100 protein-coding genes (1 of these 100 running past the window's edge) are annotated in these 115,343 nt (G+C 39.2%); 47 read left to right on the plus strand and 53 right to left on the minus strand.

What is annotated here, in order from left to right:
* Positions 1-253: 253 nt before the first annotated feature.
* Positions 254-1,138 carry an alpha/beta hydrolase gene (locus tag EHQ59_RS04690; RefSeq protein WP_135618000.1) on the minus strand — a complete coding sequence of 295 codons (885 nt, stop codon included), beginning with the start codon at positions 1,136-1,138 and terminating at the stop codon, positions 254-256.
* 70 nt (positions 1,139-1,208) lie between these two features.
* Here EHQ59_RS04690 and EHQ59_RS04695 point away from each other — a divergent pair, with 70 nt between their 5' ends.
* The gene (locus EHQ59_RS04695; protein WP_135618001.1) at positions 1,209-1,646 is read left to right on the plus strand and encodes a DUF1499 domain-containing protein; all 438 of its coding nucleotides are present in this window, start codon (positions 1,209-1,211) and stop codon (positions 1,644-1,646) included.
* Here the strand turns inward: EHQ59_RS04695 and EHQ59_RS04700 are convergent.
* Positions 1,641-2,753 (minus strand): NAD(P)-binding protein, encoded by a 1,113-nt coding sequence (locus EHQ59_RS04700; protein ID WP_244245387.1) that lies wholly within the window; start codon positions 2,751-2,753, stop codon positions 1,641-1,643. The genes EHQ59_RS04695 and EHQ59_RS04700 overlap by 6 nt on opposite strands.
* 28 nt (positions 2,754-2,781) lie before the next feature.
* On the minus strand, positions 2,782-3,003 hold the full coding sequence (locus EHQ59_RS04705) for a hypothetical protein (protein ID WP_135618002.1): 222 nt from the start codon (positions 3,001-3,003) through the stop codon (positions 2,782-2,784).
* Positions 3,004-3,033: 30 nt separating this feature from the next.
* On the opposite strand from EHQ59_RS04705, the gene EHQ59_RS04710 reads away from it, so the two are divergent.
* Positions 3,034-3,657 carry a methyltransferase gene (locus EHQ59_RS04710; protein WP_135618003.1) on the plus strand — a complete coding sequence of 208 codons (624 nt, stop codon included), beginning with the start codon at positions 3,034-3,036 and terminating at the stop codon, positions 3,655-3,657.
* Between the two features lie 20 nt (positions 3,658-3,677).
* Here the strand turns inward: EHQ59_RS04710 and EHQ59_RS04715 are convergent, their stop codons facing one another.
* Entirely contained in the window at positions 3,678-5,129 is a 1,452-nt protein-coding gene (locus EHQ59_RS04715; protein ID WP_135618004.1) for an APC family permease, read from the minus strand.
* Positions 5,130-5,261: 132 nt separating this feature from the next.
* Between EHQ59_RS04715 and EHQ59_RS04720 the strand changes: the two genes are divergently transcribed.
* Positions 5,262-5,516, plus strand: coding sequence for a hypothetical protein (locus EHQ59_RS04720; RefSeq protein WP_135618005.1), 255 nt, complete (start codon positions 5,262-5,264; stop codon positions 5,514-5,516).
* A 58-nt stretch (positions 5,517-5,574) separates the two neighbouring features.
* On the opposite strand, the gene EHQ59_RS04725 is transcribed toward EHQ59_RS04720, so the two are convergent.
* Positions 5,575-6,675: a hypothetical protein gene (locus EHQ59_RS04725; protein WP_135618006.1), complete on the minus strand. Its 1,101-nt coding sequence runs from the start codon at positions 6,673-6,675 to the stop codon at positions 5,575-5,577.
* Between the two features lie 65 nt (positions 6,676-6,740).
* Positions 6,741-8,411 (minus strand): EAL domain-containing response regulator, encoded by a 1,671-nt coding sequence (locus EHQ59_RS04730; RefSeq protein WP_135618007.1) that lies wholly within the window; start codon positions 8,409-8,411, stop codon positions 6,741-6,743.
* Positions 8,412-8,555: 144 nt separating this feature from the next.
* Here EHQ59_RS04730 and EHQ59_RS04735 point away from each other — a divergent pair, with 144 nt between their 5' ends.
* Both EHQ59_RS04735 and pepN read left to right on the plus strand, forming a co-directional pair.
* Positions 8,556-8,825 carry an RNA recognition motif domain-containing protein gene (locus EHQ59_RS04735; protein ID WP_100728010.1) on the plus strand — a complete coding sequence of 90 codons (270 nt, stop codon included), beginning with the start codon at positions 8,556-8,558 and terminating at the stop codon, positions 8,823-8,825.
* Positions 8,826-8,866: 41 nt separating this feature from the next.
* Complete coding sequence (pepN, locus tag EHQ59_RS04740) at positions 8,867-11,443, plus strand: aminopeptidase N (RefSeq protein ID WP_135618008.1); 2,577 nt, start codon at positions 8,867-8,869, stop codon at positions 11,441-11,443.
* Here the strand turns inward: pepN and EHQ59_RS04745 are convergent.
* From EHQ59_RS04745 to EHQ59_RS04755, 3 genes are read right to left on the minus strand one after another with little or no spacing between them, the layout of a single operon-like run.
* Positions 11,440-13,314, minus strand: coding sequence for an AMP-dependent synthetase/ligase (locus EHQ59_RS04745; protein ID WP_135618009.1), 1,875 nt, complete (start codon positions 13,312-13,314; stop codon positions 11,440-11,442). The genes pepN and EHQ59_RS04745 overlap by 4 nt on opposite strands.
* A 32-nt stretch (positions 13,315-13,346) precedes the next feature.
* A complete protein-coding gene (locus EHQ59_RS04750) occupies positions 13,347-14,828 on the minus strand; it encodes a tetratricopeptide repeat protein (protein ID WP_135618010.1) in 1,482 nt (493 codons plus the stop codon).
* Positions 14,825-15,205 (minus strand): YopX family protein, encoded by a 381-nt coding sequence (locus EHQ59_RS04755; protein ID WP_135618011.1) that lies wholly within the window; start codon positions 15,203-15,205, stop codon positions 14,825-14,827. Before EHQ59_RS04755 ends, EHQ59_RS04750 begins: the two co-directional genes overlap by 4 nt.
* A gap of 95 nt (positions 15,206-15,300) precedes the next feature.
* On the opposite strand from EHQ59_RS04755, the gene EHQ59_RS04760 reads away from it, so the two are divergent.
* A complete protein-coding gene (locus EHQ59_RS04760; protein WP_135618012.1) occupies positions 15,301-16,074 on the plus strand; it encodes a ParA family protein in 774 nt (257 codons plus the stop codon).
* A 71-nt stretch (positions 16,075-16,145) separates the two neighbouring features.
* On the opposite strand, the gene EHQ59_RS04765 is transcribed toward EHQ59_RS04760, so the two are convergent.
* A complete protein-coding gene (locus EHQ59_RS04765; protein WP_135618013.1) occupies positions 16,146-17,501 on the minus strand; it encodes an ion transporter in 1,356 nt (451 codons plus the stop codon).
* Positions 17,502-17,580: 79 nt separating this feature from the next.
* Here EHQ59_RS04765 and EHQ59_RS04770 point away from each other — a divergent pair, with 79 nt between their 5' ends.
* Positions 17,581-17,901 carry a YbaB/EbfC family nucleoid-associated protein gene (locus EHQ59_RS04770; RefSeq protein WP_135618014.1) on the plus strand — a complete coding sequence of 107 codons (321 nt, stop codon included), beginning with the start codon at positions 17,581-17,583 and terminating at the stop codon, positions 17,899-17,901.
* Positions 17,902-18,023: 122 nt separating this feature from the next.
* Here EHQ59_RS04770 and EHQ59_RS04775 read toward each other — a convergent pair whose 3' ends face one another.
* On the minus strand, positions 18,024-18,755 hold the full coding sequence (locus tag EHQ59_RS04775) for an OmpA family protein (protein WP_135618015.1): 732 nt from the start codon (positions 18,753-18,755) through the stop codon (positions 18,024-18,026).
* A 97-nt stretch (positions 18,756-18,852) separates the two neighbouring features.
* Positions 18,853-19,701: a flagellin N-terminal helical domain-containing protein gene (locus tag EHQ59_RS04780; RefSeq protein ID WP_135618467.1), complete on the minus strand. Its 849-nt coding sequence runs from the start codon at positions 19,699-19,701 to the stop codon at positions 18,853-18,855.
* 205 nt (positions 19,702-19,906) lie between these two features.
* Between EHQ59_RS04780 and EHQ59_RS04785 the strand changes: the two genes are divergently transcribed.
* Both EHQ59_RS04785 and EHQ59_RS04790 read left to right on the plus strand, forming a co-directional pair.
* Positions 19,907-20,479 (plus strand): cob(I)yrinic acid a,c-diamide adenosyltransferase, encoded by a 573-nt coding sequence (locus tag EHQ59_RS04785; RefSeq protein ID WP_135618016.1) that lies wholly within the window; start codon positions 19,907-19,909, stop codon positions 20,477-20,479.
* 41 nt (positions 20,480-20,520) lie between these two features.
* Entirely contained in the window at positions 20,521-21,774 is a 1,254-nt protein-coding gene (locus EHQ59_RS04790) for a peptide MFS transporter (RefSeq protein WP_425270123.1), read from the plus strand.
* 13 nt (positions 21,775-21,787) lie between these two features.
* On the opposite strand, the gene ptsP is transcribed toward EHQ59_RS04790, so the two are convergent.
* The 6 genes from ptsP to EHQ59_RS04820 form a co-directional block, all read right to left on the minus strand.
* Positions 21,788-23,515 (minus strand): phosphoenolpyruvate--protein phosphotransferase, encoded by a 1,728-nt coding sequence (ptsP, locus tag EHQ59_RS04795; protein ID WP_135618018.1) that lies wholly within the window; start codon positions 23,513-23,515, stop codon positions 21,788-21,790.
* A 62-nt stretch (positions 23,516-23,577) separates the two neighbouring features.
* A complete protein-coding gene (gene lpxC, locus EHQ59_RS04800; RefSeq protein ID WP_135618019.1) occupies positions 23,578-24,486 on the minus strand; it encodes a UDP-3-O-acyl-N-acetylglucosamine deacetylase in 909 nt (302 codons plus the stop codon).
* Between the two features lie 178 nt (positions 24,487-24,664).
* A complete protein-coding gene (gene mce / locus EHQ59_RS04805) occupies positions 24,665-25,438 on the minus strand; it encodes a mammalian cell entry protein Mce (RefSeq protein ID WP_135618020.1) in 774 nt (257 codons plus the stop codon).
* Positions 25,439-25,470: 32 nt separating this feature from the next.
* Positions 25,471-26,259 carry an ABC transporter ATP-binding protein gene (locus EHQ59_RS04810; RefSeq protein WP_135618021.1) on the minus strand — a complete coding sequence of 263 codons (789 nt, stop codon included), beginning with the start codon at positions 26,257-26,259 and terminating at the stop codon, positions 25,471-25,473.
* A gap of 8 nt (positions 26,260-26,267) precedes the next feature.
* The gene (locus EHQ59_RS04815) at positions 26,268-27,044 is read right to left on the minus strand and encodes an MlaE family ABC transporter permease (RefSeq protein WP_135618022.1); all 777 of its coding nucleotides are present in this window, start codon (positions 27,042-27,044) and stop codon (positions 26,268-26,270) included.
* Positions 27,041-28,450, minus strand: coding sequence for a hypothetical protein (locus tag EHQ59_RS04820; RefSeq protein ID WP_135618023.1), 1,410 nt, complete (start codon positions 28,448-28,450; stop codon positions 27,041-27,043). The genes EHQ59_RS04815 and EHQ59_RS04820 overlap by 4 nt, the downstream gene beginning before the upstream one ends.
* A 47-nt stretch (positions 28,451-28,497) precedes the next feature.
* Between EHQ59_RS04820 and EHQ59_RS04825 the strand changes: the two genes are divergently transcribed.
* Complete coding sequence (locus tag EHQ59_RS04825) at positions 28,498-29,547, plus strand: D-alanine--D-alanine ligase (protein ID WP_135618024.1); 1,050 nt, start codon at positions 28,498-28,500, stop codon at positions 29,545-29,547.
* On the opposite strand, the gene EHQ59_RS04830 is transcribed toward EHQ59_RS04825, so the two are convergent.
* From EHQ59_RS04830 to EHQ59_RS04850, 5 genes are read right to left on the minus strand one after another with little or no spacing between them, the layout of a single operon-like run.
* Complete coding sequence (locus EHQ59_RS04830) at positions 29,516-30,916, minus strand: high affinity choline transporter 1 (protein WP_135618025.1); 1,401 nt, start codon at positions 30,914-30,916, stop codon at positions 29,516-29,518. The genes EHQ59_RS04825 and EHQ59_RS04830 overlap by 32 nt on opposite strands.
* 3 nt (positions 30,917-30,919) lie before the next feature.
* Entirely contained in the window at positions 30,920-31,195 is a 276-nt protein-coding gene (locus EHQ59_RS04835) for an exodeoxyribonuclease VII small subunit (protein WP_135618026.1), read from the minus strand.
* Between the two features lie 9 nt (positions 31,196-31,204).
* Positions 31,205-32,482 (minus strand): exodeoxyribonuclease VII large subunit, encoded by a 1,278-nt coding sequence (gene xseA, locus EHQ59_RS04840; protein ID WP_135618027.1) that lies wholly within the window; start codon positions 32,480-32,482, stop codon positions 31,205-31,207.
* A complete protein-coding gene (locus EHQ59_RS04845) occupies positions 32,483-33,592 on the minus strand; it encodes an AI-2E family transporter (protein ID WP_135618028.1) in 1,110 nt (369 codons plus the stop codon).
* A gap of 2 nt (positions 33,593-33,594) precedes the next feature.
* On the minus strand, positions 33,595-34,023 hold the full coding sequence (locus EHQ59_RS04850; RefSeq protein WP_135618029.1) for a hypothetical protein: 429 nt from the start codon (positions 34,021-34,023) through the stop codon (positions 33,595-33,597).
* 90 nt (positions 34,024-34,113) lie between these two features.
* Here EHQ59_RS04850 and EHQ59_RS04855 point away from each other — a divergent pair, with 90 nt between their 5' ends.
* From EHQ59_RS04855 to clpA, 5 genes are read left to right on the plus strand one after another with little or no spacing between them, the layout of a single operon-like run.
* Entirely contained in the window at positions 34,114-34,755 is a 642-nt protein-coding gene (locus EHQ59_RS04855) for a DedA family protein (protein WP_135618030.1), read from the plus strand.
* Positions 34,756-34,782: 27 nt separating this feature from the next.
* Positions 34,783-37,932 (plus strand): SpoIIE family protein phosphatase, encoded by a 3,150-nt coding sequence (locus EHQ59_RS04860; RefSeq protein ID WP_135618031.1) that lies wholly within the window; start codon positions 34,783-34,785, stop codon positions 37,930-37,932.
* A gap of 15 nt (positions 37,933-37,947) precedes the next feature.
* Complete coding sequence (locus EHQ59_RS04865) at positions 37,948-39,111, plus strand: GNAT family N-acetyltransferase (protein WP_135618032.1); 1,164 nt, start codon at positions 37,948-37,950, stop codon at positions 39,109-39,111.
* Positions 39,111-39,446 (plus strand): ATP-dependent Clp protease adapter ClpS, encoded by a 336-nt coding sequence (gene clpS / locus EHQ59_RS04870; RefSeq protein WP_135618033.1) that lies wholly within the window; start codon positions 39,111-39,113, stop codon positions 39,444-39,446. Before EHQ59_RS04865 ends, clpS begins: the two co-directional genes overlap by 1 nt.
* Before the next feature lies 1 nt (position 39,447).
* Positions 39,448-41,718: an ATP-dependent Clp protease ATP-binding subunit ClpA gene (clpA, locus tag EHQ59_RS04875; protein WP_135618034.1), complete on the plus strand. Its 2,271-nt coding sequence runs from the start codon at positions 39,448-39,450 to the stop codon at positions 41,716-41,718.
* A gap of 102 nt (positions 41,719-41,820) precedes the next feature.
* Here the strand turns inward: clpA and EHQ59_RS04880 are convergent, their stop codons facing one another.
* Complete coding sequence (locus EHQ59_RS04880) at positions 41,821-42,372, minus strand: hypothetical protein (protein ID WP_135618035.1); 552 nt, start codon at positions 42,370-42,372, stop codon at positions 41,821-41,823.
* A complete protein-coding gene (locus EHQ59_RS04885; protein ID WP_167481377.1) occupies positions 42,369-42,827 on the minus strand; it encodes a RidA family protein in 459 nt (152 codons plus the stop codon). Before EHQ59_RS04885 ends, EHQ59_RS04880 begins: the two co-directional genes overlap by 4 nt.
* A 153-nt stretch (positions 42,828-42,980) precedes the next feature.
* On the opposite strand from EHQ59_RS04885, the gene EHQ59_RS04890 reads away from it, so the two are divergent.
* Positions 42,981-43,424 (plus strand): Hsp20/alpha crystallin family protein, encoded by a 444-nt coding sequence (locus tag EHQ59_RS04890; RefSeq protein WP_135618037.1) that lies wholly within the window; start codon positions 42,981-42,983, stop codon positions 43,422-43,424.
* A 12-nt stretch (positions 43,425-43,436) separates the two neighbouring features.
* Complete coding sequence (locus EHQ59_RS04895) at positions 43,437-43,838, plus strand: Hsp20/alpha crystallin family protein (RefSeq protein ID WP_135618038.1); 402 nt, start codon at positions 43,437-43,439, stop codon at positions 43,836-43,838.
* Positions 43,839-43,983: 145 nt separating this feature from the next.
* Here EHQ59_RS04895 and hisC read toward each other — a convergent pair whose 3' ends face one another.
* Genes hisC through EHQ59_RS04910 form a run of 3 tightly spaced genes read right to left on the minus strand, consistent with a single transcriptional unit; the run spans position 43,984 to position 48,047 of the window.
* Positions 43,984-45,078, minus strand: a complete 1,095-nt coding sequence (gene hisC, locus EHQ59_RS04900; RefSeq protein ID WP_135618039.1) for a histidinol-phosphate transaminase — start codon at positions 45,076-45,078, stop codon at positions 43,984-43,986.
* A gap of 3 nt (positions 45,079-45,081) precedes the next feature.
* On the minus strand, positions 45,082-46,599 hold the full coding sequence (locus EHQ59_RS04905; RefSeq protein WP_135618040.1) for a 2-isopropylmalate synthase: 1,518 nt from the start codon (positions 46,597-46,599) through the stop codon (positions 45,082-45,084).
* Positions 46,600-46,616: 17 nt separating this feature from the next.
* The gene (locus tag EHQ59_RS04910) at positions 46,617-48,047 is read right to left on the minus strand and encodes a hypothetical protein (RefSeq protein ID WP_244245391.1); all 1,431 of its coding nucleotides are present in this window, start codon (positions 48,045-48,047) and stop codon (positions 46,617-46,619) included.
* A 9-nt stretch (positions 48,048-48,056) separates the two neighbouring features.
* On the opposite strand from EHQ59_RS04910, the gene EHQ59_RS04915 reads away from it, so the two are divergent.
* Positions 48,057-48,419 (plus strand): VOC family protein, encoded by a 363-nt coding sequence (locus EHQ59_RS04915; RefSeq protein ID WP_135618041.1) that lies wholly within the window; start codon positions 48,057-48,059, stop codon positions 48,417-48,419.
* Here the strand turns inward: EHQ59_RS04915 and EHQ59_RS04920 are convergent.
* Entirely contained in the window at positions 48,401-49,165 is a 765-nt protein-coding gene (locus EHQ59_RS04920) for a glycerophosphodiester phosphodiesterase (protein WP_135618042.1), read from the minus strand. The two genes, EHQ59_RS04915 and EHQ59_RS04920, sit on opposite strands and share 19 nt — an antisense overlap.
* A gap of 4 nt (positions 49,166-49,169) precedes the next feature.
* On the minus strand, positions 49,170-49,880 hold the full coding sequence (locus EHQ59_RS04925; RefSeq protein ID WP_135618043.1) for a queuosine precursor transporter: 711 nt from the start codon (positions 49,878-49,880) through the stop codon (positions 49,170-49,172).
* Positions 49,881-50,025: 145 nt separating this feature from the next.
* Here EHQ59_RS04925 and EHQ59_RS04930 point away from each other — a divergent pair, with 145 nt between their 5' ends.
* Complete coding sequence (locus tag EHQ59_RS04930) at positions 50,026-51,606, plus strand: glycosyl hydrolase family 18 protein (protein ID WP_135618044.1); 1,581 nt, start codon at positions 50,026-50,028, stop codon at positions 51,604-51,606.
* Between the two features lies 1 nt (position 51,607).
* Positions 51,608-52,600 (plus strand): L-threonylcarbamoyladenylate synthase, encoded by a 993-nt coding sequence (locus EHQ59_RS04935; RefSeq protein ID WP_135618045.1) that lies wholly within the window; start codon positions 51,608-51,610, stop codon positions 52,598-52,600.
* Between the two features lie 98 nt (positions 52,601-52,698).
* On the opposite strand, the gene EHQ59_RS04940 is transcribed toward EHQ59_RS04935, so the two are convergent.
* Positions 52,699-54,333 carry a S49 family peptidase gene (locus EHQ59_RS04940; protein WP_135618046.1) on the minus strand — a complete coding sequence of 545 codons (1,635 nt, stop codon included), beginning with the start codon at positions 54,331-54,333 and terminating at the stop codon, positions 52,699-52,701.
* 41 nt (positions 54,334-54,374) lie between these two features.
* Here EHQ59_RS04940 and uvrA point away from each other — a divergent pair, with 41 nt between their 5' ends.
* Positions 54,375-57,266: an excinuclease ABC subunit UvrA gene (gene uvrA, locus EHQ59_RS04945; RefSeq protein WP_135618047.1), complete on the plus strand. Its 2,892-nt coding sequence runs from the start codon at positions 54,375-54,377 to the stop codon at positions 57,264-57,266.
* Positions 57,263-58,261, plus strand: coding sequence for an acyl-CoA dehydrogenase (locus tag EHQ59_RS04950; RefSeq protein WP_135618048.1), 999 nt, complete (start codon positions 57,263-57,265; stop codon positions 58,259-58,261). The genes uvrA and EHQ59_RS04950 overlap by 4 nt, the downstream gene beginning before the upstream one ends.
* Before the next feature lie 76 nt (positions 58,262-58,337).
* Here EHQ59_RS04950 and EHQ59_RS04955 read toward each other — a convergent pair whose 3' ends face one another.
* The 3 genes from EHQ59_RS04955 to EHQ59_RS04965 are packed head-to-tail and all read right to left on the minus strand — an operon-like array spanning position 58,338 to position 61,066.
* Complete coding sequence (locus EHQ59_RS04955; protein WP_135618049.1) at positions 58,338-59,330, minus strand: cation diffusion facilitator family transporter; 993 nt, start codon at positions 59,328-59,330, stop codon at positions 58,338-58,340.
* Positions 59,323-60,387 carry an OmpA/MotB family protein gene (locus tag EHQ59_RS04960; RefSeq protein WP_135618050.1) on the minus strand — a complete coding sequence of 355 codons (1,065 nt, stop codon included), beginning with the start codon at positions 60,385-60,387 and terminating at the stop codon, positions 59,323-59,325. Before EHQ59_RS04960 ends, EHQ59_RS04955 begins: the two co-directional genes overlap by 8 nt.
* Positions 60,374-61,066, minus strand: coding sequence for a hypothetical protein (locus EHQ59_RS04965; RefSeq protein WP_135618051.1), 693 nt, complete (start codon positions 61,064-61,066; stop codon positions 60,374-60,376). Before EHQ59_RS04965 ends, EHQ59_RS04960 begins: the two co-directional genes overlap by 14 nt.
* A 65-nt stretch (positions 61,067-61,131) precedes the next feature.
* Here EHQ59_RS04965 and mgtE point away from each other — a divergent pair, with 65 nt between their 5' ends.
* On the plus strand, positions 61,132-62,535 hold the full coding sequence (gene mgtE, locus EHQ59_RS04970; RefSeq protein WP_135618052.1) for a magnesium transporter: 1,404 nt from the start codon (positions 61,132-61,134) through the stop codon (positions 62,533-62,535).
* A 64-nt stretch (positions 62,536-62,599) separates the two neighbouring features.
* Positions 62,600-63,235 carry an LA_2219 family laminin/E-cadherin/plasminogen-binding protein gene (locus tag EHQ59_RS04975; RefSeq protein WP_135618053.1) on the plus strand — a complete coding sequence of 212 codons (636 nt, stop codon included), beginning with the start codon at positions 62,600-62,602 and terminating at the stop codon, positions 63,233-63,235.
* A gap of 40 nt (positions 63,236-63,275) precedes the next feature.
* Here the strand turns inward: EHQ59_RS04975 and EHQ59_RS04980 are convergent, their stop codons facing one another.
* Positions 63,276-64,250, minus strand: a complete 975-nt coding sequence (locus EHQ59_RS04980; RefSeq protein WP_135618054.1) for an LEA/WHy family protein — start codon at positions 64,248-64,250, stop codon at positions 63,276-63,278.
* Between the two features lie 33 nt (positions 64,251-64,283).
* Positions 64,284-65,054, minus strand: coding sequence for an exodeoxyribonuclease III (locus EHQ59_RS04985; RefSeq protein WP_135618055.1), 771 nt, complete (start codon positions 65,052-65,054; stop codon positions 64,284-64,286).
* Between the two features lie 50 nt (positions 65,055-65,104).
* Between EHQ59_RS04985 and EHQ59_RS04990 the strand changes: the two genes are divergently transcribed.
* From EHQ59_RS04990 to EHQ59_RS05025, 8 genes are all read left to right on the plus strand, one after another.
* A complete protein-coding gene (locus EHQ59_RS04990) occupies positions 65,105-67,927 on the plus strand; it encodes an adenylate/guanylate cyclase domain-containing protein (protein ID WP_135618056.1) in 2,823 nt (940 codons plus the stop codon).
* A gap of 5 nt (positions 67,928-67,932) precedes the next feature.
* Positions 67,933-70,056, plus strand: a complete 2,124-nt coding sequence (locus EHQ59_RS04995) for a FecR domain-containing protein (RefSeq protein ID WP_135618057.1) — start codon at positions 67,933-67,935, stop codon at positions 70,054-70,056.
* Positions 70,046-71,227 carry an LIC11435 family protein gene (locus EHQ59_RS05000; RefSeq protein WP_135618059.1) on the plus strand — a complete coding sequence of 394 codons (1,182 nt, stop codon included), beginning with the start codon at positions 70,046-70,048 and terminating at the stop codon, positions 71,225-71,227. The genes EHQ59_RS04995 and EHQ59_RS05000 overlap by 11 nt, the downstream gene beginning before the upstream one ends.
* Positions 71,228-71,270: 43 nt before the next feature.
* Positions 71,271-72,563 (plus strand): histidinol dehydrogenase, encoded by a 1,293-nt coding sequence (gene hisD, locus EHQ59_RS05005; protein ID WP_135618061.1) that lies wholly within the window; start codon positions 71,271-71,273, stop codon positions 72,561-72,563.
* Positions 72,560-73,414, plus strand: coding sequence for a pantoate--beta-alanine ligase (gene panC, locus EHQ59_RS05010; protein WP_135618063.1), 855 nt, complete (start codon positions 72,560-72,562; stop codon positions 73,412-73,414). Before hisD ends, panC begins: the two co-directional genes overlap by 4 nt.
* 8 nt (positions 73,415-73,422) lie before the next feature.
* Positions 73,423-76,845, plus strand: a complete 3,423-nt coding sequence (gene mfd / locus EHQ59_RS05015; protein WP_135618065.1) for a transcription-repair coupling factor — start codon at positions 73,423-73,425, stop codon at positions 76,843-76,845.
* A gap of 100 nt (positions 76,846-76,945) precedes the next feature.
* The gene (locus tag EHQ59_RS05020; RefSeq protein WP_135618067.1) at positions 76,946-77,623 is read left to right on the plus strand and encodes a lipoprotein LipL31; all 678 of its coding nucleotides are present in this window, start codon (positions 76,946-76,948) and stop codon (positions 77,621-77,623) included.
* A 6-nt stretch (positions 77,624-77,629) separates the two neighbouring features.
* Positions 77,630-78,469, plus strand: a complete 840-nt coding sequence (locus EHQ59_RS05025; protein WP_135618069.1) for an undecaprenyl-diphosphate phosphatase — start codon at positions 77,630-77,632, stop codon at positions 78,467-78,469.
* On the opposite strand, the gene EHQ59_RS05030 is transcribed toward EHQ59_RS05025, so the two are convergent.
* Positions 78,402-80,972, minus strand: a complete 2,571-nt coding sequence (locus tag EHQ59_RS05030) for a 7TM diverse intracellular signaling domain-containing protein (protein WP_135618071.1) — start codon at positions 80,970-80,972, stop codon at positions 78,402-78,404. The genes EHQ59_RS05025 and EHQ59_RS05030 overlap by 68 nt on opposite strands.
* A 56-nt stretch (positions 80,973-81,028) precedes the next feature.
* Here EHQ59_RS05030 and EHQ59_RS05035 point away from each other — a divergent pair, with 56 nt between their 5' ends.
* The 3 genes from EHQ59_RS05035 to EHQ59_RS05045 are packed head-to-tail and all read left to right on the plus strand — an operon-like array spanning position 81,029 to position 84,801.
* Positions 81,029-82,210 (plus strand): class I SAM-dependent rRNA methyltransferase, encoded by a 1,182-nt coding sequence (locus tag EHQ59_RS05035; RefSeq protein WP_135618073.1) that lies wholly within the window; start codon positions 81,029-81,031, stop codon positions 82,208-82,210.
* A 25-nt stretch (positions 82,211-82,235) separates the two neighbouring features.
* A complete protein-coding gene (locus tag EHQ59_RS05040) occupies positions 82,236-83,660 on the plus strand; it encodes an MBOAT family O-acyltransferase (RefSeq protein ID WP_135618074.1) in 1,425 nt (474 codons plus the stop codon).
* A 1-nt stretch (position 83,661) separates the two neighbouring features.
* Complete coding sequence (locus EHQ59_RS05045) at positions 83,662-84,801, plus strand: DUF1574 domain-containing protein (protein ID WP_135618076.1); 1,140 nt, start codon at positions 83,662-83,664, stop codon at positions 84,799-84,801.
* Here EHQ59_RS05045 and EHQ59_RS05050 read toward each other — a convergent pair.
* On the minus strand, positions 84,786-85,388 hold the full coding sequence (locus tag EHQ59_RS05050) for a J domain-containing protein (RefSeq protein WP_135618078.1): 603 nt from the start codon (positions 85,386-85,388) through the stop codon (positions 84,786-84,788). The genes EHQ59_RS05045 and EHQ59_RS05050 overlap by 16 nt on opposite strands.
* A gap of 62 nt (positions 85,389-85,450) precedes the next feature.
* Here EHQ59_RS05050 and miaB point away from each other — a divergent pair, with 62 nt between their 5' ends.
* The 3 genes from miaB to EHQ59_RS05065 all read left to right on the plus strand — a co-directional run bounded on the left by miaB (position 85,451) and on the right by EHQ59_RS05065 (position 89,314).
* Positions 85,451-86,824, plus strand: a complete 1,374-nt coding sequence (miaB, locus tag EHQ59_RS05055) for a tRNA (N6-isopentenyl adenosine(37)-C2)-methylthiotransferase MiaB (RefSeq protein ID WP_135618080.1) — start codon at positions 85,451-85,453, stop codon at positions 86,822-86,824.
* Entirely contained in the window at positions 86,821-88,413 is a 1,593-nt protein-coding gene (locus tag EHQ59_RS05060) for an LptF/LptG family permease (RefSeq protein WP_135618082.1), read from the plus strand. The genes miaB and EHQ59_RS05060 overlap by 4 nt, the downstream gene beginning before the upstream one ends.
* Before the next feature lie 70 nt (positions 88,414-88,483).
* A complete protein-coding gene (locus EHQ59_RS05065) occupies positions 88,484-89,314 on the plus strand; it encodes a hypothetical protein (protein ID WP_135618083.1) in 831 nt (276 codons plus the stop codon).
* 3 nt (positions 89,315-89,317) lie between these two features.
* Here EHQ59_RS05065 and EHQ59_RS05070 read toward each other — a convergent pair whose 3' ends face one another.
* Positions 89,318-90,115: an FcpA-related putative periplasmic flagellar protein gene (locus tag EHQ59_RS05070; protein WP_135618085.1), complete on the minus strand. Its 798-nt coding sequence runs from the start codon at positions 90,113-90,115 to the stop codon at positions 89,318-89,320.
* A 50-nt stretch (positions 90,116-90,165) separates the two neighbouring features.
* Between EHQ59_RS05070 and EHQ59_RS05075 the strand changes: the two genes are divergently transcribed.
* Positions 90,166-90,621 (plus strand): methylglyoxal synthase, encoded by a 456-nt coding sequence (locus EHQ59_RS05075; protein WP_244245392.1) that lies wholly within the window; start codon positions 90,166-90,168, stop codon positions 90,619-90,621.
* On the opposite strand, the gene EHQ59_RS05080 is transcribed toward EHQ59_RS05075, so the two are convergent.
* Positions 90,583-91,083, minus strand: coding sequence for an SRPBCC family protein (locus EHQ59_RS05080; RefSeq protein WP_135618089.1), 501 nt, complete (start codon positions 91,081-91,083; stop codon positions 90,583-90,585). The genes EHQ59_RS05075 and EHQ59_RS05080 overlap by 39 nt on opposite strands.
* 26 nt (positions 91,084-91,109) lie before the next feature.
* On the opposite strand from EHQ59_RS05080, the gene EHQ59_RS05085 reads away from it, so the two are divergent.
* A complete protein-coding gene (locus EHQ59_RS05085; RefSeq protein WP_135618091.1) occupies positions 91,110-91,685 on the plus strand; it encodes a hypothetical protein in 576 nt (191 codons plus the stop codon).
* Here EHQ59_RS05085 and EHQ59_RS05090 read toward each other — a convergent pair.
* Both EHQ59_RS05090 and EHQ59_RS05095 read right to left on the minus strand, forming a co-directional pair.
* A complete protein-coding gene (locus EHQ59_RS05090) occupies positions 91,651-93,663 on the minus strand; it encodes a tetratricopeptide repeat protein (protein WP_244245393.1) in 2,013 nt (670 codons plus the stop codon). The genes EHQ59_RS05085 and EHQ59_RS05090 overlap by 35 nt on opposite strands.
* Positions 93,644-95,722 (minus strand): 6-bladed beta-propeller, encoded by a 2,079-nt coding sequence (locus EHQ59_RS05095; protein ID WP_244245394.1) that lies wholly within the window; start codon positions 95,720-95,722, stop codon positions 93,644-93,646. The genes EHQ59_RS05090 and EHQ59_RS05095 overlap by 20 nt, the downstream gene beginning before the upstream one ends.
* 87 nt (positions 95,723-95,809) lie before the next feature.
* Between EHQ59_RS05095 and EHQ59_RS05100 the strand changes: the two genes are divergently transcribed.
* A complete protein-coding gene (locus EHQ59_RS05100; RefSeq protein WP_135618094.1) occupies positions 95,810-97,399 on the plus strand; it encodes a peptide chain release factor 3 in 1,590 nt (529 codons plus the stop codon).
* Here EHQ59_RS05100 and EHQ59_RS05105 read toward each other — a convergent pair whose 3' ends face one another.
* The 4 genes from EHQ59_RS05105 to EHQ59_RS05120 form a co-directional block, all read right to left on the minus strand.
* Entirely contained in the window at positions 97,400-99,376 is a 1,977-nt protein-coding gene (locus tag EHQ59_RS05105) for a PP2C family protein-serine/threonine phosphatase (RefSeq protein ID WP_135618096.1), read from the minus strand.
* 1 nt (position 99,377) lies between these two features.
* Positions 99,378-100,235: an LBF_2017 N-terminal domain-containing protein gene (locus tag EHQ59_RS05110; protein WP_244245395.1), complete on the minus strand. Its 858-nt coding sequence runs from the start codon at positions 100,233-100,235 to the stop codon at positions 99,378-99,380.
* An 83-nt stretch (positions 100,236-100,318) separates the two neighbouring features.
* Positions 100,319-101,158, minus strand: coding sequence for a FecR family protein (locus tag EHQ59_RS05115; RefSeq protein ID WP_244245396.1), 840 nt, complete (start codon positions 101,156-101,158; stop codon positions 100,319-100,321).
* 95 nt (positions 101,159-101,253) lie between these two features.
* Entirely contained in the window at positions 101,254-103,356 is a 2,103-nt protein-coding gene (locus EHQ59_RS05120; RefSeq protein WP_135618101.1) for a (Fe-S)-binding protein, read from the minus strand.
* 122 nt (positions 103,357-103,478) lie between these two features.
* On the opposite strand from EHQ59_RS05120, the gene mqnC reads away from it, so the two are divergent.
* Positions 103,479-104,582: a cyclic dehypoxanthinyl futalosine synthase gene (gene mqnC / locus EHQ59_RS05125; protein ID WP_135618103.1), complete on the plus strand. Its 1,104-nt coding sequence runs from the start codon at positions 103,479-103,481 to the stop codon at positions 104,580-104,582.
* 186 nt (positions 104,583-104,768) lie between these two features.
* On the opposite strand, the gene EHQ59_RS05130 is transcribed toward mqnC, so the two are convergent.
* Genes EHQ59_RS05130 through EHQ59_RS05140 form a run of 3 tightly spaced genes read right to left on the minus strand, consistent with a single transcriptional unit; the run spans position 104,769 to position 107,514 of the window.
* Positions 104,769-105,962, minus strand: a complete 1,194-nt coding sequence (locus tag EHQ59_RS05130) for a GGDEF domain-containing protein (protein WP_135618105.1) — start codon at positions 105,960-105,962, stop codon at positions 104,769-104,771.
* Between the two features lie 57 nt (positions 105,963-106,019).
* Positions 106,020-106,835 (minus strand): GerMN domain-containing protein, encoded by an 816-nt coding sequence (locus tag EHQ59_RS05135; protein ID WP_135618106.1) that lies wholly within the window; start codon positions 106,833-106,835, stop codon positions 106,020-106,022.
* A gap of 34 nt (positions 106,836-106,869) precedes the next feature.
* Entirely contained in the window at positions 106,870-107,514 is a 645-nt protein-coding gene (locus EHQ59_RS05140; RefSeq protein WP_244245415.1) for an HAD family hydrolase, read from the minus strand.
* Between the two features lie 82 nt (positions 107,515-107,596).
* On the opposite strand from EHQ59_RS05140, the gene EHQ59_RS05145 reads away from it, so the two are divergent.
* Genes EHQ59_RS05145 through EHQ59_RS05155 form a run of 3 tightly spaced genes read left to right on the plus strand, consistent with a single transcriptional unit; the run spans position 107,597 to position 110,483 of the window.
* Positions 107,597-108,805, plus strand: coding sequence for a KamA family radical SAM protein (locus EHQ59_RS05145; RefSeq protein WP_135618110.1), 1,209 nt, complete (start codon positions 107,597-107,599; stop codon positions 108,803-108,805).
* On the plus strand, positions 108,802-109,791 hold the full coding sequence (locus EHQ59_RS05150; protein WP_135618112.1) for a D-alanine--D-alanine ligase family protein: 990 nt from the start codon (positions 108,802-108,804) through the stop codon (positions 109,789-109,791). The genes EHQ59_RS05145 and EHQ59_RS05150 overlap by 4 nt, the downstream gene beginning before the upstream one ends.
* The gene (locus tag EHQ59_RS05155) at positions 109,788-110,483 is read left to right on the plus strand and encodes an iron-containing redox enzyme family protein (RefSeq protein WP_135618113.1); all 696 of its coding nucleotides are present in this window, start codon (positions 109,788-109,790) and stop codon (positions 110,481-110,483) included. The genes EHQ59_RS05150 and EHQ59_RS05155 overlap by 4 nt, the downstream gene beginning before the upstream one ends.
* On the opposite strand, the gene EHQ59_RS05160 is transcribed toward EHQ59_RS05155, so the two are convergent.
* From EHQ59_RS05160 to bfr, 4 genes are read right to left on the minus strand one after another with little or no spacing between them, the layout of a single operon-like run.
* Positions 110,449-110,811, minus strand: coding sequence for a DCC1-like thiol-disulfide oxidoreductase family protein (locus EHQ59_RS05160; RefSeq protein WP_135618115.1), 363 nt, complete (start codon positions 110,809-110,811; stop codon positions 110,449-110,451). The genes EHQ59_RS05155 and EHQ59_RS05160 overlap by 35 nt on opposite strands.
* The gene (locus EHQ59_RS05165; protein WP_135618117.1) at positions 110,808-111,965 is read right to left on the minus strand and encodes an acetylglutamate kinase; all 1,158 of its coding nucleotides are present in this window, start codon (positions 111,963-111,965) and stop codon (positions 110,808-110,810) included. Before EHQ59_RS05165 ends, EHQ59_RS05160 begins: the two co-directional genes overlap by 4 nt.
* A complete protein-coding gene (locus tag EHQ59_RS05170) occupies positions 111,962-113,110 on the minus strand; it encodes a THUMP domain-containing class I SAM-dependent RNA methyltransferase (RefSeq protein ID WP_425270124.1) in 1,149 nt (382 codons plus the stop codon). Before EHQ59_RS05170 ends, EHQ59_RS05165 begins: the two co-directional genes overlap by 4 nt.
* Entirely contained in the window at positions 113,092-113,568 is a 477-nt protein-coding gene (gene bfr / locus EHQ59_RS05175; RefSeq protein ID WP_135618121.1) for a bacterioferritin, read from the minus strand. Before bfr ends, EHQ59_RS05170 begins: the two co-directional genes overlap by 19 nt.
* 79 nt (positions 113,569-113,647) lie before the next feature.
* Between bfr and EHQ59_RS05180 the strand changes: the two genes are divergently transcribed.
* Both EHQ59_RS05180 and waaF read left to right on the plus strand, forming a co-directional pair.
* The gene (locus EHQ59_RS05180) at positions 113,648-114,748 is read left to right on the plus strand and encodes a thiolase family protein (protein WP_135618122.1); all 1,101 of its coding nucleotides are present in this window, start codon (positions 113,648-113,650) and stop codon (positions 114,746-114,748) included.
* Positions 114,748-115,343, plus strand: the 5' portion of a protein-coding gene (waaF, locus tag EHQ59_RS05185; RefSeq protein ID WP_135618123.1) for a lipopolysaccharide heptosyltransferase II. It continues 466 nt past the right edge of the window; only the first 596 of its 1,062 coding nucleotides appear in the window; its start codon is at positions 114,748-114,750; its stop codon lies beyond the right edge, outside the window. Before EHQ59_RS05180 ends, waaF begins: the two co-directional genes overlap by 1 nt.

The raw sequence follows: 115,343 nt of genomic DNA on the forward strand, positions 1-115,343 counted from the left end.
CTCTAGGATTCAAAACTCCAAACGAAGTCTTTTGGTGTGCCAATTAAATCGTTGCACTTAATTGTTGAATCCGCTATTTATAATGAATTTCACTTAAATCAAACTAAAAGAAGATTTGCTTAATGATTTTATCGAAAAAATATTGAAAATCTAAGTTTTTGAAACTGCTTTGTTTAGAAGTTTGTCATGAAACAATATTGTCTTAGCCAAATTTCATGTTTTAAAATTAGGCTAACAACATTTCCTATCTCCCTCACTTCAAATACATTTTAAAAAACCCTACTGTTCTTTTCTCCGCTTCCTTCGGATCGAAATTCCAAATCCGTTCGTGGCGATCACAGTCCGGTGCCCATAAACTTTTTGGTTCTTTCGCTTTCGCAAATAAATCTTCTGCATGATGGTAGTCCACATAATCATCTCGTTTGCAATGATAGATCGCAATCGGTCTAGGATGGATGTTCGCAATGACCTCAATTGGTCGAACGGAATTCATATCAATTCCACTACGGAAGTCCAAAACCCATTTCACAACAGGAATGAGTGGGTAATACGGAATTCCAAAATCTCGTTTGGCCGATTCTATAAGAACATCCATTGCACTCACATAACCACTGCTAAAGAGACCAACTTTGATTTCGGGATGGTTTGCCATGGCAATGATACTTGTGGCAGAACCCATCGAAAATCCAAAGATCCCAATTTTGGTTTCCCCTTTGGTTTTTAAAAATTGTAGAGCAGCCGTTACATCTTTTTGTTCCAGTCCTCCCATCGTAGCAAAACCACCATGGTTTCTGCGAAGGCTTAAGAGTAAAAGATTGTATCCTTCTTCGTGAAGGCTTTTTGAAAAACGAAGACCTTCATTTCTTTGCCCTCCATGTCCATGCACCATGAGAATTGTACCTTTGGATTGTTTGGCGGGAATCCAGTAACTAACAAGGTTCAATTTGTCTTCGGTTGGGATGGTCACTTCTTCATAATCTAAACCCAACTCACTAGGTCCCTTGCAAAAGACATGGTGGTCAGGGTTACAGTGAACTTTCGGATAAAGAACTAATCCTGAAAAATAATAAGCAATGCCAAAAAGTAGGATGATACTAAAAAGCAAAATGTATGATAAAAGCTGGAATGTTCGTTTCATGAGATTAGGAATCTAACTTGTTAAATAAAAACTGCAAGTAAAAAAATGAATCTATTTGTTTGATGGATGTATGGAAGCAGCCTTAGGTGTATTTTTTATCTGTTGTATGAGTGTTTTAAGTCCCTTTTCAGGGGTAGATGATGGGGAATTACGAGGATGTCCACCATCACCTAACTGTGTTTCCAGCCAAAGTATGAAATACAATTTTGTTCATAAAGTGGATCCAATTTCTTATTCCACTTCCAAAGAAGTTGCCTATCGCCGTATCTCGGAATACTTCCACCAATCAGAAAATATATACATTAGCGAAGAGAAGGAAGGGGAATACTTACGGATTATTTTTTTTACCAAAGTGTTTCGTTTTCCAGATAGAGTTGAAGTATACTTTCCAGAAGGGAAAAACGAAGTGCAAGTGAGATCACAATCGATCCTGGGACTTTGGGATGTGTTTGCGAATCGAAGGCGAGTGAATACATTTCGTGAAATCCTCGCAAAAGAAGAATCATAAAAGATCGTTGTGAGCTAAAAAGTAAACTCCACCTACGATCCTTTCTAATTTAGAACCGAAAAGCCAATCTCCGAGAATGGTAATTCCTGTTTCTTGACAAAGCGATTTCCATTCAGCAAATTCTTCCTTGTCAAGTTGTAAGGCGCCCTCCCGACCAAGGAGGGGCATTTGGGTTTGCGCAAATTTCCATCGGTGATTCCATATCTCGTCTGGAGGTGGTGCGGACCATTTTTCATTGACTCCCTGAATTAACATCTCTTGGTAAAACGAGTTTGGTTTTTTCTCTGCGTCCATCCAGGGATCAAAATGAGTTTCCGAAAACAAGGAAGAGAACTGAACGAGTAAACTCGAACCATCTCCCTTGGTTAAGTCCATAGGGTATTTGATTGACTCCCAACTTTGGTATTCCCAATCTTCACCACGATCTAGAATCGTCGAGACTGGAATGGGTTCTTCGGGCTTTAGGCCAAACGATTCAAAATTTGGTTTCCAATCCTTCCAAGATAAGAAACTAACAAGTGTTTTTCTGTATTCGTTATAAGGTTGTAAAAATTTGATCCAACGATCTAATTTTGGTTCTATATCTGAAGATTCAAAAATACTAACGATTTGAGGAATGGGAAGGGTGAGAAACACTTTGTTTGTTACCATCTCTGTCGATTGGTTTTCTAAATGGGAATGGAAGTTAAGTGACCATTCGTTCTCGTTCGTTTGCGATAGGGACTTGAGAGTCATACTCTGTTTGTAGGTTTTATCTACTAACATGGAACCAACGATCGATTCCATACCCAAAGTTGGATAGTGGTGGTGAAGATCGTAGATCGGTTTTGTATCGATTTTCACTCCACAGGTTTTCCAAATTTCAAACAAATTGTAGGAAGAAACTTTTCCCATCCAATTCACTTCCATTTGGTCGCAAAACATTGTAGCCCCAATATCAAAGCGAGCTCCTGAAACTTGGCTGACTTTGGTGGAAACTCTTCCGCCTGGTTTTCGTGCCTTGTCAAGGAGAACCACCTCGGGTTTCATCATGGCAATGGCAGCACCGGTAAGGCCCGAGCCTACAACAAGAGAGTTAGGTTCCGATGGAAAATGACGGGTCTTCACGGAAGATTAGACGGGCTCCGTCAAAGTTTTATAATTGTTTGATCAGAGTTTTTAAATCATTGATGAGAGAAAAAGGAACTGGTTTGATTTCCTCAGCCAATTGGATGGTATCTTGGATGGTGCGTGTGAGAACTTGTTTTTCAGCAAGGTATGCCGCTTGTGGGAGTTTGGACTTATTTTTTTTAAAGATAGAGACTTTGCTATCAATGATTTCGATCATTTGGTTTAAGTACTGTATTTTTTGGTCCATGGGAGAAATTTGTAACACAACTTGGTAGAAATGAGAAACCAAATTTTTATGAAAGATGAGAAAGATATCGTAGGGAAACCAATGACAGATTTGTTATTTGACTCTGAATTACCTTTCTCACTACAAAAATTATCACCTTACCAGTGGACACCAGTCTTCATAGTCAAACGAACTTGGGAATTTTTAAAAGGCAAAGAGGTCAGATCCATTATGGATTTGGGTTCTGGTCTTGGGAAATTCTGTATTGTTTTGTCTTTTTTGGCAGAGGATCAATTTCCGATTTATGGTTGCGAAGATCGGGAAGAACTCTTACAAATGGCGACTTCACTTCAAATGAAATGGAAAAGAAAGTCAGTTTGCTTTCAGAAAACAAATTTTCTGACTTCATTTCCCTATGGACATTCTCATTATTATTGTTTTAACCCTCTTTATGAAACGATGAAAGGGTCTCATTCTATAGATGATACAAAAGTAAAATCGGCAAAACTCTTTCTTCAGAATATCCAAACTTTAAAAAATCATCTATATCTTTGTCCCAAAGGAACCAAACTCATCACCTATCACGGTTTTGGTGGTTCGGTCCTTCCTGGTTATATTGTCATTCGAAAAGAAAATGACGACTTAGGTGAATGGATGGTTTGGGAAAGAGTCTAATGATTCCCTTCCTGTTTTCCTTAGTGGATCACCTTGGCATATTTTTTACGTAAGTGAGGTTTCGCAATGAGGAGGTAAAAAAGTCCAGTGGAGATGACAACAATGGATGTGAAGATCATTCCATAGTTGATAAACCAAGGTTCTTCTGGTGCTCTAGGCCATACCATGTTGGATACAGCGGCAATTCCATACACTAAGGCCAATACATTGATGAAGAAACCAAATCGTCCCAATGTAAACGAACCTTGTGGTTTCCAACCTCGTAACCTCGCAAACATTGCTCCAAAAACAACCATTTGAAAAGCAACATAGATTCCACAAGAAGCAAAACTGATAATGGTTGTTACAGTATCTTGTAACCAATGTCCAATACTTGTGATGACGATTGGTATAATCCCTGTGACTAGAAGTGCTTTTGTGGGTACCTTCCCTTTTTTAGAGAGGTGGTTTAAGTATTGGCTACCAAAAATCATTCCATCACGGGCGAAAGAAAAAAGTAAACGACTGGCAGCAGCTTGTAAACTAAGTAAACAAGACAAAAAAGAAATCATCACAATGACAATCACCATTCGGTATCCAGTAACTCCCATTGCCGTTGTGAGTGTCGTTGTGACAGGATCTGCATCTTCTCCCGAAATTGCTTTTTCTACATTCGGTAACGATAAAAGAAGTGCTAAACAGATAAATATTGCCGCACCACCACCTATATAAATGGTCATTCGCATCGATTTTGGTATCGCAGAACTTGCATTTGGTGTTTCTTCTGCCACATCTCCACAAGCTTCAAATCCATAATAACAAAACATGGCAGCAACAGAAGAAGCTAGGAAAGCAGGGAAATAACTCATTCCGTCCCCAAACGAAAACGTATCCCATAAGATGGATATGGAATTTACCTTGGCAAAGAGTAAAAGGTATCCTCCAACAAGGATGGCACCCACTAACTCACAAGCAAAACCAAAAAAAGCAATTTGTGCGAGTAACTTGGTTCCGCTTAAGTTCAGTAAGGTGGAGATGAGAATCATCCCAATGGCAATCCAGATAAAACCGGTATTCCCAAGTTCCACACCGAGTAAGTTGTTTAAAAAGGGAGCTCCCCCCACAGCAACTGCTGCGACAGACGTAAAGAGTGCCCATGCATAGACCCAAGCAGACATCCAAGCAAAACGTTCTCCGACTAACCGAAGAGACCAAGGATAAATTCCTCCAGAAATCGGGTATTGAGATACCACTTCTCCAAACACAAGGCAAACTAGAAATTGGCCAAGACCTACTAAAAAATAATTCCAAATCATGGGGGGACCACCCGCCTGGATGGCCAAAGCAAAAACAGAATACACGCCTACCACAGGGGAAAGGTAAGTAAAACCTAGGGAAAAATTTTCCCAAAAACTCATACTCCGATCAAATTCCGATTTAAGTCCAAGGCTCTTTAGTTGTTCTGCGTCATGGTCTAGGGCTTTTTGGTCCATTCCAATACCTGTTCCTAATTTAGGTTCTTTCGCTCCTTTTTTAAGAATAGGGTTCTTTTCTACAAACGATTTTGTTTTTCCATTGACGAAGGAAATTGATTCCCTAGTATACTTACCTTACGGGAAACATTGATGAAAAAAAGTATTTTGTTAGCAATCGCAGTTCTATTCTTTTTCTCTTGCGCAAGTTCTGAATCAACAGAACGCAACGCAGAGGAACCAGGTCTTATGGATAAGTTAATTGAAAAGGCAAGTTCAGAAGAAGGCCAAAAGGCAATCAAAATGGGGAAAGAAAAACTCCAAGATCCAGAGACTCAAGAAAAACTGAAAAGTATGATGTCAAAGGACAAAAAGAAAAAAGATCCAACAGCACTTCCTGGACAATAATCGAAAGAATCTTTCCATACCAACCATGACCATTTGTAACATGGTTGGTGTTTGCCCTTCATTCAAAACGAGCGAAATCTAAATCCCCACCTGACTCTTCAAAAATAGTTTTTAAGATCCAATGTTTCACATTGGTGACGTCACTTAAATCGCAGAAAAAAAACAAAGAAAACGATTCCATTTTCTCGTCATTCACCAAACAGAGTTGGTTCCCGATTTGGATTAAATCTTCCCAATTGGCAAATGGATATTCTTTTCCATTCCAAAGAAGAGATGTTTTTGTGATCGTGATTTCCCTTCTCTTGTTTTGTTGGTAAAAGACATGGAAAACAGGAATCAATCCAAGAAAGAGGGAAAGTAGGAAAAATGAGAGTTGGCCTATCGTCGGAGGTAAGGTTTCCCAATAAGCAACGGAAATTTCGAAAATATCTCCAAAGGCAAAATGGATCAAAAGAGTAAAAGCCAAACCTAAAAAGATAGAAACAAATAAAATCACTTTTGACTTATACTTAGAAACCAGTGAAATTCCATCATTTGTTTTTAATATCGATACATCTGAGTTAGGTGAAAACTGGATGTTTGCTTCTAAAATATTTGTAGGCAATTTTCGTTTGTGTATGGGTAAATCCAATTCTTTTGGTTGGATGAGAAGTCCATCGGTTGTTTGCAAAGGAATCTCTAATTGTTTACAAATCAGCTCTCCATCAAAACGTAATTTGGAAAAATTTGTACTTTCAATGAGTTGGATATTTTCTGCATCAGTGTGACCCATGACGGTATATACCGTTACCGTCCTTGTTCCGTTTTTTGTTTTAACGGTATAAGAATAATCAGAATAGGAAATCCGTTTTAAATTTTGGAAGGGAAGGGTGCGAACTTCTTTTTTTTTGGAAAACCAATGGATGGTTTTTGTTTCTAAATCAAAAACCGTTTCTTCTGGTTTCGATGTGATCGCCAGTAATACATAAGGAAGAGCAAAAAATGCTACCAAAAACGAGGCAATGATCACAAAGCTCATCATGTTTTCTTCTGTGAATTCCATAAACGAAAAGGAAAAAGCCACAATTGCTAAAGATAAAATTTCAAAGATGATGAGAAACCATCTGACCGTTTTGAGATTCACCGATTTATGATCAGACCATTGTAATTTTTTTTCCATCACCAAACCTTTTTCTTCTGAATTTCATACTAAAACTGATCAATTGTTGTTTGTATGTTTACTTGTTATAATTTCAAACTGGATGCTTCCGGAATGGTTGCAGAAGGTTTCATAAACAAAAATCCTTGGGAGAATTCAATACCAAGTGATTCCACTAAGTCTTGTATGGCGGGTCGATCCACAAATTCTGCCACCACTTTGGCACCTATGCCTCGTGCTAGTTCAACAATCCCTTGGACGAGTAGGTAAGCGGTTTTGTTTTCTGGTAGATTTTTGATAAACTTTCCATCGATTTTTAAGTAATCTGGATTGAATTCGAGTAATCTTGCTAAATTGGAATATTGAACTCCAAAATCATCGATCGCAATTTGACATCCAATCGCTTTTAGATCTTTGATAGTGGACAAACTATGTTTGTGTTCGGAAAAACTAATGTCTTCCAAAATTTCAAAGGTAACACGTTTGGGTTCAATTTTGTATTGGGAAAGCCTAGACTCCACCCATTTGCTGAAACTTTTATATTCTAATTCCGACTCTGTCAGGTTGATGGAAAAGTCATAGGGAAAATTGGAAAAGTATTGCATGCTTTCATCAATCATCTGTAAGCCGATCATCCGAATGCTTCCCGTTACTTTCGCTAATTTTAAAAATATGTCGGGAGTTAAGATGGTATCTCTGTCTTTGATTCGCGCTAAACATTCAAATTTATGAATCTCTTTGGTTTGGTTATTTAAGATCCCTTGGTAGAACGGAACAATTTGTTTATTGGTAATCGCTGTATGGATTTTTTGACTGAGTTGAAAATTCTGTAAATGATGATCGGTTGATAAATCTTCTGAGTAGGAAACAAAGTCTGTAGAGTTTTGTAATTCCGCTTGGAAGAGGGCAAGTTTTGCTTTGTAATAACAATCCTCTTGGCCAGAAGCGGAAGCATACCGGCAATCCAATTGGAATCCCACTCCATCTAAAAAGAATTCATCTGACTTTAACATCATCCGAAAACTGCGAAGTAGATCGACTAACATTGGTTCTGAAAGGTTGGATAAAATTCCAATCTCATCGGAATACAAATGAAAGACTTTGTGTTCGTTTTGCAAATGTACGGTGAGAAGTTGTAAAAACTTATGAAGGATCTTCCGATACACTTCGATCCCAAAGGTTTTGATGATGGTAGGGAAGTTGATGATTTTTATGAGCAAAAGGGATTGTGTAATTTTGGATTGATTATTGTTTTTTAATTCTTTTACAAGTGATTCAAAATTGGGAAATTTGGTATCACGGTGAAAGTATAGGGAATCCGCTAATTCTTTGTTTTTTTCTTCCAGAGATTTTTCTTGGAAATAGGCGTCGATGGCTTGTTTGATGGTGAGTTCCAAATCATGGGCGTCCCAAGGTTTGGAGAGGTAACGGTAGAGACAACCGTGGTTCAGAGCATTTCCGATTGCCTGAGCGGGGGCTTGCCCCGTTAACATGATCTTTTTGGTGCGAGGGTGGGTTTTTTGCATTTCGATCAGAAATTCATCCCCTTTTTGCCCTGGCATGACATGGTCACAGATGACAACCGCAAGGTCTGCTCCCACGGATTCAATTTCTTTCATGATTTCCTTGGCGGATTCCGCACTTTCTGCGGTTTCGATGGTGAAGCTGGAACCAAAAACTTTTTTCAATTGTTCCTTCAAGTTCCAAAGGATAAAGAATTCATCATCGATGCAAAGTATGTATGGTTTTTCGTTCAAAGGGGTACCTGGAAAAGTTTCTCAAATGAATCGGAAGGTAGAGAATATGCAAGAAATATTTACTGTTGACAATTTCTACCATTTCGTTCTAATTTAGCCGTTCCAAAGACTTTGGTACATGCATTTCTTTTTAAGAGGACAGGAATGGTTTCAAATAAAATTTACGTAGGGAATTTGAAATTTTCCCTAAAGGAAGAAAATATCCGTCAAATTTTTTCAGTATATGGAGTGATCCAAGATTTGAAAATGATTCACGATCGAGAAACGGGCAATTTTAGAGGTTTTGCTTTTATCACGTATGCCAATCCGAGTGAAGCGGAAGAAGCAGTGGCCCAAATGAATGGCCAACCCGTTGACGGAAGGAATCTCAAAGTGACGTTTGCAGAAGACAAAAGAAAAGAAAAACAGAACTAAAATTCTCTTTTCTTTCCATCCACACCCCATAAAGAAGGAGGATGACTTCATCCTCTCCATCTCCTGTTCATACAATAGAAGATTATTCACCAAACCTTTGGCTTACACCAAAGGTTCATTTACGGTTTGATTTAGATCCCCACCTCACAGTTGTCAGAGCGGATTACGATGTACAATTAAATGGCAAATTGCTTGGTCCTATGTTTTTGCATGGGGAAAAATTAGAATTTTTGTCCCTGCGTTTGAATGGAGCTGTAGCGAATCCCAATGAATACAAAATCACCGATTTGGGTTTAGAGATTTTACAACCTCCCGGAGAACATTTCCAACTCACCATCGAAAACCGAATTTGCCCAGATGAAAATACCTCCTTAGAAGGATTGTACAAATCTGGTTCGATGCTTTGCACTCAAAATGAACCCGAAGGGTTTCGTAAAATCGTCTACTCGGTTGATCGCCCAGACAATATGATGCGTTTTACTGTTACCATATCGGGTGATCCGACTTACTTCCCAGTGATGTTATCCAATGGAAATCTAATCAGAGAAACAGTTCCCGTAGAAGGAAAAAAGGAAGTGGTCTGGGAAGATCCTTATCCAAAACCAAGTTATCTCTTTGCTCTCGTGGCAGGGGAACTTGTGGAAACAAAAGATCAGTTTCTCACTCAATCAGGTCGAAATGTCACGCTTAAGATCTTTGTGGAAAAGGGGAATGAGGAGAAAGTTGGGTTTGCTTTTGATTCCCTAAAGAAGGCCATGAAGTGGGACGAAGATACCTTTGGCCTCGAATACGATTTAGATCTTTTTATGATTGTGGCTGTGGAAGATTTTAATATGGGAGCGATGGAGAATAAAGGATTAAATTTATTTAACGCGAAACTCGTATTAGCTGACAAAAAATCGGCTACCGATGAGACCTTTGAATCCATTATGGCTGTGATTGGGCATGAATACTTTCACAATTATACAGGGAACCGAGTCACTTTACGCAATTGGTTCAATTTAACTTTAAAAGAAGGTCTGACTGTATTTCGGGACCAGTGGTTTACGGAAGATATGACAGATCCCCATGTCAAACGGATCAAAGACATTCTGTTTTTGAAAGAATACCAATTTCCAGAAGACCAAGGCCCAATGTCTCACCCCATCCTTCCTAAATCATATACCGAGATGAATAATTTTTACACTGTGACGGTGTATGAAAAGGGAGCCGAAGTGATCCGTTTGGTGTCCGAGATATTGGGACGAGAGTCATTCAAAAAAGGATTACAATTGTATTTAACTCGTTACGACGGACAAGGAGTCACCTTTGAGGAATTTGTTTCTTCTATGGAAGAAGCGTATGGAAAACCGATCCCACTCTTACGCAATTGGTATCACAGAAAAGGAACTCCCAAAATTCAAATCGAAGAGAGATTTGATTCCAAGGAAAACGAATGGGAGTTTACGATCACGGATCCAAATCCAGGGGAATATCCACTTGTGTATGTGAATTCCTTTGCGGCCTTTGATCCCAATGGCAAACTCTTAGTAGAGGAGAAACGAATCCAAGAAGGACCAAAAGACATCCTTCGAATCCCGGCAAGTAGCGAAGGAGAAAAACCAATTTTATCTCTCTTTCGTTCTCTCTCAAGTCCTGTGTTAGTCGATAATTTCCTTTCCAAAGAAGAAATCCGAATCCTTGCGGAAAACGAACCAGATGGGGTGTCTCGATTTTTCGCGTTTCAAAACTTAATTTTCTCTTGGTTTGCTGAAACTTTGTTAGAAGGAGATACGGTGAGTTTACATGAGATTTTGGAAGTTCTTAAATCTAGTTTTCAAAAACCTTGGGACAAAACCTATTTTAGTTTTTATCTTACCTTTCCTAGCTTGGGTCAAATCAGTGAACATTTACAATCATTTGATTTTGTCAAATTAAACCAAATGAGAAATCATGCATTGAGAACCATATCTCAAACCTTTACCAAGGAATTTCAATTTTTGTATGAGGAAAATCGGAAAACAATTCCCACTCAAACCAAAGAAGAAATTGGAAAACGTAGATTAAAAAATGTGGCACTCTATTACTTGTTACACGATCCAAGTCGTGGGTTTGAACATCTTGCTGTGACGCAACAAAGAGAAGCCAAACATATGAGTGAAGAAATTTCTCCACTTCGTTACTTAATTGAAGTAGATTCAGCCGAAAAAGAAACAGCCATTTCGAATTTTTATGATCGTTGGAAACACGATGCCTTGGTTTTAGATGTTTGGTTTGCCGCCCAAGTTGCTTTTGGTGTTAATAAACGTTCTGTCGTGGAAGAGTTAGAATCAAATCCAAAATTCACTCAGAAAAATCCCAATAAAGTTCGGTCTTTGTATTTTAGTTTTGCGAGAAATCCACTTTCCTTTCATGAAGAAACTGGTTCTGGATACAAACTCATCGCAGAAAGAATCAAACAGTTGAATGGGATCAACCCACAAATTGCAGCAGGTCTTGCTAAACTGTTTTCACAAGCGTCAAAACAAAAAGGGAATTTGCCAAAAATCGCCAAACGTGAGTTAGAAGAGATTCAAAACCTCCCCCAAATTTCAAAAGATTTAGGGGAAGTTGTGGGAAAAATCATCCAATCACTTTAGCTGTACATAGATTTGATCAAATCTATGTATTTGTCATGGATGATATTTCGTTTCATTTTGAAAAGGTTGGTGAGTTCATCACCAACTTCCATGGCTTTCGGTAAAAATCGGAAGTCTGAAAGTTTTTCAAAGGATTTGAAACCGTTTTCGGAAGAAATTTGTTTTTTCACAATGTTTTGGTAGTATTGTCTCACCTCTTTGTTTTGGTTCAAATCCTCACCGTCTTTCCATTGTAAACCGGCCTCTTTCATCCGATCTTTATCAGGCCAAATCAGAGCCGTTAATGACTTTTGGTCTTGCCCGACGACAATCACTTGGTTGATCATCGCGTTTTCGAGGAGTAGGTTTTCGATTGGAACTGGTTCCACATTTTCTCCCCCAAGGAGAACGATGGTGTCTTTGACTCGACCACGGACAGATAATGTATCGTTAAAGGAGATAAATCCAAGATCTCCCGTATTCATCCAACCATCCACAATGGCTTTTTTTGTGGCTTCTTCGTTCTTATAATAACCTTTCATCACTTGAGGGCCTTTGATGTGGATGACTCCCATTTTTCCTTTCGGAACAGATTCCCCTTGTTCATTTACAATTTCGACTGCAGTGCCATCTGGCCATTTTCCAACGGATCCTTGTACCACATGTCCCACAGAACGAACCGAAATGATCGGAGCACATTCTGTCATTCCATATCCTTCATAAACAGGAATGCCGATCACATTAAAAAATTCATCTACGTGAGAAGGTAATGCACCTCCACCTGAAATGGTTCCCGTTAACTGACCACCTAACACATCTCTGATTTTAGAAAACACAAGTCCGTCTAAAATTTTTGCCAATAAAAATAAATTCAAAACATAACCAATGGAAACAGTTGTGTTTTTCATTCGTTCGAAAGGGGATTCTTCTTTTGTCAGAAGTTTATTTCCTGCTAAATAATCCTGACCATCTTTGAATTTTTTGCAAATGTCATAAGCAAAATCAAAAAGTTTCTTTTTGTTTTCAGGAGCTTTTTCTAACTTTTGTTTGATGCCAAGGTATAAGTTTTCCCAAAGTCTTGGAGCAGACGCCATAAAACTGGGTTTGATTTTTTGGAAATCATCTCGAAGGTCTCGGATATTGGTATAAGCGATGGATGCACCTTCTGCAATGATCGCATAATCGATGGCTCGTTCAAAGATATGCCAAACAGGAAGGATCGACAAAGTGCGATCAGAAGATTTGAGACCCACTCTTGGTGGCACCTTTACTACATTGTACACCATATTTTGATGGGTCAACATGACACCTTTTGGCATTCCTGTTGTTCCTGAAGTATAAATGATTGTAAAAAGATCATCTGGTTTCACTTGTTTGGATCGAAGTTCCAAGGAAGGTAAGTTTTTACGAAGTATTTCTCCTTCTTTTACCAAGGTGGATAAATTCACAACCATAGGATCTTTGGATTGAAAGTTTGGATCTAAGATGATTACTTTTTCTACTTTTGTATTGGAAAAAATAGGTTTTAAGCTATCATACAGCTTTTCATGTTCTACAAAACAATACTTACTCTCTGAGTGTGAGAGGATATATTCAATTTCTTGGGCAGTGGAATCGGAACCTCTTGGAACATTGACTGCCCCGTTTAACAAAGTAGCAATATCGGCAATCGCCCATTCCGTGCGGTTGTCTGCCATAAGACCAATGCGGTCACCAGGTTGAAGTCCCAATTGCAAAAGGGATAGGGCTAAATTTTCAGCTTCTTGAAAGATGTCAGAAAAGGTGCGTCCTTTGAAATTTTTGTTACTGTCTTTTGCAAAGAACATCTCCTTAGAACCATAGGTTCTTTTGGCATAATAAAATACATCATTCAGGGTCGTAAAATTTTTCATGAATCGAGTCTGTCTCCGTAGGAGCTAAACTCTCATGGTTTGCGTACTTTATTCAAGTAATATTTTGATTTGTAGGATTTCCCCGATTGGGTTTCTAAAAAAGGGAGAAAGAGGGGGTCTGTTTCTATTTTTTGGAACAGCTCTAAATCGATGAAGAGGGCTTGTTCGGCCCAGAGTTTTCCTTCATTTTCTCGTTTGGTAGCATAAGAGGCTCTTGCCAATTTATAATACACAATTGGTAAAAACATTTTTTCCCCACCAACCAATTGCGCTCGTTTCAAATTGGTATAGGAGTCTTCAAAATTACCCAAACTCAATTCACAAGACCCTCTATAATAAAACAGAAAAAACCGTGCATAGGGCATTAATCGTTTGTAATTGAGTTTTTCCATACTCGCTAAACAAGCTTTAGGTTCTTTGGCCATAAGGTAGGCATATGCTAAATTTAAGGAAATTTCAGGGCTAATTTCTCCATGTACCTTTCGATAAATTTCTGCTGTTTTTTTATAACTTTCTTTTGCGGATTGGAAATCATTTAAGACATATAAATAATAATAAGATTTGTATAGTAATACATCCAAAGAATCGGATTCACAAACCCGGTAGGAAAAAAACTCATCTAAGGTTTTGGTAAAGGAAGTAAATTCTTTTTCGTTGTATTCAATGTTTGCAATTTTTTTTAATAAGGAACATGTGCGAAGGGTTCCATTGGATACTTCCTTTTTGTATTCTAAAAGGGACTTTCGATAAAACTTTAATGCATCTTTCCATCGTTCTTCGGATTCGAATTTGATGGCTTCTCTTTCTTCTTTTTCGCCTACTCCTTCACAATAATTTTCTTTATTGTTTTCGTAATAACAAATTCTTTCTTTAAATCCATTTTCATTGGCGTCATATTCAATTCGTATCAGTTTACAATTTTGGAAATACCACCATTCATCGATTCCACCGAAATCATTTTTGTCTTTTGTGATTTCTTTTGGGCAACCTGAGTTTGTATAATAAGTAAAACTATCTTTTTTTCCGTTTTTGGTTTCATCTTCTTCGGTGAGATAAAGTTGTCCATTTTGGTTATAATGGTCATACCGAAATGGAAAAAATTCATTTTCATTTAAGAAAAAATGAATTTTCAAAAGGGCACTTCCATTTTTCCATCCTGAAAAACAGGTAAAACTAGGTTTGCCACTTAAAAAATTTTGAGATAAATCTCCATATAAATCGGTTAGGTGGGACCTAATGTCTTCTTTGAGTCTAGGATAAGGAAAATTAGTATGATACTTTGCAATGTATTTTTGGCAAAACCAAAATACTTCATGGTTTAAGGAATCTTTATAAATGGTAGCAGGGGCATTGGAATCAAAACCAAATCGAAATCGTTTCGGACTGAAATCATCCAATTCATATTTGTCTTTCGACTTTTGAATGGCCTCCCAATATTCCTCTAGAAGGGAACTTGCTTCCAGAGGAATTGTAAGTAAGAAAAATGTAAAAGTGAGAAAACGGAAAAAAATCAAGACTTACTTTTCAAATAGAGATCATAAAGAATAGGATTTTCATAAGGATTACCTACTTTACGAATGGAAAACAATTGTAAGAGAGGAGGACCATTTTCTAAGTAAAAAGCGCCATGTTCATTGTTATATCGTATAATGCCTGTATGTTGTGTGAGGTTTCCCCCTTTGGCAACAGTATGTTCAATGATATCTTCTTCATATAGTTCTTTGTCATATTTATCTTTTAGACCAGTGAAACTATTGACTATGAAATTATCTTCATTTGAAATAGGTTGGCCGAACTTTAAAAGTTTGCCATCTAAAGTTAAACTAAAACCTTTTTGCGAAAATTCTTTTTCTTGTTTGTCCCAAACTCGGAAACGAATTGTGAATGCCATAACTGGAACCAGTTTAAGTAAGTCAGAGTCCTTTCCAAGGAAAATTCAAAAAAAAATCAGTGGTCAATGTTGGAAATAGGGAAATTCTTTACCCCATGAAGGTGATTTCGGTTTCCAATATTAAAGGTGGGAGTGGAAAATCCACGACTGCTGCCCATTTAGCATGTGCCTTAGCTAGACGAGGAAAAACTTTGGTTGTGGATATGGATATGCAAGGGGATCTTACCGATTTTTCTTTGCCTGACATTGACCTAAATGCCTTAGATGAGGCAAATGTGATGAGTGTTTTACTCGGTATGAAAAAAATTTCTGACTGCATTCGGAAAACGAAACAGTTTGATGTTTTGCCTTCCACATTAAGCCTTGCCAAACTCACCAAATACAATCCTGATTCTACGAGTTTATGCCTTCAATTCAAACGGGCACTGGAGGAAATCCGGCAAAACTACCAATTTGTTGTGATCGATACACCAGGTTCTGCTAAACACGAACTCACCACCGCTATTTATAATTCGGAACTTGTGCTTGTTCCAGTCACTCCCAGTAAATGGACCATTCGGGCTGTGAATTTGCTTTTGGATGAAATATCACAAACGGAAACGATCTTTAGCCAAAAGAAAAAAATTGCCTTTGTTCCTTCCTGGTTTGGTACTTCCAAAAAACACAGAGAACTTTTGGAAAAATTAAAAGCCATTGAGGAGATTCCAACTTTAGGAGAGATTCCAAAATCGGAATCCATCAAAGTCAAAACGGAAAAACAGGAATCATTAAAAAAAGATACCAATGCTTGGTATGCCTTCGATCGATTGGCAGATGAAACCATCGCTCTCGTAGACCCAGAACATTCTATATCCAATCTACGTTTGTAGGATTTTGTTCGGAATTCTGGAATCTACCACCTATCGCACGTTTGGTGATCCACTTACAGTCCAATTTCGAATCAATTGGGATGTTTGCTCTGTGATTGGTGGACCTTTCTTTCGTTTGCAATTTCTTGGATGTGTTTGTCAAAACTTGGATGGTGTCTTAATATTTCTTGGAAGGCATCGCGGCTTAGCGTATAAACATCACAATAGGATCCAGCTTTGATGGTCGCTGTACGCAGGGAATCATCAATCAAACTCATCTCTCCGAAAAAAGAACCAGAATTCAGGGTGGCAAGGAGTTCCCCTGTTTTTTCTTTGATCACTTCCACATGACCTTTGGATAAAAAATACATATTATGAGGGACGTCACCTTCTCGAAAGATCATATCTCCTTTCATATAATACGCAGGTTTTAATTCTAATACCACTTCTCGTTTTAATTCTTCAGGGGCATGTTTGAAAAAAGGAACCACTGAAATCAAATGATTATGTAAAAACATCGATACATCTATTTTGATCCCAGAAGGAAGTTGGTCCCAGATTTCCGATTCATCAATTCCATGTTTGTTTTCCCATAAATTGACGTAGTAGGAACGGATCCGATTGGCAAGATGAGGTGGTATTTTTTTATATTTGATAAAGGAATTAATGGTATTTAATTTTTCTTGGAAGGTAACTCGAGATATATCCAAATTGGAGAGAAGGGTTGCGATATTACCAATCACATACCCATAAATTCCCACACCTAAGATCATCACACCCATGGTATAAATGGTTTGTTTGTTCGTGGTGGGAGTGATGTCTCCATAACCAATGGTGGTGAGTGTTGTGACTGACCAATACAAGGCTCGGATATAACGTGTGAACATGTCTTTGTCGGTAAGGAACTCTGGACTTAGGTGGATCCAACCACAAGCGACCCAATGGGCAAAAAGAGTGGTCCAATACACAAAGAAAATCAAACGGAAGGTCATCGGATTGATGACTTCCAATAACTTGAATCGATCTTCGGAATCGGCACCTAAGGCAAGCATCCGTAAGGATTTAAAAAGTTCAAAAACACGAACCGAACGCAAAAGTCGTAAGATCTTTAAACTATCGGTGACACCAAAATAGGCAAAGAAAAATCCACCGAATAAATCAAAGGGAAAGGCAGAAAGAAAATCGATGAGAAACCATGTTTTGAGATACGATTTGGCCACGATTTTGCGATTTTGGATGAGAAGTCTTTCTCTGATGATGGCCGTAAAGAAATTCAGGATGAGGTCGATTCCAAAGATGATTTGGATGAAGCGTTCCCATGCATTCACCCCTGAAGTCAATTTTTGATGGAAAACAAGTCGAAGCGGTACTTCAATTGCAAAATAGGTGATGCAGATAAATACAAATAGATCCCAGATTCGTTTGTATGTAGAATTAGGATGGATCATACTCTTAGTATCGACAACGACAGTTTTATATTTGCTTTCTTTCTCAGAAAAAAAATCCTGAAATGGAAAAGAGGTACTTATGTTCGGTGGAGCTGGTGGAAACAAGTTTGATATGCTCAAACAAATGAAAAAGATGCGTTCGCAAGTGAAAACGATGGAAAAAGAACTTGCTGGCTTAAATTTTGTAGGAATTTCAAAAAATAAACTTCTCTCCATCACTTTGGATGGAAAATTCCAAATGAAATCGATCCAGATTGAGGACGAACTTCTGGAAAAAAAGGATAAAAACCTTCTCGAACGTTCCATCCAAGAAGCTTATACCAAAGCTTTACAAGATGCACAAGCTGGGGCCGCAAAACAAATGCAAGCCATGGGTGGATTTCCAGGACTCGGGATGTAAATCGATTCGATTTTTCGTTTCAAATCTTTTGCAAAAAGAAAAAGCCTACAAATCATTTGTAGGCTTTTTTGTTTAGAGACAGAATTTTAAAAAATCCTGCCTCTCTCTCGTTTTAAGTTGGATTAACTTGCGGGAACGATTTCTACTTCCACACGACGGTTGGAACCATCTTTTGGATCAACGTTTTTAATAGGAGAAGAAGATCCAAGACCTTCCACAGTTCCAATTCGTTTTCCTTCGACTCCATTTTCAATGATGGCATCTTTTGCGGTGATCGCTCTATCCTTAGAAAGTCTGAGGTTTAAGTCTTCTGCTCCAGTGCGGTTTGCGTGTCCTGTGATATTGATTTTTGTTTCTGGGTAAGCAGCAAGAGCTTCCGCTAACTTATCAATGTTTTCTTTTCCTTTGCCTTTGAGGTCTGCTTTTCCGTCTTCAAACGCAATTCCACCGTCCATAGTTGCAGTAAGACCAACTGTCTCTCCACCTCTTTGGTTTTTTTCAAGAGTGATCCCTTGTTTTTTCATCTCTTCCGCCATGTTGTCATACATTGTGTTGAGATAAAAACCAGTTCCAAGTCCAGCTAAACAACCAGCACCAAGACCAATGATCTTACCTTTGTTTTGTGGCTTCTTTTTTTCCATAGCCAAAGATTCTTTGATTTGTCTTTGGAAATTATTCTTTTTGTCTTTTGTATCTTTTTTTCTTTGAGATTCGTCGTAAACGGCACCTAACGCAAGACCAACACCACATCCAATGGAAGTACTGAGAATGAGTCGTTTTGTGTTGTCGGAAAGGCCACAAGATATTGTGGTAAGTAGAGATAGGGATAAGAGTCCTGAGATGATTTGTTTCAAAGTAATTGTCCTCGCTAACATTTGAAATGTAGGTTTCGGACAAAGTTTAAAGAAATCCTCCCTGTTTGCAAGGAGGATTTCCATCTCTTAAAAAACCTTAGTATCTGTCCGTGAGGAGTTTTACTACGGATTCTGGTCTGAGATTTGCTTGGGCAAGCATGGCCACACCCGATTTGGTTAGGATTTGGTTTTTGGAATATTCCACCATTTCCGTTGCCATATCCGCATCTCTTACTTGGGATTCAGAAGAAACCATGTTCACATAGTTGTTACTCAGTGACTTTAAGGTTAAATCCAAACGGTTGTAGTAGGCGCCGAGATCAGACCGAAGTCGGTTGACCCGAGAGATAGCGTCATCCAAAACCTGAAGTGAGTCGGTTGCTTTGTTCGGAGTGGAAAGCGTGATTTTGTTTCCCGCTTGTTTCAGTTTTAAGGAAGAACTTGTCATCGTATTGATGTAGACTTCAATTTTTTCTGTTCCGTTAGCACCGACTTGTAAGGTCATTGGAGTTTTGGCTGCTCGTGAAAAGCGACCATCTAGTGGTTTGACTTTGTTAAACTCCGCAGATGTTCCGATACGTTCCACTTCTTCCACAAGTTGAGATACTTCTAATTGGACTAGTTTTCTGTCCTCATTGGAATAAATCCCGTTTGCCGATTGTACGGAAAGCTCGCGTAACCTCTGTAATATGGAGTTTACTTGGTCCAAAGATCCTTCTGTCACTTGCAGAAACGACATTCCATCCTGGGTATTTCGTTCTGCTTGGCCGAGGGCCCTGATTTGGGATCTAAGTTTTTCGGATACGGAGAACCCCAAGGAATCATCCCCTGGTCTGTTGATTCGCATACCCGTTGCTAGGTGTTCCATGGACTTGTCCATGTCACGACTGGTGTTTGTAAGTGCCCGTTTTGCAACGAGTGCACTGATGTTGTGATTGATAATCATTGTCACACCCTCCTGTGTGTCCATGACCCGCTTGTTTCCCTACAGGCGGAGAAAGAAAAAAATTCAGTTTCCAGAAATCCATTCCTTCGAGGAGAGAAGGGGGTTGCCTGCCCTTGGTTCTCCCGTGAATTTTTCCTTTCCAGATGATTCTACACCAAAAAACTAAGGACTGTAAAGAAAATTTAGGGTAAGAGGACTTAAGAATTTGAAAATCTATACCAAATTTGGCGATGGCGGACAAACCTATTTAGCATCTGGGAAAAAGGTACAAAAAACGGACAGAAGGGTGGATCTTTATGGAACCTGTGATGAATTGAATAGCACCATCGGCCTTGCACTCTCTCTCGGCAAAGACCAAACGATTGAAAAATCGTTTTTAGTCTATTTGCAAAACATCCAAAGTTTTCTGTTTGAAATTGGTTCCGAGCTCGCAGGTTATGTGCCAAAAGATGCGAAAGAGGGAACTGTGGTAAATACCGAAGATGTGTCTTCGATCGAACATGAGATTGACCGATTGATGGAGACCTTACCAGAAATTAAATATTTTATCTTACCTGGAGGAACCCAAATGGCAAGTGCTTTACATATGGCGCGTACTGTTTGTCGTCGTTTGGAGCGGGACCTACTTGTGTATGTCGAAGCAGGTGGTGAAATCCACAATGATCTCCGTATTTATTTGAATCGTTTGTCGGATTATTTGTTTGTTGCAGCTCGGTTTGTGAATTTTTCATTGGGGCATGAGGAAACCATTTGGCAGAGCCGAAGCAAATTCAAATAAATTCCCATCCAAAAGGAATTTCTGTTTTATTCCTCACTGAAATGTGGGAACGGCTCAGTTATTATGGAATGCGAGCCTTACTTGTTTTGTATTTGGTGCAGTCCCTTGGATTTTCTGATAAAGATGCCGGAATCATTTATGGATACTATACCAGTTTTGTTTATCTAACACCTGTGATTGGGGGTTATCTCACAGATCGTTATTTCAGTTATCGATTTGCGATTTTTTTGGGAGGTGTTCTGATGTTACTCGGCCATCTTTCCTTGGCAGTTCCTGGATTAGAATTTTTTTATTTAGGTCTCTTTCTCATTGCGATTGGAAATGGATTTTTTAAACCCAATATCTCCACTATCTTTGGTAGGTTGTATGTAGAAAAACCCAACCTTCGGGATAGTGGGTTTACTATTTTTTATATGGGTATTAATGTAGGTGGTCTACTTGGTCCCGTCATCGCTGGGAGTTTGGGTGAAAAAGTGGATTGGCATCTTGGCTTTTTTGCAGCGAGTGTCGGGATGGCGATTGGGATGATCGTATTTTATTTGGGAAGTCAGTCTTTACCAGACTCTGTTTGGCAAAAAGAAACAAAGGAAATTCCAAAACAAACAATTGAAACCTCACAAGGAAAGAGAGAAGATTTTAAGAACGACATGGCAAAGTTGATTCTCATCGGGTTATTATCCTTTTTTAGTATCTTCTTTTGGATGGCTTTCGAACAAATGGGCAGCTCTTTGAATTTATTTGCTCTTCGACATACAGACCGTGATTTTTTTGGATTGGAAATCCCCGCTTCCCTCTTACAGTCGTTAAATCCTTTGATGATCCTTGTGTTTGGACCTATGATTTCAGGTCTTTGGATAAGTCTTGCGAAATCCGATCAAAATCCGAATCCAATTTTGAAGTTTGTGATGAGTTTGTTTTTATTAGGCATTGGATTTTTGGTGATGGTGATTGCGGCCAACCAAGCGGAGACGGGTGTCTCCGTTTCTATTTTGTTTTTGGTATCTGTCTATTTTTGGAACACCCTCAGTGAATTGTGTTTATCTCCGGTAGGTTTGTCTTTTGTGAGTAAAATGGCACCTGTTCGATATGCATCACTTCTCATGGGAATTTGGTTTTTATCAACGGCCTTTGGGCATTATGCGGCCGGAATCCTATCTGGTTACCAAAACGAATGGGGAAGTATGGTGTTTTTTTACGGATTCTTTGTGTGTGTTTCTTGGTCTGCTGCGTTACTACTATATGGAATTTATCTCTGGAAACAAAAGACCATCCAAACTCTTCTGGAAGGGGACTAAAAACCCTATGCCATTAACCTTTTGTTTCTAAGACGAGAGTTTCAATCTCGTCAAACTTTTCTTCTCCGGCAAGTGTGATGACTTGTTCTGCAAGAAGTTTTGCTTTCCAAGTTGATATTTCGGATACTTTTTCTGCGACCTCTTTCATAAGAGGAAGAGCCGAACTCAAATCTCGAATCCCAAGACCAATGAGAACCGCAGTAAACATGGGATCACTTCCTATTTCCCCACAGATACTAATGGGTTTTTTCTGAGAGTTTGCCACTTCCACAATGTTTTTTAAAAGTAATAAAAAGACCACTTGCCATGGATTGTATAAGTCTCCCACCAAATGGTTGTTACGCTCAACGGCGAGTAAGTATTGTAGTAAGTCATTGGTTCCAATGCTATAAAAATCTACATGGTTTCCGAGAAAGGGTAGGTTTAGGGCACAGGCAGGTGTTTCCACCATGATTCCTAACGGAATTTTTTTGGTAATGACAAGGCCTTGCGATTTTAACTCTTCCAAACATTCTGCCATCAACGCTTTTGATTGTAAAATTTCAGATCGTGTTGTGATCATAGGCAACATGATTCGCATGGTTCCATATTCACTCGCACGGAGAAGTGCTCGGAGTTGTTCTTTAAAAAAATGGGGATGCCTGAGTAAGTAACGAATCCCTCTGTTTCCGAGAAATGGATTTTCTTCTTCGTATCCATTTTCCATTTTATCAGCACCGATGTCCCAAACACGGAACGTGACAGGACGACCCACCATTTTTAGTAAAATCCGTTTGTAAACGGCGAACTGTTCTTCTTCCGTTGGTTTGAATTCCACATAACGAATGAATAGAATTTCTGTCCGTACAAGTCCAATCCCGTCAGCACCTTGGAGAAAGGCTGTGTCGACTTCTTCTTCCGAATCAATATTAGCGCGGAGGGTGAACTTTTTTCCGTCTTTGGTTTTGAGTTCCTTCGGTCCATCACTGATTTCTCGGATGGGAATGGTGGTTTTGATTTCACTTTTGATCCCAGCGAGTTTGATTTCATCGATTCCTGGGGAACGATTCAGGATCCCTTTTGTGGCATCGAGTAAGATATAATCATCATCTTTTACGTGTGAGGTGATGTTTTTTAATCCCACAATGGTGGGGATCCCATAATTCCTGGCAATAATGGCAGTATGTCCCGTTTTCCCCCCGAAGTCTGTGGCAATGCCTCGGAGTTTGGACTTACCCAATTGGATCATCTCGGAAGGGGTGATCTCTTTTGCGATGAGGATGACATCTTCAGGGATAATGGTGGGTTCTGCCCCTTTTTCCGGATATAAGTTTGATTCAATGCGTTTGCCTATGTCTAGGATGTGGTCGGCACGTTCTCGAAAATATTCATCTGGAATGGATTGGAATTCATCATATAAGGAACTGACAGCTGTTTCTAACGCAAGTCCCGCCGATTCATTGTTTTGTGCGATTCGTTCAAAAACTCGGGCACGAAAGAGGGGGTCATTTAAAAAGACAATTTGGGATTCTAGGATTTCGGAGAGTTCCCTGTTTTGTTTGGATTTTTGAACAAGATCGGCTAAGTCGTCTTCTGTTTTTTGGAGTCCTTTTTTGAGGAGTTCAACTTCTTCTTTGATCTCTTCAGGGCTAAGGTCAGTACGGTCTTCTCGTTTCCGTTTGGTTTGTTTCCAACGAAAGACCTTTCCATACACTGTTCCTGGGTAGGCAGAGATGCCCTTAAATGTGGTTTTTTCTTCCATCCGAACCTTTGCCAAAAATACTTTTGGTTTGGCCTAGTTTGGAAAGTAAAAAACCGTACGAATTACCGTGTGGCTTCTTTTTTAGAAAAAAGTGGGATCCGTTTGCTTTTGTATTGAGTGAGTTCGTTTCCTGTGACTTGGCTCATAATGCATTTGGCAAGTGAGATATCCAAGGCATGACCCGCTTTGGAGGCAATTAAGTGGCCTCGAAACGGACGACCCATGACAGCAAGGTCTCCCACAAGGTCAAGGATCTTATGACGAACACATTCATTGTCATAACGCAGATGGTCATTCAAATACCCATCATCTGTGAGAACCACTGCATTGTCGAGTGACCCACCCATGGCAAGGCCTCGTGCTTGGAGGGCTTCCACATCTTTTAAGAACCCGAAAGTCCGAGCAGGAAGGATGTCGGTTCCCAAAATGGATTCGTCAAGTGTTGTGGTGTAAGACTGACCCCGGAGAAGTGGGTGGTTAAAATCGATGCTATAAGTGACTTTTAATTCCTCGGAAGGGAGCATTACCAGGTATTTGTCCCCGTCTACAACCCAAATTGGGTTTGTGATGGTAATTGGTTCTACTGTTTCGTCTAGAACCCGAATTCCTGCAGAACGAATTCCTTCCCAAAATGGGAGGGAAGATCCATCCATAATCGGGACTTCCACTGAATCAATTTCAAAAATACAATCGGTAATGCCTAGGGTATGAACTGCGGCGAGTAAATGTTCGATGGTTTGCACTCGGTTTGAGCTACCATCGCCAATCGTTGTGGCATTACTTGTGTCCACAACATGGTCAAGGGAGACCGGAATTCGGATTTTTTGGATGCCTTTGTAGAGATAAAAAATAAGACCTGTATTTGCCTCAGCTGGATGGAGGCGAAGTGTAACCACTTTCCCAGAATGTACGCCGATTCCCTTCAATGTGACAGAGTTTTGGATCGTTTTTCGATGGATCAACGTTTGCATAATCAATTCCTACTTACAGATTTGTAGGAATCCGGTCTCGGACAATTCCAAAACCGATCGGTGAAGTCAAAAAAATGTCTCTTTTTTACAACAGTGTGGTGGAATTGTGACGGCCAGAGTTTGGGGCAAATCCGACTAGTTTTCGCTACAAATTAGGCCGTATTCTCCGTGTTAGTCCCTAAAAAGCACTGAGGGCAGAGCGAATGAAGCTGGTAACAGGGGCTTGTTCTCTTGTGTCTTCCAAACCTTCTCGGAGTTCTTTCAAAACCACTTGGGCATCCCCGAGAGTGGTATTCACTGATTTATGTACGTCGTTCTCGTTAATCAGTTTGCCGAGAGTGCCTTGGCCCTCATTGATTTTCCCTGTGATGCCTGCGATGTTTTGCACCGTTTTTCGGATATCGGATCTGTTTTCAGCAATGAGTTCGGAAAGGGAAACCAGTGGGTCTTGGGTCACTTTTCCTTGGATGGGGAGGAGTTTTCCCGAACGCGGTGAGATTTCAATCTGGCTCATGGGAGTTTCCGTCATCAGGTATTCTTTTGTTTTGGGATCGACTGGAAACTTGGAGCCGGGATCAAGGGAGACCACGCGGCCCGATAATAAACTTTCGTTTTTGATCGTAATTTCGTAATTGGAGAAAAGTTGGACTTTGCCTTTGAGGAGTAAGGTGAGCTCCACTTTTGTTCCGATCCCAGTTTCCCCTTCTGGCAATAAATTTCCCATCTCATCAATTTGCACCAAACGGATTTTGGAAACATACCCAAACGGAACACCATGGATGGTGACCTTGTTTCCAATTTTAATCCCTTCTGCATCTGGGAAATACACTGGCAATTTGTAACCCGATTTTTGAAAGGGTCCACCTTCCGTAACAATGGTGAAATAACCAACTGCTACCAGTGAGAAGACAAATAAAAGTCCAACGATGAGAGCGCGACCTATGGTAGGCATTCCCTAAAATTCTCCTTGGGTTGTGAACAAAGTCAATTGGATTTTCCTTTTTTTAATTCAGAGTGGTCGAGGATCATCGGACCCACCGTATTTCCATGAATGAACTGTTGAATGACTGGATCCTTCGAAGATTGGATTTCTTCTGGTGTCCCGCAGAACTGCACTTTGCCTTCATACAAAAAACTAATGCGATCCGCAATTCGATAGGCTGAGTTCATGTCATGGGTGACCACAATGGATGTAAGACCGAGTTCTTTTTGTAATCGAATGACCAGGTCATTGATGACGTTTGACATTACAGGATCAAGGCCCGAGGTAGGTTCGTCATACATCACAATTTTGGGTCTGGAAGTGAGGGCACGGGCAAGGCCCACACGTTTTTTCATCCCTCCCGAGATATTGCTGGGAAGAGTGTCTTTGGCGGGAACTAAGTCTAACCACTGTAATTTTTCCATCACAATCCGATCGAGTTCTGCACCTGAGGCAATTTTATGTTCTCGTAAAGGAAGAGCCACATTCTCATACACGGTGAGCCAATTGATGAGGGCACCCGATTGGAAAAGAACTCCCAACTTGGATCGTAGTTCTTCGCGTTTCTTTTCATTCGCGTGGACTATGGATTCTCCAAAGATAAAACAATCTCCTTCATCGGGTTCAAGTAGTCCCGTGATGTGTTTGAGACTTACCGATTTTCCTGTTCCTGAAGGACCAAGGATGACCATGGTTTCTCCCTGTTTCACTTGTAAGTTCATACCACGTAAGATCTTACGTTTGCCGAAGGCTTTGTGAACCTGTTTCATTTCAATGGCAAATGGTTCCATACTGTCCTTTATTTATAGAAGAGTGCTGTGAGCACATAACCAGAAAAGATGACCATGAGAAAGGAAGTCACAACCGCTTTTCTTGTGGTTTGGCCCACACCGATCGCACCCCCTTCCGTTCTAAGACCCTGGCTACAAGATATGGTCGCAATCGACAATCCAAACACATACCCTTTTAGGAGTCCCACATACAAATCTTTGAGCCCTGGAACAGAAGAGATTCGGTAGTAAACATCTTGGAAATAACTAATGATATCAATTCCCAATTGGAAGTGACCCACAATTCCACCACCTAAGATTCCGAGAGCTGCTGAATACACACATAAAACCGGTACCATCAGTGAAAAACCAACAATCCGTGGCATCACGAGATACCGCACAGGACTAATCGACATCACTTCCAAGGCATCAATTTCTTCGGATACCTTCATCGTTCCAATCTCTGCCGCCATGGCCGATCCAACGGAGGCCGCAAGGATCAGTGAGGTCATAAAAGGAGACATCTCTCTTGTGAGTGTGATGGTAAGGAGGAGTCCAATTTGGCCTTCCGCACCAAAGTCACGTAAACCTAGGCCTGTGTTCAGTCCAAGGATCATCCCCGTGAAAACTGATACAATGGAAACGACAAATAAGGAACCAACACCAGCGATGAACATCTGTTCTAAGATCTCACGGCGTTTGAAATACAGATGGTGGGATTGTCCAATGGCTCTGAATAGCAGTAACACAGTATACCCAATGGCATATAGGAAGGGTTCGATGGTTTTACGATAGAATCGGATCATATTTCCCACCAAAAGAATTTGTATTTGTTTGTTTCTTCTCTTGTGTCAATACCAAGAAGGCCATAGGCGAAATCATAACGAAAACCTGACTTTGATTTTGAATATTCCATGAGGAGGGGAATATGGATATGAGTTTCTTCCTCTGTCCATCTGTGAGTATAAAGTCTTGTGATTAGGTGCAATCGTTTTTCTCCATTCGAAGACCTTTTGTATTCTACGAGGGAAAATATCGGTTCCCAAACATCTTCCATCACTTCAAATCGAACCGGAATGATGGCAAGAGTATTCCAACCAAAATTACCTTCAGGATCTTTGTGGTAACGAAAAAGTGGCCAAAGTTTCCAATAATAGTCTTCTCTTCCAGTTTGGACATACTCATTTTTCATATGAGAATAAAAGGGCAAAATAAAATGTGAGGTAGATTTTAAATGAGAAGTATTTTGCGACAAACGGATATAAAACGGTGTGATGAATTCTGCTTCTTTGTTAGCAAAATAAGAATATCCATAGAGAGGAAAAAATACAAGTTTTTCCGTATCTTTTTTGGTTGAGGTTGTGTATTGGAATAATATAAAAAGTGCTGTGTAATTGCTTTGGCCTGTTTTTTTATCATACCCATAAGAAAATAGGGAATTGATGAGTGGAAACCAAAGATAAGCTCGGCTTTTCATATTGCCATCAAGTGAATCTTTGCGATTGTAAAAAGGAAAATAGATTGTGTAAGAAGTAGGTTCCTTTTTATCCAAACGTTCTTCACCCCATTGGAAAAAAGGCCAAAGGACCGAATAACGCCTGTACTTTCCTTCATGTTCCTTCTTGGAATAAAAAGGGAACACTCGAATATCATCTCTTGTTTCGGAACCTCCCCACATCACAAACGGCCATAAAACCGATTTTGCTTTGTAGGTTTTGTATTTCCATTCTGAATACATCGGAAATAAAACATAATTTAATTCTTGGTAGGAAAGTTTGTTTCGTATTGTTCCATAGAGAGGAAAGACACTATAATAGTTTTCTCTTTGTGATTCTCCTTTGCCCCATAAAAAGAGTGGGGTGAGAAGGATGTCTTCGTCTTCATCTCCTTCTTCATGTTTGAAACCCGTTCCACTGAAAAAAAAGAGAGAAGACCAGGTATACCAGTAATTGGTTTCTTCTTTGTAATAAATGGGAGAAAGATAACTGCGAAATCGAAACGCGTATGTGCGATCCGTAAAACTCATATAAAAAGGACGAACAGCTAAAAAGTTTTGGCGACCACGGGATTCTGCTTCATACAAAAACCAAAATTGGGAATACTTGGATTTCGTATCTTCTGTAAATGAATTGGGAATTTTTGCGTGGATTGAGAAAGAAAGAAAGAGGAGAGAAAAAACAATTCCGAATTGAATTTTAAAGCGGGAATCCACGTAATTTCAATATCGTTCACTTTCACGAAAAGGAATCAAGTGATTTCATGTCCAAAACCAAAATAGCTTTGTTTTTCGGTGGAGTTTCCGGAGAACATATCATTTCCATTCGTTCTTCTTCTTTTATTTTTGCTACGATTGATAAGGAAAAATACGACGTTTGTCCCATCTACATTGATCTCAATGGAAAGTTTTGGATTCCCACCATCCCAAATCCGATTTATCCTGATCCAACGGGGAAAACGGAAATCGAATTTTCACAAGAATTTAATTTAAGGAACCATATCCTATCCGCAAGTGCACCAGGAATGATCGGCGAACTCGGATTTTCCTCCGTCTTTTTAGGATTACACGGTGGTGCTGGAGAAGATGGAAGGATCCAAGGATTTTTAGATACCTTAGGTATTCCTCACACGGGTTCCGGGGTTTTAGCATCTGCTCTTGCTATGGATAAATTTAGAGCCAATTTGTTATTCCAAACCACAGGGATTCCCGTTGCACCTTTTTTAGAGTTGGAACGAGGTAAATCAGATGCCAGAAAAACTCTTCTAAACCTACCATTTTCTTATCCTGTGTTCATTAAACCAACATTAGGTGGTTCAAGTGTCAATACGGGAATGGCAAAAACAGCGGAAGAGGCGATGACCCTTGTTGATAAAATCTTTGTCTCCGAAGACCGAGTTCTTGTACAAAAATTAATTTCTGGTACAGAAGTTTCGATTGGTGTCCTCGAAAAACCAGAAGGGAAAAAACGAAAGGCCTTTTCTCTGGTGCCAACAGAGATCAGACCCAAGTCTGAGTTTTTTGATTTCGAAGCCAAATACACAAAAGGTGCGAGTGAAGAGATCACTCCTGCCCCGGTCGGAGACCAAATCACAAAGACTCTACAGGAATACAGTTTGTTATGCCATGAGATTTTAGGTTGTAAGGGATATTCACGAACTGACTTTATCATCTCGGATGGAGTGCCTTTTGTTCTCGAAACCAATACACTTCCTGGGATGACAGGAACAAGTCTGATCCCCCAACAAGCAAATGCCCTTGGGATCAGTATGAAAGATGTGTTTACGTGGTTACTTGAGATTTCTCTTTCTTAGGAAAGAGATACATTCCCACGAGTATGGCAACAAGACTTGCGATTGTTCCATAGAAGTGGCTTGTCATATCATCTCCGTAAATTTCTAAATACAACCAAGTTCCAATTCCTGCAAATAACGAAAATAAGGCGGACCTTTCGTCTGCCCGTTTGCTGAGTAATCCAAACACCATAGGAATAAATAATGTCACAAGGGAAATTCCACCTGAATCTTCCACAAGCGCATAAATAGAAGGTTTTCCCACTGCAAGTAAAAACGAAATGCTTGCAATGATGAGAACGGAGATTCGGGAAAGAAGCAGTAATTTTTGATCCGTTACATTTTTAAATGCGTATTTTAGAATATTCTCTGATAGGATTGAGGATGGGGCAAGGATGGCACCAGATGCAGTGGATAGGATAGCCGAAATGAGTGCCGAAAAAAATAAAACCTGAATCCATGGACTTGAAAACTTGGATATCATGGTGGGAATTAAAAGTTGGCCCGTTTCTCCATTTAAATCAAAGTCTGGGAGTAAACTTTTAGCATGTAGTCCTAAAAACAAAGGAATCATGGCAAATAACAAGTATAAGATGCTAGACAAATAAGATGCACGAATGGCTACTTTTTCCGATTTTGCTGACATCACTCTTTGGAAAATATCTTGTTGGGGCAAAGATCCCAATCCTACCACCATCCAAGCGGAAAGATAAAGGGTCCAAGCATGGTAATTGGATTCGGGGAAAAAAGAAAAAAATCCTTCTGGTTTTTCTGTGATGGAAGACCAAATGGGTTTTACACCATTCAGTTCAATGATCACAACCACTAGTCCAACGATGATGGAAATAGACTGGAAAAAATCAGTTAACGATACCGACCACATTCCACCTAAGTAGGTATAAAACACAACAAGACAGGCACCAATCACAATCGCTGTAAATTGATTGATTCCAAAAAGAATCTGCACCATGATCCCAAATGCTACAAACTGTGCAGCAACCCATCCGAAGTAGGAGAAAATTAGACAAATCCCTGCAATGAACTCCATCTTTTTACCATAACGGTTTTTGTAAAAATCACCAAAGGTAAGAATTTGCATGCGATATAAATACTTCGCAAATACCAATCCGAGTAAAAACAAACAGAGGGCACCGCCAAACGGATCTTGGATGACTGATAAAAATCCACCTTTGGCAAATTCCACAGAAGATCCTAGGATGGTTTCACTGCCAAACCAGGTGGCAAACAAGGCTGCAGTGGAGATGGGGAGTGGTAAACTTCTCCCTGCTAAAATAAAGTCTTTTGAATTTTTAACCTTTTTTGCCGCATACACTCCAATGGCAATGGTGATGAGTAGGTAGGAAAGAATGAAGATGGATTGAAAATTCATTCTTTAAAATAAATCTTCTTCCGTTTGTTTCGAAGGTGTTTCTTCCTTCTTTTTTTTCACTGTGGATTTTACCACTTCGCCGTTTGGAGCTTTTGTTAAAAATTCAATTTTGGCTTCTGCATCGACAAGTCGTTCTGAGCAGATTTTTTTGAGTTCCATTCCCCGTTCATAGGCTTTGATGGAATCTTCTAAGGATAAAGTGCCTCGTTCTAATTTTTCGGCAATGTCTTCCAGTTCACGGATTGCTTCTTCGAAACTAATTGATTTTTTTTCTACCATCGTCTGATCCTACTGTTTTTCTTTCACTTCTACTTGGAGTTTTCCATCGAATAAAAATACTTCTAAATTCTCTTTTTCCTTAATTTGATGAATGGAAGAGATGACTTCTTTTTTTGCATTTCGTAAAACCGAATATCCACGTTTCAATGTTCCCAATGGTGAAAAGTGATCTAATCGTTGTTCTGCGAGTTTAAATTTGTTATGAATTCTTTCTAAATACGATTTCCAATTTGATGCCAAGGTATCAATTTTTTGAAACTCACTTTGTTTTTTGACAAGGTAGTTTTTTCCAAGTAAGGAGATTTTAGTCATCAATTCATCAAAATGATTTTGTCTTGGTTCCAAAATGGATTTGGGATTTTGAAGTACAACACGAGTTGTGACCCCCGTCCATTTCTCTTTTCCAATGCGAATGACACCGGTTAAAGCAGAACGCAATCGATCTTCCATTTCATCCAATCGGATTAGGGTATCCGATACATTCGGAATTGCTAATTTTGCAGCAGCAGTGGGAGTCGGAGTTGTGGCATCGGCAGCCAAATCTGTAAGGACTCGGTCAATTTCATGCCCAACAGCAGAGATGATGGGAATTCGAGACTGGTAGTAGGCCATGACCACCGATTCTTGGTTAAATGCCATTAAATCTTCAAACGAACCACCCCCGCGACCCGCAATGATCACATCTACTTCCCATTTCGGATCGTTGATCTCTTTGATCGCTTCGATGATGGAGTTTTCGGCTCCGTCCCCTTGCACAAGACAGGGAGAAACTAAAATTTGAATGGCAGGATTTAGGTCAGTGGCGATTCGAATGATATCTTCCACGGCGGCCCCTTTTGGGGATGTGACAATGCCCAAACGTTTCGGAAATTTAGGTAACGGGCGTTTGTGGGTGACATCAAAAATTCCTTTATCAGCAAGGGCTTTTTTTAATTTTTCAATTTTGAGAAGGATGTCACCTTCACCCAGTTCTTCGATCTTTTGTACTGTGAGACTATAATACCCGCCTGGTTCGTAAACGGAAACGGAACCATAAACAAGAATTTCCATTCCATTGCGCAAGGGAGTGCCTTTGTAATTTTTAGCTTGGAAGGAAAAAAATGCACATTTGATCACACTGGATGTATCTTTTAAAGAAAAATACATGTGACCAGAGCTATTGGTTTGGCTAAAATTGGAGATTTCTCCTCGCACCCAAAAGTTTTTGAACTCCGGTGAATCTTGGAGTTTCGCTTTGATACGGCGATTGACTTCGCTTACTGTGAGAGAAGAATCAACTGTTTCCATTTACGTTGTTTGAAATCGTGTTTCTCGGAAAATTTTCCAAAAATCCCAAAGGATGATGACTAAGGTTAAAGCCATCGGGCCAATGATGATCCCTGCGACACCAAACTCTTGTAATCCGCCAATCAGAGAAAGGAAAATTAAAAATGGATGGGTTTTCAGTTTTTTGTCTAAGATTTTAGGTTTCACAAAATTTTCTAAGATTAAGTAACTGGCTCCCCCAGCGATCATAAAGAGCACACTTCCTGTCCAGTTTTCTTGTACAAGTCCCATGTAGAGGCCAATGGGTAACCAGACAACCGAAGTTCCTACAACGGGAATTAGGGAAAAGATCGTCGCAATGCTAGAAAGTAAAAACTTATTGGAAACAGAAGTGAAGAGTAACAAAACATAAATGAAAGTACCTTGGAGTAAGGAAATGAATAAATTTCCCATCATCACCGTTCGAATTGCTTCTTCAATTCTACGCCCAAGTCTTTCTTCAATTTCAGTTGGGAAGGGTAATAATAAAAACAAAGCGTGTTCCATTCTACTTCCTTCTTTGTAGAGAAAAAAGAGAAGGATAAAGGTAAAAAAACCATTGAAGATAATGGCTCCTGGCACTTCAAAGGAACCAATCAAAAATCCTGACGAATTCTTTAACAAACTATAGATGGAATCTAGGTTTAAGATATCCATATGTTGGCCCACATACTCCCGGTACAAAATGGGAAGTTTGATCCAAAAGAATTCATTTTCCGTAAAAAAATCCGTTAAGATTGGACTATTGAGTAATAAAGAAACGATGGATTCTTCTGTGAGTTGGTTTCTTACATAACTCACCAAATTTAATGATTCACGGATGAGGGTTGATACAATTAAGTAAGACGGGATAAATACACAAGCCAACATCAAAATCACCATGATGTAAGGTGAAAGTCCGTGAAATTTGACACCTAATAGATTTTTTAATCGTTTGTGAAGTTTACGCGTAGTGAGATAAAACAACAAAGATAAAAAACTGGCCCATAAAAATGGTTTAAAAACAAAAAACAGGGTAAAACAAGTCGCAAGAAAGAAACCTGCTAACAGGATGTAGACGATTGTTTCGTTTTTATTTTTGATCCAATTCATTTTTAGTAACTAGAATGTTTTTTGAAGTAAAACCGCATTTGGTTTGTTTTGCCATGATTCGTAAGCGAAATGGAAAGGGATTTTTTAATATAACCTTCTAATAAATAAAAGACTTCAGAGTCTTTTGTGTTTTTCTCAATGAGTTTCCAATCCCCTTGGCTTGCTCGTAAATCAATTCTCTTTTGGATTTGTTCTAAGGTTTCTTCTGTTTCTAAAAGTAAAAAGGCTTCTTTGGTATGGATATGGCTCGTTTTGAATTCACTTGCTTGGATGAATTTGGCAGATTCCGGAAAAAAAGACTGAGGAAAGGCTGGTGGAGCATTTGTCGGAAATTGGCTTACAATCACGGGATCAAAACGATAGATTTCGGAAATAGGGCTCGGTTGGCATTGCCAAAAAAGAAGGGATAAAACCAGGGAAAATCGAAGCATTAGGGAAAGCAAATGTCCTGGTAGGGATTCCTTCCATTCATTTTTTAAATTCTTAGTTGCCTATCAGGAGAAAGGTATATCCTATCCCCTGTGCTAGATTCCATTCCGTTTGAAACGATTTTGAATCGAATTTTAGAATTACCTCCACTGGTTCTCTGGGGATTTTTCTGTTTTTCCAATTTTTTAGAGAATGTTTTTCCCCCTTGGCCTGGAGATACTGTCACCGTTTTTTCAGGATTCATCTCTTCCAGTCAAGATTCTCCGATTTCATTTTTCTCTGTGGTTTTGGCAACGTACGTCGGCAATTTACTCGGTGCACTCACGATGTACTATTTTGGAGAACGATTTTTACTCTTTTTGAAACAAACCAAAATCCCTTTTTTGTCGGCCTTATACCACGAAGAGAACTTACGAAAAACCTTGGTATGGTTTCGGAAGTTTGAAATCATTGTGGTTCTTGTGTCTCGGTTTTCTGCAGGGATTCGTTTTTTTGTATCGATCGTGGCCGGGATGTCCAAAATGAACATCATTAAATTTGTTGTTCTTTATTCCATTGCCATTTCGCTTTGGTGTGGAATCCTTTTATTTGCAGGTTCTTTTGTTGGATCTAACTGGAACCAAATCATTGTTATACTATCTTACTACAATCAAACCATCGGAATCATCCTTTTATTCATTTTTATTTATCTTCTTTACCAAACTTTCAAGAAACGAAATACGAAGTTGACATGATTTAAATTTCTGTTAGGGTTTTCATCCATGGAATCTTGGGGAAAGATAGCGTTTGATTTTTATACTTTTGGATCTTTAGTAGGAGTGATTTTCACTTTTTACAATGCACAATTATTCTTAACAGTGAAGGAAAAGTCGGAAGCCACCTATAATTTAGGAATGGCGACCTTATGGCTTGGCCTTTTTCATTTTGGGTATCTCATCAATTTTTCATTTATGGGACCTGCTTCTGCTTATATGAGATGGTTTGTGATCATAGGGGCAATGGCAGGGTCGGTGTATTTAACTGGATTTTTTCTAAGTTACCCAGAAGTTTATTTTCCTCGTTTGAAAAAAACAATCTTTCGGATCTTAAGTGCCGTAGTGGTATTGGTGACTGGTTATTTTGTTACCATCAGTTTAACAGCAGGTCGTTTGTTTTTTTTCAGTGGTCATTATTGGGATTTTCCACTTCCCGTATTTTATAAAGCATATGCCATTATCGTTTTAGTATTTTTTGTAGCGTTTACAGTTGTCGCCATCCTTCAGTTATTCAAAATTCCCAAGGAATCACGTTTCACCATCATCAGCATTCTCATTTCTTTTGTTTTGATAACGATGATTCCTGGATTTCTAAATGTTTTATCCCGAGATGGGGCCATTGGAAGAGGTTTGTACCAAACCATTACCGATTTGATTTTGGTAGTTGGGTTATTTGTGGCCAATGTGGTTTATATCAATAACACAAAAGACAAAACAACCATCATCTCAAGAATCATTGGAATCTCTTTGGCTTCTTTTTTACTGATCTTACAACTCGTTGCTTATTCTGTAATCCAACAAACAGAATCTAACTACGATATGGTGCACACGGCCAGAGCCAAAAACTATATTGCAGGACTCGAAACAGACCAAATCCCAAGTTTCCATTATTCTTATGATACCAAGGAAAGACGTTTCACTCATCACTTAGGAAAAGAAGAAACAAAAATCGAACCAAAGGCTTATGTTGCCGAATATTGGAATGTTTGGGCTCTTGAAATGATTCTTTCGTTTGAAAAAGATTCCCGTTGGAAAGATAATACCTCTAGTTTATTACTAGAATTGCCGGAAACAAGTCGTGGTTATGCGAAAGAGTTACAGAGATTGATTGCCGATCCCAATGTAAAGAGTCCTAAGGACTTAATTTTTGCCATTGAATCAGAAAAAAGAAAGATTTTATACACTCGTAACAAACTGAGAGAAATCCCCGTTTCTGGTTTTCAAGAAAAAGCGATGGGTCTTGTGAAAAAGGAAGAAGGTGCATTGTCTGGATTTTATGCAGAAGCACGAAATGTTTTGAATTCGAGTGTATCGGAAGAAGAAAAATGGGAAACCTTGGACCAAATGTTTTCCCCAATGCCGAATCACGGGGAAAGAAATTACAGGGGCCAAGTGAAGTTTGATACCCACCTTCCTAACTATTCTTTTTTTGTGAGTTATCTCATTGTCGACAAAAAAGATGGGATTGTTCATGAGGTGGGATATCCGTATGTCGATTATCGCAGCTTCCAACATGAAGTCACTTTGCCTTGGATCATTGGACTTGTTGCCCTCGGGATTTTAGTGATTTTTGGGTATCGGTTATTTTTTCTCATCGCACTCATAAGGCCTATTGAACAAATCATTGAAGGTTTAACCGAAGTCAATTCGGGAAATTTAGAACATCGCCTGACAGTTCATGTGGAAGATGACATTGGGTTTATGGCAAGATCGTTTAACCGAATGGTGCGTTCTATCCAAGCTGCCCGAAAAAAATTGCAACAATATGCAGAACAACTGGAAGAAAAAGTACAAGAACGTACCAAAGAATTAGAAAATACACTCAAAGAAGTGCAATCCTTAAAACACCAACAAGATGGAGATTATTTTTTAACTTCCTTGTTATTGCAGCCATTTAACGTCAACCATGCGATGCATGAAAACGTAAGGGTTGATTTTTTATTAGAACAAAAGAAGAAGTTTACGTTTAAACAATACGAAAAAGAGATTGGTGGGGATTTGAATATCGCCAACCAAATTGTTCTGAACCAAAGGTCTTATACTGTCTTTCTCAATGCAGATGCAATGGGAAAATCGATGCAAGGAGCAGGTGGAGCTCTGGTACTTGGTTCGGTGTTTGAGTCCATCATCACAAGAACACAACTACTCAGTGAAGCAAGAAACACTTATCCCGAACGTTGGATCAAAAATACCTTTTTAGAACTTCATAAAATTTTTGAAGGTTTTGATGGTTCGATGTTAGTTTCCCTTGTACTTGGAGTCATTGATAACGAAACAGGATTACTTTATTTTATCAATGCAGAACACCCTTGGATTGTATTGTACCGGGATGGGATTGCTAGTTTTATCGAAAATGAACTCATGTTTCGTAAACTCGGGACTTCTGGTGTGCAAGGAAATTTGTACATCAAAACCTTCCAATTAGAAGCAGGAGACATTTTGATTGCAGGTTCCGATGGTCGTGACGACCTTCTCATTTCTCATACGGAAGAAGGAAAACGAGTCATCAATGAAGACGAACGTTTATTTCTAAAGATGGTAGAAGCCGGAAAAGGGGAACTGGATTTAATTTACGACGAGATGGCTAAGTTTGGGGCCTTAACAGACGACTTATCTTTGTTACGTGTATCTTTTATCGAAGAAAAAGAACGATACAAAATCGAAAAAGACAAACTAAGAGAAATCCAATCCCTACTTGCAAAAGCAAAAGAGGCGAGTGATTCTTCCGATTTACAAGAAGCGGTTACCTATTTGGAGAAAGCACATTCCTTAGAGGAAAACATTCCTGAAATCAAAAAGAAATTCATCCAATTGTATTTGAAACTGAAGGACTACGGAAAGGCAAAAAAAATGGCAAAGGACTATAGCATCCTTAGGCCAATGGATACGGAAATCATGTACATCACTGCGTTTTGTGCAAGGAAAGTGGCTGATATCAAAACCGCGATTGATTTTGGAGAACGAGTGCGATTAAGGGATCCGAATCATGTCAAAAACCTGATCAATTTGGGACAAACCTATTTGGCTGACAAAAATTATGCACGTGCTGAAAATATTTTGAGTTCCGCTTTGGAATTGGATCCTGAAAATCCAAGTTTGGTTCGCCTGATTGAGCACATTCGGAAAAAACAAATCAAACAAGAGGAATCTCGATAGAGTCTAAGTTTGTGAGTGGATGTTAACATCAAGATAGAGATTTCTCATAGTTTCTTAGATTTGAATCGGGAGGAGTGGAATCGACTGGTTCCATCTGATTCTCTATTTCAAGAATATGAATTTTTGGCGGGACTTGAGGAAACAGGATGCATCGCCAAATCCGATTGGTTTCCCGTTATCGTTTTGGCAAAACAAGCAGGAATCCTCGTGGGAGCTCTTCCTGCTTATTTACGAAAAGATTCCTATGGGGAATATATCTTTGATTTCCAATGGGCCAATGCCTTTCACAGAGCAGGGATTCCTTATTATCCCAAACTCACAGTAGCAGTTCCCTTTACCCCTGTCACTGGATCTCGTTTTTTATTGGATCCCAATTTTTCACAGTCCGAAAAACAGGAATTAGGCGAAAAGTTGCGTTCTTCTTTAAAAGAATATGGAAGAAAGGAAAATGTATCTTCCATCCATATCCTTTTTTGTAAAGAGGAAGAACAAAGTTTAAGTGAATCGAGTGGATTTGCACCAAGGTTGTCTCATCAATACCACTGGTTCAACAGGGGTTTTCAGAGTTTTGAAGAATTTCTTTTTACGTTAGTGAAAGAGAGACGTAAGTCGATTCGCAGTGAACGAAAAAAAATAAACGAATTAGGACTCCAGATCCAAACCTTGACTGGGGATTCCATTCACAAAGGACACGCGGATTTTTTTTATGAGTTTTACCAGGACACTCATAGTAAAAAATGGGGTCAGGCCTATCTCAATCGAACGTTTTTCCACAAAATGGTGGAGGACTTCCGTCACCGATTACTTCTTGTACTCGCATCAAAGCCAAATGGCGATCCAATTGGAGGAAGTTGGAATCTCTACCGAGATGGTTTTTTATTTGGTCGGTATTGGGGAGCTCTGGAATACATACCCAATTTACATTTTGAATGTTGTTATTACCGATTGATCGATTTTGCAATTGAACATAAAATGGAAAGAGTGGAGGCAGGTGCCCAAGGGGAACATAAATTCCTACGAGGGTATGAAACGGTACCAATGTATAGCGCACATCATATCTATCATGAACAAGGTAGGAGTGCCATCGAATCCTATTTAGAAAAAGAGATCCAAATGGAAAGAGACAATATCGCCGCCTACAACTCACACTCTCCCATCAAATCTCTACGGGAGGGCTAATGTCAGAAACCAAACGAAAGTCTTATACTGATTTTAATGTGGAACTTTTAGAAAAGGAAAAACAAAAAAAACAAGTTAAGAAACCAAATCGCTATCAGGTCATTCTCATCAACGATGATTACACACCACAAGAGTTTGTTGTGTATGTTTTGGCCATCGTATTTAGGAAATCGATGGAGGAATCTCGTCAAATCATGTGGAAAGCTCACACGGAAGGTTCTGCTGTTTGTGGAGTGTATTCTTTAGATATAGCAAGGACCAAGGTGGAAGATGTACATCGGTTAGCTGATGATGCTGGACACCCGTTACAATGCCAATTGGCAAAGGAGGAATGATATGAATTTTTCATCGGATTTAGAAAAAACTTTAGAACTTGCCCAAAAAGAAGCAACTAAGTTTCATCACGAATTTATTACCTTAGAACATTTATTATACGGGTTAACCTTTAACGAAAAAACGAAAGAAGTCCTGATTAATGTCGGTTGTGATTTAGATTTATTACGTGAAGAGTTATTGGATTATTTTGAAGATGATTTGTCTTCTATCTCTGTACCAAATCTCAAAATTCAACCTAAATACACTGTTGGAGTTCAGTTTGTCATTCAGTTTGCTGCGTTTCATGTGCAAAACTCCGGCAAAGAAGAAGTGGATGGGAATAATGTCCTTGTGGCCTTATTTCGAGAAGAAGATAGCCAAGCTTGTTATCTTTTAGCAAAACAAGATATCAAACGACTGGATGTAATCAAATTCATTTCCCATGGTGTGAAAAAAGAGAAAGATTCTTCCTTCCCTGACTTTTCTGAAACCGAAGAAGGTTTCGAAGAGGAAAGTGAAGAGAAGTCTAAACAATCTGCTTTGGATAAATTCTGTGTAAACCTTACGGAAAAAGCAAAATTAGGAAAACTAGATCCTTGTATTGGTAGGGATATAGAAATTCAAAGGACCATTCATATCCTTTCCAGACGCCGTAAAAATAATCCGATTTTTGTAGGGGAAGCTGGTGTTGGTAAAACTTCAATCGTCGAAGGGATTGCCGAACGTGTTGTGAAAGGGAATGTCCCAAAAAGTTTATTAGGACTGGAGATATATTCTCTGGATATGGGACTTGTAATGGCTGGAACCAAATTCCGTGGTGAGTTTGAAGAACGGCTCAAGGCCATATTACAAGAGTTAGTGGGAAAACCAGAAAAGGTAATTTTTATAGATGAAATCCATACCATTGTAGGGGCAGGAGCAGTGTCTGGGGGAAGTCTTGATGCTTCTAATTTGATGAAACCAGCCCTAGCCAATGGGGAATTAAAATGTATTGGAACTACGACTTACAAAGAATACAAATCGATTTTTGAAAAAGACCACGCTTTATCGCGAAGGTTTCAGAAAATTGAAGTGGCAGAACCTTCTCGTGAAGACGCCATACAGATATTAAACGGTCTAAAACCAAAGTATGAATCCTTTCATGGTGTTCACTATAGTGCAAAAGCGATTGAAGCCTGTGTAGACCTTTCCACTTTGCATTTGCGTGATCGTTTTTTGCCAGACAAGGCTATTGATTTAATGGATGAAGCAGGTGCTTTTGTCAAATTAAGGGACGAAAACAAAAACAAGGAAAAGAAATCTGTTGGAATTTATGAAATCGAAACCCTTGTGGCAAAGATTGCCAAAATTCCAGAGAAAACCGTTAAGGCGGATGATAAAAAGAAATTAGAATCCTTGGATTCAGAAATGAAAACCATTGTGTTTGGCCAAGACCATGCCATCGACCAAATCGTAGATGCGATTCATTATTCACGATCAGGTCTTGGAGATGAAGGAAAACCGATTGGTAGCTTTTTGTTTGTTGGGCCTACAGGTGTAGGAAAAACAGAAGTGGCAAAAACTTTGGCCGAAAAAATGGGGATTGAGTTTTTGCGATTTGATATGAGTGAATACATGGAAAAACATTCTGTATCACGTATGATCGGAAGTCCGCCGGGTTATGTAGGGTATGACCAAGGAGGTCAACTCACGGATGCAATTGCAAAATCACCACATTGTGTACTTTTGTTTGATGAGATTGAAAAGGCACATGAAGATATTTACAATATCCTATTACAAGTGATGGACCATGCCACGCTTACCGATAGCACCGGGAAAAAAGCAGATTTCAAAAATGTAATTCTAATTTTGACCACAAACACAGGTGCCCAGGAAAGTTCCAAACCACTTCTCGGTTTTGATACAGATCGTTATGATGACCGATCGATGAAGGCCATTGAAAGGACGTTTACGCCAGAATTTCGAAATCGTCTAACATCCGTAATTGAGTTTAACTCGCTTACCGTTCCCATCGTGGAACAAGTGGTGAAAAGGATGTTCCATACCTTGCAGTTGAAGGCAAAAGAAAAAGGGATTCAATTGGAAATCTCCGATAAGGCAGTTCGTTATTTGGCAGAAACAGGATATGATAGAGCCATGGGAGCAAGGCCAATCCAAAGGATCATCAATTCAGAAATTGGAAAACCTCTTTCGAAAAAAATCCTTTTCCATAAAGAGAAAGTGAAGTCCTTTTTAGTGGATCTAAACGAATCAGAAGAGAAGAATAAGTTAGAAATTCTCGAACAAGTGTAAAAAGAGAATTGATTGGGAAACATAAGGGAGGTGTGTTGAACTTCCTTCCTGTTTCCCGTTTCTATGTGTTAGTTTCTTTCTTCTTTTTATTGAGTTTTTCTTCTAACGAGTCTGTAAATAAACTTCGTCTTCCTTTTGAAAACTTAGATATCCAAATAGAAAGGCAAAACTAAGTGATACCAAAAACAGATAAAACGGAATTTCTGTGCTCACTTCGTTTCCATTGACAAAGTCATAATAAGTTCTTTTCGGATCTAAATATCCCCAGAGCACCACAAGAATACAAATCATCTCCGTTGCAAAAAACCAGACTCTCGTCCAAGCTGATTTCCAAAATCCTAAAAAGAAAAAATTGAGTAAGCTAATGAGAATAAAAATTGAATTGAGTTTGGGACTTAAGGAAACAGATTCTTTGATTTCAAAAAATGCGATTTCATAACGAAACCAAGGGAATACGGAGAACAATAACTGTAAAAACAAAAATATAAAGAATAGCTTATCAAATAAAAGTTTTGTATTCCAATACTTGGATACTGAAAGCAAAATTTTTTGTCCTAAAAACCACCAAACTTTAATTAAATCTGGTATTAACTTTACTGTTTCTTTTAAAAACAAAAAAATCTCTGTGAATAGATTTACGATTGATGTTGTCATTCCACTTCCACAGTCATTTCTAATTCGACACAGGCATTTAACGGGAGGGAAGTAACACCAATGGCGAAACGAGCGTGTTTTCCCTTTTCTCCAAAAATTTCAGCTACCAGTTCAGAGGCACCATTGGCAACTAAATGTTGTTCGGTGAAGTTTTCTGTTGATGCTACATACACTCCCAGTTTGACGATGGATTTGATTTGATCGAGGGAATCAATGTGTAAAAGAAGGGTTGAGAGCCCATTTAGAAGGCATTGTCTAGCTTCTTGTTTTGCTTCGTCTAGAGTGATGCCACCACCGACTTTTCCTGTTTTTCGCAATTTTCCCGCGACAAGTGGGAGCTGCCCGGAAGTAAAAATCAAATTCCCTGAACGTTTGGAGGGGATGTAGGCCGCAAGTGCCGCTGGGACTGGTGGAATTTGAATTCCGAGTGCATTCAATTGATCAGAGATTGCCATTGCCATCCAAACTATGCTGACAAGGCCTATGAGACAAAATTTTTTTTCCTTCTTGCAAAAAATCTAAATTTTTCTTGACGATTGGCAGTCAAAGATGTAGAGTGCTAACGAAAATAGCAGGCTACGAATAAGAGTGCCAATAGGAGATTTTGCATGTTATTTCGAATTCTAGACCCACAAACCAAAGCAAACCAGTTTTGGAGAGACTTTGATCGATTGAATGATGAGTTGACTCGTTCCATTTTGGATAGCCAATTCGGAAGTTCATCGCATTTTCCTCCTGTCAATGTGTACACCAAAGAAGATGAAGCCCTTGTGACTTGCCTTTTGCCTGGAATGGACACAGACCAAATCGATATCAATGTAAAAGACAATATGCTTTCCATCCATGGAAAGAAAAAAGCCGAGGACTTGGCAGAAGGAACGGAAGTACATAGACGAGAGATCTTTTATGGGGAATTCCATAGAAGTTTAGAACTTCCATTCCGAGTGAATCAAGACCAAGTTTCTGCAAAATATGTAAATGGGGTGTTAAATATCCATTTACCAAGAAGAGAAGAAGACAAACCAAAAAAAGTATCCATAAACATAGGATAAGGAGAAATCTATATGAATACACTTACAACAGATAACAGACAAGAGTTAGTGGATAAATCAAAAGTGAATGATGTAAAACCACAAGTAAGGGTTTACTCTCCGAATGTAGACGTTTATGAAACAGAAAACTCGATTTTATTTCGAGTAGAGATGCCTGGTGTGGATGAAACATCGGTTGAGATCACAATTGAGAAAGACCAACTCCAATTAGAAGGAAAATTCCAGATTGGGGGCGATGAAAAAGGCCAGGTACGACTTGCGGAATACAAAGAAGGAAACTATTTCCGTAAGTTTACCATTGGCAAAGCGATTGATTCCGAAAAAGCGGTGGCAAAAATGAAAAACGGAATTTTGGAACTTTCACTTCCTAAAATCGAACCGAAAAAAACAAAAATTGAGATTAAAAACTCATAACTCTTTTTCTGGATTTCAGGATGATAACATCGAGAAAAAAGAGTTAGTATAAGAAAGAGAAACTGTTTCTCAAATCAATAGAAAGGTTGAAACACCAATGGACAAACGAATACCCAACAGAACAGTTGTTTTGTTGGGTTTCTTTTTAGAGGAGAGTTTTTAAGGTTTGGAAAACTAGGTCGTTTTCTTCCTTGGTTCCAATCGTGATTCGAATGTAATCCTTACAAATTCCATAGGAGAAATACCGAATGAGGATATTTTTTTCTTTTAAGGATAGGTAAAGTTGTTCTGGAGAAACACCAGGTTTTGGTTGGCAAAAGAGAAAATTGGTGGAGGATTCAGGAATGGTAAATCCAATCGATTCCAAATTGGTTTTGAGACGAGACCTTTCTTGGACCAAAAGTTTTCGTTTTTCCAGAAAATACTCTTTGTCTGCATAGGAAGTTTCGGCAATCACTTGGTCCAAGATCCCCACATTATAGGAGTCTTTCAATTTGCGAATCCATGCAATTGTCTCAAGAGATCCCACAAGATAACCCACTCGAAGTCCAGCTAATGCATAGGATTTCGAAAATGTTCTCGAAACGAGAAGATTGGGGTTTGTTTTGATCTCGGGGATCAAACTTGCCCCTCCGTCAGTAAAATCAATGTAAGCCTCATCGGACAAAACGAGTCCAGGAAAACTACGAACCAGTTTCAAAAGGTTTTGTTTTGGTTCTTCAATTCCAGTAGGAGCGTTCGGATGTGCAAAACAAAGTAATTTCCCTTCACATTTCATAAGAGTTTCTATATCAAAATGTAAGTTGGGAAGGACGGGAACTGCTTTGTATTTTGCCCCAACCATCATTTGTTCGGTGAGGACTGGGTAATACGAATAGGTTGGGTCAGGAGCTACCACAACATCTCCAGGGCCAACAAAGGTTTGGAATAACAAACGTAAGGCTTCATCAGATCCATTGGTGACTAGGATTTGGTTTGGATCTAAATCATAATCCTTTGCAATGAGTTCTTGTAATTTTCGGGAATGGTAATTGGGATATTTGCGAAGTAAACCTTTTTCGATAACTTCTTCTACCGCCTTTTGGATTTTAGGCGAAGGAGGGTAGGGATTTTCGTTTGTATTTAATTTGATGGTGGAAGTTGTAAGGCCTGGTTGTTCGCCAGGAGTGTAAGGAGAAAATGTCTGTAATTCGTTTCTTACAAACAACTTCGGATCAAATGGTTTCTCTACACTAAACATCGTTTACAACCGGTTGAGTGCATTGATATAGGCTTTCGCACAAGCCTCAATGATGTCTGTAGAATCTCCTTTGCCCACAACTCGACGTTCGCCGTCCTCCAAGGTCACTGAGGCTTCTGCCATGGCATCGGTTCCTTCTGTCACAGGGGAAATCACAAGTCGAGATAGGAGAGGGGAAAGCCCGGTCACAACACTGATTGCTTTGAAGATACTATCAACGGGTCCATCTCCTTTGGCTTCTCCCACTTTCGTTTCGCCTTTGATTTGTAAGTTGACTTTGGCAAAAGGAGTTTTGTCAGAACCTGTGTTTTGTTCAAAAGAGATCAGTCTGTAGGTTTCGTCCACTTGGGAACGACTGATTTCGGATTGGAAGAGAGCTGCGATGTCTTCATCAAAGACTTCTTTCTTTTTATCTGCAATTTCCAAAAACCGATTGTAGGCATTGTCAATTTCTTCTGGTTTGGGATCAAATCCCATACGAATGATTCGATCTTTGAACCCAGCTCTTCCAGAATGGCGTCCGAGAACCATACGGTTGGATTTTAATCCAACTGACTCTGGTGTCATGATTTCATAGGTTTGACGGTTTTTGATCACACCATCTTGGTGGATGCCTGATTCATGAGCAAACGCATTGGCTCCCACGATGGCTTTGTTAGGTTGCACCACCATCCCTGTGATGGTTTTTACCAAATGAGAACCACGTGTGATGAGAGTAGAGTCAATATTTGTTTCGACTCCGAAGGTATCTTTTCTTGTTTTGAGAGCCATCACCACTTCTTCCATGGCTGTGTTCCCTGCTCGTTCCCCAATTCCATTGATGGTACATTCAATTTGGCGACCCCCCGCAAGGACAGTGGCGAGGGAATTGGCAACAGCTAAACCTAGGTCATTATGGCAGTGGGCCGAAAAAATGACCTTGTCTGCTCCTTTTACCTTTGTTTTTAAAAAACGGAAAAGATCCATATATTCTTGAGGAGTCGTATAACCAACTGTATCTGGGATGTTGATTGTGGTTGCTCCTTCCTCAATGACAACTTCGACTAACTCTCGTAAAAATTCCCATTCCGACCTTGTGGCATCTTCTGGTGAAAATTCCACATCGGGCACAAAGTCTTTTGCCATTCGAACGGCAATCCTTGCCATCTCAAGAACTTCGGATGGAGACTTCCCCAGTTTGTGTTTCATATGGATGGGAGAGGATGCGATAAAGGTATGAATGCGTTTGGATTTGGCCGGTTTTAATGCGTCTCGGGCAGCTTCTAAATCAGGACGAAGGGCCCTGGCAAGGCCACAAATGGTGGGTCCTTCAATTTCACGAGCTATGCGTTCGACGGCTTTGAACTGGACAGGGGAAGAAACTGGGAATCCTGCTTCGATGATGTCTACCTTCATTCGTGCGAGGTGGCCTGCAATTTCTACTTTTTCGTCCTCACTCATCGCAGCACCAGGGCACTGCTCTCCGTCTCTCAAAGTCGTATCAAAAATCCGTACGTAATCTTCCATCTCCTTCCAGATCATAGTTTCCCCGAAGTCTGTCAAGGAGTATGGAAAGCACCTGTGATCCAACGATAAGGTTTCCCACCTTCCTCAATCGGAATCGGTTTTTGTTTCCCTTCTGTCCAAAACCGAATCGGTTTTTCCAGATCATAGGGAACTTCCTCGTTTCGGATCGATTGGTGGGTTTTCTTTACGCTGTTTCTAGGTTTCGGAAGGAAACTAAGAAAGAGAATCCAGAGGGTTAACGTCAACAGGAGGACCAGTATTGGGAAAGGTTTCATCTCATTTGACATCACCCAGGAAATTCCGAGAATTCCTAAAAACCAGATGGGAAAGAGATAGCGAATAGGATAGGGATGGAGGTAGGTAAAGCGACCTACGACTACAAGTAATACAAGAAGGATTGGAAACAAAACAATTAGGATTCGTTTCAACCGAAAAGGAAATTTGGGATAAGTCAATCCTAGAACAAAACATAATCCCAACAAAGAACGATTATGGTACAAGAACTGTTTGGCAAAATCAAATAGGTAGTGAACCGATAAAAATGAAATTTCTTCCCATGTTTTGGTTTGGAACGTAGTGAATAAAATTCCAAAACTATTGGGAATATGGAATTTGGATTTCAGAAAATAAAAAGTGAGTTCCAAAACCACCAGGGATACAATCGGTACTCCGATAGAATAAAAACATTTTGGATAGGAAATCTCTTTCCATTGTTTTTGATTTCCTTCCAAGGAGTGAATGACGAGAAAACAAATGATTCCAATGCAAAATGCAAATCGATCAGAAAGATATAACAAACTAAAACCAATGAAAAAAAGAAACGGGTAAAGGACCGCGTGGATTCGCAGGTTTTGTGTTTGATTGTGATTTCGATTCTCCGCTTGATTCCAACTAGGTTTAGGATTGGATTGATACTTGTAATAAAGACTCACAAGAAAAAGGCTAAAGAAAAACCCCGTACTATGATGGGCATTGGAAAAAAAATAAACTAAGGGAAGGGGTTTATCTCCTAAGATATCACCTAACAAAGAAAAGAGTGTGAATATGGTTTGGAACCAAATGAGAAAGGAGAGGGACTTTTGTTTGGAAAGGATTGATGACAAAAGCAAATACAATCCTAGGGATACTAATCCCATTTGGATCACACCATACATCGTGGGAAGAACCAAAAAAGGAAATCCTATATACAAAATAAACATGAGTAAGATGTCTGGAAAAAAATAAGGAGATGGTGGGAGATACCAATGAAGGATTCCTTCTCCTTTCACGAAATCAGAAACAATGAGTGGAGTATACAGTTGGTCAGCGGAGTGTAATGGGATAAAATAAATAGTTTCGCATAACAAATAATTGATACTAATCGAAATCAGTAAAAAAACAGACAATCCGATCCATTCCCGTGGATGGAAATGTTTTCCCAATGTATGGAAATATGATTGGAAAAAATTTCTAAAACGTTCCATTGGACTCATATGTTAGAAAAAAGTCCTCTGGATCCCCATCCGATTTCCCTCTATTCTGTGAATTTGGCAGGGGGAGAAGATTGTCAGAAACCACTTCACTTCTACCAATCCATTTTAGGGGGCAAAGTTCTGAAAGAAAGTTTTGGGCATGCCGAGTTGGAATTGGACTTGGGACTTCGGATTGTGTTTTCGAAAGAAACAGAGCACTGTCCTGTGCGAGGAGGAACCCTCACTCTTTCCCCAAAAGAGGAAAACCAAAAGCAGGTTCTCCTCTCAAAATTAAAACACATCCAGTCCGTGGATGCCAAAGGATATTCTTTACATGAAGATCCTTGGGGGAATTGGATTTGGATTTATGTAGATAATACTTGAGCTAATCGATCTGGAAAATCTGTGATCAGACCAGAAACTCCAACCTCGATGAGAGATTTCCATTCTTCTTCTGTATTGGGAGTGTAGGGAATCACAAGTAAATCTTCTTGATTACATTCAGATACAAATTCTTTCGTACATGCTGAAAAATGAGGAAGGATTAAATCTGGTTCAAACTCCAGATAACGTTCGTTTAGCGAATCTCCTTTTTCTATTAGTAATCCACGTAACACCTCAGGTTCTTCTTTTCTTACTAAGTCTACAAGTTCCCAATCAAAACTACTCACCCAAATTCGATTTTGTAATTTGAACTTGCGGATGAGTTTAACAACTGCTTTTGCCAAAGCTTCCCGTTCTTCTTTTTTCCCTTCACTTTTCAGTTCAATGTCAAAGACTGTGTTTTCTGGTAATGTTTGTACCACTTGGGATAAGGTTGGAATTTGTTCACCTTCAAAATCCTCAGAAAAAAATCCACCAGCATCCAGTTCAGCTAACTGACGATAGGGGATCTCGGCAACCTTTCCCTCTCCATCAGTTGTGCGGTCAACTGTAAAATCATGGATGACAACTAGTTCTCCCGATCCACATAACATGGTATCCAACTCAAAATAATGAGTGGATTCAGAACCCACAAGAAAGGAGACAAGTGTATTTTCCGGAGCAAGTCCTCTGGCACCTCTATGACCGATATTGGCCGGTGATTTTCCGAGAAGAGTTTGCAAGCGTTCGATTCTAGGTTTAAACATTGGATTATCCTGGTTGGATGGTAGATTCGTATCCTTCTTCTTCCATCGCTTCTCGAAACATCTGTTCTTTTAAGGTTTTTCCCAAGTAACGATCGATGTAGATATGAATCGCATAGAGGAGAGGTGTAATGAGAATGGCGATCCCCATTTTGTATAAAAAATTGGTACTCGCGATGGAAACAAGTTTTGGCACTGCGTGGTATTTACCGAGAGCAATGAAGATGACGACAAACGAATCGATGAGTTGGGAAATCACGGTGGAACCCGTCGCTCGCAACCAAATGTGTTTTCCCTTTGTTTTTTTTCGCAAAAAATGGAAGGTATGTAAGTCAATCATCTGCCCAATGAGGTAGGCAATGATCGAACCGAGGATGACAAGACCTGAATTGGCAAACACTCGTTCAAAAGAAGCATCATCAATTGGCGAATCAGGGCTTGCCGGAATTTGGATATCAATGACAATGAGGAGGTAGGCAAACCCAATCATCACCATACCGAGAAAGGTTGTGGCTCTGACAACTTTCCGCCCAAAGTATTCATTCAGTAAATCCGTGATGATAAAGGTGACAGGGAAAGGGATAACCCCCATCGTCATGGTAAATCCGAAGGCAAAAAATAATTTACTACCTGTAAGTTCTGCGAGGAGTAAAAAAGTGAGAAAAAAACTAAGTAAAACAGTATAAAGGATCACCGGTTTTTGTTTTAAGGCATTCATGGATTTCTTTTCCTCCCCATTCCAATTTCGGCTAGGAGAGAATGGCTCCTAAAAAATCATGGGATACAGATAGATAGAGTGGGTTTCGATTAATCTCTACTCTTTTTTTCTCAACAGTTCGATAATCAATCTAGAAGAAACGTATATGTCTGAATCACAATCCCCGAACACCCCAAAACGCCCTCTTTCCAATGTGGCGAAATATTCCTTATTATTTGCCTCTTGGTTCTTTTTATCCGCCATTTCGTTTTATTTGGGAATGAATCTCATGCAAAATTCAGGGAACACCTTGGTTTTGAAAGACCTTCCCAAAACAGGAAACACAAATCCAAGTGTGGTAGAAGCATCCACTCCTTCTCTCGGGACTCCTTCGGAGATCGAAACAGAAGAGAAAACCGAAACGAAAGAATCCGTCACTGTGGAAGAAGAGGTAGTCGAAGCACCGAACTTTCTTCCTGATGAAAATGTTCGTTTCCGTTCTTCTGCATGGTCTACGGATTGGACTGCCATGAAAAAAACAGTTCATCTCTATAATGAAATCCATCCCTTTATCTACACGATGAAAGGTGGACTTTCCAATAACGGAGAGCTCATTTCGAGTTGGTCCAGTACTTCTAGAAAAGAACGAGTCCAAGAACTTCGTGCTTTGAATCCAAAAGTCAAAATCATTCCTACCATTTTCCGTTGGGAAAATCCAAAAGAAAAAATCCAAGAAAACATTGGTATGGGCGGAAGGAATGATATCCGTGACCACCACATCCAAGTGATTGTGAATGAAATCATGACCTATGGGTATGATGGAATTGATATTGATTACGAAGGGATGTCTTGTGATAAAAAAGAAAAGTTCGAAGAATTTTTTGCCCTCCTTGCAAAAGAAGTCCATAAAAAAGGAAAACTAATCTCTGTTGCCGTTCATCCAAAAACCCCAGCAGAAAAATCAAAGAAGAAAGAACTCCAATGCCGTGGACTTTCCAAACCCATCCACTTAGACTTCCGTGAAAACTGGAGAGGACCAACCACTCATGATTATGAGTTCCTTGCCAAACACGCAGACCGAGTCAAAATTATGGCGTATGAACTCCACCCAAGGAAATACCATAACCCAGGCCCTGGCCCCCAAGCGCCTAACGTTTGGTTAAAAGACATCATCACTTACGCGAAAAAAAGAGTCCCCACTCACAAACTGTATATGGCGATCCCAACGTATGGGTATGACTGGGCACTCAATTGTAAAGCATCTGCAAAAGCGATTTACCACTCTGATGCACAGAGGATCAAAGCGGGAACTCACAAAAATCGCCAACCCACAGATATCAACCGCATCTTAAATGAAGAGAACAAAGTTGCTAGTTGGAAAAACCTATCGAAGTTTTCGGACATCCATAAAAACCGAGCTTACGAAGATCCATCTCTATGGTATAGCAGTGGTGGTTGTGACCGCGTTGCCTTTTATATGAACAGACGTGCCTTTGAAGAAAAGATGACCTTACTTCGTAAGTATGATTTGGGTGGATTTTCGTTCTGGCAACTAGTGACAGACAATGATCCTGAGATCAATGTGTATTTGAGTAAACTTGTCCAAGGGCAACTCCCTCCAGTGGAAAAAGCAAAAGAGGAAGAAGAACCAAAGGAAGAAACTACAATTCAAAATTCGGATTCCAAGGATGCTTTAAAAGTTTCCAATTCTCAAACCAAATCCAAAACAAAAATCAAACAGTTTTAACATGAAAACACTAATCTCTTCGGATGTTCGTTTGCTTGCGGACCTCATCCGAAAGGGAGGAGTGGTTGTGTTTCCAACCGAAACCGTTTACGGAATCGGTGCCTCTAGTTACAACGAAGAGGCTTGCAAACGAATTTACCAAATCAAAGGGAGACCCAGTGACAACCCACTGATTGCCCATTTTTCCTCCATCGAAGAAATCAAATCCGTCTGTGAAGTGAGTGAAGTTGCAGAACGATTGTTATGCGAATTTGCACCAGGACCTTTGACCTTAGTCCTTCCCAAAAAAAATCCCAACATTTTTCCAAAAGAATTATCTACACTTGCTGTCAGGATTCCGAAAAACCCAATCGTTCGGGATTGGATAAGAGCATGTGATTCTCCCATCTCAGCACCTTCTGCGAACCTTTCAGGAAGACCATCTCTCACTCGCATGACAGACGTTGTGCGATATTTTGATGGGATCGTTGATGGAATTTTGGTAACGGAAGAGCCGTCCCTTGGAATTGAATCCACTGTCATTGGGTTACATGAAGATCCACCCGTTTTATTACGCCCTGGTTCGATTGAGTCAGACGAACTGAAACGAATTTTACCGAATTTGGTGATTCCCAATTCCTCTTTTGTAGAAGGCCAAACGGTTCCTTTGAGCCCTGGGATGAAATACAAACACTATGCCCCAAAAGCAAATGTGAAATTACGAAAGAAAGAGGATTTCCACTCCGAGTTTGCAAAAAAGGGATTAGATCCAAAGTTTGCCTGGATTGGATTTCCTTCGGGATTTGCAGAAAGTTCGGAAGAAAACACGAATCTGATTTCATCTCCTCGCATTCGAGTTGTTACATCCAATCTAGACTATACAAAAGCACTCTATGCTTTCTTTGAAGCTTGTGACCAACTGGGCATCGAAACGATCTATTGTGAAGAACCAAAGGAAGAAACTGGCAAAGAAGGCCTTCTCAATCGTTTGCAGAAAGCCTCAGAAGCGAACTAAATTCGAATCATTTCCTGTCCTCATTTCCACTAAAAAACATATCAAAACGGATTCGATTCCGCAATGGTTTGGATTTCTATTTTGAATTCGTATGAAAATTACCTTCGATTTTTCCAATGAAGTTTGGTATGAGAAAGTAGGGACACCTCACCAAGTGATTCCAAAAGTTTTAGTTCCGAAAGAAGTCCACCCAGGAGAGGGATTTTGTTTTTGAGATTATAACTCGGTAATTCCTCTGTTAGGTAAATTGCCTTACCACCTAATTTTTCTTTTACGAACTGAACTGCATCCAGAAGTCCCCCGAGAGAATCCACGATATTGTTTTCCGTTGTTGGCAAATACACACGGCCCATTCCAATTTTAGGTAAAGTTTCCAGAGGGATATTCCTTCCTTCCGCAACACGACGGTAAAACAAAGCTTCTATTTTTTTGATCTGCGATTCTAAATATAAAATGCTTTGTTTGGAAAGGGGTTGGAATTCGGAGTGGATGTCCCGGAACGGATAAAACCCAACAGCTTCCTTATTCAAATGAAACTTTTTGTATAGTTTTTGTAAATTGGCGCGGATACTCACAGCTCCAATAGAACCTGTGATGCAAACAGGAGAAGCTGTGATATAGTCTGTGGCTGTTGCAATATAATAACCTCCACTGGCGACTGTATCTTTAAAGTAAGCAGTCACTAGTTTAGATTTCTTTAATTCCAATATTTCTTGGTGGATTTGTTCCGAATAAAACGCAGATCCCCCTGGAGAAGAAATCTCTAAGATAACGGCTTTGATTTTTTTATCTTCGCCTAAGGCTTTTAAGGTGGGAATGAGCGAGAAGGCTTCAATTTTTCCGTTTTCTCTGTTTTTATGTAAATAGTCTCCCCCTGTGATCCCGCCATCTATGGGGAGAACCACGACTTCTTGTTTTCGTTTTGGAAAGAGGGAAAACTCTTTTATGGTTTGGTAGAGGATCGGATAATTGGGTGAATAGATTTTCCGATCCTCACTAAAAAATTCGGTTTCTGTTTTGATGCCTTGGATGACTCCTGCCGAAAGAAGTTCATCAGCAGATAACATGGGTTTGTAGAAAAGAGACTCTAAGGTTTTTTGCCCATTTGTGAGAGCCTCTAGTATGACCGAACGAAGACTAAAAATGAGGGATTCTAAATTCTTTTTTGCTTCTTTGGAAAATTCGCCACGAGTAAAACTTTCAGCAAAGGATTTATATGGTCCTGAAGCAAATGCTTGGACTTCGATTCCCCATGTTTTTAAAAATTTCCCAAAAAACATAGGTTCGGCGCTTGGAAGCATCAAAGTAAATTCAGATTCTGGTGCTAGGAAGGTTTCATTTGCGATTGTGAGTAACAGTAATGTCCCAAGTCCACCTTCTTTGGCAAACATCCGAATGTTTTTCCCAGAATCGCGAATGGCTTTTAGTTCACTACGGATTTCATAAAATTCAGATAAAGTCCATTCGAGAGGAGGCAGGCTGATATCGAGTGATTTGATTTTTGGGTTTTTTTCGATCGTTTTCAGTAAAATGAGAAGTTCTAACCGAGTGATGGTTTCTTCCTTTCCTTGGAATTTTTTCACAAAAAAGGATTTGTAGGAGTCTTCAAATCTGGGTGGCATTTCCAGTTCATACACTTCCCGGTTCCGTTGGAAAAGGAGGCTTAGACGTAGGTAAATCAGGTACAAAGCTCGGAAAGGCAAAAAAAGAAGTAAAAAAAGAATTCGAAACACAGGCAGTCCTCTTCCCTCCATTCCTTAAAATTCTTTCCAGAATGAAAGAGGAAAACAAGCTATCCGATGTGGATTCCTTTATTCGTATTCGTGGCGCTCGTGAACATAACCTAAAAAACCTAAACCTAGACATTCCGAGAGACAAACTTGTGGTCATCACTGGTCTTTCGGGATCTGGGAAGTCATCTCTTGCCTTTGATACCATTTATGCAGAGGGGCAAAGGCGTTATGTGGAATCTCTTTCCAGTTATGCCAGACAATTCCTCGGGCAAATGGAAAAACCAGAAGTGGACCAAATTGAAGGTTTAAGCCCCGCCATCTCCATCGAACAAAAAACCACTCATCGTAACCCTCGTTCCACGGTGGGAACTGTCACTGAAATTTATGATTACTTACGTTTGTTATATGCTCGAGTCGGAAAACCTCATTGTCCCAAATGTGGGACGGCCATCTCTAGTTTGTCAGTGGACCAAATCACAGACAGGATCAATATTTTTCCAGAAGGAACCAAACTTCAAATTCTAGCCCCCGTCATCCAAGGGAAAAAAGGGGAACACAAAGAGGTCCTTGAACGTTTCAAAAAGGAAGGGTTCAACAGGGTTCGTGTGAATGGAGAAGTGTATTCCCTCGAAGATGAAATTCCCTTAAAGAAAAACTTTAAAGCGGACATTGACATTGTGGTAGACCGGATTGTGATGAAACCAGGGATCCAATCTCGTTTGTCGGACTCTGTAGAAACGGCACTTAAAACTGCTGATGGCATTGTTGTGGTAGAAGACGGTGAAAAAGACCATCTCTTTTCTCAAAAACTTTCCTGTCCCAAATGTGATGATGTGAGTATACCTGAACTCACACCAAGGTTATTTTCGTTTAACTCTCCGTTTGGTGCTTGTTCCAATTGTGATGGACTTGGCGCCTTACTTGAATTTGATGAAGCACTCCTTGTCACAGACAGGGAGGCTTCTCTTGCAGAAGGTTGTATTGAAGCATGGGGCGGATCCAAATCCAATTCCTATTGGTACATGGCCACCATACAGGCATTATCTAAAAAATTAAAATTTAATTTAAATACACCATGGAAAGATTTACCGGAAAAAGTAAAAAATACCATCTTACATGGAGATGCTTCCATTCATATTGATTATGATTTTCGTGGCGCCAATTCTCATTATGAATTTTCAAGAAATTATGAGGGAGTCATTCCCAATCTAAAACGCCGATACAAAGAAACGAAATCGGATTCTATGCGACAATGGTTTGAGTCCTTTATGACAAATCATGACTGCGATGAATGTAATGGCAAACGCCTCCGGAAGGAAGCCCTCGCTGTGAAAGTGCAAGGAATTGGGATTGATGCCTATACTGGTTTTTCCATTGAAAAGGCACTCGAATTCACCAAACAATCGGAATACAAGGGTGCAGAAGACACCATCTCCAAACCCATCCTAAAAGAAATTTTGCAAAGGCTTCACTTCTTAAATGATGTGGGTGTGGGTTACCTCAACTTAAGTCGTTCCGCGGGCACTTTGTCTGGGGGAGAGATGCAACGAATCCGTCTCGCCACCCAAATTGGATCCAGGCTTATGGGCGTTCTTTATATTCTAGATGAACCTTCGATTGGACTCCACCAAAGGGACAATACAAAACTTGTGCAAACCCTGAAAGGCCTACGCAATTTAGGAAATACAGTTCTTGTGGTGGAACATGATAAAGAAACCATGGAAGAAGCTGATTTCATTGTGGATATGGGGCCTGGTGCTGGTGTCCACGGAGGAGAGATCGTTGCTTTTGGAACACCCGAACAAATTAAAAAAGACAAACATTCAGTCACTGGAAAATTTTTATCGGGTGAAAAACGAATTTCGATGCCTGAAACGAGAAGGACTGGGAATGGGAAATTTTTAAAAATCACGGGAGCTTCGCATAACAATCTTAAGAATATCGATGTATCCATTCCGCTTGGAACTTTAACTGTTGTTACGGGAGTCTCCGGTTCTGGAAAATCCACCTTAATCAATGAAATTCTCTATAAGGAACTAGCAAGTTCTGTGATGGGGATGAAACTTGTTCCAGGTAAACATAAAAAAATCCAAGGCAAAGAACAAATCGACAAGGTCATCAATATCGACCAGTCGGCCATTGGAAGGACACCACGATCGAATCCAGCTACCTATACTGGTCTTTTTACCTTTGTGCGGGAACTTTATAGTGGATTAGAAGAAGCAAAAGTGAGAGGATATGGGCCCGGTCGTTTTAGTTTCAATGTGGCCGGGGGAAGGTGCGAAAAATGTGAGGGAGATGGGATCTTAAAAATTGAGATGCATTTTCTTCCCGATATCTACGTGGAATGTGAAGTTTGTAAAGGCAAACGATACAATAGAGAAACTCTCGAGGTAAAATACAAAGGGAAAAATATTTCCGATGTTTTGGATATGACCGTGGAAGAGGCCGTTGTATTTTTTGAAAACATTCCGAACCTCAAACGAAAATTAGATACTCTGATGGATGTAGGACTTGGGTACATCAAACTTGGGCAAGCGGCTACAACGTTTTCAGGTGGGGAAGCACAAAGGATCAAACTTTCTACAGAACTTTCCAAACGACCAACGGGAAAAACACTTTATATTTTAGATGAACCGACAACGGGCCTCCATTTTGAAGACATCGAAAAACTATTATCCGTTTTACAGGTATTAGTGGATAAAGGGAATTCCATGGTCATCATCGAACACAATTTGGATGTGATCAAAGCCGCCGATAACATCATTGATATTGGACCCGAGGGAGGTGATGGAGGTGGGGAAGTCATTGCCATAGGAACTCCAGAAGAAGTGGTTACCGTCAAACGATCGTTTACTGGTCAATACTTAAAAAAAGTATTAGATGAAGAAAAAACACTCGATGCCAAACAATCGAAAAAAAAGGGTAAATGAAATTGGTGAGTGAATCTCCTTACCATGTATTTGCCCGATTTGGCGAAACTGGTTCCATTCACCCCAAAGAGGCAGGAGAAAAACTTGGTTTTTATCGCAGTTGGAAACCTATTTTGGGTTCTCTTGGGTTTTATGACTTTATTTTAGGAAAAGAATCCTACTACGAATTCCAAAAAAAACTTTCGGCACTTGCCGAAGAAACAAATGGAGTTTCTCTCGCGCTTTCTTGTATGGTGGAAGTGAATGTCGCAGGTGGGATTCTCGTAAACTCCCGTTATGCGAAACCAGGGTCCCATCCCTTTTGGAATGCATTTTTACAAAATGATCAAACACTCATATTATCTGTGGGAGTGAGTGAGCCTGGTTTTGAAGGGAAATTAAAAAAACTAACATCGAATGTCAGAGAGGAAAAACTCTCTGGAAGGAAATCCTTTGTGACCAATGGAGGGGAAGCCGACTTACTCTTTTGGGTGACCAAGTCTGAGGAGAAAAATCCAGTGTATTGCGTTCACATTCCGAGTGATTCTAAAAATCCTTTTGTGATCGAAAAAGAAACCTTTCATACGGACTTTACACCCCATGTGAGCCATTTGCGGATCCAAGTGAAAGACCTACCTTTGGAAGCAGATTGTTTACTCCTCGAAGATTATGGACAATTGGGATTGGAACTTAGGCTAAAGGAATTGTGTTCTCTCGTGTCTCTTCTCATCGGCAAAACAAAAGACGTAAGTGAAATGGATGAAAGGGTGCAATCCGAACGAAACCAACTTATTTTATGGAGAGAAGGTTTTTTAAAACCCATTTTGGGAAATCCCACAAAAGATTTGTTACTCGAAGGTTTTCCCTATCCCATCCATCCCTTAATCGAAGCGGTCACGAACCACTTTCAGTTGGAAAAACCAGAAGAGTTAAAGTCCTTAGACCCGGATTGGTTACTCTTTGTTTGGGAAGATTCCTTTACGAAATACCTCTCGCAAAAGAAAAAACGAAACTAAATGAATCTTAACCGAACCATTGTAAAGAGGATTGGTTCTTCATCCCTGTGATACTGACGTGTCGTCCAAATCGAGGTCAGTGATGAGAATGTTTGGTTTGGTTCGAAACTTTGTTTCCTTTATGTTCATGGGAATGTCCATGTTCGTGTCCGTGATGACCAAATTCTCTTTCCGATTCGCGGATGGAGAGTGAATCTAATTGGGAGAGGACAGAGGCCGATACAATTTCTACAGAAACAAAGGGAACTCCAAATTCTTCTTTGAGAACCTTATGGATTTCGAATGTAATTTTGTCTCGATTTGCATTGTCTTTTACGGCCACTTGAATTTCGACAGAAAACACACCGGATGTCAGTTTCCGCACTGTTGTTTTGGGTACAGATTGGATTCCTTGTAAAACAGTGATATGTTCTAATAAATGTTCTTTGTCAAAATCACTGGTGTCCGCTTCGATTAGAATTTGCACCGATTCTTTTACGATCCCATAGGAAGTTTTTAAAATGAAGAGTCCTAACAAAATACTTAGGATGCTATCCACTTGTTTGACCCCTGTGAATCGAATGAGAAGGGCACCAAAAATCACTGCTAGTGTTCCAAGAAGGTCGCTTAATACGTGTAAGTAAGCAGACTTTAGGTTTAGGCTCGTTTTACTCACTCCGACAAGTAACCCAGCAGAAATCAAATTGATCCCAAATCCAATGAGTGAATACACAAGCATGGTGTCTGCTTCCACATCGGCATTTCCATGATAACGCATGTAACTTTCATATAATATAAAACCTGCGATCCCAATGAGAAGGAGACCATTTAAAAATGCGGCAATCACTTCAAAACGGTGGAACCCAAAGGGATATTTTGCATTTGGTTTTTTAGAGGCAATGAGTAAGGCAAATAAGGAAATGATATGAGCAAAAATATCGGTAAAGATATGGCCCGCGTCTGCAAACAAGGCCAAACTTCCACTTTCTTTGGAGCCAATCCATTCAATGAAAAATATCATCACAGACAAAAGCCCAGAAAGGCTTAGGAAAAATATGAGTTTTCTTCGTCTGGGACGTTTGTTAGTCATTGTTTGTACCAAGAGAACTGGTTGCTCTAGGAATCACGACAATATCAACCCTTCGGTTCAAAGCTTTGTTTTCTTTGGTGCTATTTGGAACAATGGGTTGGTATTCCCCATATCCAGCACTGGAAAAGTTTTTTGGATTTAGGTTTTTATTTTGTAAAATAAACTCCAAAACAGATAATGCTCGTTCGCTGGAAAGATGCCAATTGTTTCGGAATTTTGTTTTGATCGGAACATTGTCTGTATGGCCTTCTACCACAATGTAGTTCTCTGGATAAGCCGCGAGAATATCTCGAATTTTTTCAATGGCTGGAAGAATTGCAGGTTTTAGTTCCGAAGATCCGCTATCAAATGAGATTTTATCATCGATATTGATGATGAGTTTGTTATGAAACCGTTTGAGTCGAATTTGACCAGAAGTGATTTCCTTTGCGAGTTTCTCTTCGAATTCTTTTGTTTGTTCGGAAAGTCGTTCGAGTTCTCGTTTCTGTTCTTTGGTAAGTTTTCGTAAACTGGCAAGTTCTTCTTCTAGGTTACGAATCCGATCCTTCAACTCATCCATTTTGGATTCATAGGTTTCACGGAGTTTTTGTTCTTTTTGCAAACACTCTCTTTCTTTTTCTTCTAGTTTTCGTTTGAGAGCATCAATTTCAGCACGGTCTTTTTCTTCTCGTTTGCGATTCTCTTCCGCTAATACTCGTTCCTTGTCTGTTCCCTTTTTCTCCAAACTGCGAAGACGCATATCGTAGTCTCTGAGTTTGTCGGAATACTCATCTTGTTCCTTGGCTCGGTTTCGTTTTTCGAGTTCCAAGTCTTCTGTCAGATTCCGAATTTGGGATTGGAGTTCTTTTTTCTCTTCTTCTAATCGATTCAGTTCGTTTTGGTGTTGTTTGCGAATGTCAGCTAGTTCCAATTCCAAAGCATATTTCTCTTTGTAAATCTGGTTGTACTCATAAGGAAAGTACACCCAATCGGCTCGCAGTTGCGTAGGAATCACCATTCCCAAAATTAAGAAGACGAGAGATAGAAGGAAAAATGGAAATCGATTATTTAGAATCATCAAAACTATCCTCTAAATTGACTTTCGGTAAACTTGGGGCTTCCGCTTTCACTCGTTCCCAATCGGATAACCGACGTCTTGCGTCCGATTTTTTTTCGGCATATTGGGTTTCATAAATTTCTTTTTTGATGTATTCGGGATCTGCTGGGGTTTTTCCTTGGGATTCTTGGAACTTTACGGCAATCTCAGAACGAACTAACTCGAGTTCGGCGATTAGTTCCCCGAGCGCTGCTTCTTTCATTTCCAAATATGCTTTGTCTTCTTTTTCTTTTTGGACCCAGGTTTTGTAGCGAGTTTCTTCTTTTGCTCTCTCTAGTTCCACAGTTTGGCTTTCTTCTAAGTACCGTTTTGCCGAAACTTGGTCTTCCTTTAAGGTGAAGTAAGATTCTTTGGTACGTTTCAAATCTCTTTCTGCCGCATGTTTAATCACTTTGGCTTGGGAGATTTTGATCGCTTGGTTTGTCAGAGCATTTGCCTTTCTTTGGCTTGAGACTTCATTATTGAGTTTGATGATTTTTTCTGTGAGGATCTTTGTTGCATTTTTTTGCTCACCATTCATCACCTCTTCGCGCACATAAGCATCAGGGACTTTGCTGATTTTAGGTTCAAACAGAACACATTGTGAAAAAACTAGCAGAAGAAAAAGATTCGTTTTCAAAAAAGGAACTCGTGCCGACATAGGATATAGCCTATGGTTCACGTGACATAACCGTCAATTGGAAAATTCAGGAAATCCGCTGATTTATGGAAGAAGAAAGAAAGAAAGAGTCCGAATTCCGAATCAAAATCGATCGAGACAGTGATTCCTATGAAGAGTTTGTCGACCAAATCAGAACTTCCATTGAGGCAAAAGACCAAGCCGGTCTTAAGTCCATGCTCGATGGAGCACACCCCGCAGACATCGTCACTTTATTCAAAGACTTAGAACGCGAAGAAGAATTATACCTCTTTCGTTTGCTCTCCCACGAAGACCAAGCATACTCACTCATCAAAATGGAAGAGGAGACCCTCGAGTCCTTTTTAGAAGAACTTTCGGTGGATGAAATCTCCAAAACTTTAGGCCACATCGAAACGGACGAAACCACCTATTTATTATCCTATCTACCCAGCGCCAAACGAGAACTTGTCCTTGCGAACCTTAGCAAAGCCGATAGTTTTGAAATCCGCTCCCAACTTGGATTTCGGGAGTATTCGGCAGGTCGACTGATGTCGAAAGACTTTGCCACTGTCTCCATTACAGACAATGTCAGAAAGGGCATCATCAATGTTCGTAAAAAAGCCAAAGAAATTGAAGACATCTATCAAATTTATGTAACAGACGAAGACGGAGTGTTAGAAGGTTTCATTCCTTTAAAGGATTTGTTTCTCACTCCCATCAATACAAAAATTGCCAAGATCACAAACTTCTCTATCATTGCGTTTCATTATGATGTAGACCAAGAGGAAGTAGCCAATACCTTTAAAAAATACGATTTAGTGAGTGCTGCCGTGACCGATGATTTAGGACGGATCATTGGCCGAATCACCGTAGACGACGTACTCGAAATCGTTGAAGAAGAGGCATCGGAAGACATCCTCCTCATGGCAGGGGTTTCGGAAGATGAAAGGTTATCCACACCCATCTTACAATCGGTCAAACGAAGGATCATTTGGCTCAATGTGAATTTGCTCACTGCCTTTGTGAGCTCCACTGTTGTTGCTTTTTTTGAAGACACCATTTCCCAGATTGTAGTCCTTGCTACCCTTATGCCCATCGTGGCAGGTTTAGGTGGAAATGCAGGAACACAATCAGTAACAGTTGTTATCCGAAATATTGCCACTGGGGATCTTTCTTTTTCCAATTGGTGGGATGCGGTGAGAAAAGAATTCACCATTGGAGTTCTTAACGGTTTGGCCCTAGGGACTGTTACCTTTACGATGATTTATTTAGTAAAAGGGAATTTGACCTTGGGACTTGTTGTGGGAACGGCCATGTTAGTGAATATGATGGTTGCCTCACTTGTGGGATCTCTCGTTCCCATTCTCTTAAAAAGTATGAAGATTGATCCAGCGATTGCTTCGTCGATCTTTGTGACCGCCACGACAGATGTTTGTGGGTTTTTCTTTTTCTTAGGGCTTGCCACGGTCTTTGCAAAATATTTGGTTTAGGGATTGTCCTTTTTTTTGTTAAATTTCTTGCCAGTGGAAGAAACCACCAAATACTGATGACCAAATGAAATTTTCGTTTCACTCTGTAATAATTGTTTTCCTGCTTTTTACTGTTTCTTGCCAAACCACAAAAGATTCTACCTCCACTTCCACTGAGGAAACGAAAAACGAAACTTCGATCATCAAAGATTTGTTACCACCTCCAGGAGGCGAAGGGGAAATCATCCTGAATGAAAAAGGGGAAGAGGTACAAAACCATACGGGAGAGATTCCTTTTTTCCAGAAAAAAAGTGATCTTCCCCAAGAAGTGTTTCGTGTCTACATAGCCTCTGATTCTTATATGGTAAGACAGATCCGTCATACAGATAAAATCCGTAGAAAACCAGATCCAGGTGGAGATGAACTTTCCAAAGAGGAAATGAAAAAGTATGACCTCTTAAGTTTTGTGGATGATGGTATTATTTCCATAGGCCTGAATACCGTGACAGGGAAACTCGAATCCATTGCCTTCGACAGAAGGGTTCCGCGGATCAATGACATCGCCAAAATCATTCAAAACGATGCATCCCGATTCAATTATGAACATAGCTCAAAAGACGGAAGCCCGATCATCACTCGCTTTCTTGTGACTTATCAAATTCGTCTCTATCCTGGAAAAACCCGGGACGAAATCAAACAGATGTTACAGAAGAAAAAGTAAACCTTTCTCTTCTGTATTAAAAATCTCACCTAACGAAACTCTATTGCCACTGAAACTTTCCTTTTTTCTCATAAGAAAAGGGAATGTTTTCTCGTAAATTGGGTACGATGAGTCCTGAATCTCCCTGCAACTGGTACAATGCTTCTTTGGATTGGATGGTTTTGTAAAGTGAGGTTCCAATGGAAGCCAATGGAAATTGGTTGGATACTTTTACTGTGGATTCCTTCCCACCATTGATGATTTCTTTAGGAGATCCATTTAGAAAATTCTCTCCCGCCAATTGTAAATTGTATTTTAAATCTGTAAGGTTTAGATCAGAAGCCGCTTGATTTTTAAAAACAAAATCAAACTCAGTTTTTAAATTTAAATTGAGACCAGTTAACCCTGCTTTGGCGGCTGAAGTCACCGGAGTTTTCGATCCTCCGAGTAATCCTTTTAGAAACGTAGTAGTGGTTCCAACAAGAGATTCTGTATTCGATGCGCTGAGAATCTCTGATTCTGTTGGCATTAGGATTTTGAAATTTTGAATTTCCACGTCAGGTAAAACGGCAGGGATTTCTCTTTTTTGCACAAACGGAAAAGTAAGAGAGTCTTTTCCCAATAGTTGCCATTGTTTGGGAATGGGTACCTTCATATTCCCTTCCGCACTCACTTCTAACATTTGTTTTGTGGGAAATTTTTTGTATAACTGATATAGGTCTGTGTATTTTAGTTTCACTTCCAAGGGAAGGGATTTTGTTTTTTTGGCTTCGATGGCTCCCAAATCCGTTTTGACCTGAGAGAGTTTTAATCCTTCAATTTTGATATCCATATCCAAAAGGGAACTGGGAAGAGAAACTGGATAGGGATTGGAGACGGATGTTTCCACCCCTAAAGTGATGTCTGTGAAGGTGATTTGTTGGATCTGGATGGATTCAAAGGAAAATTGAGGTGTTGGGATTTTGTCTTGCAAAACACCAAGCATAGAACATTGAAAACTAAAACTGAGAGAAAAGACAAAAAGGATTCGTTTCATGACCAATGAATTGATCCGATAATTTTCATTCTGTCAAGAGAATTGGATCTCAAGGACAACAGGGGCATGGTCTGACAGGACTGGTTCTTTGGCAATTTTCGCAGTCTGGATTTCCACTGACTTTGATTTGGTCACAAAAAAATAATCAATTCGCCAACCCTTATTGTTTTTCCTCGCTTGGAAGCGGTAGGTCCACCAGGAGTATTCGTCGCGGATTTCGGGATGCACTGTTCGAAAGCAGTCAAAAAAACCCAAAGCTAAAAAATCACTTAGCCATTTTCGCTCTTCCGGTAAAAAACCTGAGTTTTTTTCATTCCCTTTTGGGTTGTGGATGTCCATTTCCGTATGGGCAATGTTCACATCTCCGCAAATCAGAAGAGGTTTTTTCTTCTTTAAAAACGGTTTTGTGAGTTCGGTAAATGCATCTAAAAACTTGTATTTTACCTTTTGGCGTTCTTCTCCACTGGTTCCCGAAGGAAAGTAGAGATTCCAGAGGTAAAACGAAGGGAATTCGAGAAAAACAGAACGACCTTCCGAAGAAAAGATCCCATCTCCATATCCAATCGAGACCGATTTCGGCTTGAGTTTGGTAAGAGCAGCAGTGCCGCTATAACCTGGTTTTTCAGCGAGGCAAAAATAAATTTCATAACCAAGGGCTTTGAAATCGTCCCGTGTAATTTCTTTTTCGGGTGCCTTCGTTTCTTGGAAACAAATGATGTCAGGATTTTCGTGACGTATAAATTCGAGTAAACCTTTACTGAGACTGGAACGAATTCCGTTGCAATTTAACGTGATGATTTTCATCTAGAAATGAGATCGATTGAAAGCCAATTTAAGTCGATACTAAAAACAGTATGTTAGAAATTTCTGCCGAAATTCCGTTCCTGAAGACGTCCAAACTGGTCTTACTTACTTGGGATGAAACCATGTCGAGTTTAGAGACTTGGAATGGGGAACAGGGAATTACCATTTTCTTCCAAACACGAAGGACCAAGGAATTGGAGTTTCGATTTGGCCCTCCACCATGGGGGATTCGGTTTGAAAATCATCGTTTTGAATATCCATTTGTATCCATTCATAATATTTCAGCAAACAAGTATTTGGCGAAAGAACTAAGCGTTGCCAGTGAAGGGAAAAATCTATATGTGATTTATCCAAAATCCGCTGAGGTAGAAGTTAGGTCCGTATTTGCAAGAATTGAGTATCTCTATGATGACCGAATTTCTCCAGATCGAATCACACATCGATTTGGTCTTACAGGAAAAACAAGTTCGATTCCTGAAGTGGTGACTGGAAAAACAAAAGACGTGGAAACAAGGAGTTTCTCTTATCCACCTCTCGAGCTTGTTGGTGCTTCCGGGAAAACAAAGGTTCGAGTTATGGAATTGGCAACTGTCGGGAGTGACAAAGAAGTTTCTCATTCCGATTTGCCTCCTACGGACAACAGAATCCAAATCAAAGAAAATCCAGAACAAGAAACAGAAACCAATGGATCTGATTTGGATCCAAACCATCCCTATGATTTGATAGAATCTTCCTTTGCATCCAATGAGGAAGAAATTCATACAAATGGCCATCAGACGAAGGAAAGAAAAGATTCTTCGGATGTGGTTTCCAAAATAGACACAATCTCTGATCCGCAAACAAAGGGACCTAAGGAAAAACAGGAAGAAGGTTCACAAGAGAAGGAAACTTCCGTGAACACAAAGTTTTCCTTACAGTTGAAGATGATGGGTGTGATTAGCTTACTCTTTGTTTTATCAGTAGCCACAATTATTATTTTCGCTTCCTTTTATTTCAAACAATCCATTGAGTTACAATTAAGAGATAACAACCTTCGACTCACTGAAATTATTGGATCAAAAGTAAGTTCCGATGTATTGGGAGTCGTGGAAAAAGGTCGCCAGATTGCCATCACATTGACAACTCAAGGGTTACCCGAAGAAGATCGAAAACTTTTACTCAAAACCTTTTTTAAAAATGATAAAGAATTCATTTACTTAGGTATTTTTGAAAAAAGGGAAAATGGTCTCGTGATGAAACGAGAGATCTTCAATGAAGAAGAATTAAAAAAAAGTGCCGTAACAGAAGAAGATTTCCATGCAGTAGTGAATCGGAACCAAGAGGAACTCACAAAAGCATTTAACGGACAAGCAGTATTACTAAATTCAAGTCCTGGGTTTGTGGAACCATCTTTTGCCATTGCCATTCCCACAGCGGAAAATGGGGAACTCGACAATGCCCTGATCATCATAGTCAAATTGGAAAAAATCATTGGTGCTTTTACCAAAAAAGGAATCGAAACCACTTTTATGGTCAATGGTTCCGGAACTGTGATTGCTCATATGAATGAGGAATTGGTTTTAGCGGCAACAGACTTAACCAGTATGCCAATCGTTAAGACGATGTTAACCAATCCGAATTCAAAATTCCAAATGAGTTATTTGGATGAGGAATTGGGTGGCTCTTATTTAGGATCCTTTCAGAAAATTGGATTTGCCGATGCGGGTGTGATCACCATCGTTTCTGAGGAAAAAGCATTTGAAGATGTGTATAAAAGCCAAAGATCTAATTTATATATTGCAGGCATTGGTCTCTGTTCCGCTTTAATTTTTGTATTTTTCTTTTCTAAAACCATTACAAAGCCAGTTTTACAACTGTTAAGTGCAACTCTTGAAATTGCCAAAGGGAATTTTAAAATTGGAATCAAACCAACGACTCAAGATGAAGTGGGTCTTCTTACCAAATACTTCATTGATATGGGGCAAGGTTTAGAGGAACGAGAAAAGGTAAAAAACATTTTAGGAAGTATGATTGATCCTGTTGTGGTCCAGGAAGCCATGGTGGATCTAGCTGCTTTAAAACGTGGGTCGGAAACCCATATCACTGCCTTTTTTTCCGATGTTGCGAGTTTTTCGACGATTTCCGAACAGCTAAAAAGTGCTGATCTTGCATCTTTACTCAATGAATACCTATCGGCTATGACCATCCTTTTGAAAAAACATGAGGGAGTTCTGGATAAATACATTGGAGATGCGATTGTTGGGATTTTTAATGCACCCGTACCTGTGACAGACCATGAACTGAAAGCGGCTCGTGCCAGTGTCGACATGGTGATGAAACTGAAAGAGTTACGGACCTATTGGACAGAAAACAATTTGTATTCCAAAGAAGCACAGGTGATGGATGCAAGGATTGGTCTCAACTCAGGGCCAGCGAAAGTTGGTTTTATGGGAACAGATGCCTTGGCATCGTACACGATGATGGGAGATACTGTCAACCTTGCCGCACGACTAGAAGCAGCTGGAAAGGATTACGGAGTGAATATTCTCATCACAGATCCCATTCGTGAGAAAATCCAAGAGGAAATGGTCACTCGTTATGTGGACTTAGTGCGAGTGAAAGGTAAAAATGAACCCGTTCGGATCCACGAACTCATAGGTTACCGTTCGATGATATCTTCTGATTTAATAGAAGCGGCAGGTCTTTATGAATCGGGATTTGATGAGTATTTAAAACAAAATTGGAAAAAAGCAATCCAACTCTTTCAAAACTCAGAGAAAGCCAAAGGTGCAAAAGACAAATCCAGTCGGATGCTTATCGAACGATGTGAAGAATACAGTCTTAATTCCCCAGGGAAAGATTGGGATGGTGTGTTTACGAGGACACATAAATAAACACCATGCGTTTGTTAAACGATGCAAAATATGTAGTAACAGGACTTTTACTTCTCATCCTGTTATTTTCATTTTTATTGTATCGTAATCTCAATACACGAGCCAATGATTCCACAGCTCCTACGATCGGTGTGATCACATTCAAAAACAAAACTGTGCTTCGCAAATACAATGATGCTGTGGTTTGGGACTTAATTGAATCCAAAACAGAAGTTAAAAATCGAGATACAATTCGTACAGAAGGATTGTCCGATGCGATTTTAACCTTAAATGATGGAACAAAGATTAATATCTCTGAAAATTCCATGATTCTTTTGGATATTTCCGACAGAAACATCAATATCAATTTTGCTTACGGTTCCTTTGAAGCGGCAAGAGAAGCCAGTACTTCTGGGGAAATCAAAATGAATATCACTGCGGGTGACAAAACTGTCGAAGTCGCGAGTGGTGATATCAAATTGGACAAAACAAAATCCGAACTCAATATCAAAGTGGACCAAGGGGAAGCAAAACTCACATCCAATGGGAAAGAAGAAACCATTGGCAAAGACCAAGTTGCAAATGTATCCGAATCTGGTGTGAAAGTGGGCAAACAGTTATTTCGTTTGGTGAGTCCAGAAGACAGAAAAAATATTTTGTCGGATACAGGTTCTGAAAAAATCAACTTTAGTTTAGCGGGATGGAATGTTGATTCTTCCAAAAAAGCAAATCCATTTCTTGAGGTATCTTTTTTCCCAGATTTTTCCAAATCTCTACTTCGGGAAAAATTAACTTCAGCCAGTGTGACAAAAAAATTGGAGGCGGGATCCTACTACTGGCGAGTTTCCTACACAGATCCCTCGAACCAATCCAAGGCGGTCACCGAAGTTTACCAATTTCGCATATTAAACGATCCTTCTTTAAAAATTCTATCTCCAAAAAATGGGGAAGTGATTTCCTATTCCAATGAAATACCGATGGTTCGACTGGTTTGGAATGCATTGGATTTGTATTCCTCATATACTGTTTCCATTGCACGTGACAGTGCCTTCTCTGAAATTGTGACCACCAAACAGACACAAAACCAATCTTTGACTTTTGATACTCTGAAAGAAGGAACTTATTATGCCAAGATCCAAGCCAAATCGAACCTTCCTGGGATCACTGAAAAAAATACATCCGTTGTTTCTTTTCAAATTCAAAAGAAAACAAGTTCTACTCCACCAGAATTACTTGAGCCTAGCAAGGGTAAGGTGATTGCTGAAGAACTTACCAAAACACAATTGTTTTTTTCCTGGAAAGATGATAAGGATTTTGATGTTTACCAATGGGAATTGAGTACTGATGCTAATTTTTCTTCCATTATTCAAAGAGAAAAACTGAAAAATAATTTTTATAAATTCACCCAAGGATTAAAAATTGGAACCTATTTTTGGCGAGTGAAAGGGATTGGAAATGGTGGCATCAGTTTAGATTCCAAATCCTATCCGTTTGTGGTCATCGCAAAAGAAGAGATGGAACTTGTAAGTCCAAGCCAAGGGGCAGAAGTGGAAGTCGATGAACGAAATCTAGTCATCCTGAAGTGGAAAAAACTAACGGGTAAATCCAATTACGAACTTGAAATCGCAAGACAACCTGATTTTACGCCTGTGATTCTCAAAGAATCGGTGGTTGGCAATTATTATGAATTTAAATCCAAAGAACTTGGTAAGTTTTATTGGCGAGTGAAAGTATTAGGTGATGAAACTAATATCAGTGGAACAAGAAATTTCCAAATGGTTTCCAATGTGGATCCACCGAGTTTAATTTCTCCATCGCGTAATGAAACCATTGACCTATTCACCAAAAATTCGATTGGGTTTTCTTGGAAACCAGTGGAAAAAGCTTCTGCTTATCGTTTGAAACTCATCGATGTGTCTGGGATTCGTGAAAAACTGGTTTTGAATGAACGAACAGTTTCCAACAGATTCCAAATGAATGAGATCCAAAAATTAAATGTAGGTCGGTTTCGATGGGAAGTTTCTTCATTGTACAAGGGAAGTGATGGAAGCGAACGAGAGTCTGCCGCCAATAAACAAGATTTTTTCATTTCAGTTCCCGAGCTAAAAGTTCCCAAAATCCTCACACCAGGAACGCTTTATGTGGAATAAACATTTCATATGTATTTTAGTTGTATTCGTTTTCTCGTTTCCTCTTTATTCCGAACCAGAAGGAGATGATGCCACCGAGCACCAGTTACGTTGGATGGAAGTGGAAGGCGCAACAGGTTATGTATTAGAAATTAAAAATTCCAGTGGATACCTTGTCCTTTCTGAAAAAGTAAAGGGAACCAGTTATGATTTGGTAAATTATACATCAGGTGTCTATGAACACCGAGTCGCTGTCATCAATAAACTGGGAAAGGTTGGAAGTTATTCAGATTGGGTAAAATTTGAAGTAGTGGTATCCAGAGTTCCGACACTCACCAAGGATTCTGTGTATTCCGTTTCCAAAGAAGAAAAAGAAAAAGTATTTTTACTCGAAGGAAAGGATTTTATCCATCCCATGAAGGTGTATATGGTAACGGGAGGAAAACGCATTGCTGCTAAAAAAGTAGTCATCGAATCCGATTCTGTCGCCAAAGCAACGTTTGCTGTTGATGTCGATACGGATACTGGGATTTATGATTTGGTTTTAGAAAATCCAAGGAACAAAACTCTGACCGTGAAACAACGAGTGGTTTTATCTGATTCGAAAGAAAAAGCAGCTAATTTTGCCAAACGCCAAGAGAGAATCATTCGAAAAGAAATTCCAGAAGACTATTATGAAACACCTTACTGGTCAACACTTTGGCGTTCATCAGTATTACCCGGTTGGGGACAAAAGTACATCGATGGAAAAAATTGGAAATTGTATGTGTATCCAGTGATAACCTTGTCCGCAGTAGGTGTTTATGCCAATTCCTATAATCGTTTTCTTGCCGCAAGGTCAGACTACCAAACAGCGGTTTTATTTGGTGCCATCCTTGCGGAAAATCCGGATACTCAAGTTTTATGGTTTTTGAATCGAAGTAATGCGGAATCAAGTTTTAATCGCGCAAAATCTGAGTTAGGTGTCATCCAGATCGGTGCTGGAATCCTCGGAGCCTTTCTAGTTTATAATTTAGTGGATTCTTATTTTTCAGCAAAACGAAATGTGGCCATGGAGCAACCAGGTTTTCCTTTAGGAGCTGAGAACCAAAGAGTGTATGCTACCATTTTGCAAGAATCTGGATTTTCGCAGGCGAGACCCGGAATCGAAGTCGGTTCTCGTTACCAAATCGAATTCTCTTCTCGTTTTTGACAAAAAGCTTGTTTAGGAAGGCACTTCCTACCATGCTGAAATTATGCCAATTCCCATCCTTTCTTGTGATCGAAATTCCAAAGAGAAATACTCTCGGTTTCTCTCAGGAGCAAGGGAAGACCTAACCACTGCCACCAATCGGGTATTACCGATTTTAGAAGAGGTCCGAACGAAAGGGGATCTGGCTTTATTTTCTTATACAGAAAAGTTTGATGGGATCAAGTTAGACAAACTCACCATCGATCCAAAAACCATCCAAACGAATATTGATTCCCTAACCAAAGAAGCATTTTTACGCGCAAAATCCAATATTGAAGCTTTCCACAATGCCCAAAAACGAGAGTCGTGGACAAAGACAATTGATGGCAACCGATTGGGTGTGAAATACACTCCTGTGCCTTCTCTTGCCGTATATGCGCCAGGCGGAAAGGCTTTGTATCCATCCAGTGTTCTTATGGGAATCATTCCTGCAAAGATAGCGGGAGTCCCAAGAATCCAACTCATCACACCACCTCAAAAAGAAGGGATCCCTGAGATTTTGATATGGCTTGCTCAAATTTTAGAAATCGATCGGATTGTTACCGTTGGTGGAGCACAAGGAATTGCCGCCGCCGCTTACGGGACTGAGTCTGTTCCAAAATCAGAATATATCGTGGGTCCAGGAAATGCCTATGTAGCTGCCGCTAAATCCTACTTAAGCGGTCAAGGACTCATTGGAATTGATAGCCCTGCGGGACCTAGTGAAGTATGTATCATCGCCGATGGTGAGGCAAATCCTAAATGGATCGCCTGTGATATGTTATCTCAAGCGGAACATGGGGAAGATTCTTCTGCGATTTTGTTAACAACAGACCAAACTCTTGCCGTACGTGTCCGGAACGAATTGGAAATTGCTTTTGTGGAACGACCCAAACGACTTGCCATGAAACAAAAGGCGATTTATGAAAACTCTGCCATTTTAGTATTTCCGTCTATGAATGATTGTATTTGGTTCTCCAATGAACTTGCTCCCGAACATTTGGAAATCCAAACAAAAGACAATGATTCGGTTTTTTCTAAAATTGAACATGCAGGTAGTGTTTTTCTTGGTCCATATTCACCGGTAGCCATGGGTGATTATATTTCCGGAACCAATCATATCCTTCCCACTGCTCGGGGTAGTCGCATTTATTCTTCGTTAGGTGTTGATACGTTTTTAAAACGGGTTACCTTCCAAGAGGTTACAAAAGAGTCTCTCGAAACCCTCTATCCATTTGTGAAACTCATGTCGGAACTCGAAGGCCTGGATGAAGAACATGGAACCAGTGTGAAGGTTCGGACAAAGGAAACAAAATGATCGTTGTCAGTGAAATTGGTAAACTGAAAGAAATCATCCAAGAATGGAAACAAAAAGGGGAAATCATAGGATTTTGTCCCACCATGGGAACTCTCCATGCAGGTCATATGGATTTGGTCACTCAGTCCAAAAAACAATGTTCCAAAACGATTGTTTCGATTTTTGTAAATCCTACCCAGTTCAATGATCCCAAAGACTTTGCCTCTTATCCAATCAACACAGACAGTGATTTGCAGTACTGCCAAGAACAGGGAGTGGATTTGGTGTTTTTACCGAGTGTGGAAGTGATGTATCCCAAGTCTCTCACACCGATCCAAATGAGTATTCCCAGTTTACAATCCAACTTATGTGGTCGTACGAGGCCTGGGCATTTTGAAGGAGTGTTACAAGTTGTATCGAAACTCTTTCACCTAACAGAACCTCATTTTGCTTTTTTTGGATTAAAAGATTACCAACAGTTCCGAGTGATTTCTGCCCTTGTTATGGAATTAAATTTTCCTCTCCAAGTCATTGGGGTTCCCACAAAAAGGGAACAAGATGGTCTTGCGATGAGTTCGAGAAATCTAAGATTAACACCAAAAGACAGGGAAACGGCTACTCTCATTCCTCGGATGTTCCAATTAGCAAAAAAGACACTCGTCGGTGGTGAAAAAAATATAAACACTTGGAAAGAAATCTTAACTGAGTTTTTATTAACGGGGATCAATTTGAAAATTGATTATTTGGAAGTAGTGGATCCCCTCACTCTCCAACCTGTGACAAACCTCAGTGGCGATATTTTATTGGCAACGGCCGTTTTTGTTGGTGAGGTGCGACTCATTGATAATGAAATTTTAACCTGCCCGAACTAAACGAATCCATGTCAAAAGAACTCGAACTTCGTCCTTTCCAATCAAAACCAGTTTTTTCGGAAGCAAAACAAACTCTTGTGAATTTGAGTGGGATTCCAGAATCCGCATTTTCCTTTGTGACCAGTGAACTCTACCAAACAGAGAACAACAAAAAAACGTTTGTGGTGGTATTAGCAACCAATCAGGAAGCGGAAAGTTTTTCTAGAGAACTCCTTAGTTTTTTAGGCAAAGAGGAAATCTTTTTTTTCCCAGGTCCAGAAAATATACCTTATGAATATACAAAATGGCAAGCAGAATGGAAACGAGACCGGATCCTAACCATCAATCGGATTCTAGCTGGAAACAAAAGTATTGTTGTTACCTCAGTTGCCGCTTTCCTTCGTAAATTACCAGAAAAAGAAAGTTTAAAAGGAAAATCGATTAACTTGAAGTTAGGAGTCGATTTTCCATTAGAGTTATTATTGTCTGAACTTGTTCAACTTGGTTATCACCGCGAAGAAGTTTGTGAACAATTTGGACATTTTAGTTTAAAAGGAGGGATTTTAGATATATATACTCCTTATTTGGCAAATCCTGTTCGAATTGACTTTTTTGGTGATACAGTTGATGAAATTCGAACATTTGATCCCAATACCCAAAAATCCATTTCCAAAATCAAAGAAGTGGTCATCACTGCCGCCAATGAAACAATTGTTACAAAAAAAGATTTAGAAAATTATAAAAATAAAATAAAAGAATATTCTGATAAACGAATGCCTGTTGATTCGGAAACAGAAATCATTGAAGAACATCTACCTTTGGTGCGTAAACAGGAAGGATTTTTGGATTTTTTCCAGGAAGAACCAATCCTTGTGTTTCCAAAATTCCAAGAAACCAAAGAACGATGTTATGGGATGGAACGAGAATACAATACACTTTTTGAAAAAAAGAAAGAAGAGTCTCTTTGTTTGCCTCCCGACGAGTTATTGTCCTTTGGTAAGGAATGGAAATCCTTAACTTCTGAGAATACACCAGGAATTCAGTTTTCGTTACTACCGAGTTTAGAACATAATTTTGCGTATGCGCCGATCACGGAAGTCAAAGGATTTCGTGGAAAAATCAGAGAAGCTAAAGAATACTTTTTAGAATTACTCACAGAAAATCCAGGTCATAGTATTTTTATTACCTCTTCGTTTTCTGCCCAAATGTTGAGATTAAAAAGTTTGTTCACAGAAACTGAAGTAACAACCATTGGTGAAGATTCAGAGGAACCAATTCCATTTCCATTTACAACTGTAAAACCTGGAATTCATTTGATCGTTTCCGATTTGAAGCGGGGATTCCACTTAATCGAAAAAGGGATTTTTGTTTTTACGGACAATGATCTGTTTGGCCGCCAATACAAACGAAAAACACGTTATAAAAAACAGTCTTCTCAGATGATCGAGTCCTTCATCGATTTAAAAGAAGGCGATTATATTGTTCATGTCAATCATGGAGTTGGTCGTTTCATCAAAATGGAACGGACAAAAGCCGATGGGAAAGAAAGAGACTTTCTCAAATTAGAATATGCGGGAGGGGACTCACTCTTTGTTCCTCTGGATCAAATCTCACTTGTCCAAAAGTACATTGGGGGAACTGACTCTCCAAAATTAGATACCTTAGGGAAAAATTCTTGGAAAAAAGCCAAGGAACGTGTCCAGGAATCGGTTGATAAACTAGCCGAAGAATTGGTGTTACTGTATTCCAATCGGATGAAGTTAAATGGGTTTGCGTTTCCTCCAGATACCATTTGGCAAGAAGAGTTTGAAGCAGCTTTTGAATTTGAAGAAACCCCTGATCAAATTTCCGCAATAGAAGCCGTGAAACAAGATTTAGAATCATCAAGGCCCATGGACCGACTTGTGTGTGGGGACGTGGGATATGGGAAAACAGAAGTGGCAATCCGTGCTGCTTTTAAAGTGATTATGGCAGGGAAACAAGTGATGTTACTGACTCCTACCACCATCTTGTCTTTACAACATTTTAATACTTTCAAACAAAGATATGAAAACTATCCCATTAAAATTGCCTTTGTTTCAAGATTTCGTTCAGCTGCAGAAATCAAAGAAGATCTAAAAAATTTTACAGAAGGAAAAATTGATATGTTAATTGGAACACATGCAATTTTATCTTCCAAAGTAAAACCAAAAAATTTAGGACTTCTGATCATTGACGAAGAACAGAAGTTTGGTGTCACTCATAAAGAATCTATAAAGAAGTTCAAAAACTTAGTGGATGTTTTGACTCTTACCGCAACCCCCATTCCTAGAACCTTACATATGGCTTTAACTGGGATTCGCGAATTGTCTATCATCTCTACTGCTCCGAAAAACAGACAAAGTGTTGAAACCTATGTTTTGGAAGAAGACGATACCCTCATCCAAGAGGCGATTCGAAAGGAAATAGAACGTGGGGGCCAAGTATTCTATTTATACAACCGAGTGGAATCCATTGAAGAAGAAGCATCCTATGTACGATCCCTTGTTCCCGAAGTCTCCGTGGGCATTCTCCATGGACAATTGACAGAGGATGAAATTGAAGAGACCTTGGTGGATTTTTACGAACGTAAATATGATATTTTAGTGACCACAACCATCATCGAATCTGGAATTGATATGCCTAACGTGAACACACTCATTGTGAAACGTGCTGATATGTTTGGTTTATCTCAATTGTACCAAATCCGAGGGCGAGTGGGGCGTTCTGATCGTAAAGCATATGCTTATATGTTTTATCCTTCTAAGAAATTGATGACCGAACTTGCTGAAAAAAGATTAAATACCATATTCGAATACCAGGAGTTAGGTTCTGGATTTAAAGTGGCGATGCGAGATTTGGAAATCCGGGGAGCCGGAAATTTACTTGGGAAAGAACAATCGGGTGACATCATGGAAGTTGGTTTTGACCTCTATGTGAAAATGTTAGAAGAATCAATTTCCCGAATCAAAGGGGAAGAGGTCCGAGTCGAAGTCAGAACAGCGGTGAATCTAAAAACGAATTTTTACTTACCGGATGAATATATCCCCGATACCAAACAAAAAATCGAATTTTATAAACGATTTGAGGGTTCTGGAAATTTAGAAGAAATTGAAGAACTTGCTTTGGAAATGGAAGACCGGTTTGGTGAACTCCCTCAAATTGCAAAAACCTTTGTGGAATTGGAAAAAATCCGAACCCTATCTTCCAACTTAGGTTTCGAATTTGTTACGGAAAAACCAGAAGAGGTTTTGTTTAAGTGTGGAACCTACTTCCGTGGCAATCCTGACCGGGTCATCCAAGCGATGAGTCAATTTAAGGGACTGACCATTGCACCATCCGAACCGTCTGTCCTCCGTTATACGAATGTGGAAAAGGATGACTTAAAAAAGATCAAAAAACTACTAGGGATTTTAGAATTCCTAGCCGCTTAAATTTTAAGCAAAGGAATCAATCCCTTTCTCCCAAAAAAGGATAGACATTGAGGGAATTGGAGAAACCATCATCTCAAATCTATTTTGGCACTAAAATAATATGAAAAAAATCCTTCCTTTGTTTGTTTTTTTGGCTTTCTTTGCCCTCGTACAGTGTTCTGACTCATCCCCGGTCATCGAAACCTTAGACAATCACAAAATTACCGTAAAAGATTTCGAAGCGGCTTATGACACGGCTCTTGATTCCATCAGTCGTTTGCAAAACATTGAGAAAAAAACACTTTTAGAATTCATTGAAAAAGACATCAATGAAGTTCCTCCTAACTTCCAAGACCTCAATTACCAACTCCAAAAGAAAAATTTCTACCAAACTTACCGTCAGATGATCATGACTCGTTTGGTTGCTGAGAAAAACGGATATATTTCTAGACCAGATGTAGCGGAAGTCATCAAACAAGTAGAGATGCAAACCATCGCACAGATGTATGTATCTGAACAAGTAGAGAAAAAGATCCAAATTACGGATGAACAAGCATTAGCAGAATGTGAAAGAATGAGAAAATTAGATCGTAATTTCAATCTAACCATCGACAAATGTAAAACATTCGCAAAAGCACAACTCAAACAAATGCAAACTAGAGAATTCCTTCCTTTGGTTGTTGAAAGAATCAAAGAAGAAGTAAGTATCAAACGAAATGAAAAATTTGACTTAGATGCTTACCTCGCTCCTAAGAAAAAGGTAGAAGAACCAACACCAACACAAACTCCAAATAACTAAGTTTAGATGGAAAATACATTAAATGCGTTTTTACGTGGCATCATTGAAGCTGTCACGGAATTTTTGCCAGTGTCTTCCACTGGCCATTTATTTTTATTCAGTTATTTTTTCCCTTTTCAGAATTTATCTGTTCCGCACGAAGACTTTGAAGATTTATTCGATATCTTCATTCAAACGGGTGCCATTTTTTCCGTTGTCGTACTTTATTATAAAACACTTTGGACTCATTTGAAATCAGCAGTTTTGTTTGGTTTAAAAAAAAATGAAGACCGTAGTGGATACCAATTTTATCTCAATTTACTGATTGGGATTATGCCAATTCTTGCTTTAGGATTTTTATTCAAATCCCAACTCGACCAAATCAAAATGCGTTCAGACCTTTTGTTGATCCTAGGAGCTTCATGGCTTATCGGTGGTCTCATCATGGTCGCGGTAGAAAAAAGGCATTTAGATGAGAGTAGTGGACAAACCATTGGTTGGAAAGAGTCCCTCATCGTTGGAATTTTACAATGTTTCGCTTTAATTCCTGGTGTTTCTCGGTCGGCAGCGACTATTATTTCAGCAAGAACTCTAGGTGTATCAAAAAAAGATAGTGCTGAGTTTTCCTTTTTTTTGGCGATCCCTGTTTTGACTCTTGCCGGAATTTATAAACTGTACAAACACCGTAGTATTTTGAATTCCGAAACCATTGGTTTATTATTATTCGGAAGTATTGTATCCTTTATCATTTGTTTTTTTATCATCAAATTGTTTATGGCATTTATACGTAGAAGGAGTTTTATCTCCTTCGGTGTGTATCGGATTTTACTCGGAATTCTCGTGATTCTATATTTTCTTCGTGGTTAACAAATTCTAAGTAAAAACTCTTCTTGTCATGGTTTTCGGTAATATCCAAAAGATGGAAAAAGAGTTTTGTGTTTTGTTTGTTTTCTTTGTTTCGTAAAAAATATCGTTCACTCCAAAGAATCGCTTCTTCTATTTTTCCCAATTGGAATTCAGCTTTAGCAATCATATAGAAGAGGGTTTCTTTAGCAGGATTCTGTTGCACTGCGAGTTTTAAGTGATACTTTGCTTTCTCCCAAAGTTTCTTTTGGAAGTAAATTTTACCCGCGAATGAATGGAAATTTGGATGAGGATATTGTTCAATTAATCGTAACAATTCTTCCAATGCAGAATCAATTTCGCCTTGTTTTGTCTTCGTTTGGATTTTGATAAATTGGGAACGGATTTCTTCCGAGATTGTATTTTTTTCACGCTCCGAATGATAAACAATTCTTAAAAAGGAAATATCATCCGTAATTTCCCCATTTTCTTCGATTTCTTTGACAAGGGGACTTAAGTTCGCTTCACTTCGTTCTACAAATCGCAAAATCAACGTTTCATCTTCATTGATCACTCGTTCCCCAGATGTTTGGACTAATCCAATATCATCTCGACCATCCGATCCAATGAGTAAAACATCTCCATCGAATAGAGATAATGTTTTAATTTGGAACTGAGAATTGTTTTTCGGAAATCCCAATTTGCGCATGGATAATTCAGTTTCGATAAAGGAGGCAACTCCATCTCGGTAGAGTATACTCCATGGATGTTCTGCATTGATATAATACACAAAACCATTTTGACCTACCATACCAAGCACAACACTTGATAACATAGAACCATCAAAACTAGCAAAGACCGATTGAAGTTCTACATATAAGTCTTTTAACCAAAGTTCAGGAGGCCTGCGTTTGGTATAACTTGATTTGGATCTAGATAAAACTGCTTGGAAAACGACCCCGAGTACGAGAGCACCACCTGCACCTTGGATGGATTTGCCCATGGCATCTGCATTTGCGAACACAGTGTATTCTCCTGATTCCAAATGGATGGATCCAGCAATACAAATATCTCCACCAATTTCTCCTGTTTTCCCTCGGAAATGGAATTTTTTGTTTTGATTCACATAAGATTCTATTGTGAGTTCTGGAATTTTGTTTTCGATTCTTGCCAGAGGTTGGATGAGTAGGGATGTTAAAAAATAATCTCCATCCTGTTTTTCTTTTAAGTTCTGTAATTGGTTTAAGGATTCATTCAACGCAAGTGTACGATCTTTGACTTTCTTTTCTAAATTACGATTCAGATCTTCCACTTGTTCATTTAATTTCACAAAGGAATTCGCAAGGATGATGGCAAGGGATACATTGAAGAATAAAAACGCGTACCCCATGATTCTCGGGAATACCCAAAAATTTCGATTGGTAGCTGTATCGATGATTGCTGCAATTAAAACAAAGATGAGCCCTAAGGTTATATAAATTGCTTTTTTCTCTTTTTTCTTCCAATTGCGGAAAAGGATGCTAAATATCAAAACTACATAGATAAGCCATGTAGGTTGTATTAAGTTTGATAATAAATAATTGGAAGTTTGGATTTGGTTCGAAAACAAAAAGAAAACAAAAACCAATCCTTGGATTCCATCTAATATCTTTCCCAAAAGTCCATATTTTTCTTTGAAAAGTGTCCTTAAAAAATGGTACATAAAAGGAACCAGTAATAAGATCACAAGGTATTCCGATTTTTTCATCGTTAAAAATGAAATCCCTAGTTCATACTTCAGTTGGTTTCGAAGGAAATTGTATAAGACAAAGGAAAAAGCAAATAAGGAAAAAAATAAGTTTTCTCTGTCCTTTCTCCTTCGCAGAAATAAAAATAGAAAATAACTTCCAACGGTAACATATACAGTTAAAAAAATCAATTTGATGAATTCATCTTTATCAAACCGCGTTTGGATTTCTTTGGATGGACCAAGTAGAGTTTCGTCTTGTTCGATTCCACCAGAATGTTCGAAGTAGAGTTGGATTTTGATGAGTAATAGATTCTTTTTTCCAGATTGGATAAAATGATTGGGAATTGGATAGATTCTCACCTTATCATAGTTTTGTGGTAATTCAGAGTTCCATTCTCCTGTTTTCCCAATGAGGTTTCCATTGAGATAAGTTTCGTCTCTATCATTGATGATACCTAAGCGAAAGCTGTATTGAATTTTGGGATCTTCATGGAATTCGATCCATTTTGCAAGGACTATGGTTCTTTGTTTGGAAGAAGGATCGATTTCTGGAGGTAAATTCCCGGGAATTTTTAACCGTTTCCAATTATAATTTAAAAAATTTTCTTCCGTAAGTGATTGGATGTCTGATTCCTCAAGATCCTCATCCAAAAAATACCAAAAGGATTTTGGATCAGAAGTATTGGAATCAAGTGACAAATTGGACTTTGGGTCTTTTTGAAGGCTTACGTCCAAATTGGGACTTGCTTCTATTTGGGAAAAAGAAACGACAAGAAGAAGGAGTAACTTTTTGATCATAATTTCGTAGGGAAATTTTCTCGTAAGAACATTTCGTAAATGCAATTGGATGAAAAATGGTCATTCGTTTAAAGAAGAATAAAGAAAAGGCAGTATTAAATTTTCATCCTTGGGTTTTTTCGGGTGCAATTGAATCCGTAGAACCGGGAACCAAAGCTGGTGATATCGTAGAAGTACAATCCTATGAAGGATCATTTTTGGCGTTTGGACATTTTGAACCAGGAAGTCAAATTCGCATTCGATTGTTCTCTTTTGATTCCCAAAAGGATGGAAAAAATTCTGAATATTGGTTTCAGAAATGGCAGGCGATTTTAGAATCCAAACAAAGTTTATTACCTAAACTTACCAATGGATATCGTTTGTTCCATTCAGAAGGGGATGGCGTTCCTGGGATTGTTGTGGATATCTACGACAAAACTGCTGTCATACAATTGAAAACCCCAGGTGCTCTTCGTTTGCGAGAGGATTTGGTTCGGTTTTTGGATCGTTCTGGTTTCCAGAACATCATCGAAAAAAAAGACAAGCTAGACAATCAAAAAGGGGACATGGCTATCCTTCTCAAAGGAGAACTAACCGATTCTGTTTTCTTAGAACATGGGTATCAATTCATCGCAGATATCGTAAAAGGTCAAAAGACAGGATTCTTTTTAGACCAAAGAGAGAATCGATTTTTGTTAGGAACGTATGCTAAGGACAAAGTAGTTTTAAATACATTTGCTTATTCGGGTGCTTTCTCTGTCTACGCCTTGTTAAATGGTGCAAAAGAAGTCCATAGTTTGGATATATCAAAAAATGCTTTGGAAATTTGTGAGAAAAATTTAATCCTAAATGGCCTAAAAGAAGAATTGAATCAAGGCAAACACAAATCTTTAGTTTTAGATTCCTTTGATTACTTAAAAAACATGGAAACGGGTTATTACGACATCATCATTTTAGACCCACCAGCATTTACTAAAAATATTGGAACGGTAATGCAAGCAAGCCGTGGTTACAAAGAAATCAATATGAAAGCGATGTCAAAAATAAAGGAAGGTGGCCAAATTTTTACCTTTTCTTGTTCCCAACATATTTCCTTTGATTTGTTCAAAAAAATCATATTTGGTGCGGCAAAGGATGCCAAAAAAAAGGTTCGTGTCCTACATCAGTTAACCCAAAGCCCGGATCATGGTTATTCCATTTACCATCCTGAAGGGGAATATCTAAAAGGACTTGTGATTCAGGTTGATGGAGAAATATAAAGGAAAATACTGGTGAAATCTTAGAATGAAATTTACATCGCTTAGTTTCCTTTTGTTTTTTTTGGTCGTTTACGGAGTCCATTGGATGGTCCGAGGCCAATACCGATTGGTATTTTTATTTTTAGCATCCTTTGTTTTTTATGCGGCTTGGTCGATCCCTTTCGCCTTCCATTTTTTATTACTCGTTGTCATCAACCACTGGATGAATCGGCAGATTCTAAAGAATCGTACAAGTATTTGGTATCCCATTTCGCTTTTTCTCAATTTTGGGAACTTATTTCTATTTAAGTACTTTTATTTTTTATGGTCGATTCTCTTTGAGATCACGGGTAGTCTCTGGTTTTCCAATGAATCCGTACAAACATTTTTACAATCCCAATTTGGGTTTGATTCGATCACCTTACCACTAGCGATCAGTTTTTACACCTTCCAAATGGTGGCTTACACAATCGATGTGAAACGTGGAAATGCCAATGAAGATCCGAATTTCCTTCAATTTGCATTGTTTATATTCTTTTTCCCACAACTTGTGGCAGGCCCAATTGTGCGTCATGGCGAATTCTTTTACCAACTCGAAGTTTGGAATGCGAAAAGAGAACAATTATTCGAAGGTTTTTATTTAGTCTTTTTAGGTTTGTTTAAAAAAGTAGTGATTGCGGACAATCTTTCCTCCGTCATCGATCCCATTTTTCTAAATCCAGACACTTATGATGGAGTTTCGAATATTGCAGCTTTGTTTGGTTATGCGGCACGAGTTTTTTGTGACTTTAGTGGTTACACAGATCTTGCGCGTGGACTTGGTAAATTATTAGGAATCAATTTGCCAGAAAACTTTCATGCACCTTATTTATCCACTTCTGTTCGGGAACTTTGGACACGTTGGCATATGACACTTGCCACTTGGATCAAAGATTACATTTATTTTCCGTTAGGTGGATCACGTGTTTCCGAGTATCGTGGTTATTTTAATTTGATCATCACTTTTACCCTAGCAGGTTTTTGGCATGGTGCAAACTTTACCTTCATCATTTGGGGATTTTTACATGGGTTTATGCTGAGTGTAGAACGAAAGTTTGATTTCGTATTCCCTAAAGAGAATGAAATAAAACCAAAAATATGGAAAAGGGGTTTAGGATTTTTTTATACCTTTTCTTTTTTTGTTTTATCCATCCCTTTCTTTAGTGCACCTAGTGTAGAGAATGCGGTCTCTATGTATGTTCGTTCCTTTACCAATGCCGGTGGGGAAAGGACAAACCAATTGGAAAAAATTGTTTATTCCTTAGTTTTAACCTTTCTATTGAACTATTTACAAACCAAACCAAGTTTTCCAAGAGAGTCCTGGTCCGCTGCTAAGAGTTTTGGATTTCTGTTTCTTTTTTCATTTATCATCATGATTTTATTAGGGTATTTAGCACCAGGGGGAACGGAGTTTATTTACTTCCAATTTTAATATGAAAAAAACGTTTCCTGTTGTTTTGTATCCACTCGTTTTAGCATTTTTACTATTTTGTTTGGATAAACTTTTTTTCCTACCTGTAGTTGTGGAGAATACCTACAGCTGGAAAAAAATTGAACGTAAGTTTTATGAATTAAAAGAAGATTTGTTTGAGGTAATGCTTGCAGAAGCAAAAAAGAATCCCAAAAAACAAATAGGACTCATCCTCGGAAGTTCTCGTTCCGGCGAATTTGATTCGGAGATGTTGGAGGAGTTTTTTCCGGATACCAATTCGTTTAATTATGCAGCACCCTTTGGTCCACCGAGCTTCCAATCGTATTGGCTGGAGCGGGTATTAGAAACGAAACTCCCCATTCGGTATGTACTGATTGAAGTAGATCCACTTCTTTTTGCCAGAGCCTCCATTGATTATTCCTTAAATGGTTCGTATGATCCATTTTATGTGATCCAAAACATTGATATTTTCCGGACTCGAACCAAGGACCCTTGGCAAACTAATGCCGAAGGATTTTCTGTGGATGAAGTAGAAGTATACTTTCTTAAAAAATTATTTGCTTTATACAAATACCCGTTAGATCCTACAGCTATCAAAGCCAATAACAAGGAAATTGAAATTGGTTTTTTCCCTGGTATGACCGCAGGAATTACTGGAAAAGAACACAAACGTGGTTATATTGATAAAATCAAACACGTGAATCGAGTAAAGTTTGGTGCACTTCCGAATGAAATCAAATTTGCCAATATGGATGTGTTTTTAGAACGAGATGCAGAAGCCATGTACAACCAATACTTACGAGGTCAAAGTTTATCTGCCACTCAGATATACTTTTTCAAACGTATGTTACAAAAATTGGATGGAACAGGGATTCCTGTGATCGTTTATTTTCCTGTGGTATCAGAACCACTCAGAAAACGGATGTTAACTGGTGGACTATTGGAAACCTTTAATGCGGAAATTCGAAAAGAAGTGGAGATTGTTTCCAAACATCCAAATTCGAAGTTTTATGTGGTGGATCCAAATACCGATCCAAATTGGAAATGTAAGGACTTTGTCGATTCACTCCATTTGAGTGGGGCTTGTTTTCCAAACCTATTACCGATCCTGTTTCCGAAATTCGTTCAATTGGGTTTTTGATTTCGACGTTTTTCCAATTGTTTTGGCAAATAGGTAAAACGAAAGAACAAGTATCCGAGAAAACTAAATCCTAAAAAGAATAGGGAGAGAGTATCAAATTGTGACGAATCTTCTTTTGCTTCCATAGGATTTGTGTGGCTTGTGATCGACCTGTACAAAACCAAACCAGAATACACGAGTAGGTTACCGACAAGGTAAATGGTCGTTTTTTTTAAAACCCAAAGTGTTTCCCCCATTTCTTCTCGAAACTTAGTAAACTCTTTTAGAATTTCTTGGTAAGACTTTTTATGGCCAAGGCGATAGGCATCGTAGGCTTCTTCGATTTCTGGATCTTTGGCTTTCCCATCCAAGAGAACAAATTCAAAGTCTAATTCCCCGTCGTATTTCTTTCGTTTTTGTGGGTCGGACAGTGTGAGATAGGCCTTGGTTAGCTCTAAAATTTTCTCCTGGGCTTCCAAACTCCCACTTGTCTCCAGTAACCGAAAGAACTGGATTTCCTTCAGGAAAACCTCCTCGATCGTTTCCCGTGAGGAATCTCTGGAAACACCCAGAATTTCATAATAGGTTTCCCGTTTTGTACGAGCCATATACCCTTTAGATTCGTTTCTTCTTTGCTTTACAAGGAATTTTCTCGAGAAAACATATCATTATGAACCCTACCGTCACAGAAAGCACGGAAACTCACCGCCCCGCGCAATTGGGAAAGGTCTATGTTGAGACCTATGGCTGCCAAATGAATGAATACGACTCTGGCATCGTGAAGGAATTGTTTCGCAAGGAACATTATGAAACCACAAATTCAGTGGAAGACAGTGATATTATCTTTCTCAATACTTGTGCCGTAAGAGAAAATGCACATGCAAAGATTTATGGCCGCTTACAATCGTTAGGATACCTGAAAAAAAAGAACCCCAACTTAGTCATTGGTGTTCTTGGTTGTATGGCTCAAAATTTGGGAGAGGACCTTTTTAACCAGGAATTACCCCTCGATCTCATTGTGGGGCCAGACAACTACAGAACCTTACCTGAGCTTATCCAAAACATTCGCCAAGGGGAAAGGGATGTGCAACTCACAAGGTTATCTCGCACAGAAACCTATGATGAATTAGAACCAAAAGTGGTGAATGGGATCCAAGCGTTTGTCACCATTATGCGAGGATGCAATAATTTTTGTACCTTCTGTGTGGTTCCTTATACACGCGGACGGGAACGGAGTCGGGAACCACAATCCATTATTCGCGAGATCAAAGAATTGGAAGCGATGGGTGTAAAACAAGTCACTCTACTGGGACAAAATGTAAATAGCTACTCGTATGAAAGGTTTGATTTTTGTGCTCTTGTGGAATCCATTCTAAAAGAAACCACAATTGAACGAATTAGGTTTACAAGCCCTCATCCCAAAGATTTTCCAGATCATCTGATCTCTCTGATGGCAAAAGAAGAAAGGTTTTCTTCACAAATCCATATGCCACTCCAAGCAGGAAGTTCCAAAGTACTTCGCGATATGAAACGAAGTTATACCAAAGAAGAATATTTGGAATTGGTAGAGAGAATTCAAAAAGTGATTCCTGATATTGGAATTACCTCAGACATTATCGTAGGATTTCCTGGCGAAACAGAAGAAGAGTTTCGAGAAACTTTGGAAGTTGTAAACAAAGTCAAATTTGACATGTCCTATATGTTCAAATATTCGGAAAGAGAAGGTACAATCGCCAAACGGAAGTTTATTGATGATGTGCCAGAAGAAACAAAGAGTAAACGCCTAATCGAACTTGTGGAATTACAAACCAAAATTTCATTAGAAAAAAACCTATCCAAAATCGGGAAAACGTTTTCGATTTTAATAGAGAATACTTCTAAAAAATCAAAACAAGAGTTATGTGGTCGTTCCCACTGCGGTCGTATGGTAGTGTTTCCAATTCCAGAAGGTCAATCCTTAGATTTGTCTGATTGGATTGGTAAAACGGTAAACGTAGTCATCGAACAGGCTACCAGTGCCACACTCAAAGGAAAACTTGTTTGAGTAAACCTGTTGACTTAAGAACGGTTCGTGTTTTCTCCAAGGACGAGTTACCACCTGGATTTATGGTGGATACAGATCGTTTGGGAAAATGGAAACGTTTCAAACCTTCCATTTTAAGGATTTACATCCTAAAGGAAATTTTAAGTCCCTTTTTAGTTGCTCTTTCTTTTTTTACGATGATTTATATGGCCGTTGCCATCCAAAAGATGATTGGTCTTTTTGTGGGGAAGGGTGTCGATTTCTTTCGCTTACTAGACTATATGGGTTATGTGTTTGGAAATACCCTTCCTATGACCATTCCCATGGCTTGTCTGATGTCTGGGATCATGGCAGCAGGACGTTTGTCGGGAGATTCGGAAATCACTGCCATGCGTGCTTCTGGAGTCTCCTTTCCCTTTATTTATAGTAATTTTTTATTATTTGGTTTTGTAATGACCCTATTTGTGGGTTACCTCAATTTTTATCTTGGGCCAGAGAACACGCGTAAGATGAAAGATTTTGACAACTGGATTGCCACTTACAATCCACTTCTCGCCATCCAACCAGGTCAATTTTCAGGGGATAAAACCCAGGATTTTTTTTCCGAGAAAGGTCGAACCATGTATTCGGGTGGAGTGGATGAAGACGGCAATTTAAGTAATGTACAAATCCGTGAGTGGGCGATCTCGGCGGATGGAACTGATTTTATCATGGTGAACAATTTGGCAGTACCGATGGGTGGATCCAAAATGTTACAGATCATCAATGCGAAAGAAGGATTACTCGTAGAAAAAAGGAATGCAGCTGGTGAGTTTGAAAAATCCGTTCGTTTGAAAAAAGGATATGTAATCGAGTGGGATCCCGAAACGAATGCGATTGGAGTCACCAATTTTATGAATGGGGAGATGGATTATAACACTCCAGCAAAAAAAGATACAAAGACTATGAGTATCAATGTCAAACCTGATACCTTCTCCTTACCCATGTTAATTGAAATCCGAAATGCCATTGAATCGGATGGATTGGAAAAAATTCCAGGATTAGAAATCTTAAAAGAGTATGGGCTTTCCATCAAAGGTGTGGGTGGTTTAAAACAAATGGTGGAACAGTTTAAATATGAGTTAATCATAGGAGCAACTTCCGGTAATCAAGAAGATATGGCGCAGAAATTTACCTTATACACTCAACTTTCTGAGCTTCTCAACGAATCCAAAAAGACTCTCACTGGATTTAACGTAGAGATCCACAAACGATTCGCCACTCCACTTTCCTGCCAGATTTTTTTCTTTTTATCGTTTCCTTTAGGTCTTGTTGTGAAACGCTCTGGAAAGGGGATGAGTTTTACCTTAGCTGTTATCTTTTTGCTGATCTATTATACATTTTTTATCTTTGGTTCTGGAATTTCTTATAAAGAAAACGTTCCGGATTGGGTAGGACCTTGGTCTGCCAATATTGTCATTGCCTCTCTTTCCGTTTATATTATGATTTCCCGAACCGATGCCAAATTACCGGACTCCATTCGAAAGAAATTAGGTTTTTACTTCCGATTGCGTGACCGAATCGAGACTGTTTGGGAATCGTTAAAAAATCGAATTCCCAAGAAAAAATAAGACAAAATTTGCTAGAAAATTACTCTATCTACAGTTCCATAGAGACTAGTTGTAGTTTAGGAGATCGGGTTTGAAAACTTCATACATTTGGAATCTTTCCCAAGGCCGTCCGTTTCCGGTGGAGCTTTGGAAACATTCAAAAATCAAAATCCAAGTCAACCAAATTGGTTTAAACGAATTGGATCAAATTTCAATCACACCGAACGATATCCATATTGTATTCATCCAAGCCAGTTTGGCAGAATGGAAACAAATCCAAAACAAAATCACTTCTATTTTTGAAGTTAGTCCATTTGTTTCTTTGATTTTGGTATCTTCTGAAGATGGTGCGAACCAAATCCAAGAGATGGTGCAATCGCAACCCAAGTATTTGGTACTAGAAAATCCACTCCATGTACGGGAATTGAGGATGATCCTTGATCGAACCATCCAATCCGAATCTTACAAAGCAGCTGCCTTGGATATAGGAAACTCTTGTTTAGAAAATGTTGGATTTTTTGAAGGTGTCTTTTCCTTGGCCCATCAAGAATACGAAGAATCGAAAAAGGAAAACGAAGCCCTTCGCTCCATCCTCCAATATGAGGAACTTGTGAAACGGAGCCAAGCCGGCATCAATTTTGCTCTCGAAAAAGTGAATGATATGAAAAATCAAGAGTTGATTGAATTACATGAACGTGTGAAAGCAAGCCAACAATTGGATGAGTTACGAGAAAAAGAATTAAAACAAGCTTTGGAATTGCAAAAGGCAACAGAAGAAGTACTCAATTATTCACGAATCGAAGAAATGAATTTAGATAAAATCTTGAGAGCACAAGATCGTTTGTTTGAATACACAGAACAAGAGATCAAAGAGCTTGTGGAAGAAAATCGTGCATTGAAAAAAAAGTTAGGGATGAGTTAGGACTTAAAAATCCTTTCCCACTTTTTCTTCGATCGTAGCAAACTCTTTTGATTCCCGTCCATAATGGAGTTCTGCAAATCGTAAGAGATGTTTTTTCTTGAGTTCTTTAAACTCATAATAAAGTTCTTGGTTTTTAGAACGAAAGGCATTTTGTTCCATTTTCTCATAAGATAGGGCAAGCAGTCGATGTGGTTCCGCTTCCAATTCGTTTTTCGAGGAAATATCAATGTATCGAGTGGTAAAGTCGATCACCTGTAAATAATTCTTAAACGATTCTTGGTGTTTGATGTATTCTCGGTAAATTCCCGATTTTAAATCGATGTAGGATGGACTTTCTTTTACTTTAGGGTTTTCAATTTTATCAAGCAGGTTCATTGCTTTGACAAGACGTAAAGTGGTTTGTGATCTCAAATCATACAATTGTTTCTGAAATTCTTTTTCTTTGTTTTCCCTTCTTGCTACCTTTTGCCATTCGTATCGGTCCTCGTAAAACACTTCCTTTTTAAAATCCTCGCGGCGTTTATCGATATTCTTTTTGCCTTGTTCGAATCCATCGATGGCAAGTGAGTATTCCTTACTTGCGTCACTCCAACGTTTTTGGGAATTTTTCTCATCCACTAAGTCGAGAACGGGAATGGTATCGGTGGCGAGTGCATTTTCTCCCCAAGGAGACCCGGATTCTGGCCTCGTGGGTAGGATCGACTCCACACGGGTATCCACATTTGGACTCACATCCTTTGCAAATGCTGATTGGAGGGATAAAATGAGGAAGATCCAAAAAAATCGGTTTCGATTGACCATTTCAGGGAAACTTTCCTTGAATCCTAGATATTGGCAAGAACTATCAATTTATGGTACTAATTCAAAGAAAAATGGAAATTACTAAAAAGATTGTCCTGATTGCACATGATAACCGAAAAGAGGACCTTTTAGATTGGGTGAAATTCAATAAAGGAACCTTAAGCAAACACCATTTGTCTGCCACGGGAACGACAGGTAAACTCATCCATGAACAAATTGGACTTCCTGTATTTCGATTTATCTCGGGTCCCTTGGGTGGGGACCAACAAATTGGATCCAAAATTGTGGAAGATTCCATTGATTTTATGGTGTTTTTTTGGGATCCACTTTCAGCACAACCTCATGATCCAGATGTAAAAGCCTTACTTCGCATTGCAGTATTATATAATATTCCTATGGCATGCAATCGTTCTAGTGCTGATTTTCTAATATCTTCTTCCCTTATGGACAAAGAATATAACAGGCAACTAATCGATTACGGTTCGAGAATACCCGCTAAAAATTAAACGGAAATTCGTTTTGAAATAAGCAGCCGTCATTTGGTGTCGTTTGCGAAACATAAGATATAAGATGGGATAAATAAAATATTTTGAGATAGGCCAAAGATAAAACGAAATTTGAACTTCATCAGATAGAATGGATTCATTTGGTTTATCTTCCACGTCTAAAAAAACGTGAGAGTGTAAAAACTTTTTAAATGGACCTTTTTCTTGGTTGTCTTGGAACATTTTGTTTTTTTCATATATTGTATGTTTGGCGATCCAAGTCACATAAAGAAAAGGAATCATGGGAACCAAGGGAACTTTTAAAATCGCAACTTCTCCCACAGCAAGGGACTTTGGTTTTTGTTTCACTTGAATTCCTGGATTTGCTGTCATCAAAGTGGAAAATCCAATTGGATCTTCGTGGAATTGAAATAACTGTTCTTTGGTGACAGGGAATTGTGATCGGAAAATAAAAGTTTCCATATTGATTAGAAGGAAAAGAAATTCGAATGACTTGGTTTTTTTGGCAAAAGAAGAAGAAAAGAACGAATTTGGAACCAGATGTAATTTGTCGGATCGAAGAAGAATCAAAGAAACTTGGGAAAGATCAGGTTTTATTTGTCAGTTTCAAACAAAACAAAAATGGAAGAGGAGACGTTCTCGTAGGTTTTCAGGAAAAATCTGAAACCGATCATGGGTATGTACGCTATGAATCCGAAGAAGTGGAATCCAAGTTAAAAAACGGACAATTCCAACTTCACGATGGAAAACTCTACTTCTATCCTAATGTGGATATCGAATGGTTACCCACATCCAAAAAAGAGATCCATAAAATTGTTTCCAATTATGAATTTGCAAAAGAGGAATTGTATTTAGAGGCGATTGACTTCTTTTCTTTACTACCTGAGTTGAATTTATTGTTTCAAAAAGAAAAGGTCCTTTCTCTTTTTATGAAGGGAACGGTTTGTCAATTAGAGCTGAAGGAACTAGATGAGGAAAAAGAAAAAAGAATATCGGAATCGCTTCTGACTTATCTATCTTCCTTTTATCCTAGTCCCGTTTCAACACCACGGAATCACCTGTAGCAAGTTCCTTTTCCCAACCTCTCATTTTTGGTTTCACACTGCATATGGACTTTCCTAGGTTTAGGATCTCACCATCAAACAAAGCCTTTCCTCTTCTTTCAAAAGAGAGAAGTGAACCTGTTTTTAAACCATCATCCTTTCCTAAGGATACAATCACTTCGTCTTTTTTGACTTTTAGGATTTTCCCTTCGACAGGTAATAATTGTTTAATACGTTCACCAATTCGGTGTACGATGGTTGGCAAACTATCTCTACCACGCTGATTTGTTTTCCAATTGGCAATATCTTTTAATTGATCTCTGTCATACACAGAAATATCAAATTTGATATCACCGTTTTCGATTTGGTATTTTCCATGAACAACATAACGTACTTTGCTTGCGTTTTTGCGTTTTGAATCTAAGTGATGTAAGTTATCAATTGAAAACGGAATGGTTTGGGAAAAGGGATGGTAACTAGATTCTTTTAATAAAGTACGAATTTGTTTGAACTCGGATCCTTCGATCACTCTGACAGATAACATATTTTTTAATTGGTAACGAAGTGCTTCTGCAAATAGTCTTCCCGCTTGCAAATGATAGGGAAAGGGAGAAATGGATTCTAAATCAAATACATAGACTTCAGGACTATAACGAATCGGAGTATCCAGAACGGAATTTGGTTCGATTTGTAAATATCCTTCTTTGAATTCAATGGAATCCTTTAAATTCTTTAATACAAATTCTAATTTGTTTTGAAGTTTAAAAGAATTAGGATCTTCTTCTCGTAACCGTAAAAGTAAATTTGTGTATTTAACGGCATCCCCAGATTGGTTATAAAATTCGAGTAACTCCTTTCTGACGGTGGGAGTTTGTGCACTTAAGTCCCTCGCACGAAACAAATGAAATAAACTGCTTTTATGATATAACGAATGTTTTTCGGAATAAAACCTGTCTCTTCGGTAGTCACCTAATTCTCTTCGTAATTTCGATTCTTCCTTTTCTGATTCAATTGTGTATTCTTCTGCTTCAAAACGCAAAACTTCATCTAAGTCATCGAGAGCTAAAGCTCTTCTATAATGATAAGACGCAAATTTTGTTTCACCTAGCTCCCATGCTAGATTTGCTTCCAAACTATGATACAGTTGATTTTCAGGAAATTCACGTGCCAGTTCGTATATGGTTTTAAAAGCCTTATTCTTTAGATCTTTATCCTGATTGGCATTACTTAAAATTAAATCATGATACACATAATAAAAACGAGCAGATTCATTTTTTGGATCCAAATTTAAAGCATTTTCCAAGGTTTCCTTAACTTTGGGAAGTGTGGAAACTAGTAAATTGGGATGAAAGTAGTGTTCGTACAAAAGGATTTTGGCTTTAAAAGCAAAACCATCTGGGTCATTGGGTTCTTTTTTTGTGTAGGTATCAATCGCAAGTAAGGCATTCTCAAATTGTTTTTTGGAAAAATAAATTTCCGCTAACATCCGAAGTAAGTCAGCTGGTTCATCCAATCGGTCTGCTAGGTTTTTGATTTTATATAATGCGGAATCCAGTTTCCCTTGTTTTAAAAGAGATTTCGCCTCGGAAATTCGTAGGCCTGTATGGTTTGGGTATTCCTTCAGTAATGGATCGATCAAACTAGAAATTGATTTAAAATCATCTTCTAATAGATAAATTTCCGAAAGTCCCGTTACAGCTGGGATGTATTTTGATTCTCTTTGTAGAATATCCAAGTAAAATTTTTTACTCTCTTTATACGAACCTAAACGAAAACTACAGTCAGCAATTCCCAATTTGGCTTCGATAGAGTTTTTATTTTTTTGTAACGCAGACTGGTATAAGGAGATGGCCTTACGACAGTTATTCCCTTGTTGGAAATTTTTTCCCTCTGCGATATCTTCCAAAGCAGATGACTCACCAAACACTAGGTTGATGTTCACAAATAGAACTATGAATAAAACAATCAATAATTTGGACTTACCGAGGTTCTGGTACAAAATAACCTCCTTCATCTCTTCCTTTCACTCCACGGTGATCCACTCCAATGCCAATTTTAATGTATCTGTTGATCAGCTCAGGATTCGTATCGGTTTTGTAGGATAAGATATATCGGTAATCGAGTTGCGATTTAAATTCTTTATACAACTCTCTTTCTTCACCTTCTCCATCTAAGACGATGTATTTTCCATTTGTTGGCCCTGTAATATCGGACCAAGATTCTTCTAAATTGGGATTTGGATTGGTAGTGAGAACGTAAATGGGAATGGAATGTGCTTTTGCATAAGAAACAATTCTTGATTTTTGGTATTGTAAAAAACTATCTTCTTTTGCTTCTTTGGAAACTAAATACACTAAAATTTTTGGTCCCGTTTCCATAGATAATTTTTTAATCGCGGTGATACTTGCTTTCCCAAAGTTAAACTTTTCTTCTGCTTGGCTGTCTCTGATTTTTGCGAGAATATCTCGGAGAGAAACTGTTTCAGGAAGGATGAGTTGGCTATCCTTTCCCGCTCGGTATAAAGTGACTTTGTCCGTATCATGTAAGGATCGAAATAAAGGAAACAAACCATCTTCTAAATTTAATTTTCCTTTTTTTAAGGACTCACTATTTTCAAACACCATTGCAATTTGCAATTTATCATTGAGTTTGTTTTTGTTTGCTAAAGAGAAAAGGGGAGTCATATTATCATTTTCGAAAATTCGAAAACTCAGTCGGTCAATTCCTACGATTTCTTTTCCTCCCCTGTTTTTAACTCGGGTATAAATGTGGATGTTTGGAAAATCAGAAGTATCAATGGACTCAATTTTTAAATCCAAATTGGATAATAAATTGTTTTTTTGGGAAAAAATATCAATTCTGTGTTTTCCAAAATCTACAAAATACAAACTACCCGTGGCATCCATATTCGTTGCAAAAGGTCGGAATAAAACTCGGTAAACTCCCTTTTTGTCGCGAAACTTAGGTAATTGATTCCACTCGCCGTTAAACAAAGAGTAGGTCCAGATGCCAGTTAATTCATCTGTCAAAAAAATCTGATTGTCTAAAACACGAATGTTACGTGGTTTTTTCCACTCTGGTTTTGAAATGGTTTCTAATGTATTTCCATCATTATCAAATACGAATACTTGAAGTTTATCTTTGTCTACTACATACAACTTTTGGTTATCAATCGTGATTCCTGATGGGTTGACTAATTTTGAATTTCCTAAACCCGTGATCTCCATGACAAACTGTTGTTTGGAATTGAATTTTTGAATCCGGCCATTCCCTGAATCGGCAACATATAAATTCCCTAATTTATCAAAACAAATAGAAGAAGGTCCGCGAAATTGGCCTTGGCCTTTTCCTGGACTTCCGATTGAAAATAAAAAACTTCCTGATAAATCAAAAACTAAAACTTCATCCCGTGCAAAATCAGCGATATAAATCTTTTGATTTTGATACACAATGGAAACAGGGCGATCTAATTTTCTCGTGATTCCTCCACGCCAATTGGCAATGGGGTTACCTGCTGCATTGAACTTGATGACATTGGAAGTGTCAAATCCTGCTACATAAAAATTTCCATCTTCATCAAAAGTGATATCAACGGGATTTCGAAAGCGATACCCTCGAATGGAGTCACCTTCAATTGTTTTAAAAAATACTTTTTCCTTTTCTGTAACTCCACCTGCAATTGCTAGGCGAAGTGTCTCAATTTTATTGGAAATGAGTAAATCGTTTTTAGCTTTGGATGCCAAAATTTCCAATTCATCTAAAGCTTCCTCCCATTCACCTAACAAATAGTAGTTGTTTGCTAGTTCAAGTCGGGCTAAGTGGAAATCTTTTTTTAAGTTTACTGCTTTTTGGAAACGTTCTTTGGCCGCGGAATATTCCCTTAAATTTTTATAAGTGAGTCCACGTTTGAATTCTTCCTTGGCATTCTCCTCACCTAAGGAAAAATTGGGAAAGTCTAGAGGAAAGATTTGGGTGCAGACCAAAAGAAAGATGATGGATACAAACTTTCGCAAAAAAAACTCTCCCTCTGTCCCCCAGTTTAATGGGACATAATCCACAAGTCAACCCCTTCCTTGGGATCGGGGAGCCCTGTCTTTCTTTATTCTCGACAGATTCGCCAATTTGGCTAAGATGGAATTGTCATTATGTCGCCTGAAATCATAGAAAAAGAAGTTAAGCGAAGAAAAACCTTCGCGATCATTGCCCACCCGGATGCGGGAAAAACCACGCTGACAGAGAAACTTCTTCTCTATGGAGGTGCCATCCAATTGGCGGGGGCAGTAAAAGCGAAAAAAGAAGGGAAATCGGCGACTTCCGACTGGATGGCCATGGAAAAGGAAAGGGGAATCTCGATCACCTCAGCTGCCCTCCAATTTGAGTACAAAAACAGTATTTTAAACCTTCTCGACACTCCAGGTCACGAGGACTTCTCAGAAGACACCTACCGAACTCTGATGGCTGCTGATACGGCGGTCATGGTTCTAGATGCCGGGAAAGGGGTCGAACCGCAAACCATTAAGTTATTTCGTGTTTGTCGGGATAGGGGAATTCCCATCATTACCTTTATCAACAAAATGGACCGTCCCACTAAGGATTTGTATGCCCTACTAGATGAAATCGAAAAGGTTTTAGGCATTAAGGCAGTGCCCGATGTATGGCCGCTGGGAACAGGTTTTGATTTCAAGGGAGTTTATGATTTACGAGACCAGCAATTGTATTTATTCGACCGCACCCCTGGTGGAAAACAAAAAGCAGGGTTTCGCATGGCAGGTCCTAATGACCCAAGTCTTGACGAACAGTTTGATGAAGAAATCGTAAAAGCTTTCCGTGAACAAATTGATTTGGTTGAAAATGGAATTGGGCAAGTGGACAAAAATTCCTTTTTATTAGGAAATGAAACACCCGTTTACTTTGGTTCGGCGGTAAATAATTTCGGAATTGAACTCTTTCTAAATAAATTTTTAGAACTCGCACCAGGTCCTGATCATATTCCTCTTCGTGATGGAAATTATCTCGATCCAGTGAATTCTCCTTTTAGTGCGTTTGTGTTCAAAGTACAAGCAAACATGAATAAGGCGCATAGAGACCGAATTGCTTTTTTAAGAATTTGTTCCGGTGTTTTTGAACGAGGATTAAACGTAAATCATAATCGATTAGACAGACCAGTAAAGTTATCATCTAGTTTTGCTTTTTTCGGACAAGATCGGAACACTGTGGATTTAGCTTACCCTGGTGATATCATTGGGCTTGTGAATCCAGGAACCTATAAAATTGGTGATGTACTTTCTACAGGCAATACACCACCTCTGAGGCCACTTCCTAGTTTTGCTCCGGAACTGTTTGCAACCATCTCTTGCAAAGACACCTTACAATTAAAATCCTTTAAAAAGGGTTTGGATCAATTAGCAGAAGAAGGGATTTTACATCTTTTTACTTCTCGAACCATTGGTGGTGGAGTTCCTATTATCGGTGCCATGGGAAAACTACAATTTGAAGTATTCCAACGTCGATTAAAAGATGAATATGGGGCTGATACTTCCATCAATATTTTACCTTATGGAATTTCCCGTTGGGTAAAAAAGGAAGACCGATCAAAAATTCCATCAAATGCGAATTTGGTGGAAGATTTGTTTGGAAATATGGCTTTGTTATTTGATACAGAATGGGATATGAATTATTTTCATAAAAATAACGAAGAAATTAAGTTATTGGACAATCCACCACTCGAAGAATGATCAAATCACATCGATGCCAATCCATGTGATGTCATCGAGTAAATCCATTCCTTCGGAAAAAGATCTGATTTTGAAGTCTAATTCTTGTTTTACAAAGGAAATATGGTTTTCTTTCATTTTGTCAAAAAATGACATCAGTTCCTTTTCCCAAATTTTTTCTTTTTTTGAATTTTCAACATCTTTTAATCCATCAGTAAAGAGATAAAACCGATCTCCTTTTAGGATCGGGAATTCCAATACTTTGGGTTCTAGTTTGGGTAACATACCAAACATTGGGTTTAATTTTTCATAACATTTAGAAGTGTTATTTGTATAATGAATCATTCCTGGGTGGCCTGCGTTTCCATAATAAACCAAGTTTACATTCAAATCAAAAAGTAAAAAGAGAAAGGGAACAAACGCATATGGATCCGGGAAATGACGTGAAATTCCTTCATTCATTTTGACTAAAATCATTTCTGGATTTGTTTCCGTTCTTGTGATTTGATGAAAAAGTACTTTCAAAACGGTCATCATCATGGCAGCTTTCACTCCATGACCAATCACATCTCCGATTGCAAATATGTAACGATTGTTACCTAAATCGATGTAATCATAATAATCTCCACCAACTTGGATGAGTGGTCGATACAGGATTTCATAATCAAAACGCGGAAAAAATAGAATTTGTTTGGGTAGGTATTTCTTTTGAAGATCCTTGGCATAATCCATTTCCCTTTCAAATTCTAATCTTTTTTTGGTAACATTTTGGACCAAAAGAAGGGCACCACTGGCAAAATGATTTTTCTCCTCAAAATACCAAATTTGGTAAGTGATCTCTAAAAGTAATACGGTTCCATTTTCTGTCAGAACTTCAAATTCGTCTTTTCGTAACGTTTGCCCATTTGGATTGGTTTGGTTTTGGGAATTCGATGGATTTTCAGAAATTGTTTTCTCTTTTGTTGTGACAATCGATAGGTTTTGGATTTCTTTTAGAAACACCAATACTTCTTTTTTTAACCAAGATTTCAAAGGTTCTTGGTATAAATAAACGTCTGTTAAATCTAAATTGGTTTCGATTCGGGGGTTTTCTAAAAGGACTTCGCCAACGGAATCATATAAAATTGCGGCATGAGGAAATTCATTTAGGATTAAACTCAATTTTTGTTTGGATTCAATTTCTCTGAGGGAAATCAATGTGGAGATAAAAAAGGTAAAGACGAGTAACAATATAAGTGTTGTGATATTCGTTTCTAAGGAATCAAGAATGGGTTGTAAGACTAGATGGATGGGGCTTACGACAAATAGGTGAACCGGTAATCCATACAAGGGGATCCCGACAAGAAAAAAGCCCATACCATCGATTTCGACCTCTTTGAGTGTCGGTAAATTGGAGTTCGTTTGCAAAGATGATTTTGCTTTTTCTTTCCAAATGGCTGAAACCAAAAATTGATCTTCGATGAAGCCGGAGATACCATAATTCCCCGATTGATTGAGTAAAAACAATCCTTCATTGGGATCACTGAAAGAAGAATCAAGTAACGCTTCCTCTAAAAATGTACTCGGAAACAATCGGTAACGATTCCCATCGTTTACCAAAAAGTAAGAATTGAGTTTCCCTTCAAACTCACATGGTAAGATGAAAAAGGAAATATTTTTGTTTTCCTCTAAAACGAAACCCGGACAAACGGATTGGATTTCTGTGAAAGAATAAGGATTCGATTTGAATTTATTTGTTTTAGAGAATTCTATTTCTAAGGTTTGTCTGATTTGATTTTCAATATCGATTGCTAATAATTGGATTCGCACCAATTGAAATCGTTGGTTCCAATCCAAAGCATCTTTGTATTCCCGATAAATCATCCTCCCAATAATCAAACTGTATGGTAAAATGAGAAAAACTAAGAGAGATAAAAATAGTTTTAGAAATGATTTGGATCGAACAACGAAAATAAAATTCGAATAAAGAGATCGAATTTTGGTGAATTGCAAATTCATGTTATGGTGATTTGGATATTTTTTGAAAGTGAATGGATTTTGGTGTTTCTTCGTTCCCTAATCGATCGATAGAACTCAATTCCAGTTGGAAATTACCTGGACATATGAAAACTAAATCTTTACCCGTTTCTTCTTTCCAAACAAAATAGTCAGTAAATTGATCTCCTTCACATTGATAACGATATCGAATCGAACTGATTCCAGAACCTGAGTCCTTTGCTTCTACAATCAAATGATTGTTTGGTGCAATATAAGTGGTTTCCGATTTACGAAACGTTGGAGTTTGAAACCAAAATTTTGTTTCGGGTGGAGTTCTATCTACTTTAAATTCCCAAATTTGCATTCCATCGGAGACACCTAAATCATTGGTGACTTTGTATTCCAATCGGTAGTTTCCATCTTTTGGAAAGTCCATTTGTGGGGAAGTTGTAGTTTGCCAAATCCCACCATTCACGCGGTAACGAACTTTAAAATGTTTTGTAATTGTGATCGGGACGATGGTGATTTGTTTGGATGTTAAAAATAATTCAGCACTTCCATCCTTTGTAGGAATAGGAACTAAGACATCTGTTTTGACTGGGATTTTAGCGATGGCTTTCTCTACGGGTTTCGGTTTTTTTCCAAAGGAATTGACATTGTATAAATCAGTCCAAAAGCCCCTTACTTTTCGTTTTGCCACAGCACGAATGCGAAAGAATCCATATCCTTCTGGAATGAATAATTGGATGGGACCTGGATTTGCCAACACACGGAAAGGAATTTCTAATTCTAAATCATCTGATTTCCAAAGTTCGATTTCATATTGGATGATGTCGTCTCTGTCTGGAACCAAAGAAAACTGAATTTGTTTTGCTTCCAATTTAGTTGGAAAGGCGATGAAAAGGAGAACGAAACAAACAAAACATAGGAAGGGAAAGATTCGAAAAGGCGAAATCGAAAAACTCATTTTTCTTCTGGGATGGGAGGATTTGGAACAGCAAATGGTTTCAAAGGAGGTTTTCCTTTTTCTACATACGTCGCAAAACCAGCGTTTACCTGAACCGTCACTTTTTCCGCTGAGACAAGAACGGCACCTTCATAACAACTGAGTGTTGTATTACCACTTCCATCCACTTCAGTTAGGAAATCGGTTCCTTTGACTACGGATTCCGCAGCTTCCGTTTTTAAGAGGAACATTTTTTGGTTTTTCCCAGAGGATTTCGGAATGAGGGAGCGAATCCTACCTTGTCTTAAAAACAGTTCATCTGGTTCTGTATCCGATTTTCCTCGTTCCATAATCACATGGCTATTTTCTGTGATTTCAAACCGAGAACCAGATAGAAAAACAAACTGAGCTTCAGAGTCTTTGAGGGTTCTCACTTCGTCTTTCGCATAAAGTCCTTCACCATTTTTTGCCTTCGCCCAATCATTTTGTTTTTGTGAGATTTTTAAAACTTCTGTGGTTCCGGTAAATCGTTGTAAGTCGGCGAGAGGTTTTTTCCCCAAACTTTTTGGGATCCACAATTTCATCCCTGGAATGATGAGATTTGGATTGTCGATTTGATTGGATTTTAGAAGTTCCTTCCATTTCCTTGGATCATCCAAATAGGTTTTGGAAATGATACTTAAGGTTTGTCCTTTTTCCACAATGATGGTGATGCCATCATCTGGGTTTGGTTGAATGATTGGTTTTTTAGAATCGGTAAATCCATGTGTGATCGGAACTACAATACAAAGGATCAGAAATAGAGTATGGAATAAATTGAATGAAATTTGTTTTTGGTGAGTCAGTAAATAACCCAAGAAAGAGTAACTTTTGTTATGCTTACTTGAGCTGAGAAAGGTCGAAAAAAAGGGGAAACGGATTTTTTTCATCTAATTTCCCCTTTTTTTAATTGTTAGTCGATGTTTTCTGCGACTAGTTCCGCAATGTCTTTTACTTTTACGGAATCAATTTTTTCCGCAGCTTTGACACCATCTGTGATCATCGTGATACAGAATGGACATGCAGTAGCGATGGTAGTTGCACCCGTATCAAGGAGTTGACCTGTACGTTTGCTATTCACACGCATACTTTCTGGGTTGGATTCATCTACGTGTTCTTCCATCCAGTACTGCGCACCACCCGCACCACAACAAAGTCCTTTGGAGTGATGGTCGACTGCTTCTTCAATTTTTCCACCAGATACTTTTTTCACAACATCACGAGGGTTGTCGTAATTGTTGTTATAACGTCCGATGTAACAAGAGTCGTGGTAAGTATACTTACCAGTGTTTGCATCATCAGCCACTTTTACATCGATTTTACCTTCTTTAGAAAGTTGGTTGATGTATTCCGAGTGGTGGATGACTTCAAAGTTACCACCAAATTGTGGGTATTCGTTTTTGATAGTGTTATAACAGTGTGGGCAAGCAGTTACGATTTTTTTGATACCGTATCCGTTGATCGTGTCCACGTTTGTTTGTGCTAGTGTTTGGTAGAGGTATTCGTTACCACCACGGCGAGCAGAGTCTCCCGAACATCCTTCTTCTGTTCCCAGGATACCAAAGTTCACATCTGCTTTTTGCATGATTTTTACGAAGTCACGAGAGATCTTTTTGTTTCTCTCATCAAAAGCTCCCGCACAACCTACCCAATAGAGTACGTCTACGTTTTTGTCTTCTGCTTCTGAAAGAACTTTTACATTTAAACCTTCCGCCCAGTCTGCTCTTGTGTGAGCACCAACACCCCATGGATTCGAATTGTTTTCCATGTTTGTGAATGCTTTTTGAAGTTCAGGGCTCATCTTGGATTCTGCAAGAACTAAGTGACGGCGCATTTCAATGATGGCATTTACTTGGTTGTTTCCAACAGGGCATGCTTCTACGCACGCATAACAAGTAGTACATCCCCAAAGAGCTTCTTCGCTAAGACCTTCGTGAGAGTTGATGACTCCAGTCTCAAGTGCCGCTACTGCTTCCGCTGCTTCTTCTGGGGTTTTACCAGCGCGTGCTTCCGCTACTTGTGGCATTTTCTCTAACATTTGGTGTTTGAGTTCCACGATGATGGCCTTTGGATTTAATACTTTGCCAGTTCTGTTGGCAGGGCATTCCACTTGGCAACGTCCACATTCAATACAAGACATACCGTCAAGAAGGTTTGGCCAAGGAAAGTCTTCCACTCGGTTGGATCCCCAAACTGCATTTTCATCATCCAAATTGAGTTTGGAAAGTTGACCTTTTGGAGTGTCAGTGGCAAGGAAGTAGTTAAACGGAGCAAAGATTAAGTGAGCATGTTTCGAAGTAGGAACATACAACATAAAGGAAAATACAGTGATGATATGGCCCCACCACATGATTTGGAAAACGATATCTGCAGAAGAGTTTGCCACTCCCACCGATTCCCAAAGTTTTCCAATCGCACCATCAATGAATCCAGCATGAGTGTAATAAGTTGCTGCAACTGTTTTGGCACCATTGCCAAGTAAGGTGGTAACCATAAGAGTGGCAATCATACTGATCACGATCGCAGATGCAGGTGAGTGAACATCGAGTCCTTTTGCTTTTTTGATCCAACGTCTCCAAGCAAAAAAACCAAGACCAGTTAAAACTAAAATGGATACGTAGTTAACGGTTTGTTCGTAGATATGATTTGCAGATTCGCCAAATAAAAAATTAGGCAGAGCAAATTGGTAAGGGTCTTCCATGGCATAACCAAAAACACCAGCGATCATTTGGCTTGTAGTATGGATCGTATACACGATGAATCCATAAAAAACAAACGCATGCATGATCCCGCGTACTGGTTCACGGAAGTTCTTTTTTTGTAAGATTACGTTTATGAAAAAACTTTTTAAACGGAATCCGATGTTAAGGTTCTTTTTTGCATCTTCGTTAAAGAATGCAGGACGACCATTGAAGATCAATCCGAGCCTGTAAAGGATAGCGCGGACAAACACTACGTTTGCCACGACGAAAAAAGCTGTGAATAATAGGTGAAAGAGAATTCTTCCGATATCCATTTATATTTATGCCCTTAAGGTGTTTGGTATTTCCTAGGATTTCTATAGAAAAATGAATGTCCAGGAAAATTCGGTTTTTACAGGGATATGTCAGAAGATTTCCTGTCCAAGTAGGTAGAGATATGAACTTGTCCTCTTTTTCCTTGAACCCCAATGACCCCGCCGATGCCGTCCTCATCAAAGCCACTGAAGGCAAACGAATCTCTCCCAGTGAGGCATTGGTTCTGTACAAGGACGCTGACTTTCTGAAAATTCAAATGGTGGCTCGGTTTCTACGAGAAAAGATCAGACCACACACAGAGGCCAGTTATACCATGTTTCGGGTGGTCAATTACACCAATTATTGCAATGTAGAGTGCAATTTTTGTTCCTTTATGGATGAAATCGGGAATGGAAAGGGCTATGTCCTCTCCAAAGAAGACATCTTACAAAAGATGGACTATGCCGTAGAAGAAGGCGCCGACCAAATGTTCTTACAAGGTGGGGTTTACCCAGAACTTCCTTTTTCGTATTACCTCGATGTGATTCGCACGGTGAAAGCCAAATACCCGAAGATGCACATTCGGGCTTTTTCTCCAGTAGAAGTGATCAATTTAGAAACCATCACCGGAAAACCGTTGCGAGAAGTATTACAAATCTTAAAGGAAGCTGGTCTTGACTCTGTTCCTGGGGCCGGTGCAGAAATCCTTACGGAAAGGATGCGCCAAATCATCTCTCCGAAAAAAGCCTCAGTCGCTGAATGGGTGCGAGCGATGGAAACCTGTCACGAAGTAGGCCTCAAAGGATCAGCCAATATTGTCTTTGGATCCGAAGAATCAGAAGAGGAAGTCATCGAACACTTACAGGTGGTTCGGGATTTACAAGATAGAACGGGTGGATTTTTATCCTTTATTCCTTGGACCTTCCAACCCCAAACCAAACGGTTTAAAGTAAGGCCTGTTCCGACTCACGAGTATTTGAAGGTTCTCGGAATTTGCCGCATCTTTTTAGATAATATCCCACATATCGAAACATCTGTGATGGTGCTTGGCAAAGGGGTCGGTCAACTGGCTTTGTATTCGGGAGCAGATGATATTTCCTCGGTTGTGATTGAAGAAAACGTATTACGTTCGTTTGGTTTGAAAACGGAAAAAGAAGCCCGTAAATTTTTGCAGGAAGGTGGGTTTCGACCCGTCCGCCGTGACCTGAACTATGCGGAAGTTAGTTCTCCATTAGAAGTAGCCTAAGACTCGATTTTCCAAAAGGTCGGAGGTTTCCAAAGGATTGGATTCTCTATGGCTATCCGCAAAAAAAAAAGATGGGGGATCTTTCCCCATCCTTCAAATTTTACACCTTATCCGTAATGGACATAAACTGAGAATCAGTCTCAACTACTAGCCTAAATCGATAAGTTGAATCCGTCGATTCTTTTTTTACATTTCGAGTAGGGTGATGCGGTTTCTACCTTCGTTTTTGGAAGTGTAGAGGGCAGTGTCAATTTTATGGTAGAGTTCATCAAAACTTGGATCATCCTCTGGGTGGAATAAGGTTCCCCCGATCGAGACTGTCAAAGTTAAAGATTCATTGGGATTATTATAAATGGGGATTTGTAATTCCTCCATTTTCTCACGAATGGACTCTGTGAGGATTTGTAATCCTTCTTTATCAATGGGAGATACAAGCAAACAAAACTCATCTCCACCAATTCTTGCGGCAATGTCTGTGATGCGAGTTCTTGATTTTAAGGTTTTGGCAAAGGCTTGGATGGCTATGTCCCCTTGTTTGTGCCCATAACGATCGTTAATGGTTTTCAATTTGTCCAAATCTAAGATCACAAGCCCAATGACAAATCCTTCCCTATGGGATCTTTTTTTATACAAATCAAATTGTTCTAAAAGATGCCTTCGGTTAAAAAGTTCCGTCATAGAATCCACTCGGGAAAGATCTTCAATCTTTTGGTTGATGCGAAGGAGTTTTCCCACTGTGATATGGAGTTTTTCTTTCACGCGGTATTCTTCAAAGCGCCAGTAGTTGATGAGAAAGTTTGCTACAATCCCGAAGGCCAATAAAAAGCTAACAATCAAAACATCTTGGTAAAAGAAATAACGATCGAACCCTTGGATTCGTGAAAAATTTAAATGAAGCGGAATAAAAACAGAGATATAAATCAAAGATAAGATACAGATACGAATTGGTTCTAACCAGAGTAAGATGGAAGCTCCCGCAATCACAATGGCGGAACCAAACAGATAATAGGCGTGATTGGGGTTATCAAAAACCATCATGGGAATGTATAAAGCAACAAGCCCAATGAGAACAAGGCTAGTGATTCCTAAGATATTTTTTTTGTAACGTTTGATCCCTCGTTTGGCCAATAAGTAGACCATAAAACAAATCGCAAGAGAAGAGATACGAAAGAAAGCAATCCAGAAACTTGCTTCTTTTGTGCGAACCAGTGAATCGACAAAGAGAAGAGAAATGATGGATGTGACTGCTGTCATCACACTAAAAATCTGTAGGGAAGAAGCGATATCATCCAAATTATTGGTAATGAATGTAGGATGGTAGGATCGTAAAAATAATTTACGTAATACAAATCCGTATCGTTTGAAAGTATACCTACGCATGGTGGAAACCAGGTTTTAGACTAGCATAGGTTGTTTGGAAGTAAACCATTTCGTGAATTAGAATAAGATCACTTTTCTTTGTGACTTGGCAAGCACATCAGGCAATGACAAACCATCACTGCCAAGGGAACGTATTCTTTCGCCATTGCTATATAGTACAACTCCTTGGATTCCAAAATTACCTACATAGGTAAAGGTAATTTGATCCAATCGGTCTTTTAGGATTTCCATGCTCCCGCCATAATTGACATCTTCAGAAACGGAAAGGTGTAAGATTCCGTTTTCCAAACGATAGCTGGGTTCGATTCGGATCTTTTTTGTGAGAGCCGAAAGTACACCCTTGGTTTTTTCTTCGGAGTTTGGACCTTTTGTTAACTCTTGGAATAAAAAGAGAATGGGATCTCCCCCCGGAAATTCACGGGTGAGTTTGACTAGTTGCGACTGGCTGTTTTTCCCTGTGCCATAAAATTTCAGAAAGTAAACGGGGAGGTAACCTGGCTCAGCACTGATTCGTTTCCCAGCACCAGGAAAACGGTCTTCTGGTAAGGTGATTTCGGGAATGGTTTCATCCACTAGTTTTGTCGGTTTGGGTTTCGGAGAACTGGTTGGGTATGTATGATTGAATACTTCTTCTTCCCAATTGAGGTCGTCTTCAAAGCCTTCTGTTTGGAAGGGATCGGTGGGTTCTGCAAATTTAGGTGTAGTGGTTTGTTTGCCTAAATTCCGAAAACCTTGTTTGGGAAATAAATTGGTTGTGGCCTTCGGATCAAAGCCCATTGATTTTTCAATGAGGACGAGTACAAAGAAGATCCCGCCAAGGAAATAGCGTAATGATTTCCATTTGTCTTCTTGAATTTGGGGAAGTACCGCCACACTATTTATGTCGGAAAGGAAAAGGGATTCAAATTTAAAAAAATTCTTTGAGAGAAGTTAAATCTTCAAATTTCCATTCAAAATCGGGAATTTCACCTGGGAGCCCATGACCATAGGTACAAAATCCAAAGGGACAACCGTTTTGTCTGGCAGCTTCCCAATCACTGAAGCGGTCTCCAATCATAGCAATTGCACTCGGTTCTAAATTGTATTTCCTGACATACTCAGCCAAAATTTCTCCCTTGGTGTGGATGGATTCTTGGTTGATGACAACGATGGGTTCGAAGTATTGCAAAACGCCAGCCGTATCGAGAACGGTTTCAATATAAGGTTTTCTCCCATTGGAGGCACAGGTGATGGTATATCCTTTTTCCTTTAGGTAATGGATCGTGGAACCAACCCCTGCATAAAAATCACCACCACCACTGCGAATGGAATCACAAAGTAAATCCAGGACTCTTCCTGAAATCGTATCTCGTTCTGGTTCTGGTAAGTGTGGAAGTAGGTTTGCAAAAATAGTGCGCACAGGTTTTCCGATTTCATTCATAATCTGATCGTGTGTTGGTAAAGACGTGATTTTTCCTGTTTTCTCGGCAAACTCTTCGATTGCCTGCACATACGTCTTAAAGATTATGGATTCTGAGGAAAATAAGGTCCCATCGACATCGAAGGCGACCATGCGGATTTCCCCCAAGCGGTTTTCTTGCATTACCACCAGAAAAGAATTTGGTGGTCTGTTGGCAAGTAAGGAATAAAATCTTATGCTCGTGCAAAACAGTTTATCAGAAGTTCTTCGGGCCAGAGAAGAATTGTTTTCCAGGACAAAATGGAACGATCCCACATCGCAGTTACAAAACCGCGTAAAGGGAGAAGACTTATCTCGTTATTTTATCCTAACCGAATCCGAACAAATGGGGATTCAAAACACCATTCGTTTGTTAGTATCAACAACTCCCTATTATCTCTCTCTTTCTGATCCGAGTGATCCTAACTGTCCCATCCGGCGAATGATTGTTCCCACCGCGGATGAGGCAATTTTTTCGATGGAAGAAAGTCCAGATCCTTTGGAAGAAGAGCGACTAAGCCCTGTTCGGGGACTGACCCATATGTATCCGAACCGCGTGTTACTTTTTTCCAACCATTCCTGCAGTGTGTATTGTCGTCATTGTATGAGGGGAAGAAAGGTCTCTTCCAATGAGGAGAGGATGGAAAAAGGGGATTTGGAAAATGCCTTTTTGTACATTCGGAATCATCCAGAAATCGAAGACGTTGTGATCAGTGGTGGGGATCCATTAAACTTGGGCGACCAAAGATTAGAATGGATTTTACAAGAACTGAATGCGATCCCTCATGTGAAAATCTGCCGGTTGGGAACAAGAAACCCTGTGACTTTGCCCTTTCGGATCACAGAAGCCGTTTGTAAGATCATCGAACATTACAATGATGAAAAACTATCTATCTTTTGCCATACCCAATTCAACCATCCCAGGGAATGTACAAAAGAAGCAAAGGATGCCATCTTACGGCTTTTAAAAGCAGGTGTCTCTGTGGGAAACCAAGCAGTCCTTCTCAAAGGGATCAATGATGACGAAGAAACCATGCTCACTCTTCATAAAAAATTACTCGAGATGAGAGTTCGTGCTTATTATCTTTATGATCCCGAACTCATCCCTGGATCGAGAGGATTTCGTACTCCACTGGCACGAGGGATCGAAATTGTAGAATACATGCGTGGTAAAATTGGTGGAATGGGAATCCCCCATTTTGTAAACGACCTTCCTGGTGGGGGAGGAAAAATCACAATTGGTGCGAATTGGTATTTGGGATATTATCCCAAAACAAGACAACATGCCTTCCGTTCTGCTGTGACTAAAAAAATTCATTTTTCTTTTGAACCTGTTGGTTCCGATCGGGAATCCTATTATCCCGTTTTATCGGATCTGGATTGGGAGAAATTACAAACCCAATGAAAACGGTTTTACTTGCTTGTGATATTTACAATCCAACAACTCCCAAACTTTCGCAGGAGTGGGAATCGGAAGAATCCATCACGTATATGGAAAAAACCATTCAGTCTTTAGGATATGATGTTGTGGTCCTTTCAGATGCAACGGAAATTACTTCTACTCTTTCCGGGATCGCAAAATCAAAACGAAACGAATGGATCGTTTGGAATTTCATTGAAGGCTATCATTCCAGCTCTAGAGAAGCCTACATACCAGCGTTATGCGAATATTTGGCAATCCCTCATACTGGAAGTGCCGCTTCCGTCCAAACCTTAACACTCGATAAATACAAAACCAAACTCTACTTAGAATCATTGGGAATCCAAACAACGAAGTCCCAACTCATCAAATCACGTGCTGATCTTCCTAACCTCAATTTTCCTTTGTTTTTAAAACCAAATGGGGAGGGTTCCAGTTTAGGAATCTCGGAAGACAATATCATTTCTTCCCTAGCAGATTGGAACACCCAAGTATCGAAGCAATTGGACGAGTATTCAGAAATCATTGCCGAACCCTATCTTTCGGGACGGGAGTTAACTGTTGCTGTAATTGGGAATCGGGGAAGTTACGAGGTTTTACCCATTGCCTATGTCGACACACCGAGTGGGTTATACCATGAAGGGATCAAATCGAAATCGGAATTTCTCGAATCCTTGGATTTCAATGTTTCTGAATCATTACAAACAATCTTAAACAAAACTTCATACCAAATCGCAAGTGCCCTGGGTTCTTCTGGATACATTCGCATTGATTATAAATTAGAAAACGAATCTGTTTATCTTTTAGAAGTGAATGCAACTCCTGGGTTTTCGCATATCTATTCCACCTTGCCATTGTTATGGGAAAAAACGGGAAAATCGTATGCGGAATTACTAAAAGTTTGTTTGGAACTGGGTTTTGAAGAATATTCGTCTCACAAACGATTCCAATATGGAAAGGATCAATTATGAAAAATTTCATTCATCAATTAAAATTCGATGTAGAATCTCATTCTGTTTTGAAATCCAAATGGTTACTAGACAGAAGGGAAACCTTAAGTTTTGAAGATTTACTTTTGTGGCTTAGCCAAGAATACTTTGTCTCCATTGGGTTTGTGGATTGGTTTTTACTAGTAGCTACCAAAACAAGAGACCAAAAAGCAAAAATTGTCCTTGTGGAAAATATATGGGAAGAGTTAGGCGAAGGAAAGATTGCCGATACTCATGTTTCCATCCTAACCGAATTTTTAAACCAATTGAAATTTGATTTTTCTACCCACCAAATTTTACCAGAAACAGAAAACTATTTGGATAAAATGAAATCAGTGATTGATTTAGGTTTTTACTATGGACTTGGAGCTCTTGGTCCTGCAAACGAATACCTTTTGAAATTGGAATATTCTCAAATTGCAAATGCCTATCAAAAACTAAAAAAAGAGTTTGGTTTACCAGAAGGAAAGTTTTTTCAGGTAAACTTGGATGCGGATGAAGGGCATAGCAAACGTATGTTTGATTTGATAGAAGAAGTGTCACTTACCGAAACTGCAAAAGAGCAGGTGATAGAAGGGAACCGATTGGCCTTAGAAGCTAGGAAAGATTTTTATTTGGGTCTCTCGAGATTGGACGAAATCAAACGGGGTCCAATTTCGAACGGAATCGTTTGAGAATCATAAAAGTAAACATCCCAAAGATAGGAACGAAAGGCAAATATAAGATCCAACCGAAATATCTGTAATTCCGTAAGTTCCAAACAAGGACTCTGAGTCCAAAAAAACCAGGATACCGTTTCCCATTTTGAATGATTTGTACTTCCCCTTGGCAACGTTCGGTAGTGAGCTCTGGATGAAATTTTTGCAGAGCTCCTTCTGAGAGATCATGATACGAAATCATTTTGATTGGTTTTATCGACTTCTTTTGTAAACCGTTCGCGATTCGGGTGCAAAACGAACAGTTCCCATCATAAATTAAAAGGGTTGGATTTGGTTCGTTCATCCTTTCTTTGATGCAAAGTCTTCCGGTTGGGATTGTAAAAGAGTGATGATGCCTGGGATCAAAGAGCGGTTTACTCCAAGCCAATAATAATACCAAGATTCATCTTTTACAATTCCTTGAGCAATAGACATATACCATTTGTTGATGGTATTATCTGGTTTACTCCGCCAAAAGAGAGGACTACAATGTTCTAATATTTGGTCCCAAATATCACGACCAACACCAGCACCACGTGCGACACCATTCACTGCAAATTTGGAAAGTAGGTAACCAAACTCTGTTTTTTGCATCCATGCACAGGCACGATAGGAATCTTCTAAAAACAAAACATCAAATTTGGTTTGGAAAAAACTTGGTTTTAATGGTTTTCCAAAGGATTCTTCTATCAAATGAAACACTCGTTTCATATCTACATCATCTGTTGATTCGTATTTATGAATTCTGTTTTTTCGTTTTACAAGAGTTCCACTTCCTTTTACGGTAAATAACTCAGTTAAGAGAGTGAAAGGGGATGTGAGAACAATACTAAATTTTGGATCCTCAATTTTGGAAACAAGGGCTTCTGAAAGTTGTACAAATTCCTTTTGGCTTTCTGTGATGGACATCTCACTTGCAATGGAAAACTGATGTTCCATTTGTAAAATTGATTTCACCTTGCCAGTGTTAGGATCTTTGAGTGGCCCATCAATGGAAACATAAATGATTTTTGAGGAATGAAGAATGGAACGGCAACGGTCAAGTACTGATTCCAATTTTTCGGTTTCATCATTCCAAAGTAAGATGGGAATTTTTTTCTTTGTTATTGCCGCTTTGACTGATTCTTTGAGAGGTTTTTCTCTTTGTATGATTTCATAGGAAAATCCCAATGATTTTTCATCCAATGGGTTTGGGTTCAATTGTTCGAGAGGGAAAAATACTTTGAGGTATTGGAAACTGTCTTCCTCTAAGACCACAAATGGATACAAATCCAATTGGTAGAGGAGTTTGAGATCAGAAAATAAAGCCTCAGAACTTTCAAAGATGGTTTCAGAATCCGCATAGAGGATGGCAAAGGATTCAGGTGATAAGGATTGGAATTCTTTTAAGAAAAGTAATCCATCTCTTGGATCCCTTGTGATTTCAAAAACACGACTTAAAATGTCCTTTGATTTCATTTCCCCCCTCTAAGTTCATAATCTACAATTTTTGCTTTTAGATTGGCATGTTTTAAGCTGATGTGTTTGTTTTCTTTTAAACCAAATTTTCCGAGTAAAGAAAAGTCAGCACATAATACAGTAAACTTCCAACCACCAAATTCGTTTTTCAAAACTCGACCAAACTGAAAGTACATCTCTCTGAGATCTTCCATTGGTTTCCCAATGCGATCTCCGTATGGTGGATTTGTGACCAAATGACCTTTGGGACCAAAACTATTTTTGAGTGTTAAACAATTTCCTACTTCAAAATGGACAAAGTCTTCCACACCTGCTTCGTAGGCATTTTCTTTGGCAATCCGAATGGCTTCCACATCGATATCATATCCAAAAAGATGAGGTTTAGAAGGTTTTTCTTTTTTACGTTCCGAAAATACATAGGTAGGAAATAAGATTTGAAACACAGGTGATTCCGCGAAGAGAAACCTGTTGATTTCTCCATAGAGTCGTTCCCTAAGAGCTGCCTCAATGAGAACAGTCCCAGATCCACACATGGGATCCACAAGGGTTTCTCCTTCCTTCCAATCTGACATCTCAAGCATTGCTTGAGCGATCGGTTCCCTCACTGGGGCACTTCCTGCGTGAAGCCTGTACCCACGTCTTCCTACTGGATCACCAGATAACGATAGTTCGATGCTAAATCGATCTGTATGTGACCTGACGACTATGGTAATATCTGCCATTCGTTTTTCAATTTCAGGAAGAGGGACTTTTTTTGCACGAAGTCGATCTAAGATGGCATCCTTCATGCGATGCATTGTAAATTCAGAGTTTTTTAATTTGTCTTTGGTTTCGGCATCAATGCGAAAACTCACATTGGGTCCTATGTATTTTTCCCAAGGTAACTCTGTTGCCTTTGTATAAAATTCTTCATAGGTTTCTGCATTATCGTGGATGAGTTGTAAATTCACACGAGAGGCAAATTTGGTATGGATGGCAAATTGGATGACATCCTCTTTTTTTCCTGAAAAAAACACACCACCACGATTGGTGCTATCGATTTTAAGGTGAAAGGATTGGATCTCTTGTTCCAAAAGCGGAGAAAGTCCTTCTCCGCATATGGCATGATACGTGGGATGAGTTGGTTTTATTCCGAATCTCCTAATTTTTGAGCCAAATAGTTTTGTAAGCCAATGGACTCGATAAGGGCTACTTGAGTTTCAATCCAATCGATGTGTTCTTCTTCGGAAACAAGGATTTTTTCCAATAATTCCCGAGTTCCGTTGTCTTTTGCTGCCACACAGACATCAATCCCACGGTTCAAACGTTCTACAGCATTGTATTCCAATTGTAGATCATGTTGCAACATTTCTGGAACGGTTTGCCCTACATTGATTTTCATGTATTTTTGTAAGTCAGGGATTCCATCATAATACAAAATGCGTTCCATGATTTCGTCTGCATGTTTCATCTCTTCGATGGACTCTTTTCGGAGGTAGTCTGCCAGATCCAGATATCCCCAATTTTTACAAAGTTTTGCATGAATGAAATACTGATTGATGGCTGTGAGTTCTGCGGAGAGAACTTCTGCTAGGATGTCGATTACTTCTTTTTTTCCCTTCATATGGGTATCCTCAAAAATCTCGGTTCAATTGGAAAGATAATTGGTTTTCATGGAATAGGCAAGCGGAAACTATATTCGAATGAAGAAAGTTTACATTCACAATCCAGCATTGAGTGTATTTGGTAAACACAAAGGATCACAACTCGATTTGTCCTTTGCCACCGCAAAACAATCTGTACATGAGTTTCAATCTCACAAAATTCAATTCATCATCTATGCTAGTTTTTCTCCAGATTCTTATACCAAGGAATACCACCTTTCGGCAAAAATCGCAGCCAAATTAGGTTTGAAGGAAGTTTATTCCATACGCATGGAAACAGCTTCGTCTTCGGGAGCCGCTGCCTTTCAATTGGGAGTGAATTTAATTCTCAGTGGAAGATTTGAACATGGTCTTGTGATTGCAACAGAGCTCATGTCTCAATTGAATCGAGAAGACAGCAATTTATTGTTAGGTTCTGTCCTTTCGGATGCGCAACGAAAACTGGGAATGTCGATGGCGCAAGGGGGAGCCATGATCACCAATCGTTACTTACATGAGTATGGTTACAAAGAAGAAGACCTATTTGCCATCGCCAAAAAACTCCATGACAATGGATTACAAAACCCAAAGGCTCATATCAAAAAAAATCTTACTTGGGAAGAATACAAAAACCAACCCAAAATCACAAGCCCACTTGGTCTCTATGATATCTCACCACTTTCCGATGGATCGGCAGCTCTTATCCTTTCTAAAGATCCGAGTTCCATTGCCATCCGTGGGATGGGTTCTGGACTATCTCCCTTTCTTGTCGGGGCAGAACCAAGTTTTTTAGCCAATCGCATTGCCTTTGCCAAAGCGTATGAAGAAGCAGGTGTTGGACCAAATGACATCCATTTTGCGGAATTACATGATGCCTTTACACCATTTGAACTCGTCGGTGCAGAAGATGCAGGTTTTTTCAAACGAGGTGAGGCACTATTCCAAGTCAAAGCGGGGCTCACTCACCCCAAGGGAAAATTGCCAATCAATGCTTCTGGGGGACTCAAATCTAGGGGTCATCCCGTAGGTGCTTCCGGCCTAGCACAAATTGTCGAACTTTGCCAGTTCTTTTCTGAATGGCCTGAAAAGCGGTTGGCAATAGCGCAAAGTATAGGTGGACTAGCTACAAACAACTTTGTTTCCATATTAGAAAGAGTCTGATGCCTGAAAAAATACTCATCATCCAAACTGCCTTCCTAGGAGATTTGATCCTATCCACTTCTTTTTTCCATGCAGTCAAAATGGAACACAAAGAAAGTGAAATCCATGTGGTTGTGAACCTAGGAACGGAATCTGTTTTGGACAATAATCCCGATATAACACAGATTTGGTGTTTGGACAAAAAGAAGATCAAAAAAAATCCTTTTGCCTTTTTCCAGTTCATACAAAAATTAAGAAAAGAAAAGTTTGATAAGGTGTATTCCCCTCATTTTTCTTACCGATCTAGTTTATTGTCTTTTTTTACGAAGGCAAAAATTCGCATCGGTTACAAAGAATCTGGATTTTCTTTTTTACATACCAAACTAGTCTCTAGACCAAAACAAGGCCCACACGAAGTCGAAAAGTTATTTGCTCTATTATTTGAACCTTATGATTATCCCACGGGTAGGGAACGAAGGCCTTATCTGTTTCCGAGTGCGGAAGAAGAAGCAAGTTATCTCACTAAAAAAAATAAACTCATCAAAAATGATTCTGGTTATATCTTAATTGCACCTTCGTCTTTGTGGGAAACCAAACGAATGCCGGAAGAAAAATT

Source organism: Leptospira kemamanensis (assembly GCF_004769665.1).
In the GTDB taxonomy this organism is placed as follows: domain Bacteria; phylum Spirochaetota; class Leptospiria; order Leptospirales; family Leptospiraceae; genus Leptospira_A; species Leptospira_A kemamanensis.

Bases quoted from the DNA above. Each gene is read 5' to 3' on its own strand.
- EHQ59_RS04690 (WP_135618000.1), bottom strand. From the start codon at position 1,138: ATGAAACGAACATTCCAGCTTTTATCATACATTTTGCTTTTTAGTATC.
- EHQ59_RS04695 (WP_135618001.1), top strand. From the start codon at position 1,209: ATGGAAGCAGCCTTAGGTGTATTTTTTATCTGTTGTATGAGTGTTTTA.
- EHQ59_RS04705 (WP_135618002.1), bottom strand. From the start codon at position 3,003: ATGGACCAAAAAATACAGTACTTAAACCAAATGATCGAAATCATTGAT.
- EHQ59_RS04710 (WP_135618003.1), top strand. From the start codon at position 3,034: ATGAGAAACCAAATTTTTATGAAAGATGAGAAAGATATCGTAGGGAAA.
- EHQ59_RS04715 (WP_135618004.1), bottom strand. From the start codon at position 5,129: ATGGACCAAAAAGCCCTAGACCATGACGCAGAACAACTAAAGAGCCTT.
- EHQ59_RS04720 (WP_135618005.1), top strand. From the start codon at position 5,262: ATGAAAAAAAGTATTTTGTTAGCAATCGCAGTTCTATTCTTTTTCTCT.
- EHQ59_RS04725 (WP_135618006.1), bottom strand. From the start codon at position 6,675: ATGGAAAAAAAATTACAATGGTCTGATCATAAATCGGTGAATCTCAAA.
- EHQ59_RS04735 (WP_100728010.1), top strand. From the start codon at position 8,556: ATGGTTTCAAATAAAATTTACGTAGGGAATTTGAAATTTTCCCTAAAG.
- pepN (WP_135618008.1), top strand. From the start codon at position 8,867: ATGACTTCATCCTCTCCATCTCCTGTTCATACAATAGAAGATTATTCA.
- EHQ59_RS04745 (WP_135618009.1), bottom strand. From the start codon at position 13,314: ATGAAAAATTTTACGACCCTGAATGATGTATTTTATTATGCCAAAAGA.
- EHQ59_RS04755 (WP_135618011.1), bottom strand. From the start codon at position 15,205: ATGGCATTCACAATTCGTTTCCGAGTTTGGGACAAACAAGAAAAAGAA.
- EHQ59_RS04760 (WP_135618012.1), top strand. From the start codon at position 15,301: ATGAAGGTGATTTCGGTTTCCAATATTAAAGGTGGGAGTGGAAAATCC.
- EHQ59_RS04765 (WP_135618013.1), bottom strand. From the start codon at position 17,501: ATGATCCATCCTAATTCTACATACAAACGAATCTGGGATCTATTTGTA.
- EHQ59_RS04770 (WP_135618014.1), top strand. From the start codon at position 17,581: ATGTTCGGTGGAGCTGGTGGAAACAAGTTTGATATGCTCAAACAAATG.
- EHQ59_RS04780 (WP_135618467.1), bottom strand. From the start codon at position 19,701: ATGATTATCAATCACAACATCAGTGCACTCGTTGCAAAACGGGCACTT.
- EHQ59_RS04790 (WP_425270123.1), top strand. From the start codon at position 20,521: ATGTGGGAACGGCTCAGTTATTATGGAATGCGAGCCTTACTTGTTTTG.
- ptsP (WP_135618018.1), bottom strand. From the start codon at position 23,515: ATGGAAGAAAAAACCACATTTAAGGGCATCTCTGCCTACCCAGGAACA.
- lpxC (WP_135618019.1), bottom strand. From the start codon at position 24,486: ATGCAAACGTTGATCCATCGAAAAACGATCCAAAACTCTGTCACATTG.
- mce (WP_135618020.1), bottom strand. From the start codon at position 25,438: ATGCCTACCATAGGTCGCGCTCTCATCGTTGGACTTTTATTTGTCTTC.
- EHQ59_RS04810 (WP_135618021.1), bottom strand. From the start codon at position 26,259: ATGGAACCATTTGCCATTGAAATGAAACAGGTTCACAAAGCCTTCGGC.
- EHQ59_RS04815 (WP_135618022.1), bottom strand. From the start codon at position 27,044: ATGATCCGATTCTATCGTAAAACCATCGAACCCTTCCTATATGCCATT.
- EHQ59_RS04825 (WP_135618024.1), top strand. From the start codon at position 28,498: ATGTCCAAAACCAAAATAGCTTTGTTTTTCGGTGGAGTTTCCGGAGAA.
- EHQ59_RS04830 (WP_135618025.1), bottom strand. From the start codon at position 30,916: ATGAATTTTCAATCCATCTTCATTCTTTCCTACCTACTCATCACCATT.
- EHQ59_RS04835 (WP_135618026.1), bottom strand. From the start codon at position 31,195: ATGGTAGAAAAAAAATCAATTAGTTTCGAAGAAGCAATCCGTGAACTG.
- xseA (WP_135618027.1), bottom strand. From the start codon at position 32,482: ATGGAAACAGTTGATTCTTCTCTCACAGTAAGCGAAGTCAATCGCCGT.
- EHQ59_RS04845 (WP_135618028.1), bottom strand. From the start codon at position 33,592: ATGAATTGGATCAAAAATAAAAACGAAACAATCGTCTACATCCTGTTA.
- EHQ59_RS04850 (WP_135618029.1), bottom strand. From the start codon at position 34,023: ATGCTTCGATTTTCCCTGGTTTTATCCCTTCTTTTTTGGCAATGCCAA.
- EHQ59_RS04860 (WP_135618031.1), top strand. From the start codon at position 34,783: ATGGAATCTTGGGGAAAGATAGCGTTTGATTTTTATACTTTTGGATCT.
- clpS (WP_135618033.1), top strand. From the start codon at position 39,111: ATGTCAGAAACCAAACGAAAGTCTTATACTGATTTTAATGTGGAACTT.
- clpA (WP_135618034.1), top strand. From the start codon at position 39,448: ATGAATTTTTCATCGGATTTAGAAAAAACTTTAGAACTTGCCCAAAAA.
- EHQ59_RS04880 (WP_135618035.1), bottom strand. From the start codon at position 42,372: ATGACAACATCAATCGTAAATCTATTCACAGAGATTTTTTTGTTTTTA.
- EHQ59_RS04885 (WP_167481377.1), bottom strand. From the start codon at position 42,827: ATGGCAATCTCTGATCAATTGAATGCACTCGGAATTCAAATTCCACCA.
- EHQ59_RS04890 (WP_135618037.1), top strand. From the start codon at position 42,981: ATGTTATTTCGAATTCTAGACCCACAAACCAAAGCAAACCAGTTTTGG.
- EHQ59_RS04895 (WP_135618038.1), top strand. From the start codon at position 43,437: ATGAATACACTTACAACAGATAACAGACAAGAGTTAGTGGATAAATCA.
- hisC (WP_135618039.1), bottom strand. From the start codon at position 45,078: ATGTTTAGTGTAGAGAAACCATTTGATCCGAAGTTGTTTGTAAGAAAC.
- EHQ59_RS04905 (WP_135618040.1), bottom strand. From the start codon at position 46,599: ATGATCTGGAAGGAGATGGAAGATTACGTACGGATTTTTGATACGACT.
- EHQ59_RS04910 (WP_244245391.1), bottom strand. From the start codon at position 48,047: ATGGAACGTTTTAGAAATTTTTTCCAATCATATTTCCATACATTGGGA.
- EHQ59_RS04915 (WP_135618041.1), top strand. From the start codon at position 48,057: ATGTTAGAAAAAAGTCCTCTGGATCCCCATCCGATTTCCCTCTATTCT.
- EHQ59_RS04920 (WP_135618042.1), bottom strand. From the start codon at position 49,165: ATGTTTAAACCTAGAATCGAACGCTTGCAAACTCTTCTCGGAAAATCA.
- EHQ59_RS04925 (WP_135618043.1), bottom strand. From the start codon at position 49,880: ATGAATGCCTTAAAACAAAAACCGGTGATCCTTTATACTGTTTTACTT.
- EHQ59_RS04930 (WP_135618044.1), top strand. From the start codon at position 50,026: ATGTCTGAATCACAATCCCCGAACACCCCAAAACGCCCTCTTTCCAAT.
- EHQ59_RS04935 (WP_135618045.1), top strand. From the start codon at position 51,608: ATGAAAACACTAATCTCTTCGGATGTTCGTTTGCTTGCGGACCTCATC.
- uvrA (WP_135618047.1), top strand. From the start codon at position 54,375: ATGAAAGAGGAAAACAAGCTATCCGATGTGGATTCCTTTATTCGTATT.
- EHQ59_RS04950 (WP_135618048.1), top strand. From the start codon at position 57,263: ATGAAATTGGTGAGTGAATCTCCTTACCATGTATTTGCCCGATTTGGC.
- EHQ59_RS04955 (WP_135618049.1), bottom strand. From the start codon at position 59,330: ATGACTAACAAACGTCCCAGACGAAGAAAACTCATATTTTTCCTAAGC.
- EHQ59_RS04960 (WP_135618050.1), bottom strand. From the start codon at position 60,387: ATGATTCTAAATAATCGATTTCCATTTTTCCTTCTATCTCTCGTCTTC.
- EHQ59_RS04965 (WP_135618051.1), bottom strand. From the start codon at position 61,066: ATGTCGGCACGAGTTCCTTTTTTGAAAACGAATCTTTTTCTTCTGCTA.
- mgtE (WP_135618052.1), top strand. From the start codon at position 61,132: ATGGAAGAAGAAAGAAAGAAAGAGTCCGAATTCCGAATCAAAATCGAT.
- EHQ59_RS04975 (WP_135618053.1), top strand. From the start codon at position 62,600: ATGAAATTTTCGTTTCACTCTGTAATAATTGTTTTCCTGCTTTTTACT.
- EHQ59_RS04980 (WP_135618054.1), bottom strand. From the start codon at position 64,250: ATGAAACGAATCCTTTTTGTCTTTTCTCTCAGTTTTAGTTTTCAATGT.
- EHQ59_RS04985 (WP_135618055.1), bottom strand. From the start codon at position 65,054: ATGAAAATCATCACGTTAAATTGCAACGGAATTCGTTCCAGTCTCAGT.
- EHQ59_RS04990 (WP_135618056.1), top strand. From the start codon at position 65,105: ATGTTAGAAATTTCTGCCGAAATTCCGTTCCTGAAGACGTCCAAACTG.
- EHQ59_RS04995 (WP_135618057.1), top strand. From the start codon at position 67,933: ATGCGTTTGTTAAACGATGCAAAATATGTAGTAACAGGACTTTTACTT.
- EHQ59_RS05000 (WP_135618059.1), top strand. From the start codon at position 70,046: ATGTGGAATAAACATTTCATATGTATTTTAGTTGTATTCGTTTTCTCG.
- hisD (WP_135618061.1), top strand. From the start codon at position 71,271: ATGCCAATTCCCATCCTTTCTTGTGATCGAAATTCCAAAGAGAAATAC.
- panC (WP_135618063.1), top strand. From the start codon at position 72,560: ATGATCGTTGTCAGTGAAATTGGTAAACTGAAAGAAATCATCCAAGAA.
- mfd (WP_135618065.1), top strand. From the start codon at position 73,423: ATGTCAAAAGAACTCGAACTTCGTCCTTTCCAATCAAAACCAGTTTTT.
- EHQ59_RS05020 (WP_135618067.1), top strand. From the start codon at position 76,946: ATGAAAAAAATCCTTCCTTTGTTTGTTTTTTTGGCTTTCTTTGCCCTC.
- EHQ59_RS05025 (WP_135618069.1), top strand. From the start codon at position 77,630: ATGGAAAATACATTAAATGCGTTTTTACGTGGCATCATTGAAGCTGTC.
- EHQ59_RS05030 (WP_135618071.1), bottom strand. From the start codon at position 80,972: ATGATCAAAAAGTTACTCCTTCTTCTTGTCGTTTCTTTTTCCCAAATA.
- EHQ59_RS05035 (WP_135618073.1), top strand. From the start codon at position 81,029: ATGGTCATTCGTTTAAAGAAGAATAAAGAAAAGGCAGTATTAAATTTT.
- EHQ59_RS05040 (WP_135618074.1), top strand. From the start codon at position 82,236: ATGAAATTTACATCGCTTAGTTTCCTTTTGTTTTTTTTGGTCGTTTAC.
- EHQ59_RS05045 (WP_135618076.1), top strand. From the start codon at position 83,662: ATGAAAAAAACGTTTCCTGTTGTTTTGTATCCACTCGTTTTAGCATTT.
- EHQ59_RS05050 (WP_135618078.1), bottom strand. From the start codon at position 85,388: ATGGCTCGTACAAAACGGGAAACCTATTATGAAATTCTGGGTGTTTCC.
- miaB (WP_135618080.1), top strand. From the start codon at position 85,451: ATGAACCCTACCGTCACAGAAAGCACGGAAACTCACCGCCCCGCGCAA.
- EHQ59_RS05070 (WP_135618085.1), bottom strand. From the start codon at position 90,115: ATGGTCAATCGAAACCGATTTTTTTGGATCTTCCTCATTTTATCCCTC.
- EHQ59_RS05075 (WP_244245392.1), top strand. From the start codon at position 90,166: ATGGTACTAATTCAAAGAAAAATGGAAATTACTAAAAAGATTGTCCTG.
- EHQ59_RS05080 (WP_135618089.1), bottom strand. From the start codon at position 91,083: ATGGAAACTTTTATTTTCCGATCACAATTCCCTGTCACCAAAGAACAG.
- EHQ59_RS05085 (WP_135618091.1), top strand. From the start codon at position 91,110: ATGACTTGGTTTTTTTGGCAAAAGAAGAAGAAAAGAACGAATTTGGAA.
- EHQ59_RS05100 (WP_135618094.1), top strand. From the start codon at position 95,810: ATGTCGCCTGAAATCATAGAAAAAGAAGTTAAGCGAAGAAAAACCTTC.
- EHQ59_RS05105 (WP_135618096.1), bottom strand. From the start codon at position 99,376: ATGAATTTGCAATTCACCAAAATTCGATCTCTTTATTCGAATTTTATT.
- EHQ59_RS05120 (WP_135618101.1), bottom strand. From the start codon at position 103,356: ATGGATATCGGAAGAATTCTCTTTCACCTATTATTCACAGCTTTTTTC.
- mqnC (WP_135618103.1), top strand. From the start codon at position 103,479: ATGAACTTGTCCTCTTTTTCCTTGAACCCCAATGACCCCGCCGATGCC.
- EHQ59_RS05130 (WP_135618105.1), bottom strand. From the start codon at position 105,962: ATGCGTAGGTATACTTTCAAACGATACGGATTTGTATTACGTAAATTA.
- EHQ59_RS05140 (WP_244245415.1), bottom strand. From the start codon at position 107,514: ATGGTCGCCTTCGATGTCGATGGGACCTTATTTTCCTCAGAATCCATA.
- EHQ59_RS05145 (WP_135618110.1), top strand. From the start codon at position 107,597: ATGCTCGTGCAAAACAGTTTATCAGAAGTTCTTCGGGCCAGAGAAGAA.
- EHQ59_RS05150 (WP_135618112.1), top strand. From the start codon at position 108,802: ATGAAAACGGTTTTACTTGCTTGTGATATTTACAATCCAACAACTCCC.
- EHQ59_RS05155 (WP_135618113.1), top strand. From the start codon at position 109,788: ATGAAAAATTTCATTCATCAATTAAAATTCGATGTAGAATCTCATTCT.
- EHQ59_RS05160 (WP_135618115.1), bottom strand. From the start codon at position 110,811: ATGAACGAACCAAATCCAACCCTTTTAATTTATGATGGGAACTGTTCG.
- EHQ59_RS05165 (WP_135618117.1), bottom strand. From the start codon at position 111,965: ATGAAATCAAAGGACATTTTAAGTCGTGTTTTTGAAATCACAAGGGAT.
- bfr (WP_135618121.1), bottom strand. From the start codon at position 113,568: ATGAAGGGAAAAAAAGAAGTAATCGACATCCTAGCAGAAGTTCTCTCC.
- EHQ59_RS05180 (WP_135618122.1), top strand. From the start codon at position 113,648: ATGAAGAAAGTTTACATTCACAATCCAGCATTGAGTGTATTTGGTAAA.